Annotated in this window: 89 protein-coding genes, 2 pseudogenes and 1 riboswitch (2 of these 92 running past the window's edge); of the genes and pseudogenes, 38 read left to right on the top strand and 53 right to left on the bottom strand. The window is 72.5% G+C overall.

The features are described from left to right. The 3 genes in view from OG617_RS28325 to OG617_RS28315 are tightly spaced (at most 22 nt apart) and all read right to left on the bottom strand, a layout consistent with a single transcriptional unit that may run on beyond the window. Window positions 1–8,393, bottom strand: partial view of an amino acid adenylation domain-containing protein gene (locus OG617_RS28325; RefSeq protein ID WP_405095977.1) — the 5' portion only. 2,161 nt of this gene lie to the left of the window's left edge; only the first 8,393 of its 10,554 coding nucleotides appear in the window; its start codon is at window positions 8,391–8,393; the stop codon falls past the left edge of the window. 17 nt (window positions 8,394–8,410) lie between these two features. Continuing rightward, entirely contained in the window at window positions 8,411–15,169 is a 6,759-nt protein-coding gene (locus OG617_RS28320) for an SDR family NAD(P)-dependent oxidoreductase (protein ID WP_405095976.1), read from the bottom strand. Window positions 15,170–15,191: 22 nt separating this feature from the next. Continuing rightward, window positions 15,192–16,262 carry an LLM class flavin-dependent oxidoreductase gene (locus tag OG617_RS28315; RefSeq protein ID WP_405095975.1) on the bottom strand — a complete coding sequence of 357 codons (1,071 nt, stop codon included), beginning with the start codon at window positions 16,260–16,262 and terminating at the stop codon, window positions 15,192–15,194. Between the two features lie 1,223 nt (window positions 16,263–17,485). Between OG617_RS28315 and OG617_RS28310 the strand changes: the two genes are divergently transcribed. Beyond that, the gene (locus OG617_RS28310; RefSeq protein WP_405095974.1) at window positions 17,486–18,655 is read left to right on the top strand and encodes a M20/M25/M40 family metallo-hydrolase; all 1,170 of its coding nucleotides are present in this window, start codon (window positions 17,486–17,488) and stop codon (window positions 18,653–18,655) included. A gap of 1 nt (window position 18,656) precedes the next feature. After that, complete coding sequence (locus tag OG617_RS28305; RefSeq protein WP_405095973.1) at window positions 18,657–19,208, top strand: hypothetical protein; 552 nt, start codon at window positions 18,657–18,659, stop codon at window positions 19,206–19,208. Window positions 19,209–19,285: 77 nt separating this feature from the next. Here OG617_RS28305 and OG617_RS28300 read toward each other — a convergent pair whose 3' ends face one another. The 4 genes from OG617_RS28300 to OG617_RS28285 form a co-directional block, all read right to left on the bottom strand. Beyond that, window positions 19,286–20,533 carry a DUF2201 family putative metallopeptidase gene (locus OG617_RS28300; protein ID WP_405095972.1) on the bottom strand — a complete coding sequence of 416 codons (1,248 nt, stop codon included), beginning with the start codon at window positions 20,531–20,533 and terminating at the stop codon, window positions 19,286–19,288. 8 nt (window positions 20,534–20,541) lie between these two features. After that, window positions 20,542–21,810, bottom strand: a complete 1,269-nt coding sequence (locus OG617_RS28295) for an AAA family ATPase (protein WP_405095971.1) — start codon at window positions 21,808–21,810, stop codon at window positions 20,542–20,544. An 89-nt stretch (window positions 21,811–21,899) separates the two neighbouring features. Beyond that, complete coding sequence (locus OG617_RS28290; protein WP_405095970.1) at window positions 21,900–23,309, bottom strand: hypothetical protein; 1,410 nt, start codon at window positions 23,307–23,309, stop codon at window positions 21,900–21,902. Between the two features lie 181 nt (window positions 23,310–23,490). Next, window positions 23,491–24,093, bottom strand: a complete 603-nt coding sequence (locus OG617_RS28285; protein WP_405095969.1) for a CGNR zinc finger domain-containing protein — start codon at window positions 24,091–24,093, stop codon at window positions 23,491–23,493. Window positions 24,094–24,177: 84 nt separating this feature from the next. Here OG617_RS28285 and OG617_RS28280 point away from each other — a divergent pair, with 84 nt between their 5' ends. Both OG617_RS28280 and OG617_RS28275 read left to right on the top strand, forming a co-directional pair. Then, entirely contained in the window at window positions 24,178–24,741 is a 564-nt protein-coding gene (locus OG617_RS28280) for a hypothetical protein (RefSeq protein WP_405095968.1), read from the top strand. Window positions 24,742–24,754: 13 nt separating this feature from the next. Continuing rightward, entirely contained in the window at window positions 24,755–26,851 is a 2,097-nt protein-coding gene (locus OG617_RS28275) for a sensor histidine kinase (protein ID WP_405095967.1), read from the top strand. Between the two features lie 39 nt (window positions 26,852–26,890). On the opposite strand, the gene OG617_RS28270 is transcribed toward OG617_RS28275, so the two are convergent. Beyond that, on the bottom strand, window positions 26,891–27,367 hold the full coding sequence (locus tag OG617_RS28270) for a hypothetical protein (protein ID WP_405095966.1): 477 nt from the start codon (window positions 27,365–27,367) through the stop codon (window positions 26,891–26,893). 109 nt (window positions 27,368–27,476) lie between these two features. Between OG617_RS28270 and OG617_RS28265 the strand changes: the two genes are divergently transcribed. Beyond that, window positions 27,477–28,646, top strand: a complete 1,170-nt coding sequence (locus tag OG617_RS28265; RefSeq protein WP_405095965.1) for a serine hydrolase domain-containing protein — start codon at window positions 27,477–27,479, stop codon at window positions 28,644–28,646. A 49-nt stretch (window positions 28,647–28,695) separates the two neighbouring features. After that, the gene (locus OG617_RS28260) at window positions 28,696–29,448 is read left to right on the top strand and encodes an aminotransferase class IV (RefSeq protein WP_405095964.1); all 753 of its coding nucleotides are present in this window, start codon (window positions 28,696–28,698) and stop codon (window positions 29,446–29,448) included. A 28-nt stretch (window positions 29,449–29,476) separates the two neighbouring features. Here the strand turns inward: OG617_RS28260 and glyA are convergent, their stop codons facing one another. Genes glyA through OG617_RS28245 form a run of 3 tightly spaced genes read right to left on the bottom strand, consistent with a single transcriptional unit; the run spans window position 29,477 to window position 31,652 of the window. Beyond that, window positions 29,477–30,745: a serine hydroxymethyltransferase gene (gene glyA / locus OG617_RS28255; protein WP_405095963.1), complete on the bottom strand. Its 1,269-nt coding sequence runs from the start codon at window positions 30,743–30,745 to the stop codon at window positions 29,477–29,479. Window positions 30,746–30,756: 11 nt separating this feature from the next. Further along, the gene (gene gcvH / locus OG617_RS28250; RefSeq protein ID WP_405095962.1) at window positions 30,757–31,134 is read right to left on the bottom strand and encodes a glycine cleavage system protein GcvH; all 378 of its coding nucleotides are present in this window, start codon (window positions 31,132–31,134) and stop codon (window positions 30,757–30,759) included. Between the two features lie 35 nt (window positions 31,135–31,169). Then, window positions 31,170–31,652 carry a glycine cleavage T C-terminal barrel domain-containing protein gene (locus OG617_RS28245; protein WP_405095961.1) on the bottom strand — a complete coding sequence of 161 codons (483 nt, stop codon included), beginning with the start codon at window positions 31,650–31,652 and terminating at the stop codon, window positions 31,170–31,172. A 139-nt stretch (window positions 31,653–31,791) separates the two neighbouring features. After that, window positions 31,792–31,883: riboswitch (glycine riboswitch) on the bottom strand. A gap of 436 nt (window positions 31,884–32,319) precedes the next feature. On the opposite strand from OG617_RS28245, the gene OG617_RS28240 reads away from it, so the two are divergent. Beyond that, window positions 32,320–34,866 carry a collagenase gene (locus OG617_RS28240; protein WP_405095960.1) on the top strand — a complete coding sequence of 849 codons (2,547 nt, stop codon included), beginning with the start codon at window positions 32,320–32,322 and terminating at the stop codon, window positions 34,864–34,866. 139 nt (window positions 34,867–35,005) lie between these two features. On the opposite strand, the gene OG617_RS28235 is transcribed toward OG617_RS28240, so the two are convergent. From OG617_RS28235 to OG617_RS28190, 10 genes are all read right to left on the bottom strand, one after another. Further along, window positions 35,006–36,391 carry an FAD-dependent oxidoreductase gene (locus OG617_RS28235; RefSeq protein ID WP_405095959.1) on the bottom strand — a complete coding sequence of 462 codons (1,386 nt, stop codon included), beginning with the start codon at window positions 36,389–36,391 and terminating at the stop codon, window positions 35,006–35,008. Further along, window positions 36,388–36,642 carry a (2Fe-2S)-binding protein gene (locus tag OG617_RS28230; RefSeq protein ID WP_405095958.1) on the bottom strand — a complete coding sequence of 85 codons (255 nt, stop codon included), beginning with the start codon at window positions 36,640–36,642 and terminating at the stop codon, window positions 36,388–36,390. The genes OG617_RS28235 and OG617_RS28230 overlap by 4 nt, the downstream gene beginning before the upstream one ends. Beyond that, a complete protein-coding gene (locus OG617_RS28225; RefSeq protein WP_405095957.1) occupies window positions 36,629–37,777 on the bottom strand; it encodes an NAD(P)/FAD-dependent oxidoreductase in 1,149 nt (382 codons plus the stop codon). The genes OG617_RS28230 and OG617_RS28225 overlap by 14 nt, the downstream gene beginning before the upstream one ends. Then, the gene (locus tag OG617_RS28220) at window positions 37,774–39,186 is read right to left on the bottom strand and encodes an aminopeptidase P family protein (protein WP_405095956.1); all 1,413 of its coding nucleotides are present in this window, start codon (window positions 39,184–39,186) and stop codon (window positions 37,774–37,776) included. The genes OG617_RS28225 and OG617_RS28220 overlap by 4 nt, the downstream gene beginning before the upstream one ends. A gap of 53 nt (window positions 39,187–39,239) precedes the next feature. Further along, complete coding sequence (locus OG617_RS28215) at window positions 39,240–40,634, bottom strand: aldehyde dehydrogenase family protein (protein ID WP_405095955.1); 1,395 nt, start codon at window positions 40,632–40,634, stop codon at window positions 39,240–39,242. After that, window positions 40,631–41,632, bottom strand: a complete 1,002-nt coding sequence (locus OG617_RS28210) for a proline racemase family protein (protein ID WP_405095954.1) — start codon at window positions 41,630–41,632, stop codon at window positions 40,631–40,633. The genes OG617_RS28215 and OG617_RS28210 overlap by 4 nt, the downstream gene beginning before the upstream one ends. Then, on the bottom strand, window positions 41,632–42,525 hold the full coding sequence (locus tag OG617_RS28205) for a dihydrodipicolinate synthase family protein (protein WP_405095953.1): 894 nt from the start codon (window positions 42,523–42,525) through the stop codon (window positions 41,632–41,634). The genes OG617_RS28210 and OG617_RS28205 overlap by 1 nt, the downstream gene beginning before the upstream one ends. Window positions 42,526–42,685: 160 nt before the next feature. After that, window positions 42,686–43,393: a GntR family transcriptional regulator gene (locus OG617_RS28200; RefSeq protein ID WP_405095952.1), complete on the bottom strand. Its 708-nt coding sequence runs from the start codon at window positions 43,391–43,393 to the stop codon at window positions 42,686–42,688. Between the two features lie 243 nt (window positions 43,394–43,636). Further along, on the bottom strand, window positions 43,637–44,272 hold the full coding sequence (locus OG617_RS28195) for a response regulator (RefSeq protein ID WP_405095951.1): 636 nt from the start codon (window positions 44,270–44,272) through the stop codon (window positions 43,637–43,639). Further along, window positions 44,265–45,515: a sensor histidine kinase gene (locus OG617_RS28190; RefSeq protein WP_405095950.1), complete on the bottom strand. Its 1,251-nt coding sequence runs from the start codon at window positions 45,513–45,515 to the stop codon at window positions 44,265–44,267. The genes OG617_RS28195 and OG617_RS28190 overlap by 8 nt, the downstream gene beginning before the upstream one ends. Before the next feature lie 169 nt (window positions 45,516–45,684). Here OG617_RS28190 and OG617_RS28185 point away from each other — a divergent pair, with 169 nt between their 5' ends. From OG617_RS28185 to OG617_RS28120, 14 genes are all read left to right on the top strand, one after another. Next, complete coding sequence (locus OG617_RS28185) at window positions 45,685–46,773, top strand: ABC transporter permease (protein WP_405095949.1); 1,089 nt, start codon at window positions 45,685–45,687, stop codon at window positions 46,771–46,773. Further along, window positions 46,770–47,453 (top strand): ABC transporter ATP-binding protein, encoded by a 684-nt coding sequence (locus tag OG617_RS28180; RefSeq protein ID WP_405095948.1) that lies wholly within the window; start codon window positions 46,770–46,772, stop codon window positions 47,451–47,453. The genes OG617_RS28185 and OG617_RS28180 overlap by 4 nt, the downstream gene beginning before the upstream one ends. A gap of 429 nt (window positions 47,454–47,882) precedes the next feature. Next, window positions 47,883–48,368 carry a hypothetical protein gene (locus OG617_RS28175; protein ID WP_405095947.1) on the top strand — a complete coding sequence of 162 codons (486 nt, stop codon included), beginning with the start codon at window positions 47,883–47,885 and terminating at the stop codon, window positions 48,366–48,368. Between the two features lie 357 nt (window positions 48,369–48,725). Then, entirely contained in the window at window positions 48,726–49,727 is a 1,002-nt protein-coding gene (locus tag OG617_RS28170; protein ID WP_405095946.1) for a LacI family DNA-binding transcriptional regulator, read from the top strand. A 141-nt stretch (window positions 49,728–49,868) separates the two neighbouring features. After that, window positions 49,869–51,551 carry an ABC transporter substrate-binding protein gene (locus OG617_RS28165; RefSeq protein WP_405095945.1) on the top strand — a complete coding sequence of 561 codons (1,683 nt, stop codon included), beginning with the start codon at window positions 49,869–49,871 and terminating at the stop codon, window positions 51,549–51,551. An 87-nt stretch (window positions 51,552–51,638) separates the two neighbouring features. Next, window positions 51,639–52,733, top strand: a complete 1,095-nt coding sequence (locus tag OG617_RS28160) for an ABC transporter ATP-binding protein (protein ID WP_405095944.1) — start codon at window positions 51,639–51,641, stop codon at window positions 52,731–52,733. Continuing rightward, complete coding sequence (locus tag OG617_RS28155) at window positions 52,730–53,710, top strand: ABC transporter permease (protein WP_396679018.1); 981 nt, start codon at window positions 52,730–52,732, stop codon at window positions 53,708–53,710. The genes OG617_RS28160 and OG617_RS28155 overlap by 4 nt, the downstream gene beginning before the upstream one ends. Before the next feature lie 3 nt (window positions 53,711–53,713). Continuing rightward, window positions 53,714–54,751, top strand: coding sequence for an ABC transporter permease (locus OG617_RS28150; protein ID WP_405095943.1), 1,038 nt, complete (start codon window positions 53,714–53,716; stop codon window positions 54,749–54,751). Then, entirely contained in the window at window positions 54,748–55,752 is a 1,005-nt protein-coding gene (locus OG617_RS28145) for an ABC transporter ATP-binding protein (RefSeq protein WP_405095942.1), read from the top strand. Before OG617_RS28150 ends, OG617_RS28145 begins: the two co-directional genes overlap by 4 nt. A 59-nt stretch (window positions 55,753–55,811) precedes the next feature. Beyond that, window positions 55,812–57,215: a GH1 family beta-glucosidase gene (locus OG617_RS28140; RefSeq protein ID WP_405095941.1), complete on the top strand. Its 1,404-nt coding sequence runs from the start codon at window positions 55,812–55,814 to the stop codon at window positions 57,213–57,215. Window positions 57,216–57,418: 203 nt separating this feature from the next. After that, on the top strand, window positions 57,419–59,080 hold the full coding sequence (locus OG617_RS28135) for a pectinesterase family protein (RefSeq protein ID WP_405095940.1): 1,662 nt from the start codon (window positions 57,419–57,421) through the stop codon (window positions 59,078–59,080). A gap of 278 nt (window positions 59,081–59,358) precedes the next feature. Next, complete coding sequence (locus OG617_RS28130) at window positions 59,359–61,272, top strand: ricin-type beta-trefoil lectin domain protein (RefSeq protein WP_405095939.1); 1,914 nt, start codon at window positions 59,359–59,361, stop codon at window positions 61,270–61,272. 294 nt (window positions 61,273–61,566) lie between these two features. Then, entirely contained in the window at window positions 61,567–61,899 is a 333-nt protein-coding gene (locus OG617_RS28125) for a cupin domain-containing protein (protein WP_405095938.1), read from the top strand. Window positions 61,900–62,237: 338 nt separating this feature from the next. Further along, on the top strand, window positions 62,238–62,990 hold the full coding sequence (locus OG617_RS28120) for a GNAT family N-acetyltransferase (protein WP_405095937.1): 753 nt from the start codon (window positions 62,238–62,240) through the stop codon (window positions 62,988–62,990). Between the two features lie 286 nt (window positions 62,991–63,276). On the opposite strand, the gene OG617_RS28115 is transcribed toward OG617_RS28120, so the two are convergent. Next, on the bottom strand, window positions 63,277–64,530 hold the full coding sequence (locus tag OG617_RS28115; protein WP_405095936.1) for an ROK family protein: 1,254 nt from the start codon (window positions 64,528–64,530) through the stop codon (window positions 63,277–63,279). A gap of 237 nt (window positions 64,531–64,767) precedes the next feature. On the opposite strand from OG617_RS28115, the gene OG617_RS28110 reads away from it, so the two are divergent. Then, entirely contained in the window at window positions 64,768–66,117 is a 1,350-nt protein-coding gene (locus tag OG617_RS28110) for a GH1 family beta-glucosidase (RefSeq protein WP_405095935.1), read from the top strand. A gap of 93 nt (window positions 66,118–66,210) precedes the next feature. On the opposite strand, the gene OG617_RS28105 is transcribed toward OG617_RS28110, so the two are convergent. The 6 genes from OG617_RS28105 to OG617_RS28080 form a co-directional block, all read right to left on the bottom strand. Then, window positions 66,211–67,200: a malate dehydrogenase gene (locus OG617_RS28105; RefSeq protein WP_161690679.1), complete on the bottom strand. Its 990-nt coding sequence runs from the start codon at window positions 67,198–67,200 to the stop codon at window positions 66,211–66,213. A gap of 214 nt (window positions 67,201–67,414) precedes the next feature. Beyond that, on the bottom strand, window positions 67,415–68,368 hold the full coding sequence (gene tatC, locus OG617_RS28100; RefSeq protein ID WP_405095934.1) for a twin-arginine translocase subunit TatC: 954 nt from the start codon (window positions 68,366–68,368) through the stop codon (window positions 67,415–67,417). 21 nt (window positions 68,369–68,389) lie between these two features. Beyond that, on the bottom strand, window positions 68,390–68,725 hold the full coding sequence (gene tatA / locus OG617_RS28095) for a Sec-independent protein translocase subunit TatA (RefSeq protein WP_405095933.1): 336 nt from the start codon (window positions 68,723–68,725) through the stop codon (window positions 68,390–68,392). Between the two features lie 216 nt (window positions 68,726–68,941). Continuing rightward, entirely contained in the window at window positions 68,942–69,190 is a 249-nt protein-coding gene (locus tag OG617_RS28090; protein WP_405095932.1) for a hypothetical protein, read from the bottom strand. 10 nt (window positions 69,191–69,200) lie between these two features. Further along, entirely contained in the window at window positions 69,201–70,238 is a 1,038-nt protein-coding gene (locus tag OG617_RS28085) for a helix-turn-helix transcriptional regulator (protein ID WP_405095931.1), read from the bottom strand. Beyond that, a complete protein-coding gene (locus OG617_RS28080; protein WP_405095930.1) occupies window positions 70,235–71,233 on the bottom strand; it encodes a helix-turn-helix transcriptional regulator in 999 nt (332 codons plus the stop codon). Before OG617_RS28080 ends, OG617_RS28085 begins: the two co-directional genes overlap by 4 nt. 123 nt (window positions 71,234–71,356) lie before the next feature. On the opposite strand from OG617_RS28080, the gene OG617_RS28075 reads away from it, so the two are divergent. Next, entirely contained in the window at window positions 71,357–72,334 is a 978-nt protein-coding gene (locus OG617_RS28075; protein WP_405095929.1) for a cation diffusion facilitator family transporter, read from the top strand. Window positions 72,335–72,379: 45 nt separating this feature from the next. Then, the gene (locus tag OG617_RS28070; protein ID WP_405095928.1) at window positions 72,380–73,465 is read left to right on the top strand and encodes a DUF3866 family protein; all 1,086 of its coding nucleotides are present in this window, start codon (window positions 72,380–72,382) and stop codon (window positions 73,463–73,465) included. Window positions 73,466–73,527: 62 nt separating this feature from the next. On the opposite strand, the gene OG617_RS28065 is transcribed toward OG617_RS28070, so the two are convergent. From OG617_RS28065 to arc, 8 genes are all read right to left on the bottom strand, one after another. Continuing rightward, on the bottom strand, window positions 73,528–73,719 hold the full coding sequence (locus OG617_RS28065) for a hypothetical protein (protein ID WP_161690664.1): 192 nt from the start codon (window positions 73,717–73,719) through the stop codon (window positions 73,528–73,530). Window positions 73,720–73,786: 67 nt separating this feature from the next. Further along, window positions 73,787–75,145, bottom strand: coding sequence for a Pup--protein ligase (gene pafA / locus OG617_RS28060; protein WP_396679051.1), 1,359 nt, complete (start codon window positions 75,143–75,145; stop codon window positions 73,787–73,789). Between the two features lie 233 nt (window positions 75,146–75,378). Beyond that, on the bottom strand, window positions 75,379–76,221 hold the full coding sequence (gene prcA, locus OG617_RS28055) for a proteasome subunit alpha (RefSeq protein ID WP_405095927.1): 843 nt from the start codon (window positions 76,219–76,221) through the stop codon (window positions 75,379–75,381). Between the two features lie 62 nt (window positions 76,222–76,283). Further along, window positions 76,284–77,123 (bottom strand): proteasome subunit beta, encoded by an 840-nt coding sequence (gene prcB / locus OG617_RS28050; RefSeq protein WP_387018101.1) that lies wholly within the window; start codon window positions 77,121–77,123, stop codon window positions 76,284–76,286. Continuing rightward, the gene (locus OG617_RS28045; protein ID WP_243639353.1) at window positions 77,042–77,284 is read right to left on the bottom strand and encodes an endonuclease domain-containing protein; all 243 of its coding nucleotides are present in this window, start codon (window positions 77,282–77,284) and stop codon (window positions 77,042–77,044) included. Before OG617_RS28045 ends, prcB begins: the two co-directional genes overlap by 82 nt. 146 nt (window positions 77,285–77,430) lie before the next feature. Next, window positions 77,431–77,646 carry a ubiquitin-like protein Pup gene (locus OG617_RS28040; RefSeq protein ID WP_387018105.1) on the bottom strand — a complete coding sequence of 72 codons (216 nt, stop codon included), beginning with the start codon at window positions 77,644–77,646 and terminating at the stop codon, window positions 77,431–77,433. Between the two features lie 107 nt (window positions 77,647–77,753). Continuing rightward, complete coding sequence (dop, locus tag OG617_RS28035; RefSeq protein WP_405095926.1) at window positions 77,754–79,271, bottom strand: depupylase/deamidase Dop; 1,518 nt, start codon at window positions 79,269–79,271, stop codon at window positions 77,754–77,756. Window positions 79,272–79,451: 180 nt separating this feature from the next. After that, complete coding sequence (gene arc / locus OG617_RS28030) at window positions 79,452–81,233, bottom strand: proteasome ATPase (protein WP_405095925.1); 1,782 nt, start codon at window positions 81,231–81,233, stop codon at window positions 79,452–79,454. A gap of 177 nt (window positions 81,234–81,410) precedes the next feature. Here arc and OG617_RS28025 point away from each other — a divergent pair, with 177 nt between their 5' ends. Beyond that, window positions 81,411–81,707 carry a ferredoxin gene (locus OG617_RS28025; protein WP_161690650.1) on the top strand — a complete coding sequence of 99 codons (297 nt, stop codon included), beginning with the start codon at window positions 81,411–81,413 and terminating at the stop codon, window positions 81,705–81,707. A gap of 59 nt (window positions 81,708–81,766) precedes the next feature. Here the strand turns inward: OG617_RS28025 and OG617_RS28020 are convergent, their stop codons facing one another. From OG617_RS28020 to OG617_RS28010, 3 genes are all read right to left on the bottom strand, one after another. Then, window positions 81,767–82,339, bottom strand: a complete 573-nt coding sequence (locus tag OG617_RS28020; RefSeq protein WP_405095924.1) for a hypothetical protein — start codon at window positions 82,337–82,339, stop codon at window positions 81,767–81,769. Between the two features lie 159 nt (window positions 82,340–82,498). After that, entirely contained in the window at window positions 82,499–83,569 is a 1,071-nt protein-coding gene (locus tag OG617_RS28015) for a tRNA (adenine-N1)-methyltransferase (protein WP_405095923.1), read from the bottom strand. Beyond that, window positions 83,566–84,657 (bottom strand): M50 family metallopeptidase, encoded by a 1,092-nt coding sequence (locus OG617_RS28010; protein ID WP_405103988.1) that lies wholly within the window; start codon window positions 84,655–84,657, stop codon window positions 83,566–83,568. The genes OG617_RS28015 and OG617_RS28010 overlap by 4 nt, the downstream gene beginning before the upstream one ends. A 154-nt stretch (window positions 84,658–84,811) precedes the next feature. Between OG617_RS28010 and OG617_RS28005 the strand changes: the two genes are divergently transcribed. From OG617_RS28005 to OG617_RS27985, 5 genes are all read left to right on the top strand, one after another. Next, a complete protein-coding gene (locus OG617_RS28005; protein WP_405095922.1) occupies window positions 84,812–85,747 on the top strand; it encodes a RecB family exonuclease in 936 nt (311 codons plus the stop codon). Between the two features lie 76 nt (window positions 85,748–85,823). Beyond that, window positions 85,824–87,020 (top strand): sensor histidine kinase, encoded by a 1,197-nt coding sequence (locus OG617_RS28000; RefSeq protein WP_405095921.1) that lies wholly within the window; start codon window positions 85,824–85,826, stop codon window positions 87,018–87,020. Window positions 87,021–87,081: 61 nt separating this feature from the next. Then, window positions 87,082–87,768 (top strand): response regulator, encoded by a 687-nt coding sequence (locus OG617_RS27995; RefSeq protein WP_405095920.1) that lies wholly within the window; start codon window positions 87,082–87,084, stop codon window positions 87,766–87,768. Window positions 87,769–88,113: 345 nt separating this feature from the next. Next, a complete protein-coding gene (locus OG617_RS27990; RefSeq protein WP_405095919.1) occupies window positions 88,114–88,887 on the top strand; it encodes an ABC transporter ATP-binding protein in 774 nt (257 codons plus the stop codon). Beyond that, complete coding sequence (locus tag OG617_RS27985; protein WP_405095918.1) at window positions 88,887–91,448, top strand: ABC transporter permease; 2,562 nt, start codon at window positions 88,887–88,889, stop codon at window positions 91,446–91,448. Before OG617_RS27990 ends, OG617_RS27985 begins: the two co-directional genes overlap by 1 nt. 166 nt (window positions 91,449–91,614) lie before the next feature. Here the strand turns inward: OG617_RS27985 and OG617_RS27980 are convergent, their stop codons facing one another. From OG617_RS27980 to OG617_RS27960, 5 genes are all read right to left on the bottom strand, one after another. Beyond that, a complete protein-coding gene (locus tag OG617_RS27980; protein WP_405095917.1) occupies window positions 91,615–92,262 on the bottom strand; it encodes an HAD family hydrolase in 648 nt (215 codons plus the stop codon). 131 nt (window positions 92,263–92,393) lie between these two features. After that, a complete protein-coding gene (locus OG617_RS27975; RefSeq protein WP_405095916.1) occupies window positions 92,394–93,143 on the bottom strand; it encodes a neutral zinc metallopeptidase in 750 nt (249 codons plus the stop codon). 190 nt (window positions 93,144–93,333) lie between these two features. Beyond that, window positions 93,334–94,440, bottom strand: coding sequence for a calcium:proton antiporter (locus tag OG617_RS27970; RefSeq protein WP_396679079.1), 1,107 nt, complete (start codon window positions 94,438–94,440; stop codon window positions 93,334–93,336). A 112-nt stretch (window positions 94,441–94,552) separates the two neighbouring features. Continuing rightward, window positions 94,553–95,407, bottom strand: coding sequence for a class I SAM-dependent methyltransferase (locus tag OG617_RS27965; RefSeq protein WP_405095915.1), 855 nt, complete (start codon window positions 95,405–95,407; stop codon window positions 94,553–94,555). 257 nt (window positions 95,408–95,664) lie between these two features. After that, complete coding sequence (locus OG617_RS27960) at window positions 95,665–95,859, bottom strand: hypothetical protein (RefSeq protein WP_405095914.1); 195 nt, start codon at window positions 95,857–95,859, stop codon at window positions 95,665–95,667. 248 nt (window positions 95,860–96,107) lie between these two features. On the opposite strand from OG617_RS27960, the gene OG617_RS27955 reads away from it, so the two are divergent. Further along, window positions 96,108–96,557 carry a hypothetical protein gene (locus tag OG617_RS27955; RefSeq protein ID WP_405095913.1) on the top strand — a complete coding sequence of 150 codons (450 nt, stop codon included), beginning with the start codon at window positions 96,108–96,110 and terminating at the stop codon, window positions 96,555–96,557. A 119-nt stretch (window positions 96,558–96,676) separates the two neighbouring features. On the opposite strand, the gene OG617_RS27950 is transcribed toward OG617_RS27955, so the two are convergent. From OG617_RS27950 to metH, 3 genes are all read right to left on the bottom strand, one after another. Further along, window positions 96,677–97,569, bottom strand: a protein-coding gene (locus OG617_RS27950) for an IS5 family transposase (protein ID WP_405095912.1) whose coding sequence is annotated in 2 segments (ribosomal slippage) — window positions 96,677–97,222 and window positions 97,225–97,569 — 891 coding nt in all. Because the reading frame shifts where the segments join, the coding sequence is not laid out codon by codon here. 42 nt (window positions 97,570–97,611) lie between these two features. After that, on the bottom strand, window positions 97,612–98,025 hold the full coding sequence (locus OG617_RS27945) for a hypothetical protein (RefSeq protein ID WP_405095911.1): 414 nt from the start codon (window positions 98,023–98,025) through the stop codon (window positions 97,612–97,614). Window positions 98,026–98,657: 632 nt separating this feature from the next. Next, a complete protein-coding gene (gene metH, locus OG617_RS27940) occupies window positions 98,658–102,173 on the bottom strand; it encodes a methionine synthase (RefSeq protein ID WP_405095910.1) in 3,516 nt (1,171 codons plus the stop codon). Between the two features lie 298 nt (window positions 102,174–102,471). On the opposite strand from metH, the gene OG617_RS27935 reads away from it, so the two are divergent. The 5 genes and pseudogenes from OG617_RS27935 (at window position 102,472) to OG617_RS27915 (ending at window position 108,274) form a co-directional block, all read left to right on the top strand. Then, on the top strand, window positions 102,472–103,341 hold the full coding sequence (locus OG617_RS27935) for a PAC2 family protein (protein WP_161689494.1): 870 nt from the start codon (window positions 102,472–102,474) through the stop codon (window positions 103,339–103,341). A gap of 283 nt (window positions 103,342–103,624) precedes the next feature. After that, window positions 103,625–104,365 (top strand): annotated as a pseudogene (locus tag OG617_RS27930) (IS30 family transposase); the annotation flags it as partial. A 726-nt stretch (window positions 104,366–105,091) separates the two neighbouring features. Next, window positions 105,092–106,840 carry a group II intron reverse transcriptase/maturase gene (gene ltrA, locus OG617_RS27925; RefSeq protein WP_405094407.1) on the top strand — a complete coding sequence of 583 codons (1,749 nt, stop codon included), beginning with the start codon at window positions 105,092–105,094 and terminating at the stop codon, window positions 106,838–106,840. 72 nt (window positions 106,841–106,912) lie between these two features. After that, a pseudogene (locus OG617_RS27920) lies at window positions 106,913–107,356 on the top strand (IS30 family transposase); the annotation flags it as partial. A 126-nt stretch (window positions 107,357–107,482) separates the two neighbouring features. After that, window positions 107,483–108,274: a GntR family transcriptional regulator gene (locus OG617_RS27915; RefSeq protein WP_396679095.1), complete on the top strand. Its 792-nt coding sequence runs from the start codon at window positions 107,483–107,485 to the stop codon at window positions 108,272–108,274. A 27-nt stretch (window positions 108,275–108,301) separates the two neighbouring features. On the opposite strand, the gene mshC is transcribed toward OG617_RS27915, so the two are convergent. The 4 genes from mshC to OG617_RS27895 form a co-directional block, all read right to left on the bottom strand. Continuing rightward, complete coding sequence (gene mshC, locus OG617_RS27910) at window positions 108,302–109,540, bottom strand: cysteine--1-D-myo-inosityl 2-amino-2-deoxy-alpha-D-glucopyranoside ligase (RefSeq protein WP_405095909.1); 1,239 nt, start codon at window positions 109,538–109,540, stop codon at window positions 108,302–108,304. Window positions 109,541–109,636: 96 nt separating this feature from the next. Continuing rightward, complete coding sequence (locus OG617_RS27905; RefSeq protein ID WP_405095908.1) at window positions 109,637–110,455, bottom strand: SCO1664 family protein; 819 nt, start codon at window positions 110,453–110,455, stop codon at window positions 109,637–109,639. Then, the gene (locus tag OG617_RS27900) at window positions 110,452–111,036 is read right to left on the bottom strand and encodes a DUF3090 domain-containing protein (protein WP_405095907.1); all 585 of its coding nucleotides are present in this window, start codon (window positions 111,034–111,036) and stop codon (window positions 110,452–110,454) included. The genes OG617_RS27905 and OG617_RS27900 overlap by 4 nt, the downstream gene beginning before the upstream one ends. Before the next feature lie 157 nt (window positions 111,037–111,193). Continuing rightward, the gene (locus OG617_RS27895) at window positions 111,194–111,907 is read right to left on the bottom strand and encodes a histidine phosphatase family protein (RefSeq protein WP_405103987.1); all 714 of its coding nucleotides are present in this window, start codon (window positions 111,905–111,907) and stop codon (window positions 111,194–111,196) included. Window positions 111,908–112,389: 482 nt separating this feature from the next. Between OG617_RS27895 and OG617_RS27890 the strand changes: the two genes are divergently transcribed. Then, a complete protein-coding gene (locus OG617_RS27890; RefSeq protein WP_405095906.1) occupies window positions 112,390–112,983 on the top strand; it encodes a hypothetical protein in 594 nt (197 codons plus the stop codon). Window positions 112,984–113,091: 108 nt separating this feature from the next. Here OG617_RS27890 and OG617_RS27885 read toward each other — a convergent pair whose 3' ends face one another. Together OG617_RS27885 and OG617_RS27880 are read right to left on the bottom strand one after the other, a co-directional pair. After that, the gene (locus OG617_RS27885) at window positions 113,092–113,928 is read right to left on the bottom strand and encodes an undecaprenyl-diphosphate phosphatase (protein WP_396685299.1); all 837 of its coding nucleotides are present in this window, start codon (window positions 113,926–113,928) and stop codon (window positions 113,092–113,094) included. Continuing rightward, window positions 113,925–114,977 (bottom strand): LLM class F420-dependent oxidoreductase, encoded by a 1,053-nt coding sequence (locus OG617_RS27880; protein ID WP_405095905.1) that lies wholly within the window; start codon window positions 114,975–114,977, stop codon window positions 113,925–113,927. Before OG617_RS27880 ends, OG617_RS27885 begins: the two co-directional genes overlap by 4 nt. A gap of 197 nt (window positions 114,978–115,174) precedes the next feature. On the opposite strand from OG617_RS27880, the gene OG617_RS27875 reads away from it, so the two are divergent. Continuing rightward, on the top strand, window positions 115,175–115,343 hold the start of the coding sequence (locus OG617_RS27875; RefSeq protein WP_405095904.1) for an aldo/keto reductase. 803 nt of this gene lie beyond the right edge of the window; 169 of the gene's 972 nt are visible here — the first part of the coding sequence; it begins with the start codon at window positions 115,175–115,177; its stop codon lies beyond the right edge, outside the window.

Raw genomic sequence — 115,343 nt, 5'->3', positions numbered from 1 at the left:
ATCCCCGGCAGGTCCAGCATGCTGGTGAAGACCACCGGCATCAGCCCACCGTTCGCGGTGCCCCGGTGACGGGCCAGCGCACGCTGGTACTCCACGCCGTTGAACTCGCGCCGCTCCAGGTCGTGCCAGAGCTGGTCCTGCAACCGGCGCGCGTACTCGGCGAAGGTGCCGCCCGGGCCGCGCTGGTCCACCTCCAGCAGGAGGTTACGGGTGAACTGGCCGATGACGTCGTTGATGTCCTCCTGGATCGGCCAGCGGTCGAAGAGGGTGAGGTTGAGCGTGAAGTGCGAGCTGGCGCTCCACTGCCCGAGCACCAGCGCGAACGCGGTGCACAACGCCGCCGCCGGGGTGACCCCGGCCTCACGGGCGTGGTCCTTGAACCGCTGCCAGTCCTCGAACGACACAAAGACCTCGTGCCGCCGGAAGCGCACCTGGGGCAGTTCCCGGGCCTGCCGGGCCAGCGGCAGTTGCGGCGCGGACGGCAGGGAGTCCATCCGGCGCAGCCAGTAGTCGCGCGCCTCGGCGTACCGCGGCTGATGCTTCTGCTCCAGCTCCCACATCACGTAGTCGCGGAACGTCACCCCGAGGTGGCGGGCCGGCATGCCGTGGTACGCCCGGTGCAGGTCACGCAGCAGGATGTTGGAGCTGGTCGCGTCGAGCAGCAACTCGTCGACGCTGCTGAGCAGCCGCCAGCGGTCGTCGCCGAGGTGGAACATCCGGTTGTCGAACAGCGGCCACCGGTCGGCCGGCATGACCTGGTGGGACATCTCCTCCCGGGCGAGGGTGATCTCCCGTTCCTGGTCCGGCGCGGACAGGTGGGCGATGTCGACGACGTCGATCTCGTAGGGCGGGATCTCCCGGAGCACAACCTGCCGGCCGTCGGGGCCGACCACCGCTCCCAGCATGTCGTGGGTCTCGGCCAGTTGCCGCCAGGCCGCGGCCAGTCGCCGTGGATCGATGCCGGCCGCCTCGAACTCCAGGTACATGTGCACCGACACATCGCCGAGGTCGTAATCGCCGGTCCGGCCGACCCAGATGGCCTCCTGCATGTCCAGCAGCGGGAACGGCTCGTACCGGTTCGTCAGCTCCACCGCCGTGCCTGGTTCCGGCTCGGTTCGCGACGACGGTGCCCGCTCCGGCTCGGCCGCGGTGTCGACCACACCGGCCGCCGGTGCCCGCTCCGGTTCGGGCGCGGTGTCGACCCGACCGGGCTCGGGCTCCGGCATTCGGGAGGCGCCCCCGACCAGCGCGTGCATCAGCTCGTGCCGGCTGTCCAGCCCGAACATCGCCGCCGTCGCCGCGAAGTCGATGTCGTTGCCGACGTTGGTCAGGGCGATCGCGGTCCCGGCCGCCAGCTCCAGCCGGTATCCCATCTCACCGGTCTCCAGCAGACCCAGGTCACGGCTGCGCGGCCCGTACATCGGCGCCATCGCCCCGACGTCCAACACGAAGTAGATCGAGAAGGCCGCCGCCTGGGCATCGGCGAGGAACAACTCCGGCACCTTGCCGGTGAAGTCGATGTTCGGGGTGTCATCGAGGCGGACCAGGTCGTGCCTGACCGGGTCGTAGTAGTAGGCGCCGGCGGGCACCCCGGACGCCCGGTCGGCCACCACGTGCAGGTAGACCTGGACCGGGTACAGGCTGCTGGCCGAGCTGTAACCGAAGTCGGGCCGCCCGCCGGAACCGGTGTCCCGCAACGCGCCCAGCATCGTGACGAGATCCTGCCGAGCCACCGGACCGGCGCCGACACTGCGTCGGCTGGCCGCCGGGACCGGCGGCGCGGGGGTGTCGTCCAGGGCGAACCGGGTGCTCTCGTCCGGGAAACGCCGCAGGGCGGGCCGGCTGCGGGCGTACGCCTGGCGTTCGGCCATGCCGGTCAGCGTGGCCGCGGGCACGGCGGCCGGCGGGGACGCGGCCCGCGTGGGCTCGGCGGCGAGGGCCGGCGACGGCGCGTCGGAGCCCACGTAGAACGCGACGATCGCCGCCACGGTCATCCGGTTGAACAGGCTCGGCATGTCCGGACGCCGTCCGAAGCGGGCCAGCAGCGCGTTGCCGATGGTCATGATGTCGATCGAGGCGGCGCCGAGCTGCGCCAGCGTCCGGTGGTCGTCCAGCGGGGCGTCGTGCATGCCCTGGCGCAGCAGCGCGTGGACCTCGTCGGCGAGTGACGTGGCGGGGCCGGCCGGCGGGACGCCCGGCACGGCCGGTGCGACGGCCGGTTCCGGCCGCGTCGCGGGTACCGGCTCGACCGGCGCGGCGGCCGACGACGGGGTGGCCGCCAACCTGCTCCGGTCGATCTTCCCGGTCCCGGACAACGGAAGGTCGTCCCACCGGACGAACCGCGAGGGCACCATGTACGCGGGCAACCTGCCCGCCAGGAACTCCCGCACCGCCGGCTCGTCGAGGTCCCCGCCGGAGCGCGGCACGACGTGGGCCACGAGATGGCGGTTGCCGTCGCGTGGACCGACCGCCACGACCGCCGCCGCTGCGACCGTGGGATGCCCGCTCAGCGCCCCCTCGATCTCCTCCAGCTCGACCCGGTAGCCCTGGATCTTGACCTGGAGGTCGGCCCGGCCGAGGAACTCGATCGTCCCGTCGGGCAGGTAACGGCCCAGGTCGAAGGTGCGGTACAACCGTTCGTAGGTACGCGGGTGGTGGACGAAGCTGCGGGCCGTGCGCTCCGGGTCCTGCCAGTACCCCTCCGCCACCCCGACCCCACCGATGAACAGCTCGCCCGGCAGCCAGTCCGGGCAGTCCGCGAGCTGCTCGTTGAGGACGTGGAAGCGCTGGTTCGCCATCGGTCTGCCGTACGGGATGCTGGTCCACGCCGGGTCGACGTCGCCGATCCGGTGGTAGATCGACCAGATCGCGGCCTCGGTCGCCCCGCCGAGGCTGACGACCTCCGCGCCGGGGAACCACCGGCGGATCCGGTCCGGCAGCTCCAGCGGTATCCAGTCGCCGCTGAGCATCACCAACCGCAGCCCTCCGACGGGAACCTCCGCACCGCTGTGCTCCACGTGCTCGGTGAACAGGCGCATCAGCGCCGGCACTGAGTTCCACACGGTGACCCGGTGCCGGGCCACCAGTTCCGCCCAGTGCATCGGCTCCACCCGCTGTTGCTCGGCCGGCAGCACGAGTGCGCCCCCGACCGCCAGCGGGCCGAAGATGTCGTAGACGGCGAGGTCGAAGTTGAGCGCGGACAGACCCAGCACCCGGTCGTCGGAGGTGACGCCGAACCGCTGGTTGACATCGAGCACGGTGTTGACGGCGCTCCGATGGCTGATCATGACGCCCTTCGGCACCCCGGTCGACCCGGACGTGAAGATCACGTACGCGAGGTCGTCCGGGCGTACGGACGGCAGGGCCAGGGCATCCGTGGGACGCATGCCCTCCGTGACCACGATCGTGCGCATCCCGGCCTCGACGGGTCGGTCGGCCAGCCACGGTTGCGCCAACCGGACCGAGACCCGCCCCTGCCGCAGCAGCATGGCATGCCGGTCGTCCGGCAGGTGCGGGTCGACCGGCAGGAACGCGGCACCCGCCCGGAGCACCCCGATCGCCGCGGCGACCTGCTCCCAGCCCTTCTCCATGTCGACGGCGACCAGGCTGCCGGGCCGCACACCCTCGGCCAGCAGCCGCTCGGCGACGGCCGCGGAGACGCCGTCGATCTCCCGGTAGCTGACCGCGTGTCCGTCCGCGCGGATCACCGCCGGTGCGTCCGGCCGCTGCTCCACCTGCCGCAGGAACGGTTCGTGCAGTGTCGTGTTCGGCACCGGCTGGTCGGTCTGGTTCACGGCCCGACGGCGGGTGGCCTGCTCGGCCGGCAGTTGCGCCTGCGGCCGGTCACGCCACGCCGCCCGATCGTCGGCCAGCCGCTCCAGCAGCGCCCGCAGCGCCTCGAACAGCGCGTCCAGCGCGCCCGGGCGGAACACCCGCTCGACGGCGTCGAGGTCGAAGACCAGGTCCCGGCCGTCGCGCATGACCTGCAGGTCGAGGATGACCTGGGGGGTCTGCGACACCGCGAAGCGCTTCGCGCCCAGCCAGGACATCGCCACCGGCTCGTCGCCGTCCTCGTTGAGCATTCCCGTGTACACGACCGGGAAGCCGAGCGGGAACTCGCCCACACGGTGCTTGGTCAGCTTCGCGGCGATACCCGCGGCGCCCACGTCGGCGTGGCTGAGATCCCTCCAGAGCTGCTTCTGCAACAGGCGGGCACGCTCGGTGAAGGTCTCGGCGGCGGCGCCGTCGACCGCCAGCGGCACGCTGGAGGTGAAGTCCCCCACCACGCCCGCGGCCTGCGGGTTCAGGGCGCGCTCGTTGAACGTGGTGATGTTCAGGGTGAACCGGGCCTCGGTGCTGAACGTGGCCAGCACGTCCGCGTACGCCGCCTGGATGACCGACGAGACGGTCAGGCCCGCCTCGGCGGACCGCACCCGGATCGCCTCGAACGCCGAGGCACCGAGCCGACCGCTGCGGCGCACGAACCGTGGCTTCTCGCGGTCCCGCGTCGCGTCGAGCAGGATCGGCAGGTTCGGCGGAAGCGGGAGGTCGACCACCCGGTCCGTCCAGTACCGGTCGGACTCCTGGCCGCGCGCCAGCTCCCGCTCGGCCGCCCGCTGCGCAACGAAGTCGCGGAAGGTGAGCGTCAGTGGGGCCAGCGGCGTGTTCGGGTCCCGGTACAACCGCTGCCACTCCTGCGACAGCACGCCCAGGCTGTGCCCGTCGAGGATGAGGAAGTCGAAGCTCAGGTGCAGGCGGGTGGTGCGCTCGTCGAGCCGGCTGGCCTTGATCGCGAAGAGCGGCCAGGTGTCGGACGGGTGCACGGCGTGCGACAGCTCCTCGCGTAGCTGTTCCGACCTCGCCTGTCGCACCTGCGGCGACAGCCCCCGCAGGTCGCCCACCTCGAACCGGTACGGCTCCACCTCCGCCCGGACCTGCTGCCGCCCGTCCGGCCGGATGGTCGCCCGCAGCATCGGATGACGTCGGACCAGAAGGTTCCACGCCGCTTCGAGGCGGGACAGGTCGAGGCCCTCGGTGTCGAACTCGCCGTAGTAGTGGGTCGCCACCTGGCCGAGCGGCAGCGCGTCGCTGCGACCCACCCAGTAGGCCGCCTGGATGTCGGTGAGCGGGAACGGCTCGTGGCCGGCGCTGGCACCGGACGGGGCCGGGCGCGACTCGGCGGTGGCCCCCGTCGTGGACCCGGGCGTGGCCGGCTCGACGGCGGCGGGCCGCTCGACGGCCTCCGGTGCGCCGACCGGCGTGGCCCGGCGGTTCGGGGTCGGCTGCGGCGCCGGCGGACCCGTCCGCTCGCGGATGAAGTCGGCGATCTGTCTGATCGTCACCAGTTCGGTCACCGCGTCGGGCGGAATGCGCACCCCGAAGAGCTCCGAGATCCGCCGGACCATGGTGAACGCCTTGAGCGACTCGCCACCGAGGTCGAAGAAGCTGACGTCCGGACCCACCCGGGCGGGCTCGACGTTGAGCACCTCGACCCACACCTCGGTCAGCCGCTCCGCCACGCGGTCCCCCGGTACGGTCACCGGCGCGGCCTGGCAGGCTGCCGTCGGCAGGCCCGGTGCGGGCACCGCCGCCCCACGGTCCGCCGCGTCGGCGACGGACGCGCCCCCCGGGGCCGCCGTGGCGCGCTGACGCCGCACCGGCTCACCGTGGAGCCAGGCGCGCTCCCGCCGCCACGGATACGTCGGCAGGGACACCCGCGAACCGGCGGGGAAGATCCGGTCCCAGCGCACCGGAGCGTCGGCACAGTGCAGCGCACCGAGGGCGTCCAGCAGGACAGCCCGGTCGTCCTCGCCACGGCGCAGAGACGCCAGGGCCGCCACCTCGGTCGGCGCCGCGCTGGACTCCACCGCGCGCAGCAGCGCCGGGTGTCCGCTCACCTCCACGAAGTGGAGGTGACCGCTGTCCCGCAGCGCCACGACGCCATCGGCGAAGCGGAACGGCTCGGCGAGGTTGTCCCCCCAGTACGCGGCGTCGAGGCAGGCGGTGTCGACAGGGGATCCCCGGTGCCCGGAGACGAACCGGATCCGGCCGGTAACCGGCTGGATGTCTTGCAGCATCGCCGTCAGCTCGGCACGGAGCGGGGACACCTCGGGCCCGTGCGACGCGAAGTCCATTCCGGGCACCACCCGGGCGAACACGTCCCGCCCATGCAGCGCGCCCACCAGCCGCTCGACGGCCGTTCGCGGACCGGACACGGCGGTCGTACCCGGTGCGAGCTGACCGGCCACGGACAGGCCGTGCCGCGCCGCCTCCTCGGCCGCGTCGGGCAGGGGCAGCTCGACGACGGCCGTGGCGCCCGTGCCGTCGATCCGCTCCAGGCAGCGGCTGCGCGCGAGCACCACGGCGGCGGCGTCGAGCAGGGACAGCCCGCCTGCGACGTGGGCCGCCGCGACCTCACCCAGGCTCTGCCCGAGCACGGCGTGCGGCTCGATCCCCCAGTGCCGCCACAGGTGGGCGAGGGACACCTGAACGGCGAAGGAGCCCATCGAGCTGACCAGCACACCCGGGCGCTGGCCGGTCCCGCCGTAGAGCGAGTCCAACATGTCGCCACCGGCGACCTTGCGGAATGCCTCGTCGCACGCCTGCATCATCGAACGGAACTCCGGCTCGGCGTCGAGCAGCCGGCGGGCCATGCCCGACTGGAACGTGCCGCTGCCGGGGAATACAAACGCCACTCGCGGCGTCCGGTCGGCGGCGACCTCCCACCGGCGTACCCCCGTGGTGCTGTCCCCGTCGGCCGCGGCGCGCAGTCGCGCCACGGCCTGCGTCCGGTCCTCGGCGGTGACCGCGAGCCGGTAGGGGTGCGCCGTCCGGCTGGCCGCGCTGCGGGCGAAGTCCCGCAACGCGGTGGGGCTGGCCAGGGCGGCCAGGGCGTCGGCGTACCGCGCCGCCAGGTCGGTCAGCGCCTGCGGCGCCCGGGCGGAGAGCACCAGGAGCTCGCTGGTCGGCGGGGCCGGGTCAACCACGGGTGGCGTGGCCGCCTCCTGCAACACCACGTGGGCGATGGTGCCGGTGAGCCCGAACGCGCTCACCGCCGCATAGCCGCTCCCCTGCTGCCGGGGCCACGGCCGGGATTCGGTGGGGATCACGCACGGACCGGCCCCCAGGTCGAGGTGCGGATTGGGCCGCTCGAAGCCGGCCACCGGCGGAATCTGCCGGTTGGCCAGGCAGAGGACGGTCTTGATGAATCCGGCGATGCCCGCAGCCGCCTCGGTGTGCCCGAGGTTCGCCTTGACCGCGCCGAGCACGATCGGATCGTCGTCCGGGCGCCCCTCCCCGAGCACCGAGCTGAGCGCCTCCACCTCGATCGGGTCCCCGATGGAGGTGCCGGTGCCGTGGGTCTCGACATAGCTGATCGCCCGGCCCGGTACTCCCGCGTCGGCGACGGCGCGACGGATCAGCTCGGCCTGGGCGATACCGTTGGGGGCGGCGATGGTGCTGGTCCGCCCGTCCTGGGCGACGGCGGAGCCGCGTACCACAGCCCAGATCCGGTCGCCGTCGCGCTGCGCGTCGGCGAGTCGCTTGAGCACCACCACGCCGACCCCCTCGCCACGGACGATCCCGTCCGCCCGGTCGTCGAAGGTGTGACATCGGCCGGTGGGCGACAGCGCACCGAGCTTGGTGTAGATCACATCGGTCAGCGGGGAGATCATCACGCTGACGCCCCCGGCCAGGGCGACGTCCGACTCCCCGGTACGCAGGCTCTGGCACGCCTGGTGCACCGCGACCAGCGACGATGAGCAGGCGGTGTCGATGGTCATGCTCGGGCCACGCAGGTCGAACTCGAACGAGATGCGGTTGGAGAGCCCGGCCTGGGAGACACCGGCCGCGGTGTAGGCGTCGATCTGCTCCGGGGCCGCGACCTGGTGCCAGGTGTACTCGTCGGCCATCGAACCGATGAACACGCCGGTCCGGCTTCCGCGCAGGGACTCCAGCGGGATCCCCGCGTCGTCGACCGCCTCGACCGAGACCTCCAGCGCGAGCCGCTGGCGGGGGTCCATCCGCTCGGCCTCGGGCTGGGAGATGTCGAAGAACCCCCGGTCGAAGGAGGCCACGTCGGGCAGGAACGAGCCCCAGCGGGAGCGGGTGGTGGCCGGCCGGTTCGAGTCCTCGTCGTACCAGTCGGCAAGGCTCCACCGCTCGTCCGGGACCTCGCTCACCGCGCAGTAGCCCCGGTTGAGGGCGGCGAAGAAGGACTCGGGGTCCTCCACGCCGCCCGGGAACCGGCAGCCGATCCCGACGACGGCGATCGGCTCGGCGGCCCCGCCGGGCGCCTGCGCGTCACCGAACAGCTCTCGCCTGAGGTGGTCGCGTTGCACGGGGGTGAGCTGCTGGATCCTCGCGGCCAGGCTGGACATCTCGGTGGCCTCCATGGGTACGGGCAGCGTTGTCAGGAACGGGGTGACAGCTGGGTGATCTCGTCGTCCGACATGCTCTCCACGGCGGTCAGCAGGTCGACGATGGCGGACCCCAGCGCACCGCTGTCGGCTGTGGTGCGGCGTTCGTCGTCGGCCGGTGGTCCGCCGGCCACGACCGGGACGGGCAGGTCCGGCCGCGCGACCGCCGCACCGGGTCCTGCCTGCGGTGGGGCGACCTGCCCGGTGGGCGGCTCCGGGTCGGGTACGGCCGCCACCGGCAGGGTGGCGAGATGCGCGGCGAGTTGACGCACGGTCGGGTAGTTCCAGATGACCGTCACCGGGAACGTGACGCCCAGCCGGGCCTGAAGGTCCGCGCGCAGGTCGATGGCGGTCAGCGAGTCCAGTCCGAGGTCCATGAACGGCCGGCCCGGTTCCACCGCCTGCGGTTCGCAGCCCAGCGCCTGGGCCAGCGCGTTCCTGACCTCGACCGGGATCTGCGCCGTGTCGACGGCGGCCGGCACGACGTCCGCCGGGGCCGGTTCGGCCACCGCCGACCCGGTCGACCGGTCGACCGCCGGCCCGGGTCGCGGGACCATCCCGTCGCCGAGCAGCCGCGCCGCGGCGGGGAAGGCGGTGGCGAACCGCCGCCCGTCGACGGTCACCGGAAGCAGGTGCGGGTGCCGCCCGGCGAGCGCGGCGTCCAGTACGCCCATCGCCTCCTGCGGATGCATCGGTGTGAAGGCGCGCAGCCGCACCGACGCCTGGCCACCAGCCAGGGCGCGGGCGGCCATCCCCTGGTCCGCCCACGGTCCCCAGGCCACGCTGACCACCGGCTCACCTTGCCGACGCCGGTTGTGGGCCAGGCCGTCCAGGTAGCCGTTCGCCGCCGCGTAGTTGGTCTGCCCGGCCGAACCCACGGTGCCCGCCACCGACGAGAAGAGCAGCACGAAGTCGGCACCCGCCGCCCGCGCCAGCCGGCACAGGTGCAGCGCGCCGACGACCTTGGGCGCCAGCACCTCGGTCAGCTTCCGCTCGTCGAGGTTGGGCAGGGTGGCGTCGCGGAGCACGCCTGCGGCGTGCACCACACCGCCCAGCCGGCCCATCGCCGCGGTGGCCTTCTCCACCGCCGCGGTGAGGGCCACCCCGTCGCCGACGTCGGCCCGGAAGGTGGCCACCCGGACACCGCTGCCGGCGAGTTCCGCGAGTCGCTCACGGGCCGCCTCGGCGCTCGCGCCCCGGCTGATCAGGGCCAGCTTCCGTGCGCCCCGCGCGACGAGCCAGCGGGCGACCGTGCCACCGAGCGCGCCGAGACCACCGGTGACGACGTACGTCGCGTCCGGATCGAGCCGGGCCGGTGGGACCGGACCGGACACCGTGGTCAGCCGGGGTTCGAACCATTCGCCGCCCCGGCGCGCGAGCTGTCGGCCCATGCCGCCGCCGGCCAGCAGCGCGGCGACCGCGTCCAGTTCGTCGTCGTCGAGTCGTTCGAGGTCGAGCAGGCCGCTGGCCGCGTCCGGGACCTCGTGGGACAGCGAGCGCACCGCCGCCCAGAGCGCGGTGCCGCTGGGGCGTACCAGTTCAACACCGGTCACGTTCTGCGCCTGGACGGTGACGCAGCACAGGGCCGGGGGCGCACCGGAACCGGCGGTGAGTTCCTGAGCCAGCGCCACCACCGCCGAACAGCCGACCCGTAGGTCCGACAGCGCCGCCGATGCCGTCGCCGCGGCCTCGACGTCCAGCGCGCCGAGGTAGAGGATCGTCGCCGGCGTGTCCACGCCGGTCAGCGACTCCTGGAGCGCGGCCCGCATCCGGGGCAGCTCGTCCGGCCACGGGGCCGGGGCCACCTGAACGGCGATGCCGTGTTCCCGCAGCCGGACGGCGAGCCGCTCGCCCACGCCGCCGCGGTCCTGCAGGACGAGCCAGCGGCCCTTCCGGGGTGCCGGCTGCTCGACGTCGACGCGCGCGGAGACCCAGCCGAGCACCGAACGGTCGGGGTCGGTCCCGGCGAGCGGACCGGTGGGTGCCGGCACGGTGCCGGCGCTCGGGGCGGCGCCCTCGCCTCGTCCTTCGGCCGGCTCGACCGGATCGCGACGCCGCCGGGGTACCGCCGGGAGGTCCGACCGGTCCCACGGATAGGTGGGCAGGCGCAGCCCGTGCCCGCCCGGGTTCACCCGGGTCCAGTCGATGTCGTGGCCGCGCTCGTAGAGGCCCGCGAGCGCGCCCAACGGCACGGCGTCACCGGCGTCCCGCCGGGCGGTGGCGGTCACCCAACCCTGCGCGCCGGCGGCTGCCAGACCCTCGGCGAGCGGGCCGCTGAGCACCGCGTCCGGTCCGATCTCGACGAAGGTGCGGTGACCGGCGCTGATCAACGTGGCGACGCCCACGGCGAACCGGACCGGTCCGGTGAGGTGCCGGCCCCAGTGCGCCGCGGTGAAGGCGTCCGGGCCGGCCACTTCGCCGGTCAACGTGGAGACGACCGTTCCGGCGGGACGCCGTCGGACGGCCAGGTCATCGCAGGCGGCCTCCAGCTCGTCGCGGTACCGGTCCATGGACGGTCCGTGGAACGGATAGGCCACGGACAGCCGCCGGGTCGACACCGCGTCCCGGGCGAGGGCCGCCTCCACCTCGGCGAGGATCTCCTCGTCGCCGGCCGCCACGGTCCGGGTGGGCGCGTTGATGGCGGCGATCCACACCCTGTCGCCGAAGGGCCGGAGCCGGTCCCGCAGGTCGTCCTCGCCGAGCCGGACGGCGAGCATGCCACCCGTGCCCCGCGCGGGCCGCAGCACCGCGGCGCGCCGTACCGCGAGGGTGACCGCCGCCTCCAGCGTCAGGTGCCCGCCGACGCAGGCTGCGGCCACCTCACCGAGGCTGTGCCCGATCGTCGCGACCGGCGACACGCCCCAACTGCTCCACAGTTCGGTCAGCGCCAACTGCTGGGCGACGAGCAACGGTTGCGCGAGCCAGCTCTGCCCGACCTGCTCCGGGGAGGCTCCCTCGCGCACCAGGTCGAGCAGGGAGCAGTCCGCCTCCGCGCGGACGACCGCGTCGCACCGGGCGAAGGTGTCCCGGTAGACCGGTTCCTCGTCGAGCAGCCGGCGTCCGAGGTCGCCGAGGTGGGTCCCCTGCCCGCCGTAGACGAACACGGGCGGCTGGGGAATCTGGTCGACCGGCTCGGGGCGACGCTCGCGGGCGTCGGCCAGCGCACCGGGCAGGTCCGCCCGGTCGGTGAACCCGACCGCCAGCCGGTACCGGTGTGTCTCGCGACGCGACGCGGCGGCGCAGAACTCCGCCGGCACCAGCTCCGGGTCGCCCCGCACGTGGTCGAGGTATCCGTCGGCGAGCCGCCGCAGGGAGTCCAGGCTCCGCGCCGACAGCGGCAGGACGTGTGCGGTACGGGCGCCGCCCGTCGCCGGACGGCGCGCGGGTCCGTCGTACGCCTCGACGATGGCGTGCGCGTTCGTGCCGCCGAAGCCGAACGAGCTCACCGCAGCGCGCGGTGGACGGCCGCCGGTGTCGAGCGGGGTGACCACAGTCGGCACCCGTAGGCCCAACGCCGGGAGGTCGACGTGCCGATTCGGCACCCGATGGTGCACCGACGGCGGCACCTCCCGATGCCACAACGCGAGACATGCCTTGATCAGCCCGGCGATGCCGGCGGCTGCCTCCAGGTGCCCGATGTTGCTCTTGACCGAACCGATCAGGCAGGGCTGCGCGGTGTCACGTCCAGCGGCGGAACCGTAGACGGCGCCCAGCGCCTGGGCCTCCATGGCGTCACCGAGCGCGGTGCCCGAGCCGTGCGCCTCGACGAAGTCCACGTCCGAGCCGCGCAGCCCGGCGCGCTGCAGACAGGACCGCAGCAGGTCCTCCTGGGAGGCGCGGCTGGGCGCGGTCAGCCCGTTGGTCCGGCCGTCGTGGTTGGTCGTGGTGGCCCGGATCACCCCGTACACCCGGTCGCCGTCGGCGACCGCGCGGCGCAGCGGCTTCAGGACGACCACCCCGACGCCCTCGCCCCGCACGTACCCGTCGGCCTCCGCGTCGAACGACCGGCACCTGCCCCCGGGGGAAAGCAGTTGAGCCCTGGCCAGACGGTGGGACAGCTCCGGGGAGAGGATCGCGTTCACCCCGCCGACCAGTGCGGTCTCGCAGTCGCCCCGGCGGATCGCGTCGGCGGCCAGGTGCACCGCCAACAGCGACGACGAGCAGGCTGAGTCCACGGCCACACTGGGGCCGCGCAGGTTGAGGAAGTAGGACACCCGGTTGGCCACGATGCTGTGCGCCGAGCCGGTCACCGCGTAGGAGCTGTCCTGCTCGTCGCTGTCCCCGGTGAGGGTCGAGTGGTCACTCGTCGCGACGCCGATGAAGACCCCGGTCGACGAGTCGGCCAACGACCGGGGGACGATGCCGGCGTCCTCGATCGCCTCCCAGGCCACCTCCATGACCAGTCGTTGCTGCGGGTCCATGCTCCGCGCCTCGCGGTCGGAGACGCCGAAGAATCCGGCGTCGAAGGGCCCCAGCCCGGCCAGGTAGCCACCGGCACGCAACCGTGGGTCCCAGTCGGCGCCGGTGGGATCGCGCCACCTGTCCGGCGGTACGGTGCCGACCGCGTCCTCTCCCTGGCGCAACAGGTCCCACAGCGCGTCCACGCCGTCGGCGCCCGGCAACCGGCAACCGATGCCGACGACGGCGATGCCTTCGGCGTCCCCGGTCGGTGCGCCCGCCGTGGCGCCGGGCCCACCGGCCGTGAGGTCCCCGCTTCCCGCCTCGACCTCTCGGAGCCGGGCCGCCGGCACCGACGACGTGACGTGCGCGGCCAGTTCGGCCACCGTCGGGAAGTCATAGACGAGGGTGTCGGCCACTGGTATGCCCGTCCAGTCGCCGATCTGGGCGGACAGTTCCACCGCGCGACGCGAGTCGAGACCGTACGACTGCAACGGCGTCCTGTCGTCGATACCGCTCGGCGCCATACCCAGTTGGCCGGCGACCAGCTCGCGCAGCCGCTGTCGGACCACGGTCTGGTCGACGGGGCCGGCGGTGTCGGTGTCGTCAGCCGGGTCGTCCGGGGTCCGCCCCGGGAACCACCGGCCGCGCTCGGTGAGGCTTCCCGCGTGGAACTGCTGACGGCACCGTTGGCGCTGGATCTTGCCGCTCGACGTCTTGGCGATCGTGCCCGGTCCGACGAGGACGACCCCGGCCAGCGCCACCTCGTGCTCGACGGCCACCGCGGACATGATCGCCTGGCCGGCTGCCTGCACCCGATCCGCCGGGAAGTCCCGGGAGACCTCCTGGACCAACACCACCGACGGCTCGTCCGAGTCGTCGGCGGTGAAGGCGGCGCCGCACCCGGGACGCAGTCCCGGATGCGCGGCCTCCGCCGTGAGTTCCAGGTCCTGCGGGTAGACGTTGCGCCCCCGGACGATGATCAGATCCTTGATCCGGCCGGAGACGTAGATCTCCCCGTCGTGCCGGAAGCCGAGATCGCCGGTGCGCAGGTACGGCCCCCGGCCCTCGCTCCGGACGCCGAAGGTCCGCGCCGTGGCCTCCGGCTGCCCGCGATATCCGGGGCTGACCAGCGGACCCGCCACCCAGATCTCCCCGACTTCGTTGGGCGCGCGACGGGCGCCGGTGTCCGGGTCGACGATCTGGATGTCCACGCCGTCCAGGGGCGGACCACAGGAAACCACCGGTACGGTGTCGCTGGACGCGTCGAGGTGACCCCGCACCCGTCCGAGGCCGTACTCCGCGGCGTCCAGGTGCAGCACCCGGGGCAGCGCTCCCGGCGGCGTCGCCGACACCACGAGGGTGGCCTCGGCCAGCCCGTACGCCGGGCAGTGCGCGGCGGCGTCGAACCCGCAGTCGCCGAACACCTGCGCGAACCGTTGCACGGTGCTCCACCGCACCGGCTCGGAGCCGTTGGCGCAGACCCTCAGCGCGGACAGGTCAAGCGGTTTCCGGTCCTGCTCGCTGACCTTCCGCACACACAGCTCGTATGCGAAGTTGGGGGCGATACTGTGCGTGGCCCGGTGCTCGGACATGGCCTGCAGCCAGCGTAGCGGTCGCTGGATGAACGACTCCGGCGTCATCAGGACGCTGCGGCAGCCGGTGAAGATGGGCTGCATGATGCCGAGGATCAGACCCATGTCGTGGAAGACCGGCAGCCAGGAGACGATCACGCTCTCCTCGCCGTAGTGCCAGCGCCGGTACGCGTCCGCACAGTTCTCGATGACGTTGCCGTGGGTGATGACCACGCCGCGTGGGGTCGAGGTGGAGCCGGAGGTGTACTGCAGGTAGGCGGTCGAGTCCGCGGCCAGAACGGGAACGGAGTCACCGATCGGCGGGGCCTCCGGCGGGCTGCCGAGCAGGTCCGTGGGGTCCAGCCAGGACAGCCCCGCGAGCCTGGTGACCGCCTCCGCATGCGGGAGGAGCACGTCACGCAGGCGACTCGGGGCGAGCACCGCGACCGGCTGTCCGTCGTCGGCCATCGCCGCGAGCCGGGTCAACGAGCGCTCGTACGGCTTACGGGGCGGCGACGAGGGCATCGCGACGAGTCGGGCGTAGAAACAGGCGAACATGGCCCGGATGAAGTCGATCCCGCTGTCGTAGACGAGCAGTACCCGTTCACCGGCGGCGAACCGGTGCGCCAGTTGCTGTCCGATCCGGTGTGCGTCGTCCCGCAGTTCGCCGAAGGTGACCTGCTCGTCAGGGCCCTGTCCGTAGCGGAGGAACTGAAACGCCACCCGGTCCGGGGCTTCCTGCGCCCGCAGATCCAGCAACGCCGTGAGCGTGTCCTTCACGCGGCGCCCCTTTCCTCTGCGGTCAGGCGAACCACGGCATGACCTTCTCGGCGAAGGTCCTGATGGAGGTCATCGTCACCTCGTGCGGCACGGTGCCCAACTGCATGATCAGGATGAGTTCGTCGACACCCGCGTCCTGGAACCGCTGGACCTGCTCCCGGCAGGCGGCCGGCGAGCCGATGACCCCGGTCAGCGGGGCGTCGTCGGCGTGCCGCCCGTCCATCGCCGTGCGCAGTTCCTCATCCGACAGGGGGCCGGCATCGGCGTCGAGCGGTCCGATCGGGCGGTTCGTGTAGGCGTAGTACTCCTGTTGGGACCGCCAGAAGTATCGGCCGCCCCGGAACCCGAACTCACAGGCCTTGCGATCGTCGTCCAGCACGATGCTGATCGGCGTGCAGGCGTAGTGGTTGGTGACCACCTCACCGATCGGCTCGGCGCCGGCCACCGCCGCCCGGTAGTCGTCGACCTTCTTGGTCAGTTCGGCCTTGGTGCCTGCGGCGAAGTTCAGCACGCCCAGCCCGAGGCCACCGGCCTCGAGTGTGCTGGCCGGGGTCGTGCAGGCGGCGAACATCGGTGGATGGGGCTGCTGCACCGGCTTGGGAACGACCTGGGTGGGCGGGATGTTCAGGAACTTTCCCTGCCATTCGAAGACATCCCGGGTCCACATCTGGGGAATCATCGCCTGGGCTTCCAGCCACTGGTCGCGCAGCGCCGGGATGTCGGACTCGAAAGCCTCCTGCTCGGTCCGGCTGCCACTCTTGCCCGAGCCCCAGTTGACGCGCCCGTCGGAGAGCACGTCCAGCATGGCCACCCGCTCGGCGATACGCATCGGGTGGTTGTAGCGGTAGGGAGTGAGGGTTACGCCGTGTCCGATACGAACGCGCTCGGTACGGGCCGCCACGTAGGAGAGAAACACCTCCGGGGCGGAGCAGTGTGCATACTCCCGCAGGCCGTGGTGCTCCACCGCCCAGACCGCGTGGTAGCCCAACCGGTCGGCGAGCACCGCCTGTTCCACGCATTGATGGAACAGTTCCCGCTCCGTCCGTCGGGACGGTTCCGCAATCTGCATCTCGAAGAACAACGAGAATTTCATATCAGCAACCCGATTTCGGTAGTGACAGACACTGCGGAACCTCCTGCTGGGTGACTGGCGCAGAAAGACTATTCAGTGAAGGCGCGCGGAGGCGCCGCAGCATGACAGGGCAGGCATCAACGCAAACACCCACTCTCGCCGCTGGCCGCAACACTCAAATCATACTTGGACCCGACACATCCACCCCGGAACCGCGACCTGGGCGGAAGTCTTCAACCCGCCTCAGCCGTCAGCAGCGTTCAACGGGAGACGCAGCAACAACAACATCGGAATCTGCCCGAAATTAGTGACGAAGGAGCAACACCGCGCAATCAATGAGATCACTGCCTCTGCCGCCGACAGTCTACAGTCGATCTCGGCGCTGACAATTGCCAAATTGTGCGCGGGACGCTACCTTCCGTCATCAGGCAGCCTGAACAGCTGTCGATGCGGTCCAGTCGGTCAAGGCAACCACGCAAACCCCCTATGCATGCCCAAGCGCCCATTCGACCCGACACCGCCCCTAAAGCTCAGGCACCTTGGCGCCGACGAACGAGGGTCGCGCCGGTCAACCTCGGCACATGTCCTATCAGGACAGCGGCCGACGCTTTCGGCCGGAATCGGCAAGCCAAAGCCCACCGGCCGCCTTCATGCCGGCCTACGGCCACGAGGAAAATCAACTCGACTGCATGGCACGGTTCAGCACGCTCGGCAACCCCTACAACGGCGGCCGATCGACACACCTCCGGTCCGGCAATCTCGCGACAGCTGGGTCCGCAACGACGACCACCCCTATCGGACCCCTGGCCACCACACTCCGCCGGAGCGGTCGGCGCAACCGCTTCGGGACAGCCCAGGGCAGGAAGATCCGTCGCGCCGAGCGGCAGAGGTCATCGACTTCCGGCCATCCGTCCAACACGAGCAGGACGAAGCCTTGCCAGCCGCGCAACTCCGGCAGACTCCGGAAACGCATCGACATGGCTGACCCGGCTCGGAACGCCAACGGCCGACGCCCCGGACGGAACCACGCCAAGGGCCGCGGATCCACAATCCGGCTACAGATCGCCTCCTTCAGGTGGATCCGGTCCACGCCTGATGATGATCACAGCGCTCGATTCGCTCGCGTGCCGTCGGGGGCTCGACCTGCGGATCCCGGGACTGCCACCGCGCGTCGACGAGTTCTGCGACCGGCTTTGATCGATTCGGGGTTTGCCGTCGCGCTTCAGCCGGGGAATGATCCATGCATGGCTACGAGTGTGTCCCCTGCCCGCCTCCGCGCCCTACGAACGCGCACGGCCGAGATGGTGGGGCAACTCGGCCGCCTGGTCTCGGTCGAGACGCCGTCCAACGACCTGTCGGCCTGCCGGGCCGGGGCGGAAGCGGTGTCCGACCTCGCCGAGGAGATCATCGGCGTGCCCGCGGAACCCGTCGAGGTCGACGGACGGGCCCACCTGCGATGGCGCTGGCCCGCCGCGCCGGGCCAGCCGACCGTCGCCCTGATCGGCCACTACGACACCGTCTGGCCGTTGGGCACTCTGGAACGCTGGCCGTTCACCCTCGACGAAGCGGCCGGGACCGCCACCGGCCCCGGCTGCTTCGACATGAAGGCCGGGATCGTGCAGCTCTTCCACGCCGTGGCGGCGCTGCCGGATCGCGCCGGGCTGGAGATCCTGCTGACCTGCGACGAGGAGATCGGCTCTCCCACCAGCCGGAAGCTCGTGCAGGAGACGGCCAGCCGCTGCGACGCCGCCCTCATCCTCGAACCGTCCGTCGACGGAGCGGTGAAGACGAGTCGCAAGGGGATCGGCCGGTACCGCTTCGACGTGCATGGACGCGCGGCCCACGCCGGGCTGGACCCGGAGCTCGGCCGCAATGCGCTGACCGTGCTGGGCCGCCTGCTGCTCGACGTCGGGGAACTCTCCCGGCCCGACCTCGGCACGATTGTCACGCCGACCCTGGCCGGTGGCGGCACCGCCGGAAACGTGGTGCCCGCGCACGCCTGGCTGGGGGTCGACGTCCGGGTCGCCGTCGAGAGCGAGGCGGAGCGCGTGGACGGGGAACTGCGCTCCCTCAAGCCATTCCTGCCCGATGTGTTCGTCTTCCTCGCCGGTGGGGCGAGCCGGCCGCCGCTGCCTGCGTCCTCCACCGCTGCTCTGTTTGCGAGGGCCGCGGCCCTCGCGCCGGCGCTGGGCCTCGGCCCGTTGCAAAGCGCCGACGTGGGCGGCGGGTCGGACGGCAACTTCACCGCGGCGGCGGGCTGTCCCACGCTCGACGGTCTCGGCGCCGTTGGGGACGGCGCGCACTCCGAGGGCGAGTACGTCGTCGTGGCGGCCATGCCGGAGCGGGCGGCGTTGGTGGCGGAACTGATCGAGGACATCCGCCGGAACCAGGACGGCGAACCACAGGATCGCTGACATGCTGTCTGGGCGCGGCGGCGGGCAGCTCGCCGCCGCCGGCGCCCTCCTGTCTGGGGCCGTCGCCGTGGCGGCCTGCGCCGGTGGGTTGATCGGTGCTCTGACCGGGACGGTCTCCGTGCTGGCGACCGGAGGGCTCGTCGGGCTGGCCCTGGTCGCGGGCCGCCTCGCAGCCGGACTTGCCGTCCGCCGCGAGTCGGCGGCGGCCCGGTCCGTGGTGGCCGACCTCGTCGACTCGGCCAACCGGGGCGACCACCAGGCCGTCGTGCGGCACATGCCCCCGCAGCAGCATCAGATCGTGCCCCCGGAGTCACTCACCACCCATTTCTCCGGGGACGTGGTCGACTGCGAGGTTCGGCGGGTGCGGATCGTTCGGGACCGGTCCCGGCTTCGGGGATCCGGCAAGCTCGGCAAGTTCGTGATCCGGCTCGTCGACCGGGAGGGCTCCGGCACCGATCATGTCTTCCTGCTGGTGAAGCAGGGGCGCGACTGGAAGGTCGAGAACTGGTGCGAGGGCGACGACCTCGACCTGGTGGAGTTCGGACTGGAGTAGGCGGGCGGCTCGCGGTGCCGCCGCGCGCACCGAGCATCGGCGACCACAGTCACACCTGTTCGACGCACGGCGGGGGCTCACCCGATGTCGACCACCCGCGCCCAGTCGGGCGGTGTGTCCGACACATGGTCGGGGCTGTCCTCGTCCCGTAACCGGGCCGTCCGCCGCCGGGGAAACAGGCCCACCACCGTCCGGCACGGCGGCCGGGAGTCCGGCCAGGGTGTCTGCCCGTCGGTCAGTACCACGATGACGTCCGGCTGGGGGCGTGACCGGAGCACCTTCGTGAACCCGCTGCGTAGGTCCGTTCCCCCGCCGCCCAGCAGCGGGATTCCCTCGGCGCGGCACAACGGGTGCACGGCCCGGGCTGCCGCGTCGCACGACACCACGCTGACCAGGTCGCGCCGGCCGCCCACGGCACGGGCGATCGCCGCGACCTCGAGGAGAGCGCTGCCCAGCTCGGCGTCGCTGACCGACCCGGAGGTGTCGATGATCACGGAGACCCGGGGCGGCCTACGCCGCAGGCCCGGCAGGACGACCCCGGGCAGGCTCGCGGATCGCCGGGACGGCCGGCCGTAGGTGTAGTCCCCGCCCGTGCCGGCGCTGGAGACAGCCGAGCGAACCGCCGCCCCCAGCAGGTCCCTCCACGGCTGGGGCGGGTGAAAGGCCTCCTCCGCCCACCGCCGCCACCCCCGTGGGACGCTCCCCGGGCGACCGGTGATGCCCTGCGCGACCCGGAACCTGACCGCGTCGCGCTCCTGGTCGGTGAGCCCGTACGCGCCGTCTGCCCCCAGGTCCCACTGCCGCTCCAGCCCGTCGGCGCCGCTGCCGCAGTCCAGCCAGACCAGGCTCTGCGGGTACGACCCAAGCCGGAACATGCGCAGGTAGTCCTCCATCAGCTCCCCCTCGGGCAGCCCCAGAAGCCCCGGTTCGACAGCGCCTTCGGGCCGAGCCAGTCCGTCCCCGAACACGTCGTCGTTGATCTCGCAGTCCGCGGCGATGTTCATCCGGAGCCGTTCTCCCGGCCCGGTCAGTCCCCGCTGCGCCGCGATCCGGTCGCTGCGTCCGTGATGGTCGCGCAGTAGGTGGGAGACCTCGTGCACCCACACTCCCGCCAGTTCCTCCAGCGGGGTCCGATCCACAAACGCCGGCGAGACGTAGCACCGCCAGTGCCGGTCCACGGCCATCGTCGGCACCAGCCGCGACGGCACGGGGTGCAGGGCGAACAGCGCCGTCGCCAGGTAGGGCCGGACCCGGGCGGCGTGCAGCCGGGCGGCGAAGAGCTTCTCGCGATCCAGCGAGCCCGGTAAGGCCGGGGAGCCCGGCACGCCCGGGGTCATTGCCGGGCCCCTGCGGAGGCCGCGATCCGCGCTGCGGCCCGGTCGGCCGCCCGGCTCACCGACACCACCCCGGCGAGCCGGTCGATCGCGGCAGGAACGTCCCAGTCAGCCTGGCGCAGCGCGGCGAGCGTGGTCGCGGGGACGACCACCAGGTCCGGGGCCCCGGTTTCCATCGCCCGCACCAGGACGGTCCACGCCGCGTCCCAGCGCGACCGGTCCGGACGTTGCCGGACCGCCTCCACCACCGCGTCGAGCACGGTCTGGCGCAGGTCGCCTCGCTCGGGCAGGTCCGCCTCCGCCGGGTCGGCCAGCAGCGCTTCGGGGTCCGGCAGGTCCATCCTGTCCAGGCTGGCCAGCAGCTCCAGCCCCGGGCCGTCCCCCACGGCCCCTCTGACCAGCATGGACAGCACCTCACGCGAGGTGCCGGCCGCGGTGGCGAAGGCGACCAGGCGCAGGGTCATCTCCCAGGTACGGGGCGACGGCCAGGCACCGGCCCGGCGGGCTTCGGTGTTGGGCAGCCGGTGCACGAGCGCGGGGCGGGCGGTGAGGAGTCCGCACACCGCGCGGCGGGCGAACGCCACGGCCTCGGGCAACCGGCTCGGGTCGAGCTGAGGCAGCGGTGCCGTGGCCCAGGTCCCGCCGAGGCCACGTACGACGACCTGGTGGTCGTAGGCCCATTGCAGATGGACGAACCGGTTCGCCAGGGGCGGGCTGAGTTCCCAGCCGTCGGCCGCCGAGGATCGCGGGTTGGCGGCGGCCACGATCCGGACCTCGGGCGGCAGCCGCAGGGCACCGACCCGCCGTTCGAGCACGAGGCGCAGCAGGGCGGCCTGGACGGCCGGCGGGGCGGTGGACAACTCGTCAAGGAACAGCAGGCCCCGGCCGGCCCGCACCAGACGCACCGCCCAGTCCGGTGGGGCCATCGGGACGCCCTGTGTCGCGGGGTCGTCGCCGACGACGGGTAGGCCGGAGAAGTCGGACGGTTCGTGCACGCTGGCGATCACGGTGGTCAGCGGCAGGTCGAGGGATGCGGCGAGCTGCGTCAGGGCCGCGGTCTTGCCGATGCCGGGCTCTCCCCACAGCAGCACCGGCAGGTCGGCGGCCACGGCCAGGGTCAGGGCCTCCAGCTGCGCGTTGGGGCGCGGTTCGGTGCTGGTGACGTGCAGGAGGACGAGGAGGTCGGCGGCGACGTCGAGCTGAGGGGCGTGGGTCGGGCCACCGGGTGCAGCCGTGGCGGCGGACGGGGACGAAAGGGAGGTAAGCATGATCGATCACCTGTCGGTTCGTGGAAGGCCGGAGAGGGACGTGCCGGGGAGCGGGCGGGCGGGCCTGCGGGCAGGAGCGGGCTCGCTGCTCAGCGGGCCACGGCGTGGCGCGGGTGTGCCCGATGGTGGCGGGGGCGGTGCCCTGGTGGGCGGTTGGCCGGCCCGGGCCCGAAGCCGGCGAGGCCGGTCCGGAACAGGCCGTACGCGACCCGTCGCAGCGCCGCCGTCTCCAGCTCTTCCCGGAGGGCGCCGTCGCGTAGCAGCGCACCCGGCCCGAGGAGGCCCTCGACGGCGGCCAGGGCGCCGGCGGTGTCGCCGTGGTCCAGGTGCGCGCGGACGGTGCCGAGGGACTCCGGGTTGCGGTGCGCCTCGTCGATCGCCCGCAGACACGGCATCGGCGTGCCGGTCAGTGCGGCCAGCAGTTCTTCGCGGCGGATCTCGGTCGGATCGTGGTCCAGCGGTACGAGGATCCCGTCCACGAGGCCGATCCGGTGCTGGGCGCCCCGACACTCGACCAGGCGCGGAACGGCTCCGTCGCTCCCTGGCCGGCCGGCGCCGGCGGCCTGGTGGTCGGGGACGAGCGCCGACGCGACAAGGGGGTGCAGGTCATCGGCCTCGATCAGGCCGGCGCGCAGCAACGTCAGGTCGGGTAGCACCCACGTCGCCGCGTCCGGCAGCACCGGCATCGGGGTGGCGCAGCCGTGGGCGGCGGTCGCGACGATCCGGAGGGCCGGCTGCCCGGTGGCGTCCCCGTTCGTCGGCAGGTTCAGCACCAGCCGGCGCCGGGCTCCGAGCCGGACGGCGACGGGGCCAGGGGGCCTGCCCTCGGCGCGGAGCAGCAGCTCCGCCTCGGCCGCCCAACGGTGCACGGCACAGCCGTGCTCCCGCGGCACGCCCAGGTCCGTCTCGACCCGCACCGCCTCCAGCGGGCCAGCCGTGGGTGGCCGGTCGGCACCGGACCGCACCCGCAGCTCACCGGCCCTGCGGGTGTCCCAGAGGTGGCGGTGCAGGTCCAGACGGAACCGCCGGTCGGGACGGGGATGCGGATGCGGGCCACGGCCGGCCTCGGACCGGAGGCCGTCCCACAGGGTGAGGCTGATCCGCTGGCCGGCCTCCGCCCAGGCCGGCGGGGTCCGGGCCACCAGGTGGACGGCCCTGCCGTCCTCGGGTCCGGCCGGGTGGTACCGGGCCAGGGAGATCGTCAGGCCGGGGCGCAGCAGTCCGTCCGAAGCGACCCTCGGCAGGTGCCAGCGAAGCAGGTCAGGAGCCAGCCGGCGGAGGTCGGCACGGACCCTGGCGGCGAGTTCGTGACCGTGGGTGCGAGCAACGGCCCGCAGGTTCAGGTCGACGTCCACGCGGGCGGCGGCGCACGCCCCCGCCCAGTCCCCCGCGACACGACGGGCGGTCGCAGACTTGATCATGGAGGGCGGCACGGCGAACTTGCGGACGCGCAGCCAGCAGGAGAGACGGGAATCCCCGTTCGCAGCCAAGGAGTGCATCAGCACTCACCTTGTGCGAACCGGGCCCCCGATCTGAAGAAGGAGGTATTCATCGCGGGCAGCATACAGCTCTTCGCGCCCGGCGGACACGCAGATTCGGCGCGACCGGGGCGGGACGCTCGACAGCCGGATTCCCGGCCTCGCCCCTCGGGTCGATACGCCCCACAGGGGCACCTGCTTGTCATTGGCGGTTGGCGTACGCCCGGACCTTGGCCCGGTTGCCGCAGACGGCCATGGTGCACCAGCGCCGCCGGCCCCTGGGGTCGAGGAACAGCCACCCGCAGTCGGCCCCGGGACAGGCGCGGACGTGGGCCCGCGCCGGCGTGCAGAGCAGGTCCGCGGCGGACCGCGCGCACGCGAGCAGCGGCAGGTCGAGGGGGTTGTCCGGGGAGAGGGTCCAGGACACGACGCCGTCGGCGTCCGCCGTCAGACGCGCGGCGGCGGCGGCCCGCCGGGCCTGGGCGGCGACGGCACGGAACGCCCCGGCGTCACCCGGGTCGAGGAGGAAGGTACGCAGAGAGGCCCGGAAGGACCGCGCCGCGGCCAGGGCCAGCTCGGCCTCGGCGGGCTCCCGACGCGCGGCGGCACGCAGCCGCCGTACGGCGGGCACGTCGAGCAGCGAGGCGTGCCCGGCCCAGGTGGCGAGGTGGTCGTAGCCGCGCAGCCATTCCCGGTGCGGGCCGGGGGGATGGCCCCAGCCCGCCCAGGTGTTGCAGAGCTCCAGCCCTGGGTGACCGGCGAGCAGCACTGGCATCCGGAGGCCGTCGACATCGGTCCAATGCACGACACCAGTATGCCTTGACCGACCGTCCACTAACCAGACATTGTCAACACACCGGTTAACCCAACGAGAATGGTTAGGTGAGACATGTTGCTGTCCAAGGTCGCGTCCCCGGTCCTACGGGTCGTGCTGATGCTGGCCGCAGTGGTGTCGGCCAGCCCCGCGCCCGCCGCGGCAGCCGGCACCGACAGTTCCGCCCGGCCACGCCTGCCCGAGCCCTGGCGGCCCTGGACGCAGGAGGAGTGGACCGCTCCGGCCGGCCGATACTGCGCGTTTCCGCTGCGGGTCCAGGTGGTCTCGCAGGACGTCCGGGTCCGGGTGGTCGACCGGTATCCCGACGGGGCCGTCAGGCGAGAGGAGTTCGCCGGTCCGCTCGTGGTCGACTTCGTCGACGTCAGCACGGGACGGATGACGCGCCGGGACGCGGGCGGGTCCGGCGCGGCCGACTACCGCCCGGACGGCGGGTGGCTGCGGTACACCATCGTCGGCCCCGCGGGCTTCGGGTTCCGGGCCGGGGACCACTATCCGCAGGGCTACTACCTGCTCGACGGGCTGCACGTCATCACGTTCGACGCCGCCGGAACCCGCCGGATGGCGGTCGCCGTCGGCAAGCAGGACAACATCTGCCAGACGCTCGCCGGCCCGGCCTGACCGGCCCGGTCAGGTGGACGGCGAGGTGGTCCCGGCGATCATGTCGGGCCCGGCCGGGGCTGGTCCGGCCGCCGGGACCGGGCTCCGGTGGCGGGTCGTGGCGTGGGCGGTGTTGGCCGGTACCAGCGGGCTGACCGCCGCCTCCGTGGTGGCCTGGTGCGTGGCGGCTCCGCCCTGGCACCCGTGGATGCTCTACACGCTGGTGGACCTGGTGGTCGGCGCGGTCTACGGAGTGGTCGCCTGGCTGACCCTGCTGCGCCGTACCCACCTGGCCGCCTGGATCATGGCCGCAGCGGGCGTCGGCGGGGCGCTGTCGGCGGCGGCGGCCTGCTGGGGCATGGTGGTGTACCGCTGGCCCGACCTGTGGATGACCAAGCAGCTCGCCAGCGTCGCGTACTGGGCCTGGGTGCCCGGCTTCTACGCCCTCGTCGTGTTGCTGCCCTGGCTCCTGCCGGTACGGCCGCTCGGCCGGAGCACCCGGGTCGCCGTCGGCGCCGGCGTCGTCCTCATCGTGGTCGCGCAGGCGTGCGCCCTCACCCTGCCCGGCGGCCTGCACGCGATCCCGCTCACGGACGGCACCCTGCTCGCGGCCCGCGCGGCGGTCGATCCCTGGCTGGAGCCCGCGCTCGTCGTGCTCGGCGTCGCCGCCGCCGTCGGCGTGCTGGCCCGTCGCCGAACCCTGCCGCGGCAGCAGCGCCACGGCCTCGGTTGGCTCGCCATCGGCACCCTGCTGCTGGCGGCGGCCTTCCTGCCGCTCGCGCTGGACCCGGCCTTCCACGTCGCCGTCCCGGTGCCGTTCGCCCCGCTGCTCATGCTCGGCGCCCAGGCCTTCTTCCCCGCCTCCGTGCTGGTCGTGGTGCTGCGGCAGCGGCTGTGGGGCCTGGAGCTGACCATCCGCCGGACACTGGTCTGGGCGTTGATGACCGGGCTGGTGATCGGCGCGTACGTTATGGGTGTGCTGCTGCTCGACACGGTCACGCCGGCGACCTCGGCGGTGCCCGAGGCCGTGGTGACCGCGCTGCTCGCCGCCGGGTTCCAACCCGCACGCGTGTGGGTGCAACGCAGGGTGGACCGGCTGGTGCACGGCGACGACGGGCCGCGCCTGATCCGGCAGGTCGCCGACCGGCTGCGCGCGGCGGAGCGCAGCACCCGGATGCTCGACGCGGTGGCGGACGGCATCGCCGACTCGTTGCGGCTGGCCGCGGCCACGATAACCCTCACGGGAGCCCCCCCGGTACCGCCGCGCCGCGCCCCGGCCTGGGACGGGCCGTCGGCGCGCGGGCCGGCCCTCGTGGTGTGTCTGGACAGCGGAAACGGGCCGGTGGGAGAGCTGCGGGCCTGGCCCCGCCCCGGTGAGCGGCTCGACGGGCGGACCGCCGCGCTGCTGCACGACCTCGGGCCGGTCGTCGCCGCGCTCACCCAACTCGCCCTCGCCCAGCGCGACCTGGACCGCTCCCGGGTGCGGCTGGCGCAGAGCAGGGACGAGGAGCGCCGCAAGCTGCGCCGTGACCTGCACGACGACCTGGGGCCGGCGATCAGCGGAGTCGGGCTCGCCCTCGCCGCGGGCCGCAACATGCTGCGCCCGCACCGCCACCTGCCCGAGATCGCGGCAGCCGACGACCTCCTCGGGCGGCTCGTCGCCGAGATGGACCGCCAGGCGGCGGGAGTCCGGGAGATCGCCCGGGATCTCGTGCCGCCGCCGTTGGAGGGTGGCGGGCTGCGGCCGGCGCTGCACCGGCTGCGGGAGCGCTCCGCCGATGCCGGGTTGACGGTGCTGGTGCGGGCGCCCGACGTGGAGCTTCCCGACACCGTGGCGACCGCGGTGTACGGCATCGTGGGCGAGGCCGTGCGCAACGTGCGCCGGCACGCCGGTGTGGACCGGTGCGCCATCGACGTCTCCCTGGGACCGGGCAGCCTGGTCGTGTGCGTCACCGACGAGGGGGTGGGTATCCCCGCCCCGCTGGTCGCCGGCGTCGGCACCGCGTCGATGCGGGAACGCGCGGAGGGCATCGGGGCCGTGCTCACCATCGTTCGGTCGAATCCTGCCCACACCCGCCCCGGCACCACCGTCCAGCTGGTGCTGCCCGTCCCGGCGCTCGTGACCCGCTGAGTCATCCCCGGCGTTCAGGCGTCCCCTGGGGGTGACCCGTCAGACGGGTGGCTTGGACGGTGCGGCGTTGCGGAACCGCTCATGCGCCGACTGCCGGCTGATGCCGAGCGCGTTGCCGATCTCGGCCCAGGAGAGCCCGGCCTCCCGGGCCGCCACCACGGCGCGTTCGATCAGCGGCCGTTGCCAGCGTTCCACCTCGGCGAGGATGCCGAGCGCCTGCAACGGCCAGGTGGTGGCCAGTTCGGCGACGTTGTCCCGGAGGGTGTCGGAGCGGCCCAGCAGCCAGCCGGGCGGAGTGCCGGCCAGGATCGGCCTGATGTGTCCGCCCCACTCGGAGGTGGCCATCCAACGCCCCTCTTCGGCGGCCGGATAGTCGCTGGTGCCGACCCAACCGCAACCGCACCGGGCCCGGTAGCCGACGGTGCCGGCCGGTGCTGCGGCGTCGGTGCTCAGCGTCCCGTCCGGCAACCGGAACCCGATGAGGTTCGCGTGTCCCGGAACCATTTCCTCCGCCATCCCGCAAGCATATGCATGTCAGGGTTTCCTGACGACGATTGTCAGGGTATCTTGACCGAAGCGCCTGGGCTGGTCGTCGTCCGGGTCCGACGCTCCGAGAGGAGAGCGCATGTCCGTGGTCAGCGGCACCGTGGCGCCGGGTTACGAACCGGTCCGGGAGGCGTTCCTGGCGAACTTCGAGACGCGGTCCGAGATCGGCGCGGCCCTCAGCGTCTACCGGCACGGCCGGGAAGTGGTCCGACTGTGGGGCGGGGTCGCCGATCCCACCACCGGCCGCGCCTGGCGGGAGGACACCCTCCAGGTGGTCTACTCGACCAGCAAGAGCGTGCCCGCCGCCTGTGCCCACCTGCTGGCCCAACGGGGGCAGCTCGACCTGGCCGCCCCGGTCGCCGAGTACTGGCCGGAGTTCGCGGCGGCCGGCAAGGGCGGCATCCCGGTCCGCTGGCTGCTGTCCCACCAGGCGGGGCTGCCCGTACTCGACCGTCCGATCCCCCGGGCGGAGGCGCTGGCCTGGGAGCCGATGGTCGCGGCGCTGGCCGCCCAGGCACCCGTCTGGGAGCCGGGCACGGCGCACGGCTACCACTCGCTGACCTACGGCTGGCTGGTCGGCGAGGTGGTACGCCGGGTCTCCGGCCGCAGCCTGGGCACGTACTTCGCGGACGAAATCGGCAAGCCGCTCGGCCTGGACCTCTGGATCGGCCTGCCCGCCTCGGAGGCGTACCGGGTCAGCAGGCTCGTCGAGCAGCCGGTGGAGCAGCCCGCCACTCCGACACCCGAGGCGCTGCGAGAGGTGTTCGCCCGGTACACCGATCCGACCTCGCTGGTGGTCCGGTCGGCCGCAGTGACCGACCCGCCGCTCGACCTCGCCGATCCGGCGACCTGGACGGCCGAGATCCCGTCGGTCAACGGCATCTGCACGGCGTCGTCACTGGCCCGTTTCTACGCCGGCCTGATCGGCGAGGTCGACGGGTTCCGGATCCTCGACGCGGCCACCCTCGCCACCGCCACCGCCGAACAGGCCAGCGGTGTCGACCGGGTGCTGATGGTTCCGACCCGGCCGGCGCTCGGCTTCGGTCTGCCCCTGCCGGACCAGCCCTGGTGGTCGCCCACCGCCTTCGGCTTCCCCGGCCACGGCGGCTCGCTCGGCTATGCCGACCCGGCCAGCGGCATCGCCTTCGGGTACGTGATGAACGGCCTGCGCGTCACGATGACCCCGGACCCCCGGACGACCAGCCTGGTCGAGGCAGTCCGGGCGGTCGTGTCCCGCCAACCGGCCTGACCCCGACCGGCGGCACCCCATCGGACCCGGCGGTGCCAGACTGGCCGCCATGACGGCGGTCGACAACCTGGCGCTGACCAACTACGGGCACTTCACCACGATGCGGGTGCAGGACGGTGCGGTCCGCGGGCTCGGCCTGCACCTCGACCGGTTGGTCACCGACTGCGCCACGGTCTTCGGGGCTGAGCTGTCCCGTGGGTACGTCCGGGAGCGGATCCGCGCGGCGATCGCCGAGGCCGACGCCCCGTTGACGGTCCGGGTCACCGTGGCCGCCCCCGGCCTGCGGCTCGACCGGCCCGCCGCGCCGGCCGACCCGCACGTGCTGGTCACCACGCGCGCCGCCACGCCGCAGCCGCAGCCGCCGATCCGGGTGCGCTCCACCACCTACGTGCGCGACGTGCCCGCGGTCAAGCACACCGGGCTGTTCGGCCCCCTGTTCGAACGCCGCCGCGCCCAACTCGACGGCTACGACGACGCGCTGTTCACCGACGGCGGCGGGCGGGTCGGCGAGGGCCCGACCTGGAACGTCGGCTTCGTCGACGGCGACACCGTGGTCTGGCCCCTCGCCGACGTGCTGGCCGGCGTGACCATGCGGCTGCTCGCCACGGCTCACGACGGCCCGCAGCGCACCGAGCCGGTCGAGCTGTCCCGACTGTCCGGCATGGCGACCGCCTTCGCCACCAACGCGGCCGGCGCGATCCGGCCGATCGCCGCCGTCGACGGGGTCACGTTCGCGACCGATCACCCGATCATCGGCCTGCTGCGCCGGCGGTACGCCGAGGTCGTACCGGAAGCCGTCTGACCGCGACGGGCGGGCCGCCGTTGGTCGGTCAGCTGAGCTGTCCTCCGTAGACCGGACGCCGCTCGGCGAGCTGGTCGACCCGCGCCCGCAGCGCCTCACCGGCCTCAGGCGCGGTCATCGCGGTGGCGATGATGTCGGCCACCTCGACGAAGTCGTGCTCGTCGAAGCCCCGGGTGGCCAGCCCTGAGGTGCCGATCCGCAGCCCCGAGGTGACCATCGGCGGACGGGGGTCGAACGGTACCGCGTTGCGGTTGACGGTGATCCCGACCTCCTGGAGCAGCCGTTCGGCCTGGGCGCCGTCCAGCTCGGCCTGCCTCAGGTCGACCAGGACCAGATGCACGTCGGTGCCCCCGCTGACCACCCGGATTCCGGCGTCGCGCACGTCGGTCGCGGCAAGGCGTTCGGCGACGATCCGGGCTCCCCGCAGCGCCCGCCGCTGCTGGTCGCGGAACTCGTCCCCGGCAGCGATCCGGAAGGCCACCGCCTTGGCCGCGATCGCGTGTTCCAGCGGGCCACCCTGCTGGCCGGGGAACACCGCCGAGTCCAGCCGGCGGGCGAGTTCGGTGTCCGCGCTGAGGATGGCGCCACCGCGGGGGCCGCCGAGCGTCTTGTGCGTGGTCAGGGTCACCACGTGCGCGTGCGGTACGGGGTTGGGATGCAACCCGGCGGCAACCAGCCCGGCGAAGTGCGCCATGTCGACGAGCAGGTACGCGCCGACGCCGTCGGCGATCCGCCGGAACTTCGCGAAGTCCAGCACCCTCGGGTACGCCGACCAGCCCGCCACGATCAGCTTCGGCCGGTGTGCACGGGCGAGCCGGTCGACCTCGTCCATGTCGATCAGGAAGGTCTCGGGGTCCACCCGGTAGCCCACCGCCCGGTACAGCCGGCCCGAGAAGTTGACCCGCATCCCGTGCGTCAGGTGACCGCCGTGCGCCAGGTCGAGGCCGAGGATCGCGTCGCCCGGTGTGAGCAGGGCCGTCATCACCGCGGCGTTGGCCTGGGAGCCGGAGTGCGGCTGCACGTTGGCGTACGCCGCCCCGAACAGCAGCCGGGCCCGTTCGATCGCCAGCCGTTCGATGGTGTCGACATGCTCGCAGCCGCCGTAGTACCGCCGGCCCGGGTAGCCCTCTGCGTACTTGTTGGTGAGCACCGAGCCCTGCGCCTGCAGGACAGCCCGGGGCGCGAGGTTCTCCGAGGCGATCATGCCGAGGGTCCGCTGCTGACGCCGCAGCTCGGCGGTGACCGCCGTGGCGATCTCCGGGTCGGCGTCGCGCAGGTCGTCGTCGAGTACAGCCACGGTGGCCTCCGTCAGTGGGATTCGGTGAGGTAGGTGCGGTACTCGTCGGCCGTCATCAGCGCCGGCGGGTCGGTCACCCGCAGCCGGAACAGCCAGCCGTCCCCGTAGGGGTCGCTGCCGATCAGGCTCGGGTCGGCGACGACCGCCTCGTTGGTCGCGAGGATCCGACCGGTCACCGGCATGTACAGCTCGGCCACCGACTTGGTGGACTCGACCTCGCCGCAGACCTCCCCGGCCACCAGGTCGGTACCCGGGTCGGGCAGTTCGACGTAGACCACGTCGCCGAGCGCCGAGGCGGCGAAGGCGGTGATACCGACCGACGCCGGCTCGACGCTGTCGTCGACCCACTCGTGGTTGGCGCTGTAGCGCAGGCGCGCGGGAACATCCATGTCCACTACTTCTTCCTTTTCGGCAGGGATGCGCGTCAGCGCGGACGGCGGTAGAAGGGCAGCGGGGCGATCTCCACCGGTTCGGTGTGCCCCCGGACCTGGACACCCAGCCGGGCCGGCACCTGCGCGGCGTCGGCGCGTAGCCGGGCCATCGCGATCGGCCGGTGCAGTGTCGGCGACGGGGCGCCGCTGGTGACCACTCCGACCTGCTCGGGCTCGGCTGCCTCGGACAGCCGCACCACGGGGTCGCCGGAGCGCGGGACGCGCCTGCCGGCGGCGGTGAGCCCGACCAGCGCGTGGTCCAGCACGGCCGGGGCCAGCGGCCCGCAGACCTCGATCTGTCCCATGTGGCTGAGGTCGAACAGGCCGGCCCGTTCTCGTACGGCCCGATGCTCGGCGGCCTCGCTGCTGTAGCGCAGCGGCATGGACCAACCGGCGAACCCGGTGAACCGGGCGCCCAGCTCGACGTGCACGGCGTGCAGGGGTGGTCGAGTCAGGGTCGTCGGACTCTGATGCATGGAGGCGCTCCTTCGTCCCGACGCGGTCGCGTCGTACGGTCGGTTGCCTCCCGCTCTGTCATGGACCTGAGAGCTTCACCGCCGGTCGGCGGTTTGCACCGTGGGTGAGACGACGGATCGTCTGCTTTCCAGAGTTCACCTCGCCTGCGCGGTAACGGGGCCTGAGAGTTTCTTGGGAGTTTGCTCCTTCGGCGCCCCGACGATGGCCGGGGTCTCTCCCGCGCGGGTTCGAACGGTGTCTGTGCAGTTGTGGGCGGTGCTGCCCGCGACCCTAGGCGACCGGCCGAACACGTGTCAACGATGCGTCGCGGGTCGCCGGACCGTTCCCGTGTCGGGCTCCCGCCGGCCACGCGGTCGCCGGAGCTGGGCCGCTGCGGCCGGACATCCCGGCCACATGATCGATCATCAACAATTCTTTACACCGATGTGTGACGTGTGCCATTGTACTGGCCACGTCCGGCGCGACATCGACCCAGATCGACAAGCGTCGACGCGGGCTCCACCCGCAGAAGCGGCGGAACCGACCCACCACAACCGACCTGACGTGCGTGGAGACACGCAGGGACCTCCGCACCCGGCCGGGCCTGGTCCACACCGGACCCGACAACATCCCCCATCGACCCGGCCCCGAAGCCCCGTCGACACCCCGCCCAGGAGGCGACCCCCGATGATCCGACTGTTACGAAAGCGACGCGCCCGGCTGGCCGCCGCGCCCCTGACCCTGGCCCTCGCGCTGGGGCTGAGCCCGCTGGCCGCCCCCGCCACAGCGAGCGCGGCACCGGCGGCGACACCGACCCACGGCACCGCCCCGGCCGACACCGGCGCCGGTGACCGGCACGTCCAGCGGACCCCGCTGCCGCTGGACGAACGCGCCCCGCTGCCCGCCACCCGCGACGAGCTGCGCCGCGACTACGACGAGCCCGACGGCGGGCAACGACGCACCGCCCCGTCCATGCGCGGCCGGGCCGCCCTGGCCGCCGCCCCCTGCGCGACCAGCGACTTCACCAGCCGCACCGGCAGCGCCCTGGTGCAGCAGATCAAGGCGTCCACCACCGACTGCGTCAACACCCTGTTCAGCCTGACCGGCAACGACGCCTACCTGGCGTTCCGCGAGGCGCAGATGACCAGCGTCGCGTACGCGCTGCGCGACGACGCCGTCTACTACGACGGCACCAACCGCACCGGCACCGCCTCCCTCGTGCTGTACCTGCGGGCCGGCTACTACGTGCACTGGTACTACCCGTCCACGGTCGGCACGTACGGCAGCGGCCTGCGCACCGCGATCCGCGCCGGCCTGGACGCCTTCTTCGCAAACAGCCACTCCGGCGACGTCAGCGACGCCAACGGCGAGGTGCTCGCCGAGGCGGTCACCCTCATCGACAGCGCCGAGGAGAACGCCCGCTACCTGTACGTGGTGAAGCGCCTGCTCACCGGCTACAACAGCTCGTACAACGCGTCCTGGTGGATGCTGAACGCGGTCAACAACGGCTACCTCGTGCTGTTCCGGGGCCACCAGGTGCCCGAGTTCGTCACCGCCGTCACCGCGGACCCGAGCGTGCTGGACACGCTGTACGCCTTCGCCTCCGGCCACCGGTCCCTGCTCGGCACCGACCAGGGTTACCTGGTCTCCAACGCCGGGCGGGAGCTGGCCCGCTTCCTCCAGCACACCGCGTTGCAGGCCAAGGCCCGGCCGCTGGCCCGGGGGCTGCTCGACCTGAGCGCGATCACCGGCCCCACCGCCGCTCTCTGGGTCGGCGTCGCCGAGATGACCGACTACTACGACCGGGCCAACTGCGCCTACTACGACACCTGCAACCTCCAGGCGCGGCTGGCCGCCGTCGTCCTGCCGATCACCTACACCTGCGGCACCACCATCCGGCTGCGCGCCCAGCAGATGACCTCCGCCGAGCTGGACCGGTCCTGCGCCAGCATGCGCGACCAGGACGCGTACTTCCACTCGGTGGCGGCGGACCCCGGACCGGTGGCCGACGACCGCAACACCACCCTCGAAGTGGTGGTGTTCGACTCCAGCACCGACTACCAGACGTACGGCGGGCCGATGTTCGGCATCGACACCAACAACGGCGGCATGTACCTCGAGGGCAACCCGGCCGCCACCGGCAACCAGCCGCGCTTCATCGCCTACGAGGCGGAGTGGCTGCGCCCCACCTTCGAGATCTGGAACCTCAACCACGAGTACACCCACTACCTCGACGGCCGGTTCGACATGTACGGCGACTTCACCGCGAACATCTCCACCCCGACGATCTGGTGGATCGAGGGCTTCGCCGAATACGTGTCGTACTCGTACCGGAAGCAGACCTACCAGGCCGCGATCACCGAGGCCGGGAAGAAGACGTACGCCCTGCGCACCCTCTTCGACACCACCTACGACCACGACAGCACCCGGGTCTACCGCTGGGGCTACCTCGCCGTGCGGTACATGCTCCAGTCGCACCGCGCCGACATGACCACGCTGCTCGGCCACTACCGCGCCGGCAACTGGAGCGCCGCCCGGACGCTGCTGACCAGCACCATCGGCAGCCGCTACGACACCGACTGGTACGCCTGGCTCGACGCCTGCGCGGCCGGCGACTGCGGCGGCGGCACCAATCCGCCCGCCAACCAGGCCCCGGTCGCCGCGTTCACGGCCGCCACCAGCGGCCTGACCGCCACCTTCACCGACCAGTCGACGGACGGCGACGGCAGCATCGCCGCCCGGGCCTGGACCTTCGGCGACGGCACCACGTCGACGGCGGCCAACCCCACCAAGACGTACGGCGCCGCCGGCACCTACCCGGTCACGCTGACGGTCACCGACAACAAGGGCGCGACCGGCACCACCTCACGCACCGTCACCGTCAGCGGTGGCACCACGCCGTTGCCGGAGTGCACCGGGAGTGACATCCGGACGCTGGGCAAGAACTGCCAGCGCGGCGGCCTCCAGGCCACCGCCGGGAACCTCTACTACCTCTACGTCTACGTCCCGGCCGGCACCACCAGCCTGAAGCTCACGTCGTCCGGGGGCACCGGCGACGCGGACCTGTACTACAGCTCCACCGGCTGGGCCACCACGACCAGCTACACCCGCCGCTCGGTCAACACCGGCAACGGCGAGACGATCACGGTCAGCAACCCGGCGGCCGGCTACCACTACGTGAGCCTGCACGCCCGGCAGGCGTTCACCGGGGTCACGGTGACCTCGCAGTACTGAGCACGCCGCACCGCCGCCGCGCCGTCCTCCTCGGAGCCGGTGGACTCCCGCCCCGGCGGGACCACCGCCTCCGCGAGGGCGGCGCGGTCCGTGCGGTGTCCCCGCCTGGCCGCAGCGGTCAGCTTCCGGGCAGGAGCGGTCAGTCGCCGGCGGCGAGGTGGCCGAGCGTGACCGGCTGCGCGACCGGGCGGGTGGCGAACCCGGCCAGGTCCGCCCCGGTGACGGCGCGGCCGGCCGCCCGCGCGGTCAGGCAGGCGGTGGCGTAACCGCACGTCCGCCCCTGGCACCAGCCCATGCCGGCCCGGGTCATCAGCTTCGCGCCCCGCGCGTCGGCGGCGGACAACTCCCGCACCGCCTGCCGTACCGCCCCGACCGGCACGTCCTCGCAGCGGCAGACCAGCGTGTCGTCGGCGCACCAGTCCGGCCAGCCGGCCGGCACCGGGTGCACCGCGTGCAGCGCCGAGGCGAACCGGCGCAGCCGGCGCCGGGTCCGCAGCAGCCGGCCGTGCCGACGGCCCGACCAGGGCAGCGGGCGGCCCAGGGACAGCGCCGCGCCGGCACCGGCCAGCTCCCCCTCCACCAGCGCGAGCCCGGCCCCGCCCACCCCGGTCACCTCACCGGCGGCATACACCCCGGGCACCGAGGTCGCCTGCGCCGCATCGACGGTGAGCACCAGGCTCCCGTCGCCGTCGAGCCGGGTCGCGCATTCCAGGGCGAGGCCCAGCTCCACCTGCGGGGTGAAGCCGAAGCCCACCGCGAGCCCGTCGCACTCCACCTCGGACTCGGTGCCGGCCAGCACCGCGCCGCCGGCGTCGACGGAGGCGAGGGTGACCCCGGTCAGCCGGTCGGTGCCGTGCGCGGCCACCACCACGGTCCGACGCCGGTACGGCACCCGGTGCCGCAGCATCCGCCAGCCGTACCGCCCCGCCTCGGCGAGCTTGCCCGCCGCACCGGCGACCGGGCGGAGCTGGCGGGCGTACCCGAGCGGGTCGTTCGCCTCGCAGACGCCGACCACGACGCTGCCGGCGGCGGCCAGGCCGGTCGCGACGGGCAGCAGGAACGGGCCGGTGCCGGCCACCACGACCCGGCTTGCGAAGCTCACCCCCTGCCCCTTGAGTAGGGCCTGGGCGCCGCCGGCCGTGACCACCCCGGGCAGGTCCCAGCCCGGGAAGGGCACCACCCGGTCGTGGGCGCCGGTGGCCACGACCAGCCGCCGCCCGTACACCGTCCCGGCCCGCGTGTGCACCGCGAAACCCGGCTCCCCGACGGTGGTGTCGGCCTCGACGAACCAGACGGCGGAGTCGGCCCGGTAGGTGACCCGGCCGAGCTGTTCGCGCAGCCGGGTGAACGTCTGCCAGTCATGGTGGCCGGCCCCGTCGGCCCCGGGGCGGTGCCGCCAGAACTGCCCGCCGGGCCGCGCCGCGGCGTCCAGCACCACCACCAGGCATCCGGCCCGCGCCGCGCCGGCCGCCGCGGCCAGCCCGGCCGGGCCTGCGCCGACCACCACCACGTCGTACCCGGTCATTCCCGCTCCTCACCCTCGTCCTGGCTGTCGACCACGTCGCCCGGGCGGGCCACCACCAGGCAGGCCCGCTGCGCAGACACCCCGTTGACCCGCACCAGGCAGTCGAAGCAGACCCCGATGCCGCAGAAGACGCCCCGGGGGCGGCCCTCGACCCGGCTGCGCCGCCACGAGTTGATCCCGACGGCGAGCAGCGCGGCGGCGATGCTCCGCTCCCCGTCGCTGGGCACCGGCCGGCCGTCAAACGTGAACATCGTGGCGCTCCGGGGCGAACGGTCGGAGGTCTACCTGTGGGTGACGCCCGGTCAGCAGGGCCGCGACGGCGTGCCCCGTCGCCGGGGCGAGCCCGATCCCGGCGCCCTCGTGGCCGCAGGCGTGGAACAGGCCCGGCACCCGGGGGTCGGCCCCGATCATCGGCAGGTGGTCAGGGCTGTACGGCCGGAACCCACGGTACGCGCGGATCACCGACACCGTGGCGAGGACCGGGAAGAGACGCACCGCCCCGGCCGCGAGCTGGCGCAGGGCCGACAGCGGGACGGTCCGGTCGAAGCCCACCCGCTCCCGGGTGGAGCCGATCAGGACGGTGCCCGCCCGGGTTCCCTCGACCACCGGGGAGACCTCCAGACCTTCGGAGCCGCGCCCGACGTTGGCGACGTAGCCGGCCGCGTACACCTTGTGCCGGATCAGCGGCGGCAGCGCCTCGGTGACCAGGACGAACCCGCGTCGGGGCAGGACCGGCAGCCCCACCCCGGCCAGGCCGGCGATCCCGGCGGCCCACACCCCGGCGGCGTTGACCACCGCCGGGGTGGGCAGCGATCCCCGGTCGGTGACCACGCCCCGGATCGCGCCAGCCGCGTCGCGTCGCAGGCCGGTCACGGTGGTCCCGGTCAGCACCGGCACCCCGGCCGCGCGCAGCAGGTGGGCGGCGGCCAGCATCGGCTGGACCTGCATGTCCTGCGGGTAGTACATCCCGCCGGCGAGGTCCCGGGCCAGGTGCGGCTCGTGCTCGGGCAGCGCCTCGGCGGGCACCTCCAGCACCTCGACCCCGGCGGCGCGCTGGCCGGCGGCGAACGCCCGCAGCGCGGCGTGCTCCACCGCCGAGGCGGCCACCACCAGCCCACCCTTGCGTTCCAGCTCGATCCGCTCGCTGCACAGGGCGTCGCCCAACTCGTGCCAGAGCCGCCCGGAGTGCCGGGCCAGCGCCAGCTCCGGCCCGGGCGGCTTGTCCGAGAGCAGAATGTTGCCCTCACCGGCGCCGGTGGTGCCGCCGGCCACCCCGGCCCGATCGACCACCGTCACCGCCAGCCCGGCCCGGGCCGCGTAGTAGGCGCAGGCCGCGCCGACCATTCCCGCCCCGATGACGACGACATCCGCGCCGGTGACGCTCATGACCCGATCCGGTGCATCCACGCCTCGACGTCGTCGGCCCGACGGGGCAGGCCGTCGGAGAGCACCCGGTAGCCGTCGTCGGTGATCAGGATGTCCTCCTCGATGCGGAAGCCCAGTCCGCGCAGTTCGGCCGGGATCAGCTCGTCGTCCGGCTGGAAGTACAGACCTGGTTCCACGGTGAGCACCTGCCCGGCCGCGAGCCGACCGTCCAGGTAGGCGTCGGCCCGCGCGGCGGCGCAGTCGTGCACGTCCAGACCGAGCATGTGGCCCGAGCCGCACAGGGTCCACCGCCGGTACAGGCCGGACTCCTCCGCCAGCGCCTGCTCCGGCGGGCAGGGCAGCACCCCGAGGTCCGCCAGCCCGTGCGCCAGCACCGTCATCGCCGCCCGGTGGAACGCCCGGAACTCCGCGCCCGGCCGCAGGCAGTCCAGCGCGGCGTCGTTCGCCCGCCGGCACAGCTCGTACAGGTCCCGTTGCAGGGGGCTGTACCGGCCGGAGACCGGCAGCACCCGGGTGATGTCGGCGGTGTAGAGCGACCGCGTCTCCACCCCGGCGTCGAGCAGCAGCAGGTCCCCGTCGCGGACCGGCCCGTCGTTGTCGGTCCAGTGCAGGGTCGCCGCGTGCGCGCCCGCCGCCACGATCGAGTGGTAGCCGACGTCGTTGCCCTCCAGCCGGGCCCGCTGCCAGAACACCCCCTCCAGGTGGCGCTCGGAGGTGCGCATCGCCGTCGGCAGCGCCCGGACCACGTCCTCGAAGCCCCGGGTCGTGATCGCCACCGCCTCCTCCAACTGGGCGATCTCCCACTCGTCCTTGACCAGGCGGAGTTCGGCCAGCACCGAGGCGAACTCCGCGTCGGCGCCCTCGGCGCGGCCGGGCACCAGGCTGTCGACGCCCCCGTCGACGCCGCGCAGCACCCGGGTCGGCGCGGCCACGGCCACCGCCTCGGCCAGCTCGGCGACGTGCCGGGTCGGCAACCCCAGCCGCCGGCTGCTCTCCCCCAGCGTCGGGCGCCGACCGGCCCACAGCTCGCCGTAGACCCGGTCCCGGAAGAACTCGCCGTCGGCGCGGCCGGAGCGGGGACGCAGGAAGAGCGTCACCTCCCCGTCCGGCTCGACCACCAGCACCCCGTCGGAGGACTGGTCACCGGTCAGCCAGGCGTAGGCCGAGTGCGGCCGGAACCGGTGGTTCTGGTCGTTGGTGCGCCGCTGGTAGCCACCGGCCGGCACCACGAGCCGCTCGCCGGGGAACATCCGGTGCAGCCGGGCGCGGCGCGCCGCAGCCCAGTCGGCCACCTCGTCGACCGGAAGGTCGCGGTGCTCGGTGTCCGCCCAGCCGGTCAGCATGAACTCCTCGAGCGCGGAGCTGACCGGCAGGTCGTGGCTGCCGGTACGCAGGTCGGTACGGGTCACAGCGACTCCTTCACGGGTCGGGGTGGGGGCTGTCGGACGGGGCGGTGGCCCGGTCAGGGATTCGGCGGGGCCGCGAAGGTGACGGTCCGGGTGGCGGTGTAGAAGTCCAGGGCGGCGGTGCCCTGCTCGCGCGGGCCGTAGCTGGACGCCTTCTCGCCGCCGAAGGGCGCGTGGAAGTCCACCCCGGTGGTCGGCGCGTTGACCCGGACCAGGCCGGTGTCGAGGCCACGTACGGCGTGCAGCAGCGCCCCGACGTCCCGGCCGTGCACCGAGGTGACCAGGCCGTAGCGCACGCCGTTGGCCAGCTCGACGGCGCGGGCCAGGTCCGGCGCGGACAGCACGGTCGCCAGCGGGCCGAAGGTCTCCTCCTGGGCCACCGGGTGGGTCGGGTCGACGCGGTCCAGCAGCACCGGTGCGACGAAGAAGCCCTCCCCGGTCCCGGGCCCGCCCCCGGTGAGCACCCGCGCCCCGGCCTCCCGCGCCGCCGTGACGGCGTCGCGCATCCGGGTCCGGGCGGCGGCGCTGATCACCGGACCGGCGGCGACCGCCGGGTCGGCGGGATCACCGACCCGGACTGCCTCGACCGCCGCCACCAGCGCCTCGGTGAACTCCGCGGGGTCACCCACGACCACGATCCGCCGGGTCGCGGTGCACTTCTGCCCGGCGTACCCCATGGCGGCGCCGGCCAGCAGCGCGGCGGTCGAGGCGGGGTCGGCGTCGGGCAGCACCACGGCGGCGTTCTGGCCGCCCATCTCCGCCTGCACCGGCCGGCCGGCGCGGGCGGCGGCGACCACGATCTCCGCGCCGACCGAGGCGGAGCCGGTAAACGAGACGACGTCGCTCGCCTCTACGACCGCGCGCCCGGTCTCCGGCCCACCCGCGACGACGCTCAGCAGCCCGTCCGGCAGCAGCCCGTCGAACAGCCGCTGCACGGCCTCGCCGCAGGCCAGCGCGTCCGGGGAGGGCTTGAGCAGCACCGCGTTGCCGGTGGCGAGGGCCGGTGCGGCCTTCCACAGCGGGATGGCCAGGGGGAAGTTCCACGGGGTGAGCAGCCCGGCGACGCCACGCGGCCGGCGTTCGGTGTAGAGCAGGCCGGGCTGGTCCGCCGGCAGGGACGGTGGTAGCAGCTCGCCGGTGGCGGCGAGGCACGCCTGCGCGTAGTAGTCCAGGATCGCCGCGCCCCGAGCCACCTCGGCGCGGGCCTCGCCGACCGGCTTGCCCACCTCGCGGACGATCAGGTCGGCGAGCACGTCGGCCCGCTCCCGCAGCCGGTCGGCGGCGGCCCGCAGGGCGGCGGCGCGGCCGGCCGCCGGCTCCCGGCACCAGCCGGCCTGTGCGGTACGAGCAAGCGCGGCCAGCGCCCGGACCTGGTCCGGGGCGACCGCCGCCCGCTCGGCAACCAGCTCGGTGGGGCGCTGCGGGGAGCAGCTACGGATCAGTTCGCTCACAGCTGGAATCCTGCCGGGAAGGGGTCATCGGGGTCGAGGAAGAACTGTGCCGTGCCGGTCAGCCAGGCCCGCCCGGTCACCGTCGGCACCACCGCCGCAGCGCCCGCGACCGTGGCGGTGTCGACCAGCCGGCCGACGAACCGGGTGCCGAGCAGCGACTCGTTGGTGAAGTCCCGCTGCAGCGGAAGCAGCCCCCTGGCGTGCAACTGCGCCATCCGGGCCGAGGTGCCGGTGCCGCAGGGCGACCGGTCGAACCAGCCCGGATGGATCACCATGGCGTGCCGGGAGTGCCGCGCGTCCGAGCCCTCCCCGGCCAGGTACACGTGGCGGCAGCCGGAGATCTCCGGCTGCTCGGGGTGCACCGGCCGGTCGGCGGCGTTGATCGCCGCCATGATGGCCAGGCCCGCGTCGAGCAGCCGCTGCCGGTCACCCCGGTCCAGCCGCAGTCCCACCTCGGCGAGGTCCACGATGGCGTAGAAGTTGCCACCGTAGGCCAGGTCGTAGCGGACCCGACCCAGGCCGGACACCTGCACCGAGGCGTCCAGCGCCACCACGAAGGAGGGCACGTTCCGGATCGTCACCGCGGTGGCGCGACCGCCGGTCACGGCCACCGACGCCACCACCAGCCCGGACGGGGTGTCCAGCCGTACGGTGGTGATCGGCTCGGTGACCTCGACCATTCCGGTCTCGACCAGCACGGTCGCCACCCCGATCGTGCCGTGGCCGCACATCGGCAGGCAGCCGGAAACCTCGATGTAGACCACGCCGACGTCGGCGTCCGGCCGGGTCGGGGGTTGCAGGATCGCCCCCGACATCGCCGAGTGGCCCCGGGGTTCATACATCAGGAAGGTCCGCAGGTGGTCGAGGTGCGCGATCAGGTGTTCCCGGCGCTGCGCCATGGTGGCGCCCGGGATCACCGGGACACCGCCGGTCACCACCCGGGTGGGCATCCCCTCGGTGTGCGAGTCGACCACGTGGATCACCCGGCTGCTGCGCATCAGCGGTGACCAGCCGCGAGCAGCCGTTCGGTGGTCTCCCGGATGGCCGTGGCGACCGCCGGCGGCAGGGGGTGGCGCGGCTGGCGGGTGGGCCCACCCGGGCGTCCGGCGACGTCCATGGAGAGCTTGATCGCCTGGACGAAGTCGGGCCGGGAGTCCCAGCGCAGCAGCGGGTGCAGCGTGCGGTAGAGCGGCAGTGCGGTCGCCAGGTCCCCGGCGACGGCGGCCTGGTAGAGGCGGACACAGCTGGCCGGGACCGCGTTCTGGTAGCCGCCGATCCAGCCGACCGCCCCGCCGAGCAGGAGCTCGAGGGACACGTCGTCGGCGCCGGCCAGCAGGTCGAGGCCGGGGGCGAGCTCGGCCAGCTCGTAGGCCCGGCGCACGTCGCCGCTGAACTCCTTGACCGCGACGATCAGGCCCTCGTCGTGCAGCCGGCGCAGCAGGACCGGGGTGAGGTCGACCCGGGTGTCCAGCGGGTTGTTGTAGGCCACCACCGGCAGGCCCGCCTTGGCCACCTCGCGGTAGTGCGCCACCACGGCGGCGTCGTCCGCCCGGTAGGCGGTGGGTGGCAGCAGCATGACGGCCGGGCAGCCCGCCTCGGCGGCCTGGTCGGCCCAGCGCCGCGCCTCGTCCGCGCCGTACGCCGACACGCCGGGAACCACCGAGAAGCCGGGCGGGGCCGCCGCGACCGCGGTGCGCACGACCTCCGTGCGTTCGGCTGCGGTGAGCGCCTGATACTCGCCGAGCGAGCCGTTCGGCACGACGCCCTGGCAGCCGTTCTCGGCGAGCCACCTCACGTGCGTAGCGTAGGCCTCGTGGTCGATGCCCAGGTCGGGAAGCCGGAACGGCAGTGCGGTGGCCACCAGGACGCCCCGCCACGGAATCTGTTCCACCGAACCTCCAGTAGTATGTTACATGGCACCGTAACACGGTTGGCGAGACCGACCAATAGCCATGGATGTCTTCCGACAGGCGCAGGCGCCGCCGCCCCGGTTCGTGGTGCCGAGCTGGGCGGCGGCCGGGACGAGGGCGGCGCGGAACGCCGCCGCGCCGCTACTGCTCGGGCCGGGCGGCCCAGATTCCCCGTACGTGCTGCAGGTGCCGGCGCATCAACTCGACGACCGCCGGCCGGTCCTTCGCCTCCAGCAGGTCCACGAGCTGGACGTGCTCGTCCGCCGAGCTGACCAGCTGGCCGCTCTTGACCAGCCCGTCCAGCCCGTACAGCCGGGTGCGGTTACGCAGGTCGGCCACGGTACCCACCAGCCGCAGGTTGCCACCGGCACCCAGCAGAGTCAGGTGGAACGCGCTGTCCGCCTCGATGTACGCGACGATGTCGCTCCGGCTCGCGGCGGTCACCACGGCCTCCGCCAGGGTCCGCAGTTCCCGGAGTTGCTCCTCGCCGAGCCGGCCCACCTGGTCGGCCACCACCGGGATCTCCAGCAGCTCGCGGATCTCGGTGATCTCGTCGAGCTCCCGGTCGGAGAGGGACTTGATCCGGAATCCCTTGTTCTTGACGATCGTGATCAGGCCCTCCTTGGCCAGATCGAGAATCGCCTCCCGCACCGGCGTCGGGGAGACGCCGAACTGGGCCGCCAGGGTCGGCGCCGAGTAGATGGTGCCGGGCCGGATCTGGCCGGCCACGATCGCGGCGCGGAGCGCCTGGGCCACCTCCTCGCGCAGGCTCAGCCGGCCCTGCAGTGCCACCAGCGCCAGTCCCGACCCGGCGACGCCGGCACCCCCTGCCTGCCAGTCCACTGTCACGACCACTCCCACCCCGGCTCGTCCGCCCGCGTCAGACCCACCATGGCCGGCGGCTCCGCCGGGTCGCCCGGGGTCGACCGGGCCGGCCGGGCGACCGGTCCGCCGGCGCATGCTCACCCGCTGACAGTACGCGCGCTGGAGGATGAAGCTTACCGGCCGGCCCTCACCGGGCCAGGTGACCGCCAGCGGCTTACCGGCCCGAGACCGGCAGGGCGCACGGTCAGGGGCTCGGGCCCCGCCGGCTCAGCGGCGGATGAGGCCGAGATCGGTCGCCGCGACGACGGCGGCGGTACGGGAGTCGACGCCGAGCTTGGCGTAGACGTGGGCCAGGTGAGACTTGACGGTGCCCTCGGTGAGGTGCAGCCGCTGGCCGACGGCCTGGTTGGACAGCCCCTCGGCGACCAGGACGAGAACCTCGACCTCGCGCCTGGTCAGGGCGGCCCTGGGGGTGCGCAGCCGATTCATGAGCCGATCGGCGACGGCGGGAGCCAGGGCGCTGCGGCCGGCTGCGGCGGTGCGCACGGCGGCGGCCAGGTCCTCGGGCGGGGCGTCCTTGAGGAGATAGCCCGTGGCGCCGGCCTCGATGGCGGGCACGACGTCGGCGTCGGTGCCGTAGGTGGTGACGATCAGGACCCGGGGGGCTCCGGGTCGGGATGTGATCACGGCGGTGGCCTCGGCCCCGTTCATCCCCTTGCCGAACTGCAGGTCCATCAGGACGACGTCGATGTCGCCCTCGGCGGCGCGGGTGACGGCGCCCTCGGCGGTGGCCGCCTCGGCCACGATGGTGAAGCCGGGCTCGGTCTCCAGCACGGCACGCAGCCCGGCCCGCACCACGGGATGGTCGTCGGCCAGGAGCAGACGGATGAGGGCCTCAGTCACGGCGGGTCCCGCCCAGGTCGCCGTCCACCTCGACGGCACCGACGCGGTGCCCGGCGGCGGTGAGCGGGAGTTGGGCGGCCAGGGCGGTGCCGCGGCCGGCTGCCGACTCGATGGTGAGGGAGCCATCCAGGGCGTGCACGCGGGCGCGCATGGCGGCCAGACCGAACCCGCCGTGGGGCGGGCCGGCAGCGGGCGGCCGGTCGTGGGCGAAGCCGGCTCCGTCGTCGACGACATCGACGGCGACGCGGTCGCCGAGATAGCTGAGGGTGACCTCGGCGTGGGCGGCGTGGGCGTGCCGGACGGTGTTGGACAGGGCGGACTGGGCGATGCGCAGCAGGGCGATCTCGTGCGCGGTGGGCAGGGGCACGGGATCGCCGGTGAGGTGGAAGCGGGCGGTGACCTGGTGGCGGGTGGAGGTGGTGGCGCACAGCCGCTCCAGGGCTCCGGCCAGGGTGGTGCCCTCCAGGGTGGGCGGGGTGAGCGCGGCGACGAAACGGCGGGCCTCGGCGAGGTTGTCCACGGCTGCCTGACGGGCCTGGTCCACGTGGCGGGCGGCGGCGTCGGGCCTGCCGGGCAGGGCGCGTTCGGCGGCGCGTAGCAGCAGTTGGATGCTGGACAGACCCTGGGCGAGGGTGTCATGGATCTCGCGGGCCAGGCGTTCGCGTTCAGCCAGCACACCGGCGGCGTGCTGGGCTTCGGCCAGGTCGGCGCGGGTGGTGGTGAGTTCCTCGATCAGCTTCCGGCGCTGTTCGCTCTCCCGGTACAGCGCCTGGTACCCCCAGACCACCGCCACTGCCACGGCCGCCCCGAGGGTCGGGCCGACCGCGATGGCCAGGGTGAAGGCGCCGGTGTGGGCGGCGAAGGCCCCGACGGCCGCGGCGGCGGTGGCGACGACCGCGACCAGGCCGGCGCGGCGCGGCAGCAGGTGGAGCTGGAGGAAGTACAGCGGGAAGGCGATCCAGATCCCGTCGGGAGACAGGGCCAGCAGTACCAGCCACAACGCGCCGACGGCGGCCAGCCACACCGCTGCGGCGCGACGGTTGGCGGCCACGCGCGGCAGCAGCCGGCCGGACGCGTACACCACCGCCGTCGCGGCGGCCGTCACGACGACGGCCGTGAACCGCGGCGCCCCGTCGGCCACGGACCGGGCCACGGCCAGGGCGAGCAGGCCGACGACCAGCAGGTGCAGACACCACTCGAGCGTGCGGGTGGTGGGGGTCGGCGCGGGAGCGGTCGTGTTCACGGTCCTTCCATCCTAGGAGACGCCGACCGCCGGCGCGTCGATCGAAAGTTAGAGCCCGGCCACCACCTTCCGATCCTGGAACTGGCCCCCTGGGCCAGATGCCCCGACCGGGGACCGGCTGCGACGGTGGACCAGTACCGCTTCCACCGTATGAAAGTGCAGGTTTGACATGTTTGTCGCCTGGAGAGACCTCAGGTTCGCCAAGGGACGATTCGCCCTCGTCGGGGCCGTTATCGTGCTGATCACCCTGCTGGTCGGGCTGCTGTCCGGGCTGACCGCCGGACTGGGACGGGGGAACGTCTCCGCGATCACCGGCCTGCCCGTGGACAAGATCGCCTTCGGGTCGCCGAGCGGCGGGCAGGCCCTGTCCTACGCCAACTCCTCGGTTACCGAGGAGCAGTGGCGGCAGTGGGCCGGAGCCCCCGGTGTCACGAGCGCCGAGCCGATCGGGATCACCACGACCAAGGCCACCGCCGGGGACAGCAGCATCGGCGTGTCCGCCTTCGGCGTCCGACCCGGGGCCGCGCTGGCCCCGGACAGCGACCGGATCGACGGCGACTCGGCCGTGCTGTCCCGCGACGCCGCCGACGAACTCGGGCTCAGGTCCGGCGACGCCGTCACCGTCGCCGGCCACCAACTGACCGTCGCGGCCGTGAGCGGTGACGCCTCCTTCAGCCACACCCCGGTGATCTGGGTCAGCCTCGACGCCTGGCAGAAGATCACGCCCACCACCGGCGCCGACCGCGGCCCCAGCGCCACCGTCATCGCCCTGGACACCACCTCCGGCGTCGACGTGCGGGCCACCGACGAGGCCGCGGGCACCAGGACGGTCTCCACGAACGAGTCGCTGTCCGCGATCGGCTCCTACACCTCTGAGAACGGCTCCCTGCAACTGATGCGGGGCTTCCTGTTCGCCATCTCCGCCCTGGTCATCGGAGCCTTCTTCACCGTGTGGACGATCCAGCGCAGCGCCGATGTCGCCGTCCTCAAGGCCCTGGGCGCCTCCACCGCCTACCTGCTACGCGACGCGCTCGGCCAGGCCGTCGTCCTGCTCGTCGGCGGCACCCTCGTCGGCACGGTCGTCGCCGTCGCACTGGGCGCCCTCCTCGCCGGCACCGCCATACCGTTCCTGCTCACCCCCGCCACCATCCTCGTCCCCGCCGCCGTGATGATCCTGCTCGGCGCGCTCGGGGCCGCCCTGTCCATCCGCCGGATCACCTCCGTCGACCCGCTGACCGCCCTGGGGAGCGCCCGATGAGCCTCGACCTGACCGACGTCACGCTCACCTACCCGGACGGGGACGGCCGCCTGACGGCCCTCGACCACGTCAGCCTGGACGTCCCCAAGGGCACCGTGACCGCCGTCATCGGCCCCTCCGGCTCCGGGAAGTCCAGCCTGCTCGCCGTCGCCGCCACCCTGATCACCCCCGACTCCGGCACCGTCACCATCGACGGCACCACCACCACCGGCATGACCCGCGGCGAACTCACCGACCTGCGCCGCCACAAGATCGGCATCGTCTTCCAGCAGCCGAACCTGCTGCCCTCCCTCACCGTCGCCGAACAACTCCAGGTCATCGCCCACCTCGACGGCCGTTCCCCCGGCAAGGCGCGCGGTCGCACCATGGAACTGCTCGACGCCGTCGGCCTGGCCGCCCAGGCCAACCGCCGCCCCCACCAGCTCTCCGGCGGCCAGCGCCAGCGGGTCAACATCGCCCGCGCCCTGATGAACGACCCCACCGTCCTGCTGGTCGACGAACCCACCAGCGCCCTCGACCACGAACGCGGAGCGGCCGTCATCGACCTGATCACCCGTCTCACCCACCAGCAGGCCACCGCCACCGTCCTGGTCACCCACGACCGCACCCTCCTCACCGCCGTGGAACAGGTCGCCGAGGTGGACGACGGGTGCCTGCGTCTGCCCGCCCAGGCCTGTTGAGCACCACGCACGGGGAGTGACCGGGTGTCTGCGGCGACCGCGTACTCCGGGTTGCCCTCGGCTGGCGGCAGGTAGAGCGATGACCCAACCACCCGCGCTGCGAGGCGCGGCCCTCCCGCCTGCCCGGATGCGGACAGGAGCGATGTCGGACAGCTGTCGGCGAGCGGCGCCGTACGGAGGGCTTGACGGACGAGGCACATCTCGGCGCGCCGCCGCCGGGTTTCGATCTCGACGTACGCCGTCGAACAACGCGGACAGGTCGGCCGACGCCGTTCGGGCGAGGGCTCGCCACCCACCGCGCCCGGCGGCCGGCGGTGTCGGAAAACCGTTGCGGCGCCGCGCGTAGCGATCGACCAATATAGAGGCATGGTGTGGCTGGAACAGGACGATCGCGCAGGGGGCGCCACGGCGGGCGTCAGGGTTCGGGACGTGGTTCGCGATGTCGTCACGGAGGTCGCCCCGTCCGAGTTTCCGGTCGTGACGGGGCTGGCGGCCTTCGACGACGCTGTGGTGGTGCGGCGGTTGGGCCGGCGGTCCCGGCGGCGTGAGCCGCTGGGGTTCGGTCTGGGCGAGATCGTGCCGCTGGTGACGGCGGTGGTGTGGCTGGTGCTGGACCAGGTGGCACAGCAGGCGGCGGGCTCGGTGGCGGATCGCACGAGCAGGGGCGTGGGCGCCCTCTGGCGCAGGTTGTTCCGCCGCGGGTCCCCGGCCGCGGTCGTCCCCGCGCTGACCCGGGCGCAGCTCGCCGAGGTGCACCAACAGGTGATCGAGGTGGGCGTACGGCAGGGCCTGGAGCGGGAACGGGCGGCAGCGGTCGCCGACGCGGTGCTGGCCAGGCTGGTGCTGGCGTCCCCGGAGCACGGGGGACAGGGACGGCTCGGTCCGGGCGACGCGGCCGGCGGCGACCAGGTTTGACGACGACGCCTGGTGCCGCGCGGCCCCGGGTCGACGGCGGGTGCTGGTCGCCGGCACGACCGCGCGGTTCGGCCTGCTGATCGTACTGATCGTGGTCAGCGGCAGCAGCGAAATGTCGCGGGTCGTCACCACTGGGCTGTCCGGCTCCGGCCGGTCGGGGCGACGTCATCGGCGCGAATCGATCGGGCGGACGGGCAGGCATCGACGCGCCGCTTCTTTAAGATCTTGAAATTAGCCATGGTTCGTTACCTGGGCGTTATTGACGTGGCCCGCATCACTCCGGTTGACTGCGACCGGAACCGCTTCCGCAACCGGTTCCGCAACACTCCCTCAACACCTCCGACCCAGGAGCGTCACGTGCCGATCACCATCGCCGACGTCGCCATCAGGGCGGGGGTGAGCAAGACGACCGTCTCCCGGGTCCTCAACGGCAAGGGCGAGCTCGGCCAGGCCACGGCGGCCCGGGTCCGCGCCGTGATCAAGGAACTGGGCTACGTGCCCAGCGACCGCGCCGTCGGCCTGGCCCGGGGCCGGGCCCGGGTGGTCGGCATGCTGGTCCCCTCGCTCACCTGGCCGTGGATGGGCGAGGTTCTCCAGGGCGCCGTCGACGTGGTGGAGAGCGAGGGCTACGGCCTGCTGCTGTTCACCTGCAACCGGGGGGACGAATCGATGCGGCGGTTCGCCTCCCAGGTCTCCGCGAAGTCCTTCGAAGGCCTGCTGGTGGTCGAGCCGGAGGGCACTCTGGACTACATCACCGCGCTGCACGACCGAGGGCTACCGGTGATCCTCATCGACGACCGGGGGCGCCAGCCGCAGTTCCCCTCCGTCCAGACCACCAACCGGGCCGGCGCCCTGGCCGCGGCCGAGCACCTGCTCGCCCTCGGCCGGCGCCGCCCCCTGGTCGTCACCGGCCTGCACCGGTTCGGCTGCACCAGCGAGCGGCTGGCCGGCTTCGCCGAGGGCTACGCCCGGGCCGGCCTGCCGCTGGACCCGCACCTGGTGGTCGAGGGCGACTTCACCCTCGACTGCGGGCGGGCGGCGGCGCAGCGGCTGCTGACGGCCGGGACGCCCTTCGACGCCGTCTTCGCCCACAACGACCTGTCCGCCGCCGGGGCGCTCCAGGCGCTGCGCGCCGCCGGCCGCCGCGTCCCCGAGGACGTGGCGGTCGTCGGCTTCGACGACCTGCCCCTGGCGGCGCACACCCACCCTCCGCTGACCTCTGTGCACCAGCCGTTGCGCCAGATGGGCGAGGCCGCCGCCCGCGCCCTCATCGCCCACTTCGACGGCACCCCGCTGCCCGACGCGCCGACCGTCATACCCACCACGTTCACCGTCCGCGGCTCGACCAGCGGGGCCTGAGCCGGCCGCACCCACCCGCAACCCGAGAGACACACCAACCACGCCACCGGTCGGGGCTTCGAACCGACCGGGCGCGACACCGCACACCCTTCCCCCACCACCGACCCCGCTCCCGCACCGGGAGCATCGAGGGAGACCGCCATGAGAAGACGCCAGTTCGTCGCCGTCGCGCTGGCCGGCGCGATCGCCGCCACCGGTACCGCGTGCAGCGAGACCGCGAACACCCGGGCCCGGGACAAGGGCGGCAGCGGCGCGACCGTGCTCAACGTCGGCATGCCCAACGGCCCGCAGACGGAGAACCACAACCCGTTCCTGACCACCTCGTCGGCGGCGTCGCTCGGCTACCGGTGGCAGATCTACGAGCCGCTGATGATGTGGAACCCGGTCAAGCCCGCCGATCCGTTCAAGCCGTGGCTGGCCACGAAGGCCGAGTGGACCGCGGACTACCGCTCGGTCACCGTCACCCTCCGGGACAACGCCACCTGGTCCGACGGCAAGCCGGTCACCGCCGCCGACGTCGCCTTCACCTACAACCTGCTCAAGGCCAACGAGGCGCTCAACATCGCGTCCACCCCGTACACCTCGGTCACCACCGCCGGCAACCAGGTGACCCTCGGCTTCGCCTCGCCGCAGTTCGTCAACCAGCAGAAGATCATCGCCCAGGTGCCGATCGTGCCGCAGCACATCTGGTCGGCGATCAAGGACCCGGGCACCAACGTCAACAAGAACCCGGTGGGCAGCGGCGCGTACACGCTCACGTCGTTCACCCCGCAGACCACCACCCTGGCGGTGCGCACCAGCGGCTACTGGCAGGAGCTGCCAAAGGTCAAGGAGCTGCGCTACACGTCGTTCACCGACAACAACGCGCAGACCACCGCGCTGGCCAACGGCGAGTCCGAGTGGAGCTTCGTCTTCATCCCCAACGTCAAGACGGTGTTCGTCAGCAAGGACCCGGCCAACCACAAGGTGTGGGCGCCGCCGGTGCTCGGCATCCACGGCCTGTACGTCAACACCACCCGCAAGCCGTTCGACAACCCCGCCCTGCGCCGGGCGATGAACATGGTGATCAACCGGGAGGACATCTTCCAGCAGGCCTCGGCCGGGTACTTCCACCCGCTGGTGACCAGCGTGACCGGGCTGCCGAGCCCGGCCGGCGACGCCTACATCGCCGCCGAGTTCAAGGGCCAGCAGCACCGGGTGGACGTCGACGGCGCGAAGAAGGTGCTCACCGACGCGGGCTTCCGGTACGCCGGCAACAAGCTGGTCGACCCGAGCGGCAAGCCGGTCACCCTCACCCTGACCGACCCGGCCGGCTGGTCGGACTACCAGACGAGCCTGGAGATCGTGAAGGACAACCTGTCCACCATCGGCATCACCGCCACCGTGGACAAGGCCAACCAGGACGCCTGGTTCCGCAACGTCGAGGAGGGCAAGTTCGACGCGACCTTCCGGTGGACCAACGGCGGCGCGACCCCGTACGACATCTACCAGACGGTGATGGACGGCCGGCTGCTCAAGCCGGTCGGTAAGCCCTCCCCCGCCGGCAACTTCGGCCGCTTCGACAACCCGCAGGCCACCGCCGCGCTCACCGCGTACGCCAACGCCACCGACGACGCCGCCCGCACCGCGGCGCTGGCCACGCTCCAGAAGGTCTTCGTGGAGCAGACGCCGATGATCCCGGTCGGCGCGGACAACGTCGGGGCCGCGTACAGCACGAAGAACTGGACCGGCTGGCCGGACGACGCGAACGCCTACGGCGCGGGGCAGCCGACCCAGCCCAACGCGGCGGACGTCGTGCAGCACCTGCGGCCCGCCGGATCCTGAGCCGGGCGCCGGTGGTCCGGGCGGTCCACCCCCCGCCCGGACCACCGGCGGCCACGCCGCGACCATCCCTGAGCAGACAGGAAGCTGATGACGACGCCCACCCCGTCGGCCCCGGCCGCCGGCGAGGAGGTGCTGGAGGCGATCGGCCTGACCAAGCACTTCCCCGTCCGCAGGCGGCTGCGCGGCCTGTTCTCCCGTACCCGAACGGCCGTGCACGCGGTCGACGACGTGCAGCTGACCCTGCGCCGAGGCCGGGTCACCGCCCTGGTCGGCGAGTCGGGCTCCGGCAAGTCGACCGTCGCCCGGCTGCTCGCGCAGCTCTACCCGCGCACGGCGGGCACCATCGCGCTGCACGGCAAGCCGGTCACCGTCCGCGGCGGGCGGCCGTTCCGCGCGTACGCCCGGCGGGTCCAGCTGATCTTCCAGGACCCGTTCGCGTCGCTGAACCCGGTGCACACCGTGCGCTACCACCTGACCCGGGCGCTGCGCGTACACGGCAACGCCGGCCGCACCGACGCCGACCTCGACGCGGCGCTACGGCGGCTGCTCGAACGGGTCCGGCTCACCCCGGCCGAGCGCTACCTGGACTCCTTCCCGCACGAGCTGTCCGGCGGGCAGCGGCAGCGGGTCGCCATCGCCCGCGCGCTCGGCGCCGACCCGGAGGTGCTGCTCGCCGACGAGCCGGTGTCCATGCTCGACGTGTCGATCCGGCTCGGCGTGCTCAACCTGCTGCGCGAGCTCAAGGAGCAGTTCGACCTGGCGATCCTCTACATCACCCACGACATCGCCTCGGCCCGCTACTTCGCCGACGAGACGCTGGTGATGTACGCCGGCCGCCTGGTCGAGGGCGGGGACAGCGAGACTGTCACCCAGCGCCCGGCACACCCGTACACCCGGCTGCTGATCGGCTCGGCGCCCGACCCGGACCGGATCACCGGCGACGGCGGGGCGGACGTGGCCGAGCGCGGCGACGGCGAGCCGCCCAGCCTGATCCGGCCGCCCGCCGGCTGCCGGTTCCACCCGCGCTGCCCGGTGGCCATGCCGCGCTGCGCCGAGGAGCTGCCCCCGAGGCTGGAGGTCGGCGACCACGACGGGCACTGGACGGCCTGCTGGCTCTACCATCCCGACGTCACCAAGGCCGGCGCGGCGGCGGCCACGGTGGGCGGGGGGGCCGGCCGGTGACCTTCCTGCTGCGACGCATCGCCTTCTACCTGTTCACCGCCTGGGCGGCGCTGACCATCAACTTCTTCATCCCCCGGATGATCCCCGGCGACCCGGTGAAGTCGCTGGTCTCCCGCTTCCAGGGGCAGCTCAGCACCGACGCCATCCACTCCCTGTACGTGCTGTTCGGCCTCGACTCCGACGACAGCCTGTGGGACCAGTACGTCGACTACTGGCGACAACTCGCCCACGGCGACCTGGGGCTGTCGTTCACGGCGTTCCCGTCGCCGGTGTCGGAGGTCATCGGCGACGCGCTGCCCTGGACCCTCATCCTGGTCGGCGTCACCACCGCGGTCAGCTTCGTGCTCGGCACCGGGCTCGGGGTGCTGGCCGGCTGGCGGCGCGGCTCCTGGGTCGACGGGCTGCTGCCGGTCACCACGTTCCTGTCCTCAGTGCCGTACTTCTGGCTGGGCCTGGTGGCGATCGCGGTGCTGGCCGGGCCGGGCAGTTTCTTCCCGTCCTCCGGCGGCTACGAGCCGGGCCTGGTTCCCGCCCTGGACAGCATCTTCCTGGGCAGCGCGGTGCAGCACAGCCTGCTGCCCGCCGCCACCATTCTGATCTCCTCGATGAGCGGCTGGATCCTCAGCATGCGCAACATGATGGTCACCGTCGCCGCCGAGGACTACATCACGGTGGCGCACGCCAAGGGCCTGCCCGAGCGGCGGGTCGCGATGAGCTACGCGGCGCGCAACGCGCTGCTGCCCAACGTCGCCGGGTTCGCCCTGTCGCTCGGGCTGATCGTCGGCGGCACCCTGCTCGTGGAGATCGTCTTCTCGTACCCGGGGCTCGGGTTCCTGCTCTTCCGGGCCGTCAGCGCCAAGGACTACCCGCTGATGCAGGGCATCTTCCTGGTCATCACGCTGTCGGTGCTGGTGGCCAACCTGCTCGCCGACGTGGTGTACCTGTTCCTCGACCCGCGTACCCGCAAGGAGGGCTGAGCCGTGAGCATTCCCACCTCCAGCGTGGAGCAGGTCATCCCGGAGCAGGGCGCGATGGCGCAGCCCAGCGTCCGGCCGAGCCGCCGCCGTCGGTTGCGGTTCGTCAGCGGCGGCAAGGCCGCCACCGGGCTGGCCGTGGTCGCCGGGTACCTGCTGCTCGCGGTGATCGGCCCGTGGATCGCACCGTACGACCCGGACGCCCGCAGCGCCGACCTGCTCCAGCCGCCGTCGGCGGCGCACTGGTTCGGCACCACCCACCTCGGACAGGACGTGTTCAGCCAGATCCTGGCCGGCACCCGCGGGGTGATGCTGGTCGGCCTGACCGCGGGCGTGGTGGCCACCGTGCTGTCCGTCCTGGTCGGGGTGACCGCCGGCTACCTCGGCGGACTCGCCGACGACGGCCTGTCCGCGCTGTCCAACGTGTTCCTGGTGATTCCGGCGCTGCCGCTGATCATCATCGTCACGTCCACGGTCGCGGGGGCCGGCGACATGGTCGTCGCCCTGGTCATCGGCCTCACCTCGTGGGCCTGGGGGGCGCGGGTGCTGCGTGCCCAGACGCTGTCGCTGCGCCGGCGCGACTACGTGGAGGCCGCGCAGGCCACCGGCGAGCACACCTGGCGGATCATCGGCTTCGAGATCCTGCCGAACCTCACCGCGATCATCGCCTCGGGCTTCGTCGGCACGGTGATCTTCGCCGTCATGTCGGAGATCACCCTGGCCTTCATCGGCATCTCGTCGGTCTCGTCGTGGAACTGGGGCACCATCCTGTTCTGGGCGCAGAGCCAGCAGGCCCTGGCGCAGGGTGCCTGGTGGTGGTTCGTGCCGGCCGGGCTGGCCATCGCGCTGCTCGGCACCGCCCTGGCACTGATCAACTTCGGTATCGACGAGTTCGTCAGCCCCCGCCTGCGCAGCGCCGGTCGGTCCCGCATCCGCACGGCCGACGGGCGCACCGTGCGGATGCGGGTGGGCTTCACCCCGGTGCTGGCGCCCCGGCCGGCGCCCCCGGTCGCGTCCGGACAGCGAGAGGAGGCCGGTCGATGAGCGAGCCGGTGCTGGAGATCCGTCGACTCAGCGTCGACTACGGCCTCGGCGACTCGGCCGTGCGCGCCGTCCGCGAGGTCGACCTCACCCTGCACCGGGGCGAGGTGCTCGGCCTGGCCGGGGAGAGCGGCAGCGGCAAGTCCACCCTGGCGTACGGGCTGACCCGGCTGCTCCCGCCGCCCGGGGTGATCAGCGGCGGTCAGGTGCTCTACCACCCCGTCGACGGTCCGCCGGTCGACGTGCTCACCCTGTCCCCCGCGCAGCTACGGGCGTTCCGCTGGGCGGAGACGTCGATCGTGTTCCAGGGCGCGATGAACTCCCTCAACCCGGTGCACAAGGTCTCCACCCAGCTCGTCGACGTGATCAGGGCGCACCAGCCGGGGCTGAGCCGCACGGCCCGGCTGGCCCGGGCCCGGGATCTGCTGCGGCTGGTCGGCATCTCCGCCGACCGGCTGGACAGCTACCCGCACCAGCTCTCCGGGGGCATGCGGCAGCGGGTGATGATCGGCATGGCGCTGGCGCTGGAGCCGCAGGTCGTCATCATGGACGAGCCGACCACCGCCCTGGACGTGGTGATGCAGCGGCAGATCCTCAGCCAGCTCGCCGAGCTGCGCGAACGGCTCGGCTTCGCGGTGCTGTTCATCACTCACGACCTGTCGCTGCTGGTGGAGTTCTCCGACCGCATCGCCATCATGTACGGCGGCCGGATCGTCGAGCAGGCCCCGGCCGCGCAGTTGTACGGCGCGGCGCTGCACCCGTACACCGACGGGCTGTTGCACTCCTTCCCCGCCCTGCGCGGGCCGCGCCGGGAGCTGACGGGCATCCCCGGCTCCCCACCGGACCTGCGCGCGATGCCCGACGGGTGCGCGTTCCACCCGCGCTGCCCCCGGGCGCTCGCACCGTGCGACAGCCGGCTGCCGACGCTCGGCCCGCCGGCCGACGACCCGGGCCGGGCGGTCGCCTGCTGGCTGCACCCGGCCGACGAGGTGGTCGCCCGGTGATCGGGCACGTCCCCGGGCCCGTTCCCGCGTACCGACCCGCCGCCGCACCGAGGAGCAGCATGGAGTCCACCGCCGCCGTGTCGGCGACCGCCGACCCGATCGACACCCTCCCGGCTTCGTTCCGCTGGGGGGTGGCCACGTCGTCGTACCAGATCGAGGGCGCGGTCGCCGAGGACGGGCGGACACCGTCGATCTGGGACACCTTCTGCCGAGTCCCGGGGGCGGTGGCCGGCGGCGACACCGGCGACGTGGCCTGCGACCACTACCACCGGATGCCGCAGGACGTGGCCCTGATCGCGGACCTGGGCGTGGACACGTACCGGTTCTCGACGGCCTGGCCCCGGGTGCAGCCGGGCGGGCGGGGCCCGGCCAACCCGGCGGGCCTGGCCTTCTACGACCGGCTGGTCGACGAGTTGCTCGGCAGGGGCATCGATCCGTGGGTCACGCTCTACCACTGGGACCTGCCGCAGGAGCTGGAGGACGCCGGCGGCTGGCCGGCGCGGGACACCGCCTACCGGTTCGCCGACTACGCGATGCTGGTCTTCGACGCCCTCGGCGACCGGGTGCGGACGTGGACCACGCTGAACGAGCCGTGGTGCTCGGCGATGCTCGGCTACGCGTACGGCGAGCACGCCCCGGGCCGCCGCGACCTCGGCGACGCCATCGCGGCGGCGCACCACCTGCTGCTCGGCCACGGGCTGGCGACCCGGCGGATCAGGGCGGCGGCCACCGCCCCGGTCGAGGTGGGCATCACGCTGAACCTGGCCACCGCCGAACCGGCCACCGACAGCGCCGCCGACCGCGACGCCGCCCGGGCCTCCGACGGGCTGGGCGCGCGGCTCTACCTGGACCCGCTCGTGCACGGCCGGTACCCCGACGACGTGCTGGCCGACCTGGCGGCCGACGGGGTGACGGTCCCGGTGCGCGACGACGACCTGGCGGTCATCGCCGCCCCGCTCGACGTGCTCGGGGTCAACTACTACTTCGGGCAGGTCTTCTCCGGGGTGGACGCCGACGGCCGGGACCGGGACGCCGACGGCCGTCCGGTGCGCCGGGTGATCCCCAGGGGCCGGCCGCGCACGGCGATGGGCTGGGAGATCGTCCCGGAGTGCTTCACCGACCTGCTGCTGCGGATCAGCCGCGACTACCCCGGCCTGCCGATGGTCATCACCGAGAACGGCGCGGCGTTCGACGACCACCCGGACGCGCGCGGCTTCGTCGCCGACGGCGACCGGGTGGGCTACCTCGCCGAGCACCTGCGGGCGGTGGCCCGGGCCCGTCGGGCCGGCGCGGACGTGCGCGGCTACTTCGCCTGGTCGCTGCTGGACAACTTCGAGTGGGCGTACGGCTACGACAAGCGGTTCGGCATCGTCCGGGTCGACTACGACACCCAGGAACGCGTCCCGAAGCGCAGCGCGCTGTGGTTCCGCGACACCGTCCGGCGGGTGCGCGGGCGGGGCTGAGCGGCCGGGGCACGGGCGGGGCTTAGCCGCCGGGCGGCCGGGGCACGGGCAGGGCTGAGCCGCCGGGCGGCCGGGGCGCGGGACGGCGGCGCCCCCGGCCGACATTCATTGACACGCATGCGTCCGGGAGTTACGGTGCGCCAGGAAAGCGCTTTCACGTGCGATTTCCGGCCTCCCCACCCGCCCCCGGAGGTTCCCCCACCATGCGCAGAAACCGCCGATTCCCCCTGCTCGCCGCCGCCACCGCCACGGCCACCGCCGCGCTGCTCGCCCTCACCCAGCTCGGCGGCGCGCATTCCGCGTACGCCGCCACCCTGTTCGGCGACGACTTCTCCGACGGCGACACCGCCGGCTGGTCGAAGTCCGGCGGCACCTGGTCCGTCGTCACCGACGGCAGCCCGGCACTGCAACAGGCCAAGGGCGACACCGACAACGCGCGGCTCTTCGCCGGCTCCTCGTCCTGGACGGACTACACCGTGCAGGCCCGGGTCAAGCCGCTGACCCTGCCGGCGAACGGCGCGACGGCCCTGCTGGCCCGGGCCTCCGGCTCGACGACCTTCTACCGGCTCGCCCTGCTCCCCGGCGACCAGGTCCGACTGGAGTCGGTGCGCAGCGGCACGGCCACCGCCCTGGGCTCGGCGTCCCGGCCGGTCGCCGCCGGCACCTGGTACACGCTGGGGATCGAGGTCGCCGGCTCGACCGTGCGCGGCTACGTCGACGGCGCCCTGGTCGCCTCGGGCACCGGCACGCTCACCGCGACCGGCCGGATCGGCCTGCAGACCCGCTACGCCACCGCCCGGTACGACGACGTGACGGTGACCAGCGGCGGCACCACCCCCACCACGCCGCCGGCCACCGTCAGCCCGACGGCGACCCCCACCCCCACCAGCACCCCTCCCGCCGGGCAGTCGTCGGTGGTCGCCAGGGACGGCAGCGGCGACTTCACCAGCGTGCAGGCGGCGGTGAACGCCGTACCGTCGGGCAACTCCAGCCGGTACACCATCACCATCAGGCCCGGCACCTACCGGGAGTTGGTCACCATCCCGGCCGACCGGCCGTACGTCTCCTTCGTCGGCTCGACCGGCAACGCGGGCGACGTGGTGATCACCTACGACAACGCCTCCGGCACGCCGAAGCCGGAGGGCGGAACCTACGGCACCTCGGGCAGCGCCTCGGTGACCATCGACGGCCACGACTTCACCGCGAAGCACCTCACCTTCTCGAACAGCTTCGACGAGGCGGCGCACGACTACAGCGCCGAGCAGGCGGTGGCGGTGCTGACCCGCGCCGACCGGCTGGTCTTCGACAACGTCCGGTTCCTCGGCAATCAGGACACGCTGTACCACAACAGCGTGAACAGCGGCACGATCGGCCGGGCGTACTTCCGCAACTGCCACGTCGAGGGTGATGTCGACTTCATCTTCGGCCGGGGCACCGGGGTCTTCGACCGCTGCGAGATCAGGTCGCTCAGCCGGGGATCGTCGAGCAACAACGGGTACGTCACCGCGCCGTCCACCATGATCAGCAACCCGTACGGCTTCCTGTTCACCCGGTGCACGCTGACCACCGACTCGGCGGGCGCACAGAGCGTGCACCTCGGTCGGCCGTGGCACCCGAGCGGCGACGTCAACGCGATCGGCCAGGTGGTGTTCCGCGACAGCGTCCTCGGCGCGCACATCAAGGACTCCCCGTGGACCGACATGTCCGGGTTCTCCTGGAAGGACGCCCGGTTCTTCGAGTACCGCAACACCGGTGCCGGGGCGACGGTCACCGTGGACCGTCCGCAGCTGACCGACGCGCAGGCACCGACGTACGCCGCGCAGAAGTACCTGGCCGGCTCGGACGGCTGGAACCCGATCTCCTGACCGGGCCACGGCGGCGGGGAGGCAGCGACGGCGCCGCCGCCGCGCCGCGCCCATGCCGGACCGTCGCTTTTTTCAGTGCTTGACACAAGAGTTACGACAGTGTTTCCTCATCCATAACCGTCGATTCCGTGCCGGGCAGGGCCGGACGACGGCAACCCTGGCGACGGTCGCGGCCCACCGACCGCACCGCTCGCCCCGTCCCCAGTGCCGGCGGATGAGTCCACGCCCCCCGCACGGGTGCGCCGCCGGGCACCGCCGCCCGTCGAAGGGAGCACTCCGTGTCCCCCGCCGCCCCACCCACCACCCCCCGCCCGCCGGCCCGCGCCGCGCGGGCCGGCGCCCTCGCGCTCTGCCTGACCGCCGGCGTCCTGATCCTCGCACCCCCGGCCGCGCAGGCCGCCGGTGAGAGCGTGAACGTCTGGCTCACCACCACCTCCGACTCCGGCGGTCGCACCGTGACCCGCGGGCTGCAACAGCAGACCCCGGTGAGCTTCGCCGCGTCCAGCGGTGGGGCCACGCACACCGTCACCGTCGACGAGAACACCCGCTACCAGCCGTTCGAGGGCGCCGGAGCGTCGATCACGGACACCACCGCGTACCTGCTGCGCGGCGGCCCGGTCAGCGCGGCCACCCGCGACGAGGTGATGCGCAAGCTGTTCAGCCCCACCGACGGCATCGGGCTGTCCTTCGTCCGCAACCCGATCGGGGCCTCCGACCTGTCCCGCCCGGGCCACGTCTCCCTCGACGACACCTGCTGCGACCTCAACGACTTCGGCGCAGGCGGCTACGACACCAACGTCGAGCTGCTCACCGCCCAGGCCAGGCAGCTCAACCCCGCCCTGCGGGTCAAGGTCGTGCCGTGGAGCGCGCCCGGCTGGATGAAGGACAACGGCCGGATGGACCAGATGGGCTGGCTGAAGTCCCAGTACTACGCCACCTACGCCCAGTACTTCGTCAAGACCATCCAGGCGTACGCGGCGCGCGGCGTGAAGGTCGACTACCTCTCGGTGCAGAACGAGCCGAACTGCTGCCAGTCCGGCAACCCGACGGCGATGGACTACCCCGGGATGAGCTGGAACTCCTCCGGCCTGGCCGAGCTGACCAAGAACTTCGTCTATCCGGCGTTCCGGGCCGCCGGCATCACCACGAAGGTGCTGGTGCACGACTGGAACTACGGCGACTACGCCACCATGGGCTCCGGGGTGCTCGGCGACGCCGCCGTCCGCAACGACCCGCTCTTCGGCGGGATCGCCTGGCACGGCTACTTCGGCGACCCGGCGGTCGGCAGCCAGGTGCAGGGCCAGTACCCGTCGGTGCCGCAGTTCAGCACCGAGCACTCCGGGGGCACCTGGATCGGCAACCAGCACAACGAGGACATGGCCGACATCGTCAACTACGCCCGGAACTGGAGCCGGAGCATCGTCAAGTGGAGCCTGGCGCTCAACCAGAACATGGGCCCGCACAACGGCGGCTGCGGCACCTGCACCGGCCTGATCACCGTGCAGGAGGGCGGTTCCCGTGCCGGCCAGGTCGACTACACGATCGAGTACTACACCACCGGGCACCTGACCAAGTTCGTCCGCCCCGGGGCGCAGCGGATCGCCTCCACCGCCAACGGCACGGTGCAGAACGTCGCGTACCGCAACGCCGACGGCACGAAGGCGCTGCTCGCCCACAACGGCGGCACGTCCACACAGTCGGTGAAGGTGGTCTGGGGCGGGCAGTCGTTCACCTACACCCTGCCGGCCCGCACCACCGCCACGTTCACCTGGGCGGGCACCCAGTCCGGGCCCGGGACGCCCACCGGGCCGACCGGGACGATCACCGGCCTCGGCGGCAAGTGCCTGGACGTCACCGACAACAGCAGCGCCGACGGCGCCGCGGCGCAGATCTGGAGCTGCGCCGGCAGCGCCAACCAGACCTGGACCCGCGCCTCCGACGGGACGCTGCGGTCGCTGGGCAAGTGCCTCGACGTCTCCGGCGGCGGCACCGCCGACGGCACGAAGGTGCAGCTGTGGACCTGCAACGGCAGCGCCGCGCAACAGTGGACGTGGACCTCCGGGCGGGACCTGGTGAACCCGCAGGCGAACAAGTGCCTCGACATCACCGGCAACACCTCCGCCGACGGCACGAAGACGCAGGTCTGGTCGTGCACCGGCGGGGCCAACCAGAAGTGGAACCTACCGGCCTGACGGGCCATGCGGTCGGCGGCACCCGGGACAGGGGTGCCGCCGACCGCGGCGGGCAGCGCGGGACGGAAGAGTGCACGGCTGCGAATTCTTGAGTATCGATGGTCGTTGTTTCGATCATGGTTGGCGATGCGCTCATGACGAATCATCGGCTGACGGTCCTGTCCCGCTCGTGATTGAGGGCCTGGTCAACGAGGTGGGGCTGCGGACAACGCGTGCAGCAGTCCCGTTGCCTTCACCCTCGGTGACCGGGGATCGTGGCGTGTCAGGGATGCGCCGGACTGGGACAATGACGGCATGCAGAAGATCTCGCTCGCCGCCCTCGCCCGCCAACAAGTCGATCACGCAGCTGGCGCCGGTGGCCGTCACACCGCCGATACCGTCTACGGCGGTCATGAGAAGGTGCTACGCCAGACGGTCATCGGCATGAGCGGGGGCTCACGCCTCTCGGAGCATGAGAATCCGGGCGAGGCCACGGTGCAGGTGCTCCACGGCCGGGTCCGCATGATCGCTGGTGAGCAGTCGTGGGAGGCACGTACCGGAGACCTGCTCATCGTGCCCGACGCACGCCACAGTCTCGAGGCGTTGGAGGATTCCGCGATCCTGTTGACCGTTGCCAAGTTGCCCTGATCCGATGGTGCCGGACAGTCCACCGGCAGGCCGGGGCTAACGCCCCAGCGCGGGTGGCTGTCGGCGATCCGTGCGGGCCGAGGTGCTCGCCTTGATCGATGGTTGACAGCCGCGTGCTCACATGACAGCCTGACTTGGCGCCCGCACCCTCCGTGCGGGCACTCCTTATGAGGGAATGAAGCCTGTGATCTCGGTGAGCCAAGCGGCCGCCTGAGAGTTCCGCGACGCGGCCGGTCGACCGGTATGCGCCTGCTGGATTCGTTCTGCGGCGGCCCGACGTATTCGTCTCGCATTCGTCCGTGAACGTCTTCTCATCATCACAGAGGTCTAAGTTGATCATGGATGTCCGCATCCAGCAGTCCGTCGTCGCCAACCTGTCCGCCCGGCCCCAGCCCATCGAGGCGGGACCGTTCGTCATCGGGCTGGACCCTGGCACCGCCAATCCCGGTATCAACTACGCAACTCCGCAGCCCGGCGCACCCATCACGTCGGCCGACGTGACCGCACTCGTGAAGGCCTTCCGGGAGGCCGGCCGCAAACCCCGTCTGGAATACGTCACCAGTTGCGCACCCAGCCTCGAAGCGCTCCTGGTCGTTGCCGGATTCGCCGTGGAAGCCCGGCACGACTATCTGGTCTGCTCTCCCGGCGCGCTCACGATGCCACCCCTGCCCGAAGGCTTCGAACTGCAGGAACCGGTCACCGAGTTTCAGCTCGCCGCTCTGATAAGTGCACAGAATGAGGCCTTCGGCGGCGAGCCGGTGGCCTCCGAGGCGGATGTCGCCCGGGTCCAGCGCCTACAGTCCAACGGCGGCATCGCGGTCATGGCCGTCACCGGCAGCGGCGCCTGCGCCGGAGGCGGCCTGGCGGTCCCACCGAACAACGGGGTTAGCGAGGTGGCTGGCATCGCCGTTTGCGAGCAATACCGCCGGCGCGGCCTGGCTGGCACAGTGACCGCCGGAATCACTGGGAGATTGTTCGCCGCCGGCGCGGAGGTCGCCTGGCTGGAAGCCTCCAGCGAGGACTCGTGGCGGGTGTACGAACGTGTCGGCTATCGTCCCACCGGCAAGCGGCTCTACATCGCCTTGGACTAACCCGGGCATCGACGCCCGGGGCGGGGTCCACACCGACGCCCCGGGCTTAGGCCCGAGGTCGGCTCCCCATCCGACACGCCGCACGGCATAGCCACTTCCAGGCCGGGTGCAGATAAGCGCGTCCGAGTACAAGGTCGATCCGATCAGGGTCGAGGTGCGGACCCGACAATATGCGGAGCCGGGGCTGTCCGAGTAACGGCTCTGTCTCACATTCGTTTGACAGACCCTGGTGCCCTGAGCGCTGGCCACTGACGCGCAGGCAATGTGCTGCGGGCGACCGCGCGGGTCAGCGGGCGCGCGGCCGGCGGGCCGGGCGCGTGGACGCCGCGGGGCGGGGGGCGGCCGAGCGGGGCACGCCGCCGTCGCGCAGCAGCCGGGCCATCGGCAGCGTGGCCGCGCCCATCGCGACCGCGTCGGGGCCGAGCTGGCACAGCTCGATCGAGGCCTGGGCGTACGGCTGGCGCAGCGCGTGCCGGGCGGTGGCCTCCCGGATGCCGGGCAGGAACCGCTCGCCGAGGGCCAGCCCGGCCCACCCGCCGAGCACCACCCGCTCGGGGTTGAACAGGTTGATCAGGTTCGCCACCCCGGCGCCGAGGTAGCCCACGGTCTCGTCGAGCACCGCCTCGGCGGTCTTCGTCGAGGAGCGCAGCAGCTCGCCCAGCGCGCTCTCCTCGTCGCCGCCGGCCGCCGGCCGCCCCCGGTTGGCCTGCCGGTAGCGGTCGAGGATGCCCTCCGCGCCGACGTACGCCTCCAGGCAGCCCAGGTTGCCGCAGCGGCACTGGCGACCGCCGTACGCGATGGTGGTGTGCCCCCACTCGCCGGCGCTGCTGTGCGCGCCCCGGTAACTCACCCCGTCGGTGATCACGGCGGCGCCCACCCCGGAGCCGACCAGCGCCACGACGGCGTGCCGGGTCCCCCGGCCCGCGCCGAACCACATCTCGGCCTGGCCGAGGGTCTTCGCCCCGTTGTCGACGTGCACGGGGATGTCGGTGCCGGCGCCGAGCATGGCGCCCAGCGGCACCCCCTCCCAGCCGAGCGTCTGGGCGTGCACGACGGCGTCGGCGGTGCGCTCGACCGTCCCGGAGACCGCCACCCCCAGCCCGAGCACCGCGGCGGGGTCGACTCCGGCCTGCTCGGTCACGGCGGTCAGCCCGTGCAGCAGGTGGGCCACCACCGCGCCGGGGTCGGGCTCGGCGGCGGTGATCGGGTACTCCGCCTTGGCCAGCGCGGTCATCGTCAGGTCGAACAGCTCGACCTGGATCCGGGTCTCCCCGACGTCGGCGCCGACCAGGTAGCCGTAGCTGGGGGTCACCCGCAGCAGCACCCGGGGGCGGCCGCCGTCGGACTCGACCGAGCCGGCCTCCTCGACCAGCCCTTCGTCGATCACCTCGCCGACCAGGTTGCTCACGCTGGCCAGGCTCAGCGCGGTGGCCTGCCCCAGCTCGTGCCGGCTCAGCGGCCCGTCCAGCCAGATCCGGGTGAGCAGCACCGCGCGGTTGGCGCGACGCATGTCGCGCACGGTGGTGCGTCTGGCGTCCATCGGTCCGGTCCTCCCCCTGGGGCACCAACGACCGGCACCCACCCCAGCATGCATCAGCGCCACGATTAATGCCATGAACTAAGCTTTGAAGTATGCTGCGGACCGGCCGGGGCGACGGCCCTGCCCGGCCGACGCCCCGGCGCGGCACCCCGCCCGGCGCGCGCCGCCGCGACCACCCCGTCCCACCCACCTCCTGCCGTCCCGCGCCACCCCCACCGGAACCCAAGGAGAACGCCCGTGGCCAACCTGACCGCCCTGCCCGCCCACTTCCGCTGGGGCGTGGCGACCTCCGCGTACCAGATCGAGGGCGCCGTCGATGCCGACGGCCGCGCACCCTCCATCTGGGACACCTTCTGCCGGGTGCCCGGCGCGATCGACAACGGCGACACCGGCGACGTCGCCTGCGACCACTACCGGCGCTGGCCCGAGGACGTCGCGCTGATGCGCGAGCTCGGCGTCGATGCGTACCGGTTCTCGGTGGCCTGGCCCCGGGTGCTGCCGGAGGGCACCGGCCGGGTCAACCCGGCCGGGCTGGCCTTCTACGACCGGCTGGTCGACGCCCTGCTGGAGGCCGGCATCCGGCCGTTCGTCACGCTCTACCACTGGGACCTGCCGCAGGCCCTGCAGGACCGGGGCGGCTGGCCGGCCCGGGACACCGCGTACGCCCTCGCCGACTACGCGGCCGTGGTGGCCGGCGCGCTCGGCGACCGGGTCCGCGACTGGACGACGATCAACGAGCCGCTCTGCTCGGCCTGGATCGGCCATCTGGAGGGCCGGATGGCCCCCGGCGACACGGACCTGGCGCTGGCCGTCCCCGCCGCCCACCACCTGCTGCTCGGACACGGCCTGGCCACCGCGGCGATCCGCGCGCACGCCACCGAGCCCGCCTCCGTCGGCGTGGTGTGCAACCTCAGCCCGATCGAGCCGGCCAGCGACCGCCCCGAGGACGTCGCTGCCGCCGCCCGCGCCGACGGGCACGTCAACCGGTGGTGGCTGGACCCGCTCTTCGGCCGCGGGTACCCCGCCGACATGCTGGAGGTGTACCGCACCGCGCCGCCGGTCCGCCCCGGCGACCTGGAGACGATCGCCACCCCGCTGGAGTTCTTCGGGCTCAACTACTACTTCCGGCAGCGGGTCGTCGCCGACCCGGACGGTCCCCCGCCGTACGTCCGCCAGGTGCCGGTGCCCGGGGCGGTCGAGACGGCGATGGGCTGGGAGACCCACGCGGCGGGCCTGGAGCAGCTGCTGGTGCGCCTCGCCGAGGAGTACGGCGCCGGACCGGTGCACGTCACGGAGAGCGGCTCAGCCTGGCCGGACCGGGTGGCCCCGGACGGCACGGTCGACGACCCGGAGCGCACCCGCTACCTGGAGGAGCACCTCGCGGCGTGCGCCGCGGCGGCCCGGCGGGGCGTGGACGTGGCCGGCTACTTCGCCTGGTCACTGCTGGACAACTTCGAGTGGGCGTACGGCTACGACAAGCGGTTCGGCCTGGTCCACGTCGACTACGCCACCGGGCAGCGCACCGTCAAGACCAGCGGCCGCCGGTACGCCGAACTGATCCGCGCCCACCGCAGCGTCCTGGCCTGACCAGACCGGTCATCCGCCCGCGCCGGCGGGACGGAAGTGGCCCGCGGAGCACATCGGCTCCGCGGGCCACCGTCACGATCGGTGCTGTCAGGGTCAGAGCAGGCCGAGCCCCTGCACGGCCGTGCGCTCCTCCTGGAGCTCGGCCACGGACGCGTCGATGCGCTGCCGGGAGAACTCGTCGACGTCCAGGCCCTGCACGATCTCGAACCGGCCGTCGCGGGCGACCACCGGGAACGACGAGATCAGGCCCGCCGGCACCCCGTAGGAGCCGTCGGAGACGATCGCGGCCGACGTCCAGTCGCCCTCCGGCGTGCCGTTGATCCAGTCGTGCACGTGGTCGATCGCGGCGGACGCGGCCGACGCCGCCGACGACGCCCCCCGCACCTCGATGATCTCGGCGCCGCGCTTGGCGACGCGGGGGATGAACTCGTCGGCCAGCCAGGACCGGTCGCCGATCAGCTCGGCCGCCGGGCGGCCGTCGACCTCGGCGTGGAAGACGTCCGGGTACTGGGTGGCCGAGTGGTTGCCCCAGATCGTCAGCTTCTTCACCTGCCCGACGGTGACCTGGAGCTTGCGCGCGAGCTGCGCGATCGCCCGGTTGTGGTCCAGCCGGGTCATCGCGGTGAAACGGTCCGCGGGCACGTCGGGGGCGTGCGCCTGGGCGATGAGGGCGTTGGTGTTGGCCGGGTTGCCCACCACGAGCACCTTGATGTCAGGCGCGGCGCCGGCGTTGATCGCCTCGCCCTGGGGCTTGAAGATACCGCCGTTGGCCGCCAGCAGGTCCCCGCGCTCCATCCCCTTGGTACGGGGACGCGCGCCGACCAGCAGCGCCACGTTGGCGCCCTCGAACGCCTGCTTCGGGTCGTCGAAGACGTCCACGCCGGCCAGCAGCGGGAACGCGCAGTCGTCCAGCTCCAGGGCGGTGCCCTCGGCCGCGCGCACCGCGGCCGGGATCTCCAGCAGCCGGAGCTTCACCCGCCTCCCGCCACCGAGCAGTTGCCCGGACGCAATCCGGAACAGCAGCGCGTAGCCGATCTGTCCGGCTGCGCCGGTGACGGTCACGGTTAGGGGCGTCTGGGCCATCAGAGCTTCTCCTGCCGAAGGGGCGGTCTGTGCCGATCAGGGGCGCAGTCACCATATCGCGAGTCCCGGACGCGGGCTCACCAGCGCCTGGTGGCCCGGGTCACCTCACCGCCGGCCGGTTCGGTCAGGGCGGCGCGCTGACCGTGACCCCGCACGACGGAGGCCGCCCCACTTCGGGGCGGCCTCCGTCGTCGCGCGTGCGGACCGACGCCGGTCAGGTCATCTCGTCGTAGCGGCGGTCGATCGGCGTCGGGGCGGCGACCGGCTCCGGCGTGCCGATCGGGTCGGCGGCCTCGACCCGCTGGCCGGGGGCGACCGGATCGTCGTCGAGCTCCAGCGGCGACACCTCGTCGTCGTCGAGCCCGGCGTAGGCCTCCTTGCCCCGCCCACGCCGCCGGTCGTTGAGGAACGCCACCCCGACCGCGCCGAAGTACAGCGCGGTCAGGCAGAGCGCCAGGGCCGTCATGCCAAACGGGTCCGGCGTCGGGGTGACCACGGCGGAGAAGGCGAAGAACACGAAGATCGCGACTCGCCACCAGCTGAGCAGCCGCTTCGCGCTGGCCAGCCCGACGAAGTTGAGCATCAGCACGATGAGTGGGAACTCGAACGCCACCCCGAAGAGCAGGATCAGGTTGGTGACGAACGAGATGTACCGGGTCACCTCGAGCGTCGTCGCGATGTCCTCGCCGGAGATGTTGAGCAGGAACTCCAGCCCCTTCGTGGTGACGAAGAAGGCCAGCACCGCGCCGGCGGCGAACAGCGGCGCCGCGAGCGAGGTGAAGATGTACGCGTACCGACGCTCGTGCCGGTGCAGGCCCGGGGCGATGAACGCCCACAGCTGGTAGAGCCAGACCGGGGCGGCGATGATCAACCCGACCCAGAGGCCGATCTTCAGGTTGAGCAGGAAGACGTCGGCGACGCCGAGCTGCACGAAGTTGCACTTGCCCGTGTCCGGGTCGATCGACGCCGGAAGGTCGCAGTACGGCTTCGACAGCAGCCTCCGCACCGGCTCCGCCAACCAGATGCCGAAGCCGAAGCCGACGAGCAGGGCCAGGGACGCCCGGAACAGCCGGTTGCGCAGCTCACGGACGTGCTCGATGAGGGTCATCGAGCCGTCGGCCGCCCGTTCGAAGGTGCTCGGGCCGCGTTTACGCAGGGCGAAGGCCACGGTGGTGGGCCCTTCCTTCGGTCAGTTGTCGCGGACGCGCTGCACCGGGTCGATGACCGGCTGCTGTGGTGCCTGCGGCGGGGCGTACGGCTGCTGCTGCGGCTGGACGTGGGCCTGCTGCGCGTACGGCTGCTGGGACTGCTGGCCGGCCTGCGGCGGCATCGGCTGGTAGGCGGCCTGGGCGTCGGCCTTCTCCGCCAGGTCGCGGTCGTCGTCGTGCAGGCTCTTCGTCTCGGCCTTGATGATCCGCAACGAGCGGCCCAGCGAACGGGCCGCGTCCGGGAGCCGCTTCGCGCCGAACAGCAGGATCAGCACGACCACGAGTACGGCGATGTGCCACGGTCTGAGGGCACCCATGGGAAGCTCCAGTCGCTCTGTGTCGTCTCTGAGGGGTGTACCGGAGCCCATCGTACGTGCGTGAGGGCCCCTTGCCACCCGCCGGGCCGTTGGTGGTCACGGCCGGTCGATGAAGTCTTGACCAACTCCGCGCGTCCCGTCAACCATCGGCGGCGGACCATCCCTGCGCGCTATCGCCCCAAACGCGCGTCGACCACGCACAGGACCGACCGCCGGTCAGTGGCCGCGCTTGGCCTTGATCACCGCGAGCCGCTGCTGGGTGACGGTCACCTGCCCCTGAAGGGCCTCCGCGCGCTCCTGGAGCGCCTCCGCGCTGACCTGCAACGCCTCCGCCTCGACCTGGCGGCTCTGCAACGCCACCGCGGCCCGCCGAAGCCGGGGCAGCCGCGCCACCACCGGCCGCACGGCCAACGCCAGCACCACGAGCGCGAACAGCACCACCGCCACCACGATCCACGTCACCACGGCGGCCAGCCTACCGGGAGCCCACGGACCCCGCCGGGACGCCCGACGGCGCGGCGTCGGGAGTGGCGTACGCCTCCAGGGCGGCGACCGCCTGGGCACGGACCTGCTCGGCCAGCTCCCCCGGGGCCGCCACGGTGACGTCCGGGCCCAGCCCCAGCACGAACCGCCGGGCCCAGCCCAGGTCGGTCACCCGCAGCGACACCAGCCACTGGTCGCCGTCGCCGGCCTCGACCCGCTCGCACGGGTAGTACTCGGTGATCCACCGCTCGCCCCGGCCGATCCGCAGGGTGATCAGCGGCAGGTCCGGGGAGGGCCGGAACACCCCCTCGGAGAGGTCGTACGGGCGGGCCTGCGGCGGCGCGGCCGCCGGCTCGTCCAGCTCGGTCACCGCGTCGATCCGGTCGACCCGGAACAGTCGCACCGCCTCCGCGCGGCGGCACCACGCCTCCGCGTACGCCTGGCCGCCCACCATCAGCATGCGCAGCGGGTCGATCACCCGCTCGGTGGTCTCGTCCCGGGCGGCGGTGTAGTAGGTGATCCGCAGCGCCCGGCCCCGCGCCACGGCGGCGCGCAGCTCCTCGACCCGCCGGCTGTCGACGGGGAGGCGCACCTCGACCGGGGCGGCGACCAGGTCGCCGGCCGCGTCCTCAATCTTGGCGAGGGCCCGCTCCACGGCCTCCCGGTTGGTGACCCCCGGGGTCTCCGCCAGCATCCGCAGCGCCACCACCAGGGCGAGGGCCTCGTCCGGGGTCAGTCTCAGCGGCCGGTCTATCCCGGCGTCGTAGGTGATGGTCACCCGGTCGCCGTCGAAGGCCATGTCGATCAGGTCACCCGGGCCGTACCCGGGCAGCCCGCACACCCACAGCAGCTCCAGGTCCTCCCGCAGCTGCCGCTCGGTGACCCCCAGGTCCCCGGCCGCCTCGGCGATCTCGATCCCCGGACGGGCCAGCAGGTAAGGAACCAGGTTCAGCAGCCGGGCCAGCCGGTCCGCCGAGGCCCGGTTGCCGCCGGGGCGCGCAGCCGCCGAGCGGGCAGCGGGACGGGTCATCGGGCACCTCCGGTCACGGTCAGCTCCTCGTGCCGGGCGGCGATCTCCTTGAGCCGCTGGATGACCGCCTCGCGCACCTCCGGCGGCTCCACCACCCGCACGTCCGGGCCGTACCCCACCAGCTGCCGGGCCAGGGACTCCGGGTCGGCGTACGGCAGGACCAGCCGGTCGCCGTCCGGCCCGGACGCGGCCTCCACCGCCCAGCGGCGCAGCCCCGCCGCGCGCCCCGGGGCGACCAGCACGGTCGCCCGCCCGGTGCGTTCCACCGGCCCCGACCAGCGGGCCACGTGGCTGATCAGGTCCACCCCCGCCGGCGGCTGGTAGCCCCCCGGCACGCCGGCCACCCGGACGGCGCCGACGACCCGGGAGAGCCGGAAGCAGCGGGTCGCCGCCCGGTCCAGGTCGTGACCCACCACGTACCACCGGCCGCGCCAGCAGACCACCCCCCACGGCTGCAACCGGCGGCGGGTCGGGGCGTCCCGGTCAGGCACCCGGTAGTCGAAGCTCACCTCGCGGCGGTCCCGGGCGGCGGCGGTCAGCGGCGCGAACGCCGGGTCGACCGTGACCATCGGCTCCAGGCCCAGAGTGGCCTGCGGGTCCACGTCCACCCCGGCGGCGCGCAGCTTCGCCAGCCCGGACGACGCCGCGGCGGCCAGCCCGGCGTGCTGCCACAACCGCGCGGCGATGCCCACCGCGGCTGCCTCGTCGGGCTCCAGGGGGATGTCCGGCAGCGCGTACTCCCGGTGGGCGATCCGGTAGCCGGGCTCGGCATCGAAGACACTCGCCGTGCCGGTCTCCAGCGGCACCCCGAGCTCCCGCAGCTCGGCCTTGTCCCGCTCGAACTTGCGCTGGAACGCTTCGTGGTCCTTCGCGTCATCCGGATCGTGCTCGTAGCCGGGCACGGTCGCGGCGATCTGCGCGGCGGTCAGGAACCGTCGCGTCGACAACAGGCAGATCACCAAGTTGACCAGGCGTTCGGTGCGGGTCCGCGACACGGGGTGAACGCTAGCAGCCCGCGCGGCACGCCCGCGCACCCACGCGGGCGCGTCGCGGCAACGCCTCCAACGGTGACTCTCCGTCTCCGGGCGAGGACCTCGGCGCGGCCATATGGTGACCCCATGTCGGAAACGGACGTCAAGGCCGAGAGTGTCGGCACCGTGGTGGTGGCGGGCGCGGCGAACCTCGCCATCGCCGTGGCGAAGCTGGTGGCCGGCCTGATCTCCGGCTCCGCGGCCATGCTCTCCGAGGCCGCCCACTCGGTCGCCGACACCACCACCGAGGCGCTGCTCTACCTGGCGCTGCGCCGGGGCGCGCGCCCCGCCGACGTCCGGCACCCCTTCGGGTACGGCAAGGAGAGCTACGTCTGGGCCTTCCTCGCCGCGCTGTTCACCTTCGTCGCCGGCGCGGGTTTCGCCATCACCCACGGCGTCACCACCATCCTGGTGCACGAGCACAGCGGCAACTACCTCATCTCGTACGTCGTGCTGGCGGTCTCGTTCGCCATCGAGTCGGTCTCCCTGGCCCGCGCGGTGCGGCAGATCCGGGGCGAGTCGCGACGCTGGCGCACCACCCCCCGGCGGTTCCTCCGGCTCACCGCCGACACCACCGTCAAGGCCGTCTTCCTGGAGGACAGCGCCGCCCTCGTCGGCCTGCTGCTGGCCGCCGCCGGCCTGACCCTGTCGCACTGGACCGGCGAAGAGCTCTACGACGGCCTCGCCTCCATCGCCATCGGCGTGCTCCTGCTGGTCCTGGCCGTCGTTCTCGCCAAGGCCAACATCTCTCTGCTCGTCGGCCGGGCCATCCCCGAGCGGCTGCGCCTGGAGATCGAGCAGGAGCTCAACGGGCTGCCCGCCGTCGAACGCATCGACACCCTGCTCACCATGCAGCTCGGCCCGGACGACATCCTGGTCGCCGCGAAGGTCGACTTCCGCGACGAGGCCACCGGCGCCGCCATCGAGGCCGCCGCCGACGAGGCCGAGCGGCGCCTCATCGAGCGCTACCCGGAGATCGGCTACGTCTTCCTCGACCCCACCCCCTCCCGCCCCGAGGCCCGCCACCGCCGCGCCCGGCACACCCAGGAGGACCCGTCCCACTGACCCCGCCGTGGCGGCACGCACCCGGGGGTCGCTAGCGTGCCGGGCATGGTGCGATGGCGGGCGGGAACCGTGACGGCGCTGCGGCGGGAGTGGACCGGCGCGGTGGAACTGGACGTCGAGCTGACCGACGGCAGCGCCATGCGGGCCCTGGCCTACCCGGAACTGGTCGGCCGGCCCGCCCCCGGCGACCGGGTGCTGCTCAACGCCGGCGCGCTGCTGATGGGCCTCGGCACCGGCGGGTACGCGCTGGTCGTGGCGCTGCCCGACCGGCTGCCGCCGGATCCGGTCGAGGCGGGCGACACCCGCGACGCCGGGCACCTGGTCAAGGCCCGCTACACCCCGCTGCAACCGATCCTGCTCGGCGTTGACGAGGAGGCCAGCCCGCACCGGGCGGCGCTGGAGGCCGCCGAGGACGTCACCGGGCTGCCGGTGGTCACCGCCGACCTGCACTCCGCCCTGCCGGCGATCCTCGCCGGGGTCCGCGCCGACGCCCCCGACGCCCGGGTGGCGTACGTGCTCACCGACGGCGGGGCGTTGCCGGCGTGGTTCTCCCGCACCCTCGACGGGCTGCGCGACCAACTCGTCGGCACGGTCAGCGTCGGGCAGGCGTTCGGCGGCGACCTGGAGGCCACCACCGTGCACAGCGGCCTGCTCGCCGCCCGGCACGTGCTCGCCGCCGACGTGGTCATCCTCGCCCAGGGCCCCGGCAACCTCGGCACGGGCACCCGGTGGGGGTACTCGGGGGTGGCCGTCGGCGAGGCGGTCAACGCGATCGCCGCCCTCGGCGGGCGGCCGGTCGGCTCGCTGCGGATCTCCGACGCCGATCCCCGCCCCCGGCACCAGGGGGTGTCCCACCACAGCCTCACCGCGTACGGCCGGGTGGCGCTCGCCCCGGCGGACCTGGTGGTGCCCGACGGACTGAGCCCGGCCCTGGCCCTGGAGGTGGACGCCGCGCTGGCCCCGCTCGCGGGGCGGCACCGGATCGTCCGGGTGCCCACCGACGGGCTCGACGCCGCGCTGCGCGCCAGCGCCGTGCCGCTGTCCACGATGGGTCGCGGCCTGGACGCCGATTACGCCTACTTCCTGGCCGCCGCCGCCGCCGGCCGGCACGCCGCCGCGCTCCCCCGCTGAGACCGCCAGGGCGGCAGACCGTCAGAGGCGGGGGACCGTAAGGGCGGCAGGGCGGCGGGCCGTCAGGCCAGGAAGATCAACGCCAGCCAACCGCCGACGATCACCGCCAGCGCGACCGCCAGCACCCAGGTCGGCACCTTGTAATCGCCGCGCCGGTTGCGCTCGACCTCGGCCCGGATCTTCTCGCGCCGGCGCTCGACCCAGTTCAGCTTCTCAGCGCCGCGGTCGCGCTCGGGGGGTTCAGACGTCGTCATGGCAGGGCCAGCCTACCCGGCGTGCCCCCGCCCGCCGCAGCCAGCGCCGCGGACGGGGGCCCGGCCGTCACATGCTGGCGATCAGGCGTTCCACCCGCTCGTCGTACGCCCGGAACGGGTCCTTGCACAGCACGGTGCGTTGCGCCTGGTCGTTGAGCTTCAGGTGCACCCAGTCGACGGTGAAGTCCCGCCGCTTCTCCTGCGCGTGCCGGATGAACTCGCCCCGCAGCCGGGCCCGGGTGGTCTGCGGCGGCGTCTCCTTGGCCTCGAAGATCTCCGGGTCCGTGGCCACCCGGTCCACCTCCCCGCGCCGCTCCAGCAGCCCGTACAGGCCCCGCCCGCGCCGCACGTCGTGGTACGCGAGGTCCATCTGCGCCACCCGGGGGTGCGACAGCGGCAGGTCGTGCTTGCGCTGGTACCGCTCGATCAGCCGCAGCTTCGACACCCAGTCGATCTCCCGGGACACCGGCTCCAGGTCACCGGTCTCCACCGCGCTCAGCACCCGGCCCCACAGCTCCACGACCCGCTTGGCCGTCTGGTCCCCGCCGCGTCGCTCCACGAACTCGGTCGCCTTAGCCAGGTACTCCTGCTGGATCTCCAGGGCGCTGACCTCCTTGCCGGAGGCCAGCCGCACCTTGCGCCGGCCGGTGATGTCGTGCGACACCTCGCGGATCGCCCGGATCGGGTTCTCCAGCGTCAGGTCCCGCATCACCACCCCCGCCTCGATCATCCGCAGCACGATGTCCGCGGAGCCGACCTTCAGCAGCGTGGTGACCTCGTTCATGTTCGAGTCGCCGACGATGACGTGCAGCCGCCGGTACCGCTCCGCGTCCGCGTGCGGCTCGTCGCGGGTGTTGATGATCGGCCGGCTCCGGGTGGTCGCCGACGACACGCCCTCCCAGATGTGCTCGGCGCGCTGGGACAGGCAGTACACCGCGCCGCGGGGCGTCTGCAGCACCTTGCCCGCGCCGCAGATCAACTGACGGGTGACCAGGAACGGGATCAGCACGTCCGCCAGCCGGCCGAACTCGCCGTGCCGGGAGACCAGGTAGTTCTCGTGGCAGCCGTAGGAGTTTCCGGCCGAGTCGGTGTTGTTCTTGAACAGGTAGATCTCGCCGGCGATGCCCTCGTCGTGCAGCCGCTTCTCCGCGTCGATGAGCAACCCCTCCAGGATCCGCTCCCCCGCCCGGTCGTGGGCCACCAGGTCCACCACCGAGTCGCACTCCGGGGTCGCGTACTCCGGGTGGGAGCCGACGTCCAGGTAGAGGCGGGCGCCGTTGCGCAGGAACACGTTGCTCGACCTGCCCCACGACACCACCCGACGGAACAGGTATCGCGCGACCTCGTCAGGGGACAGCCGCCGCTGCCCACGGTAGGTACAGGTGACGCCGTACTCGGTCTCGAGGCCGAAGATTCGCCGCTCCATGATGTGACATTAGCCCTCTCAGGCCCCGAATGGGCAGGGCTGACCACCCCGATGCCGCGACCGCCCGGTGTGTCCCCCGCCGGGCCGCCCACCGCCCGCCGGGCCTCGGTGGGCGGGGCCTGGCCCCCGCCGAAGCGTCGGGGCCGCTGGGGCGGTGTCCGGACACACGCGACCGGCCGCCCCACGAGGGGACGGCCGGTCGCGTGACGGTGCCGTCGGCCGGGACGGGCGGGCTACGCCTCGGGCGTGTCGTCCGCCCGCTGACCCTCCAGGTCCGCCGAGCCGGCCGAGGTGGTCGGCTTCTTCGCCTCCTCGGTCGGCGTGGCCGGGTGCTCCGGACGCTCCTCGGTCGGCGCCGAGCCGTTCGCCGCGTCCGTGTCGGCGTCCAGCAGGGCGGTCAGGGCCGCCCCGGTGATCCGCCGGAACGTCCGACCCACCCGGTGCCGGTCCAGGACCGCCACCTCGAGCTGGTTGGCCGCGATCGTGCGGGCGGCGCCGCCCTCGCCGCCGACGCTGCTCAATGCCGCCAGGGCCAGCCGAACCGCCTCGCCGAGCGACATGTCCGGACGGTGCTGCGACTTGAGCGACCCGGAGATCGCGTCGGCCTGCCCGCCCATCGCCATCCGGCCCGGCTCGTCGTTGACCGAACCGTCGTAGGTCAGCCGGTAGAGCGCGTCGTCCTGCGGCGTCGCACCCACCTCGGCCACGCAGATCTCCACCTCGAACGGCTTCGACTGCTCGGTGAAGATGGCGCCGAGGGTTTGCGCGTACGCGTTGGCCAGCGCCAGGCCGGTGACGTCGCGCCGGTCGTAGCTCAGGCCGTTGAGGTCGGCCATCCGGACCCCGGCACGGCGCAGGTTCTCGAACTCGTTGTACCGGCCGACGGCGGCGAAGCCGATCCGGTCGTAGATCTCGCTGACCTTGTGCAGGGTGCTGGAGAGGTTCTCCGCGACGAAGAGCACCCCGCCGGAGTAGCTCAGCACGACCGCGCTGCGGCCTCGGGCGATGCCCTTGCGGGCCAGCTCGGAGCGGTCGCGCATGATCTGCTCGGGCGAGGCATAGAACTGCATGGCCACGGCGGCGGTTCTCCTTCTGGGCGCTTTGCTGACGACTGCTGACTGGGCGGGGCGGGGCGGGCTCAGCCGCCCGGGTTCTCCATCCGGCCGGCGACCACGGCCTCGGCGACGGCGGCCGTCTCGGCGTCGGTGAGCCGGTGGGTGCCCTCCGCCGTCGCGGTCATCACCACCGGGTAGATCCGACGGGTCAGGTCCGGCCCGCCGGTCGCCGTGTCGTCGTCGGCCGCGTCGTAGAGCGCCTCGACCGCGAGCCGCGCCGCGTCGTCGATCGACAGGCCGGCGCGGAAGCGCTTCTTCAGCGCGGACCGGGCGAAGATCGAGCCGGAGCCGATCGCGTCGTACCCGGTCTCCTCGTAGGGGCCGCCGGTGACGTCGAAGCTGAAGATCCGGCCGGCCCGCGCCGGGTCGCTCGCGGCCAGGTCAAAGCCGGCGAACAGCGGGATGACCGCGAGGCCCTGCATGGCCGCGCCCAGGTTGCCGCGGATCATGGAGGCCAGCCGGTTGGCCTTGCCGTCGAGCGAGAGCATCGCGCCCTCGATCTTCTCGTAGTGCTCAAGCTCCACCTGGAACAGTCGCATCAGCTCGATGCCGATGCCCGCGGTGCCCGCGATGCCGACCAGCGAGTAGGCGTCGGCGGGGTGCACCTTCTCGATGTCGCGCTGGGCGATCAAGTTGCCCATGGTGGCCCGGCGGTCGCCGGCCAGCACCACGCCGCCGGCGGCCGAGATGGCCACGATGGTGGTCGCGTGCGGCGCCAGGTCGGCGGCCATGCCCGGGGGCAGCGGCCGGCGGCCGGGCAGCATCTCGGGAGCGGCCCTGCTCAGGAATGTGGTGAAGGAGGACGTCCCCGCGTTGGTGAACACATCTGGTAGACGCCCGGATGGATCAAAGCCCGCTGCCACGTGGTTCCTCTCAGGTACGTGATCGCCCTGGCCAGCCTCGTGGGACTGTCACGGAACTGGCCAAGACCACCGTTGCAGTTGAAGCAGAGTATCCCGCGCGATGATCCCGCGCGATGATCGTGGTCCAGATGTTCCGTGTCGGGATCGCCACGCAGGGGCACGGCCGCCGCCGGTCGTCGACCGCTCACGTGGGCACCCCCGCGCGACGCTGCCGGCCGCTGCCCGGACGCCCGGCGCGCGGTCAGCGTCCGACACCCACGACCTTCGGGCGACGTGAGCCACCCCTAGGCAAAGCGGACATTACGCCCTATTGCCCGCCCTTCTGGACGTAACCCCTCACGAATTCCTCGGCGTTCTCCTCCAGGACGGAGTCGATCTCGTCGAGCAGGTCGTCGACGTCCTCGGTGATCTCGGCGTGCCGCTCGGCAACCTCCGGGTTCGCCTCGGTGGTGACGTCCTCGATCTCCTCGCCCTGCCGGGCCTTGCCCGACTGCGACTGCCCGCCGCTGTCATGAGTGGCCATTGCTGCCTCCTCCACGATCGTCTCCGATGAACTTACCTCGCGGAGATGACGAAAAGCCCGCCGCGCGCCGGCTTCTCCGGCACGCGGCGGGCTTTTCGTCCGGCGGGTCAGCCGCCGGTCAGCGTCTCCAGCAGGTCCTTGGCGCTGACGCACCGGTCGAACAACGCGCCCACGTGCGCGCGGGTGCCCCGCTCCGGCTCCATCATCGGCACCCGCACCAGCGACTCCCGGCCCACGTCGAAGATGACCGAGTCCCAGCTCGCGGCCACCACCTCCGAGGCGTACTGCGCCAGGCAGCGGCCCCGGAAGTAGGCCCGGGTGTCCTCCGGCGGCTCGGTCATCGCGGTGCGGGTCTGCTCGTCGGTCAGCAGCGTCTTCATCGAGCCGCGCTGCACCAGCCGGTGGTAGAGCCCCTTGTCCGGCCGCACGTCGGAGTACTGCAGGTCGACCAGTTGGAGCTTGTGCGCGCCCCAGCCGAGCTTCTCCCGCTCCCGGTAGCCCTCCAGCAGCCGCAGCTTCGCCACCCAGTCCAGCTCGTCGGCGCACAGGAACGCGTCGCGGCCGAGCCGGTCCAGCACGCTCTCCCAGCGGTCCAGCACGTCGTTGGTCTGCGCGTCGGCGTCCGTGCCGTACCGGTCGTCCACGAAGGACCGCGCCCGCTCGAAGTACGCCCACTGCAGGTCCAGGGCGGTCAGCCGGCGCCCGTCGCGCAGCCGCATCCGGTGCTTCAGCGACGGGTCGTGGCTGACCGCGCGCAGCTCCGAGACCGGGTCGGCGATGCCCAGGTCCGGCCCGAGCGCCTTCTCCTCGATCATGGTGAGGATCAGGGCCGTGGTGCCGACCTTCAGGTACGTGGAGATCTCCGACAGGTTCGCGTCGCCGATGATGACGTGCAGCCGGCGGTACTTGTCGGCGTCGGCGTGCGGCTCGTCCCGGGTGTTGATGATCGGCCGCTTGAGGGTGGTCTCCAGCCCGACCTCGACCTCGAAGAAGTCGGCGCGCTGGGAGATCTGGAAGCCGCTGGCACCGCCGTCCTGGCCGATGCCGACCCGGCCCGCGCCGCAGACGATCTGCCGGGTGACGAAGAACGGCGTCAGGTACGCCACGATGTCGGAGAACGGCGTCTGCCGGCGCATCAGGTAGTTCTCGTGGGTGCCGTAGCTGGCGCCCTTGTTGTCGGTGTTGTTCTTGTACAGGTGGATGGGCTGGGTGCCCGGGATCGTGGCCGCGCGGCGGGACGCCTCGGCCATCACCCGCTCCCCGGCCTTGTCCCACCGCACCACGTCCAAGGGGTTGGTCACCTCCGGAGTGGAGTACTCCGGGTGGGCGTGGTCGACGTAGAGCCGGGCGCCGTTGGTGAGTATCACGTTGGCCAGTCCCAGGTCCTCGTCGGCGAGGGCCTCGGCGGGGTCGTACGCGGCGCCGGAGTAGGTGAAGCCGCGGGCGTCGCGCAGCGGCGACTCCTCCTCGTAGTCCCAGCGGGCCCGGCCGCCCCGGTTGAGTTCCGGGCGTGCCCCGTAGGCGTTGACCACCTGGGACGAGGTGACCATCGGGTTGGCGCCTGCCTGGCCGGGCACCGAGATACCGTACTCGACCTCGGTGCCCATGATCCGTCTTACGCTCATCGACCTACCCGCTCCACTCGCCGACCCGGTCCCCCATCACGTCGAGCGTAGTCCGCGCCGCGCGGTGCGGGGGCGTGGCGGGCGGGCCGCGTCGGGTGTCGCCCGAGGACGGTCCCGGGTGTCGGGACGCGACAGGGCCCGCGACAGTGGTGTCGCGGGCCCCGCAGCGTGCTGGTCGGTCTACAGGTACTGACCGGTGTTGCTGGCGGTCTCGATCGACCGGCCGGCCTCCGTGCCCTTGCCGCCGGAGACGAGCGTGCGGATGTAGACGATCCGCTCGCCCTTCTTGCCGGAGATCCGGGCCCAGTCGTCCGGGTTGGTGGTGTTGGGCAGATCCTCATTCTCCCGGAACTCGTCGACGCAGGCGTCGAGGAGGTGCTGCAGGCGCAGGCCCTTGCGACCGGAGGTGAGGAACGCCTTGATGGCCATCTTCTTGCCCCGGTCGACGATGTTCTGGATCATCGCGCCGGAGTTGAAGTCCTTGAAGTAGAGGACTTCCTTGTCACCGTTGGCGTAGGTCACCTCGAGGAAGCGGTTGTCCTCGGTCTCGGAGTACATCCGCAGCACGACCGCGTCGATCATCGCCTCGACGGTGGCCTGGGGATCGCCGCCGTGCTCGGCCAGGTCGTCGCCGTGCAGCGGCAGCCCGGCGAGGATGTACTTCGAGAAGATGTCCTTGGCCGCCTCGGCATCCGGCCGCTCGATCTTGATCTTCACGTCGAGCCGGCCGGGGCGCAGGATGGCCGGGTCGATCATGTCCTCCCGGTTGGAGGCGCCGATGACGATGACGTTCTCCAGGCCCTCCACGCCGTCGATCTCGCTGAGCAGCTGGGGGACGATGGTGTTCTCCACGTCCGAGGAGACGCCGGAGCCACGGGTCCGGAAGATCGAGTCCATCTCGTCGAAGAACACGATCACCGGGGTGCCCTCGCCGGCCTTCTCCCGGGCACGCTGGAAGATCAGCCGGATGTGCCGCTCGGTCTCGCCGACGTACTTGTTGAGCAGCTCCGGGCCCTTGATGTTGAGGAAGAAGCTGGTGTGCCTGTCCTTACCCAACCGCTCGGCGATCTTCTTGGCCAGGGAGTTCGCCACCGCCTTCGCGATGAGCGTCTTGCCGCAGCCTGGCGGCCCGTAGAGCAGGATCCCCTTGGGCGGGCGGAGCTGATGCTCGCGGAACAGGTCGGCGTGCAGGAAGGGCAGCTCCACCGCGTCGCGGATCTGCTCGATCTGCGACTGGAGGCCACCGATGTCGGTGTAGTCGACATCGGGCACCTCCTCCAGGACCAGCTCCTCGACCTCGCTCTTCGGGATCCGCTCGTACGCGTATGCCGAGCGGGGCTCGATCATGAGCGAGTCACCGGCCCGGATCGGCGAACCGATCAGGATCTCGGCGAGGTGCACGATCCGCTCCTCGTCGGAGTGGGACACCACCAGCGCCCGGTCGCCCGGTGCGCCGTCGGGACCCACGAGGATCTCCTTGAGCATCACCACCTCGCCGACCCGCTCGAAGCCGAACGCGTCGACGATGTTGAGCGCGTCGTTGAGCAGGACCTCCTGGCCACGCCGCAACTCCGCGACGTCCAGCGAGGGTGAGACGGCGACCCGGAGCTTGCGCCCCCCGGTGAACACGTCCACCGTGCCGTCCTCGTGCGCCGCCAGGAAGACACCGTAGCCACTCGGCGGTTGCGCGAGGCGGTCGATCTCCTCCTTGAGCGTCACGATCTGCGCCCGGGCCTCCTTGAGAGTGCCGACGAGCCGTTCGTTGTTCTCGGTCAGCCGCGCCAACTGTGCCTGGGTGGCCGCCAGCCGCTCTTCGAGCTGCCGGACGTGTCGGGGGCTTTCGGTCAACTTGCGCCGCACCAGAGCGAGTTCCTCTTGAAGGAACGCGACCTGCGTGGAGAGATCGTGGGCCTCCTTCTCCCACCGTGCGGCGCGCGAGTCCGCGTCGTCGCTGCGTGCCACGTCCCACCTCCCCGGGGGGCTTGAACGTTCTGCCCTAACACTAGCCGCTATGAGGCCGATTCGGTCCCACGCAACGCCCTCGTCACCGAACCTTGATCGCCAGGGTGGCCGCAGGGGCAGGTCCCGGCGTTCGGGTACCGTCGTGACGTGGCACGGGAGAACATGGGGGGTGCACCAATGGCCGAGGTCGCGACCGACACGTTGCAGGTCTGGGTGGATCAGGACCTCTGCACGGGCGACGGCCTGTGCGTGCAGTACGCGCCGGAGGTCTTCGAGTTCGACGTCGACGGCCTGGCGTACGTCAAGGGCCCCGACGGCGAGCTCCAACTGGCCCCGGCCAGCCGAGTGGACGTGCCCGCGCACCTGCGCCTGGAAGTGATCGACTCGGCGAAGGAATGCCCGGGCGACTGCATCCACGTGGTGCGCGGCAGCGACGGCGTCGAGGTCGCCGGCCCGGAGGCCGAGGACGACTGACCGCGCCGGGCCGACCGGGCCGCCCCGCCGGGGGCCCGGCCGGCCCGGCCGGCCCAGTCTCAGAGCAGCGGACGGCCGACCACCGAGGCGACCAGCCGGGAGAACTCCTCCAGCCGGGCGATCTGCCCCGCCCCGCCGTCGTCGAGAGTCTTGCCGAAACGCAGCGCGTCGTGCCTGGGCGCCCCGGCTGCGTCGTCGCCCGGCGGCGCCTCGTCCAGCGAGGTGAGCAGCAGGTAGACGTCGATGCTGTCGACCCGGATCCCGCCGTCGTCGGCTCGGGTGAGCCGCCGCCGGCAGCCCACCTCGGTGACGGTGGACACCGGCACGACCCGCAGCGACGAGGTCATCGCCCCGGGCGGCCCCTCCCCCGGCGGCACGTCCTCGCCGTGCCACAGCACGAGGCGGCTGCCGTCGCAGACCACCACCTCCTGCCACACTCCGTTGACCTCGTTGACGAAGCGTTCCAGCGTGAAGCCGAGCACGGACGCGCCGCGCAGCACCCCGCCGAGGGCCTCCAGGGCGACGTCCGGGTCCCGCAGGTAGGCCCGGGCCGCCGATTCCAGGTCGGTGTAGGGCGACCAGTCGGGGAAGACCGCCGGCACGTCCTGACCGCCGAAGCCGGGCTGACTCACGACGCCTCCCCCCGTTCGCCGCCGTCGTCGCACCGGCCCGCGCCGGGCCGGGCCGTCCGCTCGCCCATGCCGCCTCCCGCCGACCGGGCCGGGCCGGCGGGCGGCGCCCCGCCCGGCCCGGTCGCCCGTCCGCTCACGCCCGACCGTTTCGCTGGCTGGTCACGGCGTTTCCCGCTCCTCCGTGGCCTCGGGCGGCGCCCCGGCGGCCGTGGCCGCGGCGGCCTGCCGGGCCACTTCGGCCGCCCGCAGCACCTGCCGCCGCTCGGCGTACGCCTCGGCGCCCTTGCTGGGTTTGCGCCGCCGAGGCGGGGCGGTCACTCCGGGGGCGAGCTTGCGGGCGGATACCAGGAACGCGGTGTGCGCGATCATCCGGTGGTCGGGGCGCACGGCCAGGCCCTCGGCGTGCCAGTCGCGCACCAGCGACTCCCAGGCCCGCGGCTCGGTCCAGCCGCCGCGCTCGCGCAGCGCCTCCACCAGCTCGGACAACTGCGGGGTGGTGGCCACGTACCCGATGAACACGCCGCCGGGCAGCAACGCCCGCTCGACCATGTCGAGGTTCTCCCACGGCGTCAGCATGTCCAGGATGATCCGGTCGAAGCCCGTCTCGGCGCAGCCGGCCACGTCGCCGACGTGCAGGTGCCACGCCGGGTGCGGGCCGTCGAAGAACGCCTCGACGTTGCGCCGGGCGATCTGGGCGAAGTCGTCGCGCACCTCGTAGGAATGCAGCTCGCCGGTGGTGCCGACGGCCCGCAGCAGCGAGCAGCTCAGCGCCCCGGAGCCGGCGCCGGCCTCCAGCACCTTCGCGCCGGGGAAGACGTCGCCCATGGCGACGATCTGCGCCGAGTCCTTCGGGTAGATCACCTGGGCGCCGCGCGGCATGGACAGCACGTAGTCCGACAGCAGCGGGCGCAGGGCGAGGAACGCGGTCCCGCCGCCGGAGGTGGTCACGACGCTGCCGTCGGGCAGCCCGATCAGGGTGTCGTGGTCCAGGATGCCCCGGTGGGTGTGGAACGCCTTGCCGTGCTCCAGGGTGACCGTGTGCATCCGCCCCTTCGGGTCGGTCAGCTGCACCCGGTCGCCGGGGCGGAACGGCCCCCTGCGATGGCCCCTGTCCGGCGCGTCTGATGCCGCGCCGGGACCTGAAGTCGTCGGCACGGGCGGCGGCGCCGGGGGGTCGGCGGGCACCGGTGTGCCGGGGTCGGCCGGCAGGGCGGAGGGATGTGCGGTCACGTATTCATCTTCCGTTTGGGTTCCAGGAGCTGCGCAAGATCCGCGATGTGCAGAACGCCGACGACATCTTCGCCTGCCGTCACGACGTACTGCGCGCCCGGGTGGGTCTGCACGACCTCCATCACCGCTTCGCCGTCCAGGCCGACCGGCAGGACGGGCAGGGCGGCCAGGGAGCGGGACACCTCGTCGACGGTGATCCACGGCCGCCGCTCCGGCGGCACCGCGGCGGTGGCGACCGGGTCGAGCAGGGCCACCGGCCGGCCGGTGGTGTCGGTGACGACAAGGGCCGCGTCGGGCCGGGGGCCCTCGGCGCGGCGGCGCTGCGCCTCGGCCAGCGGGGTGCCGGTGGGCACCGGGAAGACCGGGCGGGCCAGCCGGCGCAGGTCGATCAGCGAGAACCGGCGGCTGATCCGGGCCAGTCGCACGGACTGCCCCGCGCCGCGCCACAGGGTGAACGCGACCAGCAGCATCAGCGGCAGCGCGAGCGGCACCAGCAGCCGGTTCACCGCCAGGACGACGACCAGCGCGGCGGTGCCGACGGCGACGGCCCGGCCGACCCAGCCGGCGACCTCGGTGCCGGTGTGCCGGTCCCGGGTCAGCGCCCACACGGCAGCGCGGAGCGCCCGGCCGCCGTCCAGCGGCAGCCCGGGCAGCAGGTTGAACACGGCGACGATGACGTTGCTCACCGCGAGTTGGAAGGCGAGCTGGTTGGCCAGGGTGCCGTCGGGCAGGGCCAGGGTGGCGACCACGGCGGCGGCGCCGAGCACCGCGGAGACCGCCGGGCCGGCCAGCGACACCAGCAGGTCGACCCGGGGGCTGGGGGCGTCGCGGTCCATCTCGGTGTACCCGCCGAGCAGCTCCAGGGTGATCCCCCGCACACCGATGCCGTGACGGCGGGCGGTCAGGGCGTGGCCCAGCTCGTGCAGCAGCACCGAGCCGAGCAGCGACACGACGAACCCGAAGCCGATCAGGTAGCCGCCGAGCTGGGACAGGTCGAGCTGGCTGCGGGCGAACTCGGCGTACATGACGGTGACGAGCAGGGTCAGCAGCAGCATCGACCCGTTGAGGTGCAGCGGCACCCCGAACACCCGGCCGACGGTGAATCCGGCGGACCGCTGTGGCCGCCGCCGCGGCCCGGTCGTCTGCTGCTCCATCGTCCCGATGCTACGTACCCGCCGCCGACGCCCGCCGCTCGGAGCGGCGGGGACGGGCTTGTCGGACCGGTGGCCTAACCTTCCGGACATGACGGCGGAACCGGTGATCGACCAGCAGCAGGCGCAGGCCACGGCGGAGGTGCAGGCCACGGCGGGGGTGCCGGCCACGGTCCGGGCGTCACTGTCGCCGTCGCGGGCGGCCGACTTCAAGACCTGCCCGCTGCTCTACCGGTTCCGCAGCATCGACCGGCTGCCCGAGCGGCCCAGCGTGGAGCAGGCCCGGGGCACGCTGGTGCACGCGGTGCTGGAGCGGCTGTTCGACCTGCCGGCGGCCGGGCGCACGCCGGAGGCGGCCGGCGACCTGGTGGGCCCGCAGTGGGACCGGCTGGTCACCGAGCAGCCGGAGCTGGCCGGCCTGTTCGACGCCGGCGACCCGGCCGGCACGGCCGAGTTCCTGCGCGCGGCGGCGGGGCTGCTGGAGGGCTACTTCGCGGTGGAGGACCCGCGCCGGCTGGAGCCGGCCGAGCGGGAGGCGCTGATCTCCGCGGTGGTCGACGACGAGCTGTTGATCCGGGGCTACCTCGACCGGCTGGACGTGGCCCCGGACGGGGCGCTGCGGGTGGTCGACTACAAGACCGGCGGTGCCCCCCGGGAGGCGTTCGAGGCCCGGGCGTTGTTCCAGCTCAAGTTCTACGCGCTGGTGCTGTGGCGCACCCGCGGCGTGGTGCCCCGGGTGCTGCGGCTGCTCTACCTCAAGGACGCCGAGGTCTGCGACTACGCCCCCGACGCCGACGAGCTGCTGCGCTTCGAGCGGACCGTGGTGGCGCTGTGGCAGGCGATCGAGACGGCCACCGCCCGGCAGGATTTCCGGCCCCGTCCGAGCCGGCTCTGCGACTGGTGCAACCACCAGGCGCTGTGCCCGAGCTTCGGCGGCACCCCGCCGCCGTTCCCGGCCGCCGCCGGCAGCGCGGACCCGCTGGTCGACGCCCGGTCCCGGCCCGCCCCGCCCGGGGCGGACGAGTGAGCCTCCTCCCTGAGGAGGAGACGGGGTTCACCGTCGGCGACGATCGATCGCGCGTGGCGGCGGCTAGCGTTCCGGTATGACCGGAGGGCCGAGGGCGTTGCTGCGCCGCCACCCGCTCGCCGCCGACGCGCTGTCCGCCGTCGCCCTGGTGCTGGTGGACGCCGTGCTCGTCCTGCTCTCCCCGCAGGATCTCCGGCTCGGCCCGTTGCCCGTCGCGGTCGGCTGGAGCGTGTTGTGCGCCGCTCCGGTGGCGCTGCGCCGGGTCGCCCCGTGGCCGGCGGTGGCCGCCGCCGTGGCCACCCTCGCCCTGCCGGCGCTGCTCGGGCCCGCCCCCACCACGCAGAGCCTCACCTTCGTGGTGCTCACCTACACGATGGCGGCGCACCGGCCGGTGCGGGCCGCCGCGGCGGCCACGGTCGTGCTGTGGCTGCCGGTGGCGGCGGTCAACGTCCTCACCCCCGCCGACGACGCGGCGCTCGGGGTCGGCCCGGCGTACCTGGTGCTCAACAACCTGCTCACCGCCGTGGTGGCGTACGCGGTGGGGCGGGCGGTGCACGCCCGGCGCACCTCGACGGAGGCGCTGCGGGAACGGGCCCGCTCCGCCGAGCAGAACCAGCGGTCCCTGGCCGAGCAGGCCGTCGCCGACGAGCGGCGCCGCATCGCCCGGGAGCTGCACGACGTGGTGGCGCACCACGTGAGCGTGATGGGCGTACTGGCCACCGGCGCCCGGCGGGTGCTGCGCCGCGACCCGGACGCCGCCGACGAGGCGATCGCCACGATCGAGGACACCAGCCGGGCCACCCTGCGGGAGATGCGCCGGCTGCTCGACGTGCTGCGCACCGACGCCGAACCGGCCGCCGACCTGGCCCCGCAGCCCGGCCTGGCCGGCATCGAGGCCCTGGTGGAGCAGGTGCGCGAGGCCGGCCTGCCGGTGACGCTGCGCACCGAGGGCACCCCCGGGCCCCTGGAGGAGGGCGTGGCGCTGACCGTCTACCGGATCGTGCAGGAGGCGCTGACCAACACGCTCAAGCACGCCGGGGACGCCACCGCGGTGGTCCGGCTGACCTTCGGCGCGGCGTTCCTGGCCGTCGAGGTGACCGACACCGGCCGGGGTCCGGGGCCGGCCCCGGACCGGATCGGACACGGCGTGGTGGGCATGCGGGAGCGGGTCGGCCTCTACGGCGGGACGCTGCGCACCGGGGCCCGCCCGGGCGGTGGCTACCGGGTGTACGCGAGGATTCCCGTGGAGCGGTTCGGGGCGGTGCCGGCGTGACCGGGGCCCGTGCCACGATCAGCGGGCCCGCGACGGGCCCGGCGCGACGGGAGGACAGGCGATGAGCGACAGCGTGACGACGGCGCGGCGGGTGCGGATCCTGCTCGCCGACGACCAGCCGCTGCTGCGCACCGGCTTCCGGATGGTGCTGGGCACCGAGGACGACCTGGACATCGTTGCCGAGGCCGGCGACGGCCTGGAGGCGGTGGAGCTGTCCCGCCGGCTGCTGCCCGACGTGGTGCTGATGGACATCCGGATGCCCCGGATGGACGGGGTCGCCGCGACCCGGGCCATCGTCGACGCCCGGCTGCCGGTGCGAGTGCTGATCCTGACCACGTTCGACCTCGACGAGTACGTGGTGGGGGCGCTGCGCGCCGGGGCCAGCGGCTTCCTCGCCAAGGACGTGCCGGCGGAGGACCTGGTGACGGCGATCCGCACGGTGGCCGCAGGAGAGGCGGTCGTGGCGCCGCGGATCCTCAAGCGGCTGCTGGACCGCTTCGCGGACGTGCTGCCCGACCCGGCCGCCGCCCCGCCGAAGGCGCTCAACACCCTCACCGAGCGCGAGCGGGAGGTCCTCGTGCAGGTGGCCCGAGGGCTGTCCAACGCGGAGATCGCCAGGGCGCTTTCGATCAGCGAGACCACCATCAAGACGCACGTCGGGCACGTGCTGACCAAGCTGGGGCTGCGCGACCGGGTGCAGGCCGTGGTGCTGGCGTACGAGTCGGGTCTGGTGCGCCCCCGGGCGTAGCCGTGGCGGCGCCGGGCCCGCCGGTCCGCGTACCGGCGGGGTCGTCGCATGGGGTGACGGCCAGGTGTTGCGTCGTTGCCTACCGTGACCGGCGGTGGGCTGGTGGAGTTTGACCCTGACGTGGCGCGAGGGCCTACCGTGCGCGGCGGCGACGACGCGCACCGTGGTCGGAAACGGTCAGGGTGAACCCTGAGTCGTCCTCCGGGCCGACCCGCAGCGGGAAATCCGCCGACGCTCCCCCCAGAGTCGGACGGATCGGCGGCGCCGGTCACCGAGGATGAGGACATGCCACACACCGGCCAGCGGGGGCGGTGCGGAAGCAGCCGGACGGAAGAGGTAGATGACGTGACCGCGACGGTAGGCCACCAGGCGCGAGCCGCAGCCCGCGCAAGCGACGTGTGGAAGGTGTACGGCAGCGGCGAGGCGCAGGTCGTCGCGCTGCGGGGGGTGAGCGCCGAGTTCGAGCGGGGCCGGTTCACCGCGATCATGGGCCCGTCCGGGTCGGGCAAGTCGACGCTGATGCACTGCCTGGCCGGCCTGGACTCGGTCACCCGGGGCACGGTGTCGATCGGCGAGACCACGGTGACCGGGCTCGGCGACGCCGGGCTGACGAAGCTACGCCGGGACAAGGTGGGCTTCATCTTCCAGCAGTTCAACCTGCTGCCCACGCTGACGGCGAAGGAGAACATCCTGCTGCCGATGTCGATCGCCGGCCGCCGGCCGGACCCTGCCTGGTACGACACCGTGATCGACACGGTCGGGTTGCGCGACCGGCTCGACCACCGCCCGGCGCAGCTCTCCGGCGGTCAGCAGCAGCGGGTGGCGTGCGCCCGGGCGCTGGTCGCCCGCCCCGAGGTGATCTTCGCCGACGAGCCGACCGGCAACCTCGACTCCCGCTCCGGCGCGGAGGTGCTGAACTTCCTGCGCAACTCGGTACGCGAGCACGGTCAGACCATCGTCATGGTGACCCACGACCCGACCGCCGCCGCGTACGCCGACCGGGTGGTGTTCCTCGCCGACGGACAGGTCGTCTCGGAGCTGATCGAGCCGACCGCCGACACGGTGCTGGACACCATGAAGAAGCTCGACGCCCCGGTCATCACCGAGGTGGGAAACTGATGTTCCGGGCCACCCTCAAGAGCCTGCTGGCGCGCAAGGTGCGCCTGGTCCTCTCCGGCCTGGCCGTGGTGCTCGGCGTCATGTTCGTCTCCGGCGCGTTCGTGCTCACCGACACCCTCGGCCGTTCCTTCGACTCGGTCTTCGCCGACGCGTACGCCGACATCGACGTCAACGTCGCCGCCGAGCCGAAGATCGCGGTGGGCGAGGCGGAGGGCGAACAGGTCTCCCCCGCGTTCCCGGCCGACGTGGTGGGCCGGGTCCGGGCGGTACCCGGCGTGGCCGAGGCCACCGGCGTGGTCAACGCCGACGGGGCGCGGCTGATCGGCAGCAACGGCAAGGTGGTCACCTCGTTCGGCCCGCCCCAGCTCGGCGAGAACTGGACCGGCGAGAGCGACCTGGTGAAGCTCCGGGAGGGGCGCGCGCCGCAGGCCGACGACGAGATCGTGGTCAACGCGGCCCTCGCGACGGCCGCCAAGGTCAAGGTGGGCGACCGGGTCGGTGCGCTGACCGCGTTCGACTCCAAGCGCCGCGACTTCACCCTCGTCGGCACCTTCGGCTACAGCGGCGGGCGGGACTCCGTCGGCGGGGTGAACGAGATCGCGTTCACCACACCGGCCGCGCAGCGGCTGATGCTCGGCAAGCCCGACACGTTCAACAGCGTGACGGTGCGGGCCGCCGGCGGGGTGACCCCGGAGGCGCTGCGCGACGACCTGACCCGGGCGCTCGGCCCCCAGTACGAGGTCAAGACCGGCGAGCAGCTCTCCGCCGACGCCGCGGCCAGCCTCAAGGAGGGGCTTTCCTTCTTCAACAAGGTGCTGCTCGGCTTCGCCGCGGTGGCGCTGCTGGTCGGCACGTTCCTGATCCTCAACACGTTCTCGATCATCGTGGCGCAGCGGACCCGGGAGCTGGCCCTGATGCGGGCCATCGGGGCCAGCGGGCGGCAGATCATCGGCTCGGTGGTGCTGGAGGCCCTCGCGGTCGGGCTGATCGCCTCGGTCCTCGGCCTCGGCGCGGGCATCGGGGTGGGCGCGCTGCTGGCCTGGGCGTTCGGCAGGTTCGCCGGCGGGCTGGCCCTGGCCGGGCTGGGCGTGCCGCCGATCGCGGTGGTCAGCGCCTTCGCGGTCGGCATGCTGATCACCGTGGTGGCGGCGCTGCTGCCGGCGCTGCGGGCCGCCCGCATCCCACCGATCGCGGCGATGCAGGACGTGGCCACCCCGGACCGGCCGCTGACCCGGATCACCGTCTCCGGCGCGGTGGTCACCGCCATCGGCGGCGCGCTGCTGGCGGTGGGGCTGACCGGCAACGCCGACGGCGCCACGCTGCCGGTGATCCTGGGCGGGGTGCTGTTCACGTTCATCGGGGTGGCGCTGCTGACCCCGCTGCTCAGCCGGCCGGTGGTGTCCCTGCTCGGCGGGCTGTTCGCCTGGTCGGTGCCCGGCCGGCTCGGCCGGCTCAACTCGGGGCGCAACCCGCGCCGAACGGCCATCACCGCCGCCGCCCTGATGGTCGGCATCGCCCTGGTCACCGGGGTGACGGTGATCCTCGACTCGGCCAAGTCCAGCATCGCGGGTACGGCGGAGAGCATCGTCGACGCGCAGCTGGTGATCTCCGGGGCGCAGACCGGACCCCGGCCGCCGACGTTCGACCCGGCGGTGGTCGACCGGGCCGCCGCGCTGCCGGGGGTGAACGCGGTGGTGGGCGTCTACAACGACAACGCGATCGTCGACGGCGACCGGACGACGTACGTGGTCGCGCTGACCGACCTGGCCGCGATGGGGCAGATCTACCACACCACCGCGCAGTCGGGCACGATCGCCACGCTGCGGCCGGACCAGGTGGCGCTGAGCGTCTCCGGCGCGAAGGAGCTGGGCAAGTCGGTGGGTGACCGGCTGACCGCCCAGTTCGCCCGGGGCGAGGGCCCGCACACGTACACGGTGACGGCGGTCCTGCCCGACGACCGGACCATCGGGTCGATCATGCTGCCGAGGGAGGCGGGGGCGGAGTTCACCAGCCCGCAGCCGTTCACGGCGCTGGTGCAGCTCACCCCGGGCACGGCCGTGTCGCAGGTGCAGCCGGGGCTGGAGGCGCTGGTCGCGGACAGCCCGGAGGTGTCGGTGGCCGACCGGGCCAGCTACATCGAGCAGCAGACCAGCGGCTTCGACACGCTGCTCACGATGATCCAGATCCTGCTGGCGCTGGCCATCGTGATCGCCGTGCTGGGCATCATCAACACCCTGGCCCTGTCGGTGCTGGAGCGGACCCGGGAACTGGGCCTGCTGCGGGCGATCGGGCTGCGCCGGGGGCAGACCATGCGGATGATCACCGTGGAGGCAGTGGTGATCTCGGTGTTCGGCGCGCTGCTCGGCGTCGTCGTCGGCACCGGCCTCGGCGCGGCGGTGGTCCGGGCGCTCCAGGACGAGGGGATCACCGACCTGGTGCTGCCCTGGTCCCAGATCGGGATCTTCCTCGGCCTGGCCGCGCTGATCGGGGTGGTCGCGGCGGCGCTGCCGGCCATCCGCGCCGCCCGGATCAACATCCTGGGGGCGATCGCTCACGACTGAGCCACGGGCACCTCTGCCACTTCCTGGGTGGTGGCAGGGGCTCTGGCCGACGGCGGGGTCGACCCGCCGGGCGAGGCCCTCGGTCAGGTGACCGGGGGCCTCGTCGTTCACGGCGGGCGGCCAGGAGGCCAGCCGGTCCGGGGCGTGCGCCGCCCCGGCCGGCAGGTCAGGCCGGCGGTTCGCCGAGCAGGGCGGCGAGCAGCTCCAGGTCCGCCCCGGTCAGGCTCGCCAACTGGTGTACGCCATCGGCCGGCGCGATCGGCACCTCCGCCGGCACGGCCAGCACCGCCGCGCCGGCGGCCAGGGCGCTGGCCACCCCGGTCGGGGAGTCCTCGATCGCCACGCACCGGGCGATCGGCACGCCGAGCAGCCGGGCGGCGGTCAGGTACGGCTCCGGGTGCGGCTTGGTCGCGTCCACCTCGTCGCCGCAGACCACCACGTCGAAGCTGTCCCGCCCCAGGGTGTCCAGCGCCACCTCCACCAAGGGCCGGACGCTGGAGGTGACCAACGCGGTCGGGACGCCCGCCGCGCGGACCGCGCCCAGCAGCGCCAGCGCGCCGGGCCGCCAGCGCAGCCCGGTGCGGAACAGCTCCAGGATCCGCACGTCGATCCACGCCGTGCTGACCAGCGGGTCGCGGTGCGGCTGACCGAGGTCCTCGTGCAGGATGCGCATCGAGTCGGCCATGCTGGTGCCGACCATCGCCCTGCGGGCGGCGGCGGACAGGGTGCCCCCGTACTCGGCCGCCAGCTCGCGCAGTGCGACGTCCCACAGCTTCTCACTGTCGACCAGGGTGCCGTCCATGTCGAAGAGCACTGCGGCGGGATGGTGGCTGCTCAGCGGGTCCTCCAGTGGTCGCGCGGTCGACGCGATCCTCTCAGCCGGCCCGGCCCGCCGACGCCCGGACCCGCTCGGGGGTGACCTCGGCGACCCTTCCGGGGGCGGCGTCAGCCCAGATTGCAGGCCGACAGGCCGGACTCGTAGCCGCGGAAGAAGGAGTCGGTGCGCTGCTCGGCGGTGCCGTGCGCACCCTCCGCGAACCACGGCTGGTCCGGGTCGTCGCCGACGGCGAGCAGCCCCTCCCGGAACTCCTCCAGATCACCCTCCTCCAGCGTCAGCTGCTGGGCCCGGATCGAGCCGCCGAGGTACGCCCCGGCCATGCAGTCGGCCTGCAACTCCTGCTGGATGGTGAAGTCGTAGCGGATGCCCAGGCGCACCTGCACGCCGTGGGCGTACTCGTGGCCGAGCAGGTAGTACAGGAACGCGTCGCCGACCTGCCGGAACGCCGAGACCGACCAGTTGACGTCGTAGGCGATGAAGTCGCCCGCCGAGCAGTACACGGCGTTGTTGCGCGGCAGCGCCTGCCCGCCGCAGGACAACTCGCCCTCCCGCTGGTACGCCACCACCCGCCGGATCGGCTCGAACCGCCGGCCGGACTCTTGGAACTGCGCGGTCCAGTACACCTCGGCCTTGTCCACCGCGCCGGCGAAGTCCTCCTTGAACTCCGCGACGCCGGTCGTGCCGTCGGCGCGGGTGCGATCCGCGCCCGGTGCCGAGGACTGGCGGGGCCGCTCCGGGCCGGGCTGCCGCGGCGCACCCTCGTCCACCCCGCCGACCACGCAGCCGCCGGCCAGCACCAGCACGGCCAGCAGACCCACCAGCGGCCCTCGCGGCCGACGTCCCGCGCGTACCGTCACCGTGCCTCCCCGGTTCGCCCTCGCCGGTGCAGTACCCCGGCCCCGCTTCGATCATGCCGCCGGCGAGGGCTCCCGGTGACCCTCCGATCGGCTCGCGTCGACGCCACCCCGCCCGGGCTCGCCGTCGTCGCACGGTCGGCGGCCCGCGCTCCGCCCAGGGGGGTCGGGCGAGGCCGCCCGTCCCGTCCCGTCACGGGCTGGCGGCGAGGAAGACGAACGCGGCCAGCAGGACCAGGTGCACGCCGCCCTGGAGCAGGGTGGCCCGGCCCGGCACCACGGTCAACACGCCCGTGACGACGGTCAACGCCAGCAGCGCCAACTGCGTGCCGCCCAGCCCGAGCAGCAGCGGCCCGTCCAGCCAGATCGAGGCGATGGCGATGGCCGGGATGGTCAGGCCGATGCTGGCCATGGCCGAGCCGAGGGCCAGATTGAGGCTGATCTGCACCCGGTCGCGGCGGGCGGCACGGGCAGCGGCCAGGGTCTCCGGCAGCAGCACCAGCAGCGCGATGATCACGCCGACGAACGCCTGCGGAAGGTTGGCGGCGGACACCCCCGCCTCGATGGCCGGTGACACCATCTTCGCCAGACCCACCACGGCGACCAGCGCCACCACCAGCAGGGCGAGGCTGGCCAGCGCGGCCCGGGGCGACGGCGGGTCGGCGTGCCCGTCTCCGTCAGCGTCGACCACCGCCCCGTCGGCGCCCACCGGCAGGAAGTAGTCGCGGTGCCGGCCGGTCTGCACCAGCACGAACAGCCCGTACAGGGCCAGCGAGGCCACGGCGGCGAAGGTGAGCTGGGCCGGGGAGAACTCCGGGCCGGGCCGGGCCGTGGTGAAGGTCGGCACCACCAGGCTCAGAGTCGCCAGGGTGGCCACGGTGGCCAGCGCCCCACCGGTGCCCTCGGGGTTGAACACCGCCACCCGGCGGCGCAGCGCGCCGAGCAGCAGGGACAGGCCCAGGATGCCGTTGCAGGTGATCATGACGGCGGCGAAGACCGTGTCCCGGGCCAGCGACTGCGTCTTGTCGCCACCACTGATCATCAGGGTGACGATGAGGGCCACCTCGATGACCGTGACCGCGACGGCGAGCACCAGCGAACCGAAGGGTTCACCCACCCGGTGGGCGACCACCTCCGCGTGGTGCACGGCCGCCAGCACCGCCCCGGCCAGGAACACCGCCACGATCACCACGACCACCGGGGGTAACTCCCTGCCCCAGGTCAGGACCAGGACCACGACGGCGAGCAGGGGAACGACGACGGTCCAGTCGGTGACACGGGAACGCAGGAGGGCGGGCATGGCGCCAACCCTGCCAGAAATCGTGATCATCGCCCACCCGAACTACGGCACGCACCCGCGGTAACCGCGCAGGTGGGAGCGGGTCCGACCGCGACGACGGCCCGGGAATCCCTCAATCACGCCCGACGATGCCGGCATCGGGAACCCGCCAGAGCACCAGCTCCGTGTCCGGCACCCGCTCGGCGAACCACCCGTCCCGGGCCGCCGCCGCGAGCAGGCCCCGCAGGTCGTCGTCGAACGCCGCCAGCCGCGCCCCGAACAGGTGCGGCACCGCGTCCGACCGCGAGTGCACCCACGCCACCACGTCGTCGACCGACCGCCGCACCACCGCCCCCGACGGCACCCGCAACCGCTGCGGGCCGACAAAACCCGCCGCCGCCAGCACCGCGTCCTCGCCGCCCGGCGTCCCGTGCGGCAGGAACCCCCGGCCGGCCCGCCGAACCGGGCCCAGATAGCCGCGCACCAGCTCGGCCACCGCCGCGTACGGGGGCACCGGACAGGGCAGCCCGGCCGTCGACAACGGCTCCTTGGCGTCGCTGATGTGCACGAACGCCCCGCCCGGCAGCAACATCCGGCGCACCGTCGTCGCGACCCGGGCCTGCTCCATCCAGTGGAAGGACTGCCCGAACACCGCCACCCGGAAGAGCCCCAGCCCGGCCGGCAGATCCTCCGCCCGCGCCCGCACCCACCGGACGTCGCCCACGCCCTCGACGGCGGCCCGCTGCCGCGCCCGCGTCAGCATCCCGGGGTCCGGGTCGATCCCCACCGTCTCCGCGAACCACCCGGCCAGCGGCAGCGTCACCGTCCCCGGGCCGCAACCCACGTCCAGCAACCGACCCGACCCGTCCAGGCCGAGGACCTCCGCCAGCGCCGCCCCGAAACCCTCCGCGTACGGCAGCCGCCCCCGCTCGTAGTGCACGGCGGCACCCTCGAACAGGGACTCGTCCCAGACCCAGCCCTCCGGCACGCCCCTCGCTCCCCTCACTCCGACGCGGTCAGCGCCGACCCGCCGCCAGGCGAACCGGCCGGGCACCGCCGGCCGGGCACCGCCGCCGCGTCATCAGCAAATCGTTCCACAGCCTGGTGACCGCCTGAGCCCTTGCCCCAGGCAGCGATCAGCTCACGGTGACCTGCCGTGACTCCCGCCGCGCGCTGATCCGGGTGCCCGACGTCCTCCATGGACGTCCCAGCGTGGTCATCCGATCATTACTCAACCGGCATCAATTACAGGTAGACCAACGCGAGCGCCCAGCCGACGATGACGCGCGAATACGCCATGAGGGTGGCGAGTATCAGCAGTCCGGCAGCCGTCAACGCCACCATCACCGCGAAGACGGTGCCGTTCGTCGCCACGTATCGCCAGCCACGGCGAGGCGAGGGCTCGTTGGGGCGAACATCATCCTCTTCAAAGAAGATCACGAAGTGAGGCTACGTAGGTACCCCGGATCAACGCCCCCACCCCGGCCATGGCCTGTTCCACAAAGACCTTGGACCCACGGCCCGGGCAGCCGGCAGACCAGCGTTCACGCAGCTCAGGATGGGTGACGGCGTCACTTGGCGTTGAACTGTAACCGGGTTGACGGCCTGACTCCTTGATCCCCAGGCAACCAGCACCGCCACGTGAGCTGCTGCACTTCAACCCTTGACCCCGACCAGAAAGCCCGAGCATGAAGCTGCCGCCCGGAGCCACCGGATTCACCCCACCACCCGGGGGGCACGCGGACTTGGGCGCCTTCACCGCCGTCTGCCACCACGCCGCCCGCGCCATCGGCGCCACCGTCACCGGCGTCACGCCTGCCGCCGTCACACCGAACTTCCACACGATCGACATCACCCACGACCAGCACCACCTCGCCGTGCTGCGGCATACCGCCGTGCCGTTCGTCGCCTTCGCCCGCCCCCGAGCCAGCGGCGACATCAACACCACGTTCGTCGACCACCGCGACCTCGCCGCCGCCATCGCCAACCTGACCGACGCCCAGGCCCTCACCGTCAAGCAGCTACGAACCCCGCTGCCACAGGTCGACCTGAGCGCCCTCGACCCGCGCGAACACGACCAGATCAACTGCTGGAAGCCGACCACCGTCGGCGAACTACTGTTCAACCTCTGGGACTGAGGACCAGCAACCTGAGAGCAGGAACAACAAGATCGTCTAGCCGGATTTGTAACGGATCATCTGAGTGCAATCCGTTACGCATCAACCGGAGCCCGACATCGCCGGTAGCCCGCCTGGGCCTAGGTTCTGTCTTGCGGATCTTGGTGGTCGGGGACGGCGCGTAGCCAGTCGAGGGTTTCGACCAGGTCGAGAGTGGCCTGGAAGTGGGCGGCGAGTTTGTCGTACCTCGTGGCGAGTCCTCGCCAGTGTTTGCGCCGGTTGAAGCCGCGTTCGACCTGGTTGCGGCGCCGGTAGGCGACCTTGTCGAACCGTGGTGGTCGGCCGCCGCGTCGTCCTTTCCGCTTCCGGTTGGCGATCTGGTCGTTGGGCTCGGGGATGACCGTGGTGATGCCCTTGTCCCGCAACGCGGTCCGGTTCGCACGAGAGGAGTACGCCTTGTCACCGGTGAGCGAGTCCGGACGCTGGCGGGGTCGTCCGACACCGCCGGGTCGGGGGACCCGGACCTGCTCCAGCAGGGGGACCAGTTGGCGGGTGTCAGCTGCCTGACCAGGGGTGATCAGGCTGGCCAGGGAACGGCCACGCCCGTCGGCCAGGGTGTGGATCTTCGTGGTGAGACCACCCCCCGATCGGCCGATGGCTTGTGCTGCCCGCGACTCCTCGCGGGTCAGCCCCCTTTACGGGCACCGGCGGCGTGCTGGTGGGTCCGCACGATGGTGGCGTCGACCTGGGCGTTCCAGTCGATGTCGTCATCGAGTTCGGCCAGGGCGATGACGTGGGCCTTCAACCGGGCCCAGGTGCCGTCGGCCGCCCACCGAGCGAACCGCCCGTGGGCGGTCTTCCATGGCCCGTACCGTTCGGGCAGGTCCCGCCACGGCGAACCCGTGCGCTTGACCCAGCAGATCGCGTTGATGACCTGCCGGTGATCCCGCCACCGGCCACCCCGCACGGGCTGTGCCGGCAACAACGGTGCCAACACAGCCCACTCATGGTTCATGAGATCACCTCGCGCCATACAGGGCTTAACGAGCGAGACTCATGATCCGCAAGACAGAACCTAGACCGCTTCCCCGACCTCGTAGGGGTGTGTGTCGGTCGGGTCGTACGGCTGGTCGGCCAGTTCCACCGCCTGGGAGTGCTCCAGCGCGTAGTAGACATGTGCACAGCGCGGATGCACGGTCACCAGGTCGCCGGGCTCAAGCGTCATCTCCGCTCGTTCGCCGGAGCCCAGGTCGTGGTACAGCGCTCGCAGGCGCCCGCTGATCAGATACAGCGTCTCCGACTTGTGGTTGTGGAAGTGGTTACCGCGTGGCTTGGTGGCGTCAGGCCGGAACTCCAGGTAGGCGAGGAATCGGTAGGTACCGCCGTTGACTACCTGGGCCAGCTCACCCGCTGGCGACTGAATCCGTCCTCCTCCAGGAGGAACCGGAGGCGTCGTTACCGGAAGTCGCCGCACCTGCACCTTCTCCATGGCCGCATCGTAGGTCCTCAGCCTCGACCGCTGACCGAGCGACTGTCCACGGGCACTCGGTGTCAGGCCGTAAGTTCCTGGCGCAAGTCGTCCAGATCGACGTGACTCGTGGACCGGCGAGTCGGCAGCATCGACGAGCGGCAGGTACGGGATCAGCCGCAGCCACCCGTCAACCAGCAGGATGTTCATGAAAGATGCCGCGTGCCGTTCGAATCCGTTGGGCGACAGCGCGGTTGTCTTCCTCGGTCAAGTCCAGATGTATCCGCAGCCCTTGTGCTGTCACTCCCATGTCGCCAGTCACTTCGGCTGGGCTCTGCGTAACGGCCAGCTGGCCCTGCCCTGGCTCCCACAGCTCGAAAAGCTGCTCGGCAGCCCACTCGGGAGCATCGCCTCCAAGACTCGGCAATGATCCGGGTACGGCATCCTCTTCAAGGCCCTGTCGCTCTACCTCGGCCACGCCGATCCCGGCTTCACCCTGCGGGTCTACACCCACCTGCTGCCGGCCAGCGAGGACCGCACCCGCCGGGCGATCGACGCAGCCTTCGGCCACGGCCCGGACGCCCCTGACGGCCTGACGACGGCCCAGGCAGGGGCCTGGAGGGTGTTTGCGCAGCTCAGGCAGGGTGACGGCGTCACTTGGCGTTGAAGTAGCTCGCCTCCGGGTGGTGCACCACGATCGCGTCGGTCGCCTGCTCCGGCACCAGCTGGAACTCCTCCGAGAGCTGCACCCCGATCCGATCCGCGCCCAGCAGGTCCACGATCTTCGCCCGGTCCTCCAGGTCCGGGCAGGCCGGGTAGCCGAACGCGTACCGGCAGCCCCGGTAGTCGTTGCCCAGCAGGCCCGCCAGGTCCGCCGGGTCGCCGTCGGCCACCGTACGACCGCCCGGCAGCGTCAGCTCGGCCCGGATCCGCCGGTGCCAGTACTCCGCCAGCGCCTCCGTGAGCTGCACCGACAGGCCGTGCACCTCCAGGTAGTCGCGGTACTCGTTGCCGGCGAACATCTTCGCCGTGTACTCGCTGACCGGCTGCCCCACGGTCACCAGCTGCAACGCCACCACGTCGAGCTGGTCGCCCTGGGGCCGGAAGAAGTCCGCCAGGCACAGCCGTCGCTCCTGGCGCTGCCTCGGGAACGAGAACCTGGCCCGCTCGGCGTGCCCGTTCTCGTCCAGCACCACCAGGTCGTTGCCCTCCGAGTACGCCGGGAAGTACCCGTACACCACCGCCGCCTCAAGGACCTGGTCGGCGGTCAGCCGATCCAGCCAGTACCGCAGCCGGGGCCGACCCTCGGTCTCCACCAGTTCCTCGTAGGACGGGCCCTTGCCGCCCCGGGCGCCCTTCAGCCCCCACTGCCCCAGGAACGTCGCCCGCTCGTCCAGCAGCGCCGAGTACTCCGCCAGCGGCAGGCCCTTCACCACCCGGGTGCCCAGGAACGGCGGGGTCGGCACCTCCACGTCGCGCGCCACGTCGGAACGCACCGACGCGTCGTCCAGCTCCGGCAGCACCTCGGTCACCATCGCCCGCTGCCGCGCCCGACGCGCCCGACGCGCCGCCAGAGCCGCCTCCCGCTCCGGGTCCACCACCGGCGCCCCGCCCCGCTTCGCCGTCATCACCCGGTCCATCAGGGACAACCCCTCGAACGCGTCCCGGGCGTAGTGCACCTGACCAGGGAACAGCGCCCGCAGGTCGTCCTCCACGTACGCCCGGGTCAGCGCCGCACCGCCGAGCAGCACCGGCCACCGCTCGGCGACCCCGCGCTCGGCCATCTCGGCCAGGTTCTCCTTCATGATCACCGTGCTCTTCACCAGCAGTCCGGACATCCCGATCACGTCGGCCCGGTGCTGCTCCGCCGCGTCGAGGATCGCGGTGATCGGCTGCTTGATGCCGATGTTGACGACCTCGTAGCCGTTGTTGGACAGGATGATGTCGACCAGGTTCTTGCCGATGTCGTGCACGTCGCCCTTGACCGTGGCCAGCACGATCCGGCCCTTGCCGTCGTCGTCGGCCTTCTCCATCTGTGGTTCCAGGTACGCCACCGCGGTCTTCATCACCTCGGCCGACTGGAGCACGAACGGCAGCTGCATCTGGCCGGAGCCGAACAGCTCGCCGACCACCTTCATCCCGTCCAGCAGCAGGTCGTTGATGATCGACAACGGGGACCGGCCCCCGGCCATCGCCGCGTCGAGGTCGGCCTCCAGACCGTTGCGCTCGCCGTCGATGATCCGCCGCTTGAGCCGCTCCTCCAGCGGCAGCGCCGCCAGCTCCTGCGCCCGGGTGGCCCGCGCCGAGGTGGCGTCCACCCCCTCGAAGGCCTCGATGAACCGCTGCACCGGGTCGTACCCCTCGCGGCGCCGGTCGTAGACCAGGTCCAGCGCGACCTCGCGCTGCCCGTCCGGGATCCTCGACATCGGCAGGATCTTGCTGGCGTGCACGATCGCCGAGGTCAGGCCGGCCTGCACGCACTCGTTCAGGAACACGGAGTTGAGCACCTGCCGGGCCGCCGGGTTCAGCCCGAACGACACGTTCGAGATGCCCAGGGTGAAGTTCACCCCCGGCCAGCGGCGGGCGATCTCCCGGATCGCCTCGATGGTCTCGACCCCGTCGCGCCGGGTCTCCTCCTGGCCGGTGGCGATCGGGAAGGTCAGCGCGTCGATCAGGATGTCGGCGCGGCGCAGCCCCCACCGGCTGGTCAGGTCCTCGATCAGCCGCCCCGCGACCCGCACCTTCCACTCGGCGGTGCGGGCCTGCCCCTCCTCGTCGATGAGCAGCGCCACCACCGCCGCGCCGTGCTCGGAGATGATCGGCATCACCCGGGCGTAGCGGGAGCCCGGCCCGTCGCCGTCCTCGAAGTTGACCGAGTTGACCACGCACCGGCCGCCGAGCATCTCCAGCCCGGCCTCGATCACCTGCGGCTCCGTCGAGTCCAACATGATCGGCAGCGTGGACGCGGTCGCGAACCGGCCGGCCAGCTCCCGCATGTCCACCGTGCCGTCGCGGCCCACGTAGTCCACGCACAGGTCCAGCAGGTGCGAACCGTCCCGGGCCTGGCTGCGGGCGATTTCCACGCACGCCTGCCAGTCAGCGGCGAGCATCGCCTCCCGGAACGCCTTCGACCCATTGGCGTTGGTCCGCTCGCCCACCATCAGCACGCTCGCGTCCTGGGCGAACGGCACGTGGTGGTAGATCGAGGAGACGCCGGCGTCGGCCTGCGGCTGCCGCGGACCCGGCCGCACGCCGTGCAGCCGCTCGGCGACCACCCGGATGTGCTCCGGGGTCGTCCCGCAGCAGCCGCCGATCAGCGACACGCCGTACTCGACGACGAACCGCTCCAGCGCGTCGGCCAGCTCCACCGGGGTCAGCGGGTAGACCGCCCCGTCGGCGGTGAGCTGCGGCAGGCCGGCATTCGGCATCACCGACAGCGGCACCCGGGCGTGCTGGGACAGGTAGCGCAGGTGCTCGCTCATCTCCGCCGGCCCGGTCGCGCAGTTCAGCCCGATCAGGTCGATGCCCAGCGGCTCCAGCGCGGTCAGCGCCGCGCCGATCTCGCTGCCCAGCAGCATCGTGCCGGTGGTCTCCACCGTGACGTGGCAGATCAGCGGCACCGTCCGCCCCGCCGCGGCCATCGCCCGGCGCGACCCGACCACCGCCGCCTTCACCTGGAGCAGGTCCTGGCAGGTCTCCACGATCAGGGCGTCCGCGCCGCCGTCGATCAGCCCGGCCGCGTTCTCCTGGTACGCGTCGCGCAGCGTCGCGTACGCGGTGTGCCCGAGGGTCGGCAGCTTCGTGCCCGGACCGATCGAGCCGAGCACGAACCGGGGCCGCTCCGGGGTGCTCCACGCGTCGGCGGCCTCCCGGGCGATCCGCGCGCCGGCCTCGGCCAACTCCCAGATCCGGTGCGAGATGTCGTACTCGCCCAGGTTGGCCAGGTTGGCGCCGAAGGTGTTCGTCTCGACGCAGTCCGCCCCGGCTGCGAGGTACGCCTCGTGCACGCCCCGGACCACGTCCGGGCGGGTCACGTTGAGGATCTCGTTGCAGCCTTCGTGGCCCTCGAAGTCGTCCAGGGTCAGGTCGGCGGCCTGGAGCATCGTCCCCATCGCGCCGTCGGCGACGAGGATCCGGTCTGACAGCACATCCAGCAACGAAGTCCGCACTGATCCAGGGTAATGCGAGGAACCGTGGATGGGTCACCGCCCGCGCGCCCTCCCACATTGTGTCGGCTGGATCACCCCGGGCGGCGGGCGGGGAGCACCACCTCGTCCCGACCCGGTTCGGTTCGGGCCGGACGGGCCGGCCGCGCGGGGACCGGAACGGCGCGGCCGACGGGCCGCATCCCGCGCCGACACGTAGGCTGACAGACGTGAAGGACAACAGGGACGCCACCGTGCACGGCGGGCGGGCGACAGGGCCGTCGCCCGCGGCCGCCCCCGACGAGCAGGGTGAGGTGACGGCGTGACCGAGTTCGACGGACTGCCGGTACTGCGGTCCCCCGTGGCCATCGCCGCCTTCGAGGGCTGGAACGACGCCGCCGACGCGTCGACCGCCGCGGTCGAGCACCTGGAGCAGGTCTGGGAGTCGCGGCAGATCACCGAGCTGGACCCGGAGGACTTCTACGACTTCCAGGTCAGCCGACCGACGGTCACGATGGCCGACGGCGAGACCCGCCGGGTCGAGTGGCCCACCACCCGGTTCATGGTGGCCAGCCCCGAGGGCACCGAACGGGACGTGGTGCTGATCCGGGGCATCGAGCCGAGCATGCGCTGGCGCACGTTCTGCGAGCAGGTGCTGGAGATCTGCCACAGCCTGGAGGTCGAACGGGTGGTGCTGCTCGGCGCGCTGCTGGCCGACGTGCCGTACACCCGGCCGCTGCCGATCAGCGGCAGCGCCTCGGACGCGGAGGCCGCCCGGCGCTATCAGCTCACCCCCACCCGCTACGACGGCCCGACCGGGATCGTCGGCGTGCTGCACGACGCCTGCACCCGGGCCGAGGTCGACGCGGTCTCGTTCTGGGTGCACGTGCCGCACTACGCCAACAACCCGCCCTGCCCGAAGGCCACCCTGGCCCTGCTGCACCGGGTCGAGGAGGTGCTCGACCTGCCGGTGCCGATGGCCGACCTGGCCGAGGAGGCCGCCGAGTGGGAGCAGCGGGTGCGCGGCGCCGCCGAGCAGGACGCCGAGCTCGGCGAGTACGTCCGCGAGCTGGAGGAACGCGTCGGCGACGCGGGCATCACCCCGCTGACCGGCGACGAGATCGCCCAGGAGTTCGAGAAGTACCTGCGTCGGCGTGGCGGCTCGGCCGGCCCCACCGCCGGCTCCTGGTAGCCGCGTAGCTGCCCCCCACCGCATACCGAGGCCCCCGGATCGCCATCTTGGGATCTAGCGGTCCTCGCAACACCCAGACCTTCTGGGAGTTGCGAGGACCGTGTCCGTTTCTGCTGAGTTCGAGGCAAGGTTCTTCGAGATCTTCGATCGCGTTGGCAGCGTGGCCGTTGCTGCGCGGGAAGCCGGAGTCAACCGGAACACCGCGTACGGGTGGGTTCGTCGAGTAGGGCGTCGCTCGACGCCTATCTCGCGGCGTCATCCCCGTCGGGATGAGTACGAGCGCCTGCGTGAGCAGGGGGTTGCCCGGCGCCGTGCCGCGCAGCTGGTCGGGGTCAACGAGCGCACCGCCAAGGACTGGGACTGGGGAGTACGCAAGACACGCAGCTCTCGGACGTACCGGGATGGGCGCCGGGTGGACTACAACAGCGGGGTGGTCACTCAGGTGCTGCCGTCGCTGACGGCACTGGACAAGGAGCTGCACTCACGGTTCCTGACCGTGGCAGAGCGCGAGACGATCGCGGACATGCGCCGCGTCGGGCAGTCGCTCAACGCGATCGGGCGAGCGCTCGGGCGATCTGCCTCGACGATCAAGCGCGAGATCGACAACCACGCCGGCGCCGACGGGGTCTACCGCGCCTATGCCGCGCACCGAGCCTGGGCCGCGTCCCGGCCCCGGCCTAAGGACCGCAAGCTTCTGCAGGACGGTCCGCTGCGCGACTTCGTGGTCGACGGGCTACGCGAACGCTGGTCACCGCAGCAGATCTGCAACGCTCTGCTCAGGCAGTACCCCGAGGACCAGGAGATGCGGGTGAGCGCGGAGACGATCTACCAGGCGTTGTACGTCCAGGCCCGTGGCGCGCTCAAGCGCGAGGTCGCCGCGGCGCTGCGCACCGGCCGCACCCGACGCAAGCCACATCGTCGCCCCGACCAGCGCACCCCGCGGTTCGTCGACGGCATGGTCATGATCAGCGAGCGCCCGGCCGAGGCCGAGGACCGCGCCGTGCCCGGCCACTGGGAAGGCGACCGTGCGACACGAAGTCGCACGAGTTTGAGTGGATTTGCCGCTTGGAGGTTCGTCTATTACTGATGGCAAGTCCCGGTCCTGTGTCCGTTGGCTCGTCCCCTCTCCTGACATGCGTTGCTGGTAACGGCGGGGTGTGAAGCTCAGGAGTCAAGCCCAAGGGTTTCCGTTCCGTCCGGGAGCTACAGGCTAAGGGGAAGACCGGACGGGTGAATGCAAATGAACCCTCGATGATGTCTCGTGATCCCAAGCCCTGTCGACGGAATGCGGTAATGGGGTACAGGGCTGGCCGTTGAGAAGCGGCAGGCGCTGGCTGGTAGAGGTCACTCCAGCCAGAAGGACACCGCCGCCTCGGGATAAAGAGGGCACCCACCCCGGTCGTGTCTCACTCGTGCGGAACGTGGAAATCCCGTTGGAGTCCGGGTCTCGATGACCGGTCGGCCGACTGCGAGGAAAGCTCAATTCTTCAGCGGGGACAGGAAGGCCCAAGAAGCGAATGCCGGTAGCCGAAAGGAAACAGGAAATCGGAGGAGTCATCCGATCCTCCATCGGATTCTTCCGTATAACTGGCCGGATACGGGCGATGCCCGGACTCGAAAGGGTGCTGACGTGGGTCTGGTGAGCCTGTGGAGAAACACTGAACAATGACACCGGAACCGAAGGACAAGTTGGACGTCACAGTGACGCAAGTGTTCACTCCGATTGGCTCGTGGTGAGTATGTTGCCGTGGTGAACGGACCGGAGGGCGATGTTATCGACTGGTCGTCGATCGCTTGGCGCCAGGCTGAAGATGCCGTGGGTCGTCTGCGTCAGAGAATTTTCGCGGCGTCGCAGGCGGGGGACCTTAAACGGGTCCGCAATCTGCAGAAACTGATGCTCCGTTCTCGCGCTAACACGCTGATCAGCGTGCGGCGAGTCACGGAGATCAACGCTGGCCGTAAGACGGCGGGCGTCGACGGGAAAGTCGTGCTGCACCCGGAATCCAAGGCTGAACTGGCCGACTGGATGCAGCACGACAGCGCCATGTGGACTGCCCGTCCCGTCAAGCGTGTCTACATTCCTAAGCCCGGAACCACGAAACGGCGTGGTCTCGGCATTCCCGTGATCGCCGACAGGGCCTTACAAGCCTTGACAGCGAACGCGTTGGAACCTGAATGGGAGGCCCGATTTGAGCCGAAGTCCTACGGATTTCGGCCGGGCCGCGGCTGTCACGACGCGATCGGGGCCATCTATTCCACGCTCAACGGTAAGAACCCGCAGCGGGTGTGGATCCTCGACGCTGACCTGACGGCAGCCTTCGACCGGATCGATCACCGGCACCTGCTGACATTGCTTGGCGCGTTTCCCGCCAGGGATCGAGTGGAACGATGGCTGAAAGCAGGTGTGATCGATAATGGCCGGTTCGCCCCGACCGGGGAAGGAACTCCCCAAGGCGGAGTGATCAGCCCGACGCTGTTCAACGTGGCTTTGCATGGAATGGAGAATGCCGCCGGGGTCCGTTACCTCACAGCCGGCAGAGATGCCGGCAGTGCGGTAACAGACAGTCCGGTGCTGGTGAGATACGCAGACGATTTCGTCGTGATGTGCCACAGCCATGAGCGGGCCGACCAGGCCAAGGAAAGGCTACGGCAATGGCTGACGTCCAGAGGATTAGCCTTCAACGAGGGCAAAACTCGTATCGTCCATGCTGGCGATGGGTTCGATTTTCTGGGGTTCAACGTCCGCCGCTATCACGGGAAACTGCTGATCAGACCGAGCAAGGCGGCATTGAGACGGATCCGGGAAAGGCTACGCGGCGAGATAATAGCTTTGCGAGGAGCTAACGCGGCGGCGGTGCTTTACAAGATCAACCCCATCGTCCGGGGCTGGTCTGCCTATTACCGGACGGTGGTGTCGAGCGAGATATTCACGGCGCTGGACAACTATGTGTGGATTCTGCTTTACAAGTGGGCGAAACACAGCCACCCGAATAAGTCGAAGCACTGGATCGTTGACAGGTACTTCGGCCGGTTCAACCAGGCCAGGCAGGACAGGTGGGTTTTTGGTGACCGTGACAGCGGCTCCTACCTGATCAAGTTTTCCTGGACGAAGATCGTCCGGCACCAACTGGTCAAGGGCACGGCGTCCCCGGACGATCCTGCTCTCAGCAAGTATTGGGCCGATCGGCGCTGCAAAGGACCTCCAGCAACGGGCAAAGCCACGCTGTATCTTTTGAAGAAACAGCAAGGTCGATGTTCGCTCTGCCGAGGGTTTCTGCTACACGCCGAGCACGCGCCGCAGACCCCAACCGAATGGGAACTGTGGACACGCACGATCCGGAAGGCGATCGTCAGACAACATGTCGTCGCCCCGATCGACGGTAAGCCGGACGCTATTCATTCCCGTCTCATACACGCGTACTGCCTCCGACGGCAGCCAGCCGGCGAAGGCCAAAGGCCAAGCATTCTGCCCGTCAGCGAGCCTCCAGGGCTTGCTTGAGCCGTGTGCGGTTAACGCCGCAAGCACGGTTCTGAGGGGGCCCCGGCGCAGCAATGCGCCGGGGCTACCCGACTGATCATGGGCGCGGGCAACCAGTCCGCGATCGTGACGCTGGTCGAGCGCGCCACCCGGTACGTGATGCTCGGGCATCTGCCCGGCGGGCACACCGCCGAAGAAGTCCGCGACGTGCTGGTGGATCTCATCGGCACACTGCCGGCCCACCTACGCGGATCGCTGACCTGGGACCAGGGCGCGGAAATGGCTGCCCACAAGCAGTTCACCCTCGCCACCGGGGTGCCCGTCTACTTCTGCGACCCGCACTCGCCCTGGCAGCGCGGATCCAACGAGAACACCAACGGCCTGCTCCGCCAGTACTTCCCCAAGGGCACCGACCTGTCGGTCCACGGACCCGCAGACCTTGAGCACGTCGCTCAAGAACTCAACGGCCGCCCACGACAGACGCTCGGCTGGGACAACCCAGCCGAGCGTCTGCGTGATCTACTGACAGCCACCTAAGCCATCAGGTGTTGCGAGGACCCCCAGAAACCGCCCATGATCCGGGGCCCTCGCGCGTGTCCGGGGTGGCGAGGTCACGTCCCGTACGGCATCCTAGGAACCTAGCTGTCATTCTAGGAGGCGGGCATGCAGATCAACCCCGGCGCGGCCGAGTTCCCGCACCGGCAGATCGCCGCGCAGCTCAAGGCCCAGGTGCGCCGCGGCGACTGGGGACCCGGCGAGCGGCTGCCGTCCATCCCGGCCATCGCCGAGATGTTCGGCGTGGCGAAGCAGACCGTGCAACGCGCCGTCGACCAGCTGCGGGTCGAGGGCATCCTGATCACCAAGCCCGGCTCCGGTACGTACGTCCGGGGCACCCGCCGCCGGCTCAACCGCCTCTCCCGGGGCCGGTACGGCGGCTTCCGCGGCTACCACACCGACCTGGCCGCCCGGTACCGCCAGCAGCTCGTCTCGGTCGGCCGGGCCCCCGCCCCGCCGGAGGTCGCCGACGCGTTCGGCGTCGCCGACGGCACCGAGCTGCTGTGCCGCCGGCACCTCGTCCGCACCGAGGACTCCCCCGTCGAGGTGGGCGCCTCCTGGTTCCTCCCGGCGGACACCGCCGGCACCTCCCTGGAGCGGGGCGAGGCGTTCGGCCGGCCCCTCTACCAGGAGGCGGAGGAGGCCACCGGCCGGCGGTACGTCACCGCCACCGACACCATCACCGCCCGCCAGCCAAGCCGGGAGGAGGCGGAGACACTCCAGATCCGCCCCGACACCCCCGTGCTGCACCTGTTACACGTCGCCTACGACGACCGGCGCAAGCCCATCGAGGTCGCCCATGCCACCTGGCCGGGACCGATGACCACACTCACCGAGGAGTACCGGATCCCCGCCCCCACGCCGGACCCCGACCCGGACCCCGGCCTCGTCCTGGGCTGAGCCGCCAAAGGTGGGCGGGCGTGGGGCTCAGAGGCGGAGGCCCAGGAGGGCGTCGAGGGTGTCGGCGAACAGGGTCGGGGCGGCCCGGTCCTCGCCCTCGCCGGCGAGGGCGCGCTCGGCCCAGGCGTCGGCGACCGCGATCGCGCCGGGGGTGTCGAGGTCGTCGGCGAGCCGGTCGCGTACCGCGGCCAGCAGCTCGGCCCCGGACGGGCCGGCGGTGGCAGCGGCGGCCCGGCGCCACCGGGCCAGGCGCTCGTGGGCGGCGGTCAGCAGGTCGTCGGTCCAGGTGCGGTCGGCGCGGTAGTGCCCGGCCATCAGCCCGAGCCGGACCGCCACCGGGTCCACCCGGTCGGCACGCAGCCGGGAGACGAAGACCAGGTTCCCCTTGGACTTCGACATCTTCTCGCCGTCCAGGCCGATCATGCCGGCGTGCACGTAGTGGGTGGCGAACGGCGACCGCCCGGTCAGCCGCTCCGCGTGCGCGGCGGAACACTCGTGGTGCGGGAAGATCAGGTCGTTCCCGCCGCCCTGCACGTCGATGGTCTCGCCCAGCAGGTTCAAAGCGATCACCGTGCACTCGATGTGCCAGCCCGGCCGGCCCGGACCGAGGTCGCCACCGGGCCAGGACGGCTCGCCCTCGCGAGCCCCCCGCCACAACAGCGGGTCCAGCGGGTCCCGCTTGCCCGCCCGGCCCGGGTCGCCACCGCGCTCGGGGAAGATCTCCAGCATCTCCGGCCGGGACAGGTTCGACTCGTAGCCGAACTCCGGGACGGCGGTGATGTCGAAGTAAATGTCGCCGGTGCCGTCGTCGAGCCGGTACGCCGCGCCGTCCTTGAGCAGGACGAGGACCTTGTCGGCGATGTCCGGGATCGACTCCACCGCGCCGACGTAGTGCGCCGGCGGGATGATCCGCAGCGCCTCCATGTCCTCCCGGAACAGCGCGGTCTCCCGCATCGCCAGGACCTTCCAGTCCTCGCCGTCGCGCTCGGCCCGCTCCAGCAGCGGGTCGTCGATGTCGGTGACGTTCTGCACGTACCGCACCGTCAGGCCGGAGTCCCGCCACACTCGCTGCACCAGATCGAATGTGATCATGGTGGCGGCGTGGCCGAGGTGGGTGGCGTCGTACGGGGTGATGCCGCAGACGTACATGGTGGCGGTGCCGTCGGGCAGACTGGGCTCGACACCACGCCGCGCCGAGTCGAACAACATCAACGGGCCGCCTCTGCCGGGCAGCCGTGGCACCTCATGCCCCACCCAAGACTCCATGCCCGTCAGCCTAACGAGCCACCCGGCGCACCGAAGCCACCCCACGCGTGATCAACACGACAACCTCTCGCGTCGGGGCGGCTTGCCGACCCACCGTCACATGGGTGGCCAGGGCATCGCCGGCCAGTCCTCCGGCGGCTGCGGGAAGCGGCCGGCGTCGCAGAGCCGGCCCACCCGCGCGGCGACCTCCGCGACCTCGCGGATCGTCAGGTGCTCGCCGAGCTCCTCGCCGAGGGTGCCGGCGAGCTGGCCGGCGAGGTCGGCGAGCATCTCCAGCGCGTCCGGCGGCAACTCCCGACCGGCCCAGCCCCACAGCACCGTGCGCAGCTTCTCCTCGACGTGGAAGCTCACCCCGTGGTCGACGCCGTAGATCCGGTCGTCCGCGCCGGCCAGCACGTGGCCGCCCTTGCGGTCGGCATTGTTGATCACCGCGTCGAGCACGGCCAGCCGGGCCAGGCGCGGGTCGTCGGCGTGCGCCAGGGCGTACGGGGTGCCGTCGTCGTCCCGGGCCGCCGCGATCGGGAGCCAGCGCGGCGGCACCGTGTCGGCGGGCACGAACCCGACCAGCGGCTCCGCGTCGGAGGGCTCGTCGATCCACAGCTGGCAGGAGCCCGGGCCGAACGGGCCGTCCCGCAGCACCGTCGGCGGCACCAGGTCCCAGCCGCTGGCCCGGGAGACCAGGTACGCCGAGACCTCCCGCCCGGCGAGGGTGCCGTCGGGAAAGTCCCACAGCGGTCGCTCGCCCCGCACCGGCTTGTAGACGCAGCGCGCGCTCAGCCCGTCGAGGGTGAGCGCGCCGAGCAGCGTGGCGTTCGAGGCGTCGACCAGTCGACCCTCGACGGTCAGTTCACCGTCGCGCAGCAACCGCAGTGTCGCCGCGCCGTCCTGACGGGGTTGGAGTTCGGACGACGTCACCGGTGGTAACCGTTGTGCCGCGGGCACAGGTGCCCGGCGGGGTCCAGCGGCTGCCCGCAGAGCGGACAGGGCGGGCGACCGGCGTTGACCACCCGGCGGGCCCGCTCGATGAACTCACGGGTCGCCTCGGGGGTCAACCGGACGCGCAGCCGGTCGAGGGTCTCGTCCGGCTCCTCGTCGTCGGCGTCCTCCTCGTCGTCGTCCTCGGGGCCGCCGAGTTCGACCTCGGCCTCCCCTTCACCGGTGGCGATCGCCTCGATCACCACCGTGGCGGTGTCGACGTCGAAGGCCAGCCCGAGGGTGCCGACCCGGAACTCCTCGTCGACCGGCGTGTCCAGCGGGCCGTTGTCGCCCACGGCGACCGTCGGCTCGGGCAGTTGCACACCGAAGCGACGCTGCGCCTCGGTCAGCAGCTCCTCCAGCTTCTCGGCGAGCAGCGACACCTGCACCTTCTCCAGCGCGACGCTGACCAGCCGGCCACCGCCGCGCGCCTGCAGGAAGAACGTGCGCTCCCCGGGCGCCCCGACCGTCCCGGCGACGAACCGCTCCGGCGGCTCGAAGGCGTGCACCTGGTGGCTCATACCCACGACCCTATCCGGCCCGCCATGGCGTCGCGCACCCCACCGACCGTGAATCGCGCCCGGGCGTACCGCGGGGCCCGCCCCGGCCCGGCGGGCCCGGCGGGCGCCTCACCACACGGCCCCAGGGCGCCCCACACCGCACGGCCCGGCGGGCACCTCACCGCGGGGCCCCGGCGCCTCCGCCCACGGCGGCGTCGGAGTCCGTCGACCTCGTCGCCCGCCGCCGGCGCTTGCGCGGCGGCGGCACCAGCGCGGCCAGGTCACCGCCGGTGTCGTTGAGCCGCACCAGGAACGGCCGCAACGGCGTGTACCGGATCGCCGTCACCGACGCCGGGTCGGCGACGATGCGCTGGAAGAGATCCAGGTGTACGCCCAGCGCGTCCGCCACGATGGCCTTGATCACATCTCCGTGGCTGCATGCCAGCCAGACCGCCTCGGGACCGTGTTCGGCGGAGATCCGCGCGTCCCAGGTGCGTACCGCCGCGACCGCCCGCGCCGCCATCGCGGCCATCGACTCGCCTTCGGGGAAGACCGCCGCGCTCGGGTGCTGCTGGACCACCGGCCAGAGCGGCTCCTTGGCCAGCTTCTTCAGCGGCTGCCCCTCCCAGCTGCCGTACCCGCACTCGATCAGCCCTTCGTCCACGGTCGGGCTGGCCTGCGGAACGGCGAGTTCCAGGGTCTGCCGGCAGCGGATCAACGGACTGGTCACCACTGCGGCGAGGGGCAACCCGCGCAGCCGCTCGCCCACCGCCGCGGCCTGGGCCCGCCCGGTGTCGTCCAGCTCGACGGGCTGCCGGCCGGCGAGGCCACCGGCGGCGTTGGCGGTGGTGCGGCCGTGCCGCAGGAGGAGAAGAGTCGCCACGCCACCCAGCCTATTGGGTCACCCGTAGCAACGGTCACCCCAAGCTGGCTGCACCCACCCCCCTTGTGCGGTGATCAAGAGGTTTACGTCAGGTTGCGCCCCGAACCCGACGCAAACTTCTTGATCACCGGGCAAAAGGCGGTGCGGGGGTGGGTGGGGTTGGGGGTTTTGGGGGGTTTGGGGGGGGTTTGGGGGTGTGGTCGGGGGCACCCGGTCGGCGGAACATCGGGCGGGGCGGGGTCGTTACACATGGCAGACGATCGAGTAACGCATCCGCTGCTGAGCTGCCCGAACCCCGGTGACCCCCGCCGGGGAATGAGGGTCAGCCGCCGGTCGTTACACATGGACCCGCCACCACCAGCACCCCCGGTGCGGTGAGCTGTCGGATGGCTTTCCCCCCTTGATCTTTTGGGCGCCTCGACGTGGTGCTCACACATCCGTCCCTTCCCCCAGGGGCGGTGTGTGTCGACCCCCGATTGGAGTCACCCCCCATGAACACGATCATGTGTAAGAGCGTTCTCGGTATCGCTGGTCTGGCCTTCGCCGGTGGTGTGTTCGCCGGCCCGGCCACGGCCCACGCCACCCCCACCACCGAGTCGACCCCGACCGCCGTCGCCGTGCAGGCCGACAAGCCCGGCGTCGACAAGGGCAAGCTGATTCCCCACGGTGTGCAGGGCAAGCAGTCCCGCATCGACCTCGGCGGCGAGCAGACCGCCAACGTGAAGGCGATCATCGCCGCGACGAAGAAGGCCGGCCTCGACGAGCGGGCCGCCGTGATCTCCATCGGCACGTCGCTGCAGGAGTCGAAGTTGGAGAACCTGGGTCACCTGGGCGACCGCAACGACCACGACTCCCAGGGCCTCTTCCAGCAGCGCCCGACCTCCGGATGGGGCACCCCGGAACAGATCACCGACCCCGAGTACTCCACCCTCGCGTTCCTCAAGGGCCTCAAGCAGGTTGACGGGTGGCAGGACATGCCGCTGACCGAGGCCGCGCAGACCGTCCAGGTGTCCGCCTACCCCGACGCGTACGCGCAGTGGGAACAGCAGGCCGCCGACCTCGTCACCCAGCACTGGAACAGCTGACACCCAGCACACCACCGCACCACCGCACCACCGCACGGCCAACTGGCCGGGTCCCCGAGAACGGGGGCCCGGCCAGCGGCGCGTCCGACGGCGGTTCGCTCCTGCCGGCTAGGTGGCGGAGATGGTGCCGGTCATCAACAGGGCAAGGACCAGGGTGCCCAGGGCGACCCGGTACAGCACGAAGACGTACAGGGTGTGGTGGGCGACGTAGCGCAGCAGCCAGGCGATGGCGGCGTAGCCGATGGCGAAGGCGATGAGCGTGGCGACCACCAACTGCGCCCCGCTCGGCGCGGCGGTGCCGGGCGCGGACGGTTCGAAGACGTCGCCGAGGCTGAACACCCCGGACATCACCACGGCGGGGATGGCCAGCAGGAACGAGTATCGGGCCGCCGTCTCCCGGGTGAGGTTGAGCAGCAGGCCCGCGGTGAGCGTGCCGCCCGAGCGGGACACCCCGGGGATCAGCGCCATGGCCTGGGCGAAGCCCATCACGATGCCGTCGCGCATCCGGAAGTTCGCCAGGGTGCGGGTCTGCCGGCCCCAGTACTCGGCGAAGGCGAGCACGAAGGCGAAGACGATCAGGGTGGTGGCGACCAGCCAGAGGTTCCGGCCGGCGGTCTTGATCTGGTCCTTGAAAAGGAAGCCGAAGGCCCCGATCGGGATGGAGCCGACGATCACGTACCAGCCCATCCGGTAGTCGAGGCTGCTGCGCACCGAGCGGTCGAACAGGCCGACCAGCCAGGTCCGGGTGATCCGCCAGATGTCCTTGGCGAAGTAGATCAGCACGGCCGCCTCGGTGCCGAGCTGGGTGACGGCGGTGAACGAGGATCCGGCGTCCCGGCCGAAGAAGATCGCCGAGGTGATCCGCAGGTGCCCCGACGAGCTGACCGGCAGGAACTCGGTAAGGCCCTGGACGACGCCCAGGACGATGGCTTCGATCCAGGTCACTCGCCGACTCCGGCCAGGTCCAGCGCCTCGGCGACGGTCCGCAGGGTCTGCACGCCGCTGTCCCGGTCGGCCACGAAGAGGGTCACCGACAGGGTGGTGACGCCGGCGGCCGCGTACTCGCGCATCCGCTCGGCGATGCGTTCCTTCGGCCCGAGCAGCGAGGTGCGGTCGATGAACTCCATCGGCACCGCAGCGGCGGCGTCGCGCTGCCGCTTGGCCAGGTAGAGGTCCTGCACCTCGCGGGCGGCGTCGCCGTAGCCCATCCGGGTGGCGAGCTGGTTGTAGAAGTTCTGCTGCCGGCTGCCCATGCCGCCGACGTAGAGGGCGGCGTAGAAGCGGACCAGCTCGGCGCAGGAGGCGACGTCGTCGCCGATGACCACCGGGACCGACGGCACGACGTCGAAGCCGGCCAGCTCCTTGCCGGCCTTCGCCCGGCCGGCACGCACGGCGGCGAGCTGCTCCTCGGCGAACTCCGGGGCGTAGAAGACGGCCAGCCAGCCGTCGGCGATCTCGCCGGCCAGCTCCAGGTTCTTCGGGCCGACGGCGGCGAGGTAGATCGGAATCTGCTCGCGGGGCGGGTGGAAGCCGAGCCGCAGGGCCTTGCCCGGGCCGTCGGGCAGCGGCAGCGTGTAGAACTCGCCGTCGTACTCGACCGGCTTGCGGGCGATGGCGAGCTTGACGATGTCGACGTACTCCCGGGTGCGGGCGAGGGGCTTGGCGAAGCGCACTCCGTGCCAGCCCTCGGAGACCTGCGGCCCGGAGACGCCCAGGCCGAGCCGGAGCCGGCCGCCGGAGAGCGCGTCGATGGTCGCCGCCGTCATGGCGGTCATGGCCGGGGTACGGGCGGGGATCTGCATCACCGCGCTGCCCACGTCGATCCGTTCGGTCTGCCCGGCGATCCAGGCCAGCATGCTCGGCGAGTCGGAGCCGTAGGCCTCCGCGGCCCACACCACCGAGTAGCCGAGCCGGTCCGCCTCCTGGGCGAGCGCCAGGTGGTCGGCGGGTGTGCTCCACGCCGTCTGGTATCCGAGGCTGAGCCCGAGTCGCACTGGTCCTCCCCCATCCGCAGCACAGGTCGCATCAGGTTACGCAATGCCGGCAGCGGAGACGCACCGGCTCACCCCGAACGGCGTCACATCGGGGCGGACCGGCCGGACCGATGGGAATCCCGCCGGCCGGAGGGGCTAGCAGGAACTTGACGGGAGCGAGGATGTCGGCGGCGGCAGGTTGGAAATAAGGTTCACCCATGCAACAGAGACCGCTCGGCCGAAGCGGGCTGGCGGTTTCCCGGCTCGCGCTCGGCACCATGACCTGGGGCCGGGACACCGACGCCGACGACGGGGCCGCCCAGCTGAAGAGCTTCCTCGACGCGGGCGGCAACCTGGTGGACACCGCCGACGTGTACGGCGACGGGG

It is taken from the genome of Micromonospora sp. NBC_01412, from assembly GCF_045040215.1.
Taxonomy (GTDB): domain Bacteria; phylum Actinomycetota; class Actinomycetes; order Mycobacteriales; family Micromonosporaceae; genus Micromonospora; species Micromonospora rubida.
The sequence above is the reverse complement of the archived record's forward strand: the minus strand, read 5'-3'. Positions and strand labels throughout refer to the sequence as shown.

What these genes read in the sequence shown, in the direction of transcription:
- OG617_RS28315 (WP_405095975.1), bottom strand. Translation starts at nt 16,262, where the DNA reads ATGAAATTCTCGTTGTTCTTCGAGATGCAGATTGCGGAACCGTCCCGA.
- OG617_RS28310 (WP_405095974.1), top strand. Translation starts at nt 17,486, where the DNA reads ATGGCTACGAGTGTGTCCCCTGCCCGCCTCCGCGCCCTACGAACGCGC.
- OG617_RS28305 (WP_405095973.1), top strand. Translation starts at nt 18,657, where the DNA reads ATGCTGTCTGGGCGCGGCGGCGGGCAGCTCGCCGCCGCCGGCGCCCTC.
- OG617_RS28295 (WP_405095971.1), bottom strand. Translation starts at nt 21,810, where the DNA reads ATGCTTACCTCCCTTTCGTCCCCGTCCGCCGCCACGGCTGCACCCGGT.
- OG617_RS28290 (WP_405095970.1), bottom strand. Translation starts at nt 23,309, where the DNA reads ATGCACTCCTTGGCTGCGAACGGGGATTCCCGTCTCTCCTGCTGGCTG.
- OG617_RS28280 (WP_405095968.1), top strand. Translation starts at nt 24,178, where the DNA reads ATGTTGCTGTCCAAGGTCGCGTCCCCGGTCCTACGGGTCGTGCTGATG.
- OG617_RS28270 (WP_405095966.1), bottom strand. Translation starts at nt 27,367, where the DNA reads ATGGCGGAGGAAATGGTTCCGGGACACGCGAACCTCATCGGGTTCCGG.
- OG617_RS28265 (WP_405095965.1), top strand. Translation starts at nt 27,477, where the DNA reads ATGTCCGTGGTCAGCGGCACCGTGGCGCCGGGTTACGAACCGGTCCGG.
- OG617_RS28260 (WP_405095964.1), top strand. Translation starts at nt 28,696, where the DNA reads ATGACGGCGGTCGACAACCTGGCGCTGACCAACTACGGGCACTTCACC.
- gcvH (WP_405095962.1), bottom strand. Translation starts at nt 31,134, where the DNA reads ATGGATGTTCCCGCGCGCCTGCGCTACAGCGCCAACCACGAGTGGGTC.
- OG617_RS28245 (WP_405095961.1), bottom strand. Translation starts at nt 31,652, where the DNA reads ATGCATCAGAGTCCGACGACCCTGACTCGACCACCCCTGCACGCCGTG.
- OG617_RS28240 (WP_405095960.1), top strand. Translation starts at nt 32,320, where the DNA reads ATGATCCGACTGTTACGAAAGCGACGCGCCCGGCTGGCCGCCGCGCCC.
- OG617_RS28235 (WP_405095959.1), bottom strand. Translation starts at nt 36,391, where the DNA reads ATGACCGGGTACGACGTGGTGGTGGTCGGCGCAGGCCCGGCCGGGCTG.
- OG617_RS28230 (WP_405095958.1), bottom strand. Translation starts at nt 36,642, where the DNA reads ATGTTCACGTTTGACGGCCGGCCGGTGCCCAGCGACGGGGAGCGGAGC.
- OG617_RS28225 (WP_405095957.1), bottom strand. Translation starts at nt 37,777, where the DNA reads ATGAGCGTCACCGGCGCGGATGTCGTCGTCATCGGGGCGGGAATGGTC.
- OG617_RS28210 (WP_405095954.1), bottom strand. Translation starts at nt 41,632, where the DNA reads ATGCGCAGCAGCCGGGTGATCCACGTGGTCGACTCGCACACCGAGGGG.
- OG617_RS28185 (WP_405095949.1), top strand. Translation starts at nt 45,685, where the DNA reads ATGTTTGTCGCCTGGAGAGACCTCAGGTTCGCCAAGGGACGATTCGCC.
- OG617_RS28180 (WP_405095948.1), top strand. Translation starts at nt 46,770, where the DNA reads ATGAGCCTCGACCTGACCGACGTCACGCTCACCTACCCGGACGGGGAC.
- OG617_RS28165 (WP_405095945.1), top strand. Translation starts at nt 49,869, where the DNA reads ATGAGAAGACGCCAGTTCGTCGCCGTCGCGCTGGCCGGCGCGATCGCC.
- OG617_RS28160 (WP_405095944.1), top strand. Translation starts at nt 51,639, where the DNA reads ATGACGACGCCCACCCCGTCGGCCCCGGCCGCCGGCGAGGAGGTGCTG.
- OG617_RS28145 (WP_405095942.1), top strand. Translation starts at nt 54,748, where the DNA reads ATGAGCGAGCCGGTGCTGGAGATCCGTCGACTCAGCGTCGACTACGGC.
- OG617_RS28140 (WP_405095941.1), top strand. Translation starts at nt 55,812, where the DNA reads ATGGAGTCCACCGCCGCCGTGTCGGCGACCGCCGACCCGATCGACACC.
- OG617_RS28135 (WP_405095940.1), top strand. Translation starts at nt 57,419, where the DNA reads ATGCGCAGAAACCGCCGATTCCCCCTGCTCGCCGCCGCCACCGCCACG.
- OG617_RS28125 (WP_405095938.1), top strand. Translation starts at nt 61,567, where the DNA reads ATGCAGAAGATCTCGCTCGCCGCCCTCGCCCGCCAACAAGTCGATCAC.
- OG617_RS28120 (WP_405095937.1), top strand. Translation starts at nt 62,238, where the DNA reads ATGGATGTCCGCATCCAGCAGTCCGTCGTCGCCAACCTGTCCGCCCGG.
- OG617_RS28115 (WP_405095936.1), bottom strand. Translation starts at nt 64,530, where the DNA reads ATGGACGCCAGACGCACCACCGTGCGCGACATGCGTCGCGCCAACCGC.
- OG617_RS28105 (WP_161690679.1), bottom strand. Translation starts at nt 67,200, where the DNA reads ATGGCCCAGACGCCCCTAACCGTGACCGTCACCGGCGCAGCCGGACAG.
- tatA (WP_405095933.1), bottom strand. Translation starts at nt 68,725, where the DNA reads ATGGGTGCCCTCAGACCGTGGCACATCGCCGTACTCGTGGTCGTGCTG.
- OG617_RS28085 (WP_405095931.1), bottom strand. Translation starts at nt 70,238, where the DNA reads ATGACCCGTCCCGCTGCCCGCTCGGCGGCTGCGCGCCCCGGCGGCAAC.
- OG617_RS28075 (WP_405095929.1), top strand. Translation starts at nt 71,357, where the DNA reads ATGTCGGAAACGGACGTCAAGGCCGAGAGTGTCGGCACCGTGGTGGTG.
- OG617_RS28070 (WP_405095928.1), top strand. Translation starts at nt 72,380, where the DNA reads ATGGTGCGATGGCGGGCGGGAACCGTGACGGCGCTGCGGCGGGAGTGG.
- OG617_RS28065 (WP_161690664.1), bottom strand. Translation starts at nt 73,719, where the DNA reads ATGACGACGTCTGAACCCCCCGAGCGCGACCGCGGCGCTGAGAAGCTG.
- pafA (WP_396679051.1), bottom strand. Translation starts at nt 75,145, where the DNA reads ATGGAGCGGCGAATCTTCGGCCTCGAGACCGAGTACGGCGTCACCTGT.
- OG617_RS28040 (WP_387018105.1), bottom strand. Translation starts at nt 77,646, where the DNA reads ATGGCCACTCATGACAGCGGCGGGCAGTCGCAGTCGGGCAAGGCCCGG.
- dop (WP_405095926.1), bottom strand. Translation starts at nt 79,271, where the DNA reads ATGAGCGTAAGACGGATCATGGGCACCGAGGTCGAGTACGGTATCTCG.
- OG617_RS28025 (WP_161690650.1), top strand. Translation starts at nt 81,411, where the DNA reads ATGGCCGAGGTCGCGACCGACACGTTGCAGGTCTGGGTGGATCAGGAC.
- OG617_RS28005 (WP_405095922.1), top strand. Translation starts at nt 84,812, where the DNA reads ATGACGGCGGAACCGGTGATCGACCAGCAGCAGGCGCAGGCCACGGCG.
- OG617_RS28000 (WP_405095921.1), top strand. Translation starts at nt 85,824, where the DNA reads ATGACCGGAGGGCCGAGGGCGTTGCTGCGCCGCCACCCGCTCGCCGCC.
- OG617_RS27995 (WP_405095920.1), top strand. Translation starts at nt 87,082, where the DNA reads ATGAGCGACAGCGTGACGACGGCGCGGCGGGTGCGGATCCTGCTCGCC.
- OG617_RS27985 (WP_405095918.1), top strand. Translation starts at nt 88,887, where the DNA reads ATGTTCCGGGCCACCCTCAAGAGCCTGCTGGCGCGCAAGGTGCGCCTG.
- OG617_RS27970 (WP_396679079.1), bottom strand. Translation starts at nt 94,440, where the DNA reads ATGCCCGCCCTCCTGCGTTCCCGTGTCACCGACTGGACCGTCGTCGTT.
- OG617_RS27955 (WP_405095913.1), top strand. Translation starts at nt 96,108, where the DNA reads ATGAAGCTGCCGCCCGGAGCCACCGGATTCACCCCACCACCCGGGGGG.
- OG617_RS27945 (WP_405095911.1), bottom strand. Translation starts at nt 98,025, where the DNA reads ATGGAGAAGGTGCAGGTGCGGCGACTTCCGGTAACGACGCCTCCGGTT.
- OG617_RS27915 (WP_396679095.1), top strand. Translation starts at nt 107,483, where the DNA reads ATGCAGATCAACCCCGGCGCGGCCGAGTTCCCGCACCGGCAGATCGCC.
- mshC (WP_405095909.1), bottom strand. Translation starts at nt 109,540, where the DNA reads ATGGAGTCTTGGGTGGGGCATGAGGTGCCACGGCTGCCCGGCAGAGGC.
- OG617_RS27900 (WP_405095907.1), bottom strand. Translation starts at nt 111,036, where the DNA reads ATGAGCCACCAGGTGCACGCCTTCGAGCCGCCGGAGCGGTTCGTCGCC.
- OG617_RS27890 (WP_405095906.1), top strand. Translation starts at nt 112,390, where the DNA reads ATGAACACGATCATGTGTAAGAGCGTTCTCGGTATCGCTGGTCTGGCC.